The 87,428-nt window shown below is 74.3% G+C and carries 90 protein-coding genes and 1 tRNA gene (1 of these 91 running past the window's edge); 45 read left to right on the top strand and 46 right to left on the bottom strand.

Annotated features, from left to right (window positions below; all coding sequences use genetic code 11):
* Positions 1–105 precede the first annotated feature (105 nt).
* The 4 genes from Sya03_RS16805 to Sya03_RS16790 all read left to right on the top strand — a co-directional run bounded on the left by Sya03_RS16805 (position 106) and on the right by Sya03_RS16790 (position 4,236).
* Positions 106–2,115, top strand: coding sequence for an ArnT family glycosyltransferase (locus Sya03_RS16805; protein WP_203939239.1), 2,010 nt, complete (start codon positions 106–108; stop codon positions 2,113–2,115).
* A 122-nt stretch (positions 2,116–2,237) separates the two neighbouring features.
* Positions 2,238–3,485, top strand: a complete 1,248-nt coding sequence (locus tag Sya03_RS16800; protein WP_203939238.1) for a bifunctional glycosyltransferase family 2/GtrA family protein — start codon at positions 2,238–2,240, stop codon at positions 3,483–3,485.
* A gap of 75 nt (positions 3,486–3,560) precedes the next feature.
* Positions 3,561–3,827 (top strand): DUF3040 domain-containing protein, encoded by a 267-nt coding sequence (locus tag Sya03_RS16795; protein ID WP_203939237.1) that lies wholly within the window; start codon positions 3,561–3,563, stop codon positions 3,825–3,827.
* Between the two features lie 79 nt (positions 3,828–3,906).
* Positions 3,907–4,236, top strand: coding sequence for an STAS domain-containing protein (locus Sya03_RS16790; RefSeq protein ID WP_203939236.1), 330 nt, complete (start codon positions 3,907–3,909; stop codon positions 4,234–4,236).
* On the opposite strand, the gene Sya03_RS16785 is transcribed toward Sya03_RS16790, so the two are convergent.
* Positions 4,220–4,561: a TetR/AcrR family transcriptional regulator C-terminal domain-containing protein gene (locus Sya03_RS16785; RefSeq protein ID WP_203939235.1), complete on the bottom strand. Its 342-nt coding sequence runs from the start codon at positions 4,559–4,561 to the stop codon at positions 4,220–4,222. The genes Sya03_RS16790 and Sya03_RS16785 overlap by 17 nt on opposite strands.
* On the opposite strand from Sya03_RS16785, the gene Sya03_RS16780 reads away from it, so the two are divergent.
* On the top strand, positions 4,547–4,780 hold the full coding sequence (locus Sya03_RS16780; protein ID WP_203939234.1) for a hypothetical protein: 234 nt from the start codon (positions 4,547–4,549) through the stop codon (positions 4,778–4,780). The genes Sya03_RS16785 and Sya03_RS16780 overlap by 15 nt on opposite strands.
* 93 nt (positions 4,781–4,873) lie before the next feature.
* Here the strand turns inward: Sya03_RS16780 and Sya03_RS16775 are convergent, their stop codons facing one another.
* The 5 genes from Sya03_RS16775 to Sya03_RS16755 all read right to left on the bottom strand — a co-directional run bounded on the left by Sya03_RS16775 (position 4,874) and on the right by Sya03_RS16755 (position 8,072).
* Complete coding sequence (locus tag Sya03_RS16775; protein ID WP_203939233.1) at positions 4,874–5,293, bottom strand: DUF3592 domain-containing protein; 420 nt, start codon at positions 5,291–5,293, stop codon at positions 4,874–4,876.
* 75 nt (positions 5,294–5,368) lie between these two features.
* Positions 5,369–6,454: a DNA glycosylase AlkZ-like family protein gene (locus tag Sya03_RS16770; protein ID WP_239107592.1), complete on the bottom strand. Its 1,086-nt coding sequence runs from the start codon at positions 6,452–6,454 to the stop codon at positions 5,369–5,371.
* Position 6,455: 1 nt separating this feature from the next.
* Complete coding sequence (locus Sya03_RS16765; RefSeq protein WP_203939232.1) at positions 6,456–7,001, bottom strand: GNAT family N-acetyltransferase; 546 nt, start codon at positions 6,999–7,001, stop codon at positions 6,456–6,458.
* A gap of 33 nt (positions 7,002–7,034) precedes the next feature.
* Positions 7,035–7,331 (bottom strand): hypothetical protein, encoded by a 297-nt coding sequence (locus tag Sya03_RS16760; protein WP_203939231.1) that lies wholly within the window; start codon positions 7,329–7,331, stop codon positions 7,035–7,037.
* Between the two features lie 99 nt (positions 7,332–7,430).
* Positions 7,431–8,072 (bottom strand): hypothetical protein, encoded by a 642-nt coding sequence (locus tag Sya03_RS16755; RefSeq protein ID WP_203939230.1) that lies wholly within the window; start codon positions 8,070–8,072, stop codon positions 7,431–7,433.
* A gap of 113 nt (positions 8,073–8,185) precedes the next feature.
* Between Sya03_RS16755 and Sya03_RS16750 the strand changes: the two genes are divergently transcribed.
* Positions 8,186–8,707, top strand: a complete 522-nt coding sequence (locus tag Sya03_RS16750; protein WP_203939229.1) for a SigE family RNA polymerase sigma factor — start codon at positions 8,186–8,188, stop codon at positions 8,705–8,707.
* Positions 8,704–9,354 carry a hypothetical protein gene (locus Sya03_RS16745; protein ID WP_203939228.1) on the top strand — a complete coding sequence of 217 codons (651 nt, stop codon included), beginning with the start codon at positions 8,704–8,706 and terminating at the stop codon, positions 9,352–9,354. The genes Sya03_RS16750 and Sya03_RS16745 overlap by 4 nt, the downstream gene beginning before the upstream one ends.
* Positions 9,355–9,361: 7 nt before the next feature.
* On the opposite strand, the gene Sya03_RS16740 is transcribed toward Sya03_RS16745, so the two are convergent.
* Entirely contained in the window at positions 9,362–9,934 is a 573-nt protein-coding gene (locus tag Sya03_RS16740; RefSeq protein ID WP_239107591.1) for a TetR/AcrR family transcriptional regulator, read from the bottom strand.
* 56 nt (positions 9,935–9,990) lie between these two features.
* Between Sya03_RS16740 and Sya03_RS16735 the strand changes: the two genes are divergently transcribed.
* Positions 9,991–10,995 (top strand): DUF2867 domain-containing protein, encoded by a 1,005-nt coding sequence (locus tag Sya03_RS16735; protein WP_203939226.1) that lies wholly within the window; start codon positions 9,991–9,993, stop codon positions 10,993–10,995.
* Here the strand turns inward: Sya03_RS16735 and Sya03_RS16730 are convergent.
* From Sya03_RS16730 to Sya03_RS16710, 5 genes are all read right to left on the bottom strand, one after another.
* On the bottom strand, positions 10,935–12,125 hold the full coding sequence (locus tag Sya03_RS16730; protein ID WP_203939225.1) for a fibronectin type III domain-containing protein: 1,191 nt from the start codon (positions 12,123–12,125) through the stop codon (positions 10,935–10,937). The two genes, Sya03_RS16735 and Sya03_RS16730, sit on opposite strands and share 61 nt — an antisense overlap.
* Entirely contained in the window at positions 12,122–14,707 is a 2,586-nt protein-coding gene (locus tag Sya03_RS16725) for an ATP-binding protein (RefSeq protein WP_203939224.1), read from the bottom strand. The genes Sya03_RS16730 and Sya03_RS16725 overlap by 4 nt, the downstream gene beginning before the upstream one ends.
* 153 nt (positions 14,708–14,860) lie before the next feature.
* The gene (locus Sya03_RS31880; protein WP_203939223.1) at positions 14,861–16,627 is read right to left on the bottom strand and encodes a dihydrofolate reductase family protein; all 1,767 of its coding nucleotides are present in this window, start codon (positions 16,625–16,627) and stop codon (positions 14,861–14,863) included.
* A gap of 52 nt (positions 16,628–16,679) precedes the next feature.
* Positions 16,680–17,366, bottom strand: a complete 687-nt coding sequence (locus Sya03_RS16715) for a response regulator (RefSeq protein ID WP_203939222.1) — start codon at positions 17,364–17,366, stop codon at positions 16,680–16,682.
* On the bottom strand, positions 17,363–18,466 hold the full coding sequence (locus Sya03_RS16710) for a sensor histidine kinase (RefSeq protein ID WP_239107590.1): 1,104 nt from the start codon (positions 18,464–18,466) through the stop codon (positions 17,363–17,365). Before Sya03_RS16710 ends, Sya03_RS16715 begins: the two co-directional genes overlap by 4 nt.
* Positions 18,467–18,622: 156 nt before the next feature.
* Here Sya03_RS16710 and Sya03_RS16705 point away from each other — a divergent pair, with 156 nt between their 5' ends.
* A complete protein-coding gene (locus Sya03_RS16705) occupies positions 18,623–18,964 on the top strand; it encodes a DUF6223 family protein (RefSeq protein ID WP_203939221.1) in 342 nt (113 codons plus the stop codon).
* Positions 18,965–18,971: 7 nt separating this feature from the next.
* On the opposite strand, the gene Sya03_RS16700 is transcribed toward Sya03_RS16705, so the two are convergent.
* Entirely contained in the window at positions 18,972–19,178 is a 207-nt protein-coding gene (locus Sya03_RS16700; RefSeq protein WP_203939220.1) for a hypothetical protein, read from the bottom strand.
* Between Sya03_RS16700 and Sya03_RS16695 the strand changes: the two genes are divergently transcribed.
* Positions 19,177–19,935 (top strand): MFS transporter, encoded by a 759-nt coding sequence (locus Sya03_RS16695; protein ID WP_203939219.1) that lies wholly within the window; start codon positions 19,177–19,179, stop codon positions 19,933–19,935. The genes Sya03_RS16700 and Sya03_RS16695 overlap by 2 nt on opposite strands.
* A gap of 113 nt (positions 19,936–20,048) precedes the next feature.
* Positions 20,049–20,429 carry a hypothetical protein gene (locus tag Sya03_RS16690; RefSeq protein WP_203939218.1) on the top strand — a complete coding sequence of 127 codons (381 nt, stop codon included), beginning with the start codon at positions 20,049–20,051 and terminating at the stop codon, positions 20,427–20,429.
* A gap of 39 nt (positions 20,430–20,468) precedes the next feature.
* On the opposite strand, the gene Sya03_RS16685 is transcribed toward Sya03_RS16690, so the two are convergent.
* Positions 20,469–21,200, bottom strand: a complete 732-nt coding sequence (locus tag Sya03_RS16685) for a hypothetical protein (RefSeq protein ID WP_203939217.1) — start codon at positions 21,198–21,200, stop codon at positions 20,469–20,471.
* A 334-nt stretch (positions 21,201–21,534) separates the two neighbouring features.
* On the opposite strand from Sya03_RS16685, the gene Sya03_RS16680 reads away from it, so the two are divergent.
* The 3 genes from Sya03_RS16680 to Sya03_RS16670 all read left to right on the top strand — a co-directional run bounded on the left by Sya03_RS16680 (position 21,535) and on the right by Sya03_RS16670 (position 23,628).
* Positions 21,535–22,047 carry a zinc metalloprotease gene (locus tag Sya03_RS16680; protein WP_203939216.1) on the top strand — a complete coding sequence of 171 codons (513 nt, stop codon included), beginning with the start codon at positions 21,535–21,537 and terminating at the stop codon, positions 22,045–22,047.
* A complete protein-coding gene (locus Sya03_RS16675; RefSeq protein WP_203939215.1) occupies positions 22,047–22,676 on the top strand; it encodes a hypothetical protein in 630 nt (209 codons plus the stop codon). Before Sya03_RS16680 ends, Sya03_RS16675 begins: the two co-directional genes overlap by 1 nt.
* Positions 22,677–23,358: 682 nt before the next feature.
* On the top strand, positions 23,359–23,628 hold the full coding sequence (locus tag Sya03_RS16670) for a hypothetical protein (protein ID WP_203939214.1): 270 nt from the start codon (positions 23,359–23,361) through the stop codon (positions 23,626–23,628).
* Positions 23,629–23,902: 274 nt separating this feature from the next.
* Here Sya03_RS16670 and Sya03_RS31875 read toward each other — a convergent pair whose 3' ends face one another.
* From Sya03_RS31875 to Sya03_RS16650, 4 genes are all read right to left on the bottom strand, one after another.
* Positions 23,903–24,328 carry a barstar family protein gene (locus Sya03_RS31875; protein WP_370872141.1) on the bottom strand — a complete coding sequence of 142 codons (426 nt, stop codon included), beginning with the start codon at positions 24,326–24,328 and terminating at the stop codon, positions 23,903–23,905.
* Between the two features lie 513 nt (positions 24,329–24,841).
* On the bottom strand, positions 24,842–25,153 hold the full coding sequence (locus tag Sya03_RS16660) for a putative quinol monooxygenase (protein ID WP_203939213.1): 312 nt from the start codon (positions 25,151–25,153) through the stop codon (positions 24,842–24,844).
* 5 nt (positions 25,154–25,158) lie between these two features.
* Positions 25,159–25,980, bottom strand: a complete 822-nt coding sequence (locus Sya03_RS16655) for an SDR family oxidoreductase (protein ID WP_203939212.1) — start codon at positions 25,978–25,980, stop codon at positions 25,159–25,161.
* Positions 25,981–26,006: 26 nt separating this feature from the next.
* Positions 26,007–26,987: an aldo/keto reductase gene (locus Sya03_RS16650; RefSeq protein WP_203939211.1), complete on the bottom strand. Its 981-nt coding sequence runs from the start codon at positions 26,985–26,987 to the stop codon at positions 26,007–26,009.
* Positions 26,988–27,249: 262 nt separating this feature from the next.
* Between Sya03_RS16650 and Sya03_RS16645 the strand changes: the two genes are divergently transcribed.
* The 8 genes from Sya03_RS16645 to Sya03_RS16615 all read left to right on the top strand — a co-directional run bounded on the left by Sya03_RS16645 (position 27,250) and on the right by Sya03_RS16615 (position 33,853).
* Positions 27,250–28,128 (top strand): helix-turn-helix domain-containing protein, encoded by an 879-nt coding sequence (locus Sya03_RS16645; protein WP_203939210.1) that lies wholly within the window; start codon positions 27,250–27,252, stop codon positions 28,126–28,128.
* Positions 28,129–28,267: 139 nt separating this feature from the next.
* Positions 28,268–28,615 carry a carboxymuconolactone decarboxylase family protein gene (locus tag Sya03_RS16640; protein ID WP_239107588.1) on the top strand — a complete coding sequence of 116 codons (348 nt, stop codon included), beginning with the start codon at positions 28,268–28,270 and terminating at the stop codon, positions 28,613–28,615.
* A gap of 20 nt (positions 28,616–28,635) precedes the next feature.
* The gene (locus tag Sya03_RS16635; RefSeq protein ID WP_203939209.1) at positions 28,636–29,511 is read left to right on the top strand and encodes an SDR family NAD(P)-dependent oxidoreductase; all 876 of its coding nucleotides are present in this window, start codon (positions 28,636–28,638) and stop codon (positions 29,509–29,511) included.
* Complete coding sequence (locus Sya03_RS31870) at positions 29,508–29,696, top strand: carboxymuconolactone decarboxylase family protein (RefSeq protein ID WP_370872140.1); 189 nt, start codon at positions 29,508–29,510, stop codon at positions 29,694–29,696. Before Sya03_RS16635 ends, Sya03_RS31870 begins: the two co-directional genes overlap by 4 nt.
* A 33-nt stretch (positions 29,697–29,729) precedes the next feature.
* Complete coding sequence (locus tag Sya03_RS16630) at positions 29,730–30,608, top strand: aldo/keto reductase (RefSeq protein WP_239107587.1); 879 nt, start codon at positions 29,730–29,732, stop codon at positions 30,606–30,608.
* Positions 30,609–30,630: 22 nt separating this feature from the next.
* Positions 30,631–31,389 carry an SDR family NAD(P)-dependent oxidoreductase gene (locus Sya03_RS16625; RefSeq protein ID WP_203939208.1) on the top strand — a complete coding sequence of 253 codons (759 nt, stop codon included), beginning with the start codon at positions 30,631–30,633 and terminating at the stop codon, positions 31,387–31,389.
* Entirely contained in the window at positions 31,386–32,501 is a 1,116-nt protein-coding gene (locus Sya03_RS16620) for an FAD-dependent monooxygenase (protein WP_203939207.1), read from the top strand. Before Sya03_RS16625 ends, Sya03_RS16620 begins: the two co-directional genes overlap by 4 nt.
* Before the next feature lie 410 nt (positions 32,502–32,911).
* Positions 32,912–33,853, top strand: a complete 942-nt coding sequence (locus Sya03_RS16615; protein WP_203939206.1) for a tyrosine-type recombinase/integrase — start codon at positions 32,912–32,914, stop codon at positions 33,851–33,853.
* Positions 33,854–33,877: 24 nt separating this feature from the next.
* Here the strand turns inward: Sya03_RS16615 and Sya03_RS16610 are convergent.
* The 3 genes from Sya03_RS16610 to Sya03_RS16600 form a co-directional block, all read right to left on the bottom strand.
* A tRNA-Arg gene (locus Sya03_RS16610) sits at positions 33,878–33,953 on the bottom strand.
* A gap of 368 nt (positions 33,954–34,321) precedes the next feature.
* Positions 34,322–35,872 (bottom strand): glycosyltransferase family 39 protein, encoded by a 1,551-nt coding sequence (locus Sya03_RS16605; protein WP_203939205.1) that lies wholly within the window; start codon positions 35,870–35,872, stop codon positions 34,322–34,324.
* On the bottom strand, positions 35,869–37,263 hold the full coding sequence (locus Sya03_RS16600) for a glycosyltransferase family 2 protein (RefSeq protein ID WP_203939204.1): 1,395 nt from the start codon (positions 37,261–37,263) through the stop codon (positions 35,869–35,871). The genes Sya03_RS16605 and Sya03_RS16600 overlap by 4 nt, the downstream gene beginning before the upstream one ends.
* Before the next feature lie 328 nt (positions 37,264–37,591).
* Here Sya03_RS16600 and Sya03_RS16595 point away from each other — a divergent pair, with 328 nt between their 5' ends.
* Both Sya03_RS16595 and Sya03_RS16590 read left to right on the top strand, forming a co-directional pair.
* The gene (locus tag Sya03_RS16595; protein ID WP_203939203.1) at positions 37,592–38,185 is read left to right on the top strand and encodes a DUF6624 domain-containing protein; all 594 of its coding nucleotides are present in this window, start codon (positions 37,592–37,594) and stop codon (positions 38,183–38,185) included.
* A gap of 632 nt (positions 38,186–38,817) precedes the next feature.
* Positions 38,818–39,186, top strand: coding sequence for a hypothetical protein (locus tag Sya03_RS16590; protein WP_239107586.1), 369 nt, complete (start codon positions 38,818–38,820; stop codon positions 39,184–39,186).
* Here the strand turns inward: Sya03_RS16590 and Sya03_RS16585 are convergent, their stop codons facing one another.
* Together Sya03_RS16585 and Sya03_RS16580 are read right to left on the bottom strand one after the other, a co-directional pair.
* Positions 39,187–42,183: an AfsR/SARP family transcriptional regulator gene (locus Sya03_RS16585; RefSeq protein ID WP_203939201.1), complete on the bottom strand. Its 2,997-nt coding sequence runs from the start codon at positions 42,181–42,183 to the stop codon at positions 39,187–39,189.
* A gap of 320 nt (positions 42,184–42,503) precedes the next feature.
* On the bottom strand, positions 42,504–42,920 hold the full coding sequence (locus Sya03_RS16580; RefSeq protein ID WP_203939200.1) for a VOC family protein: 417 nt from the start codon (positions 42,918–42,920) through the stop codon (positions 42,504–42,506).
* A 42-nt stretch (positions 42,921–42,962) separates the two neighbouring features.
* On the opposite strand from Sya03_RS16580, the gene Sya03_RS16575 reads away from it, so the two are divergent.
* The gene (locus Sya03_RS16575; protein WP_203939199.1) at positions 42,963–43,913 is read left to right on the top strand and encodes a helix-turn-helix transcriptional regulator; all 951 of its coding nucleotides are present in this window, start codon (positions 42,963–42,965) and stop codon (positions 43,911–43,913) included.
* A gap of 21 nt (positions 43,914–43,934) precedes the next feature.
* Here Sya03_RS16575 and Sya03_RS16570 read toward each other — a convergent pair whose 3' ends face one another.
* From Sya03_RS16570 to Sya03_RS16560, 3 genes are all read right to left on the bottom strand, one after another.
* A complete protein-coding gene (locus tag Sya03_RS16570; protein WP_203939198.1) occupies positions 43,935–45,131 on the bottom strand; it encodes a GAF domain-containing sensor histidine kinase in 1,197 nt (398 codons plus the stop codon).
* Positions 45,132–45,206: 75 nt separating this feature from the next.
* Complete coding sequence (locus Sya03_RS16565; protein ID WP_203939261.1) at positions 45,207–46,196, bottom strand: sigma-70 family RNA polymerase sigma factor; 990 nt, start codon at positions 46,194–46,196, stop codon at positions 45,207–45,209.
* Between the two features lie 56 nt (positions 46,197–46,252).
* Entirely contained in the window at positions 46,253–47,071 is an 819-nt protein-coding gene (locus Sya03_RS16560) for an alpha/beta fold hydrolase (RefSeq protein WP_203939197.1), read from the bottom strand.
* 126 nt (positions 47,072–47,197) lie between these two features.
* Between Sya03_RS16560 and Sya03_RS16555 the strand changes: the two genes are divergently transcribed.
* The 5 genes from Sya03_RS16555 to Sya03_RS16535 all read left to right on the top strand — a co-directional run bounded on the left by Sya03_RS16555 (position 47,198) and on the right by Sya03_RS16535 (position 50,985).
* Positions 47,198–48,430, top strand: coding sequence for a PP2C family protein-serine/threonine phosphatase (locus tag Sya03_RS16555; protein ID WP_203939196.1), 1,233 nt, complete (start codon positions 47,198–47,200; stop codon positions 48,428–48,430).
* A complete protein-coding gene (locus Sya03_RS16550) occupies positions 48,427–48,777 on the top strand; it encodes an STAS domain-containing protein (protein WP_203939195.1) in 351 nt (116 codons plus the stop codon). The genes Sya03_RS16555 and Sya03_RS16550 overlap by 4 nt, the downstream gene beginning before the upstream one ends.
* 127 nt (positions 48,778–48,904) lie before the next feature.
* Positions 48,905–49,330 (top strand): ATP-binding protein, encoded by a 426-nt coding sequence (locus Sya03_RS16545; protein ID WP_203939194.1) that lies wholly within the window; start codon positions 48,905–48,907, stop codon positions 49,328–49,330.
* 47 nt (positions 49,331–49,377) lie between these two features.
* Positions 49,378–49,704, top strand: a complete 327-nt coding sequence (locus Sya03_RS16540) for an STAS domain-containing protein (RefSeq protein ID WP_203939193.1) — start codon at positions 49,378–49,380, stop codon at positions 49,702–49,704.
* A 141-nt stretch (positions 49,705–49,845) separates the two neighbouring features.
* On the top strand, positions 49,846–50,985 hold the full coding sequence (locus Sya03_RS16535) for a family 16 glycosylhydrolase (protein ID WP_239107585.1): 1,140 nt from the start codon (positions 49,846–49,848) through the stop codon (positions 50,983–50,985).
* A gap of 70 nt (positions 50,986–51,055) precedes the next feature.
* On the opposite strand, the gene Sya03_RS16530 is transcribed toward Sya03_RS16535, so the two are convergent.
* Positions 51,056–51,775: a SigB/SigF/SigG family RNA polymerase sigma factor gene (locus Sya03_RS16530; protein ID WP_203939260.1), complete on the bottom strand. Its 720-nt coding sequence runs from the start codon at positions 51,773–51,775 to the stop codon at positions 51,056–51,058.
* 161 nt (positions 51,776–51,936) lie between these two features.
* The gene (locus tag Sya03_RS16525; protein ID WP_203939192.1) at positions 51,937–52,374 is read right to left on the bottom strand and encodes an NUDIX hydrolase; all 438 of its coding nucleotides are present in this window, start codon (positions 52,372–52,374) and stop codon (positions 51,937–51,939) included.
* Between the two features lie 89 nt (positions 52,375–52,463).
* On the opposite strand from Sya03_RS16525, the gene Sya03_RS16520 reads away from it, so the two are divergent.
* Complete coding sequence (locus Sya03_RS16520; protein ID WP_203939191.1) at positions 52,464–53,489, top strand: LLM class flavin-dependent oxidoreductase; 1,026 nt, start codon at positions 52,464–52,466, stop codon at positions 53,487–53,489.
* Here Sya03_RS16520 and Sya03_RS16515 read toward each other — a convergent pair.
* Entirely contained in the window at positions 53,482–56,679 is a 3,198-nt protein-coding gene (locus Sya03_RS16515) for a S8 family serine peptidase (protein ID WP_203939190.1), read from the bottom strand. The genes Sya03_RS16520 and Sya03_RS16515 overlap by 8 nt on opposite strands.
* A 219-nt stretch (positions 56,680–56,898) precedes the next feature.
* Between Sya03_RS16515 and Sya03_RS16510 the strand changes: the two genes are divergently transcribed.
* Entirely contained in the window at positions 56,899–57,462 is a 564-nt protein-coding gene (locus Sya03_RS16510) for a sugar O-acetyltransferase (RefSeq protein WP_203939189.1), read from the top strand.
* The gene (locus Sya03_RS16505) at positions 57,459–58,016 is read left to right on the top strand and encodes a TetR/AcrR family transcriptional regulator (RefSeq protein ID WP_203939188.1); all 558 of its coding nucleotides are present in this window, start codon (positions 57,459–57,461) and stop codon (positions 58,014–58,016) included. The genes Sya03_RS16510 and Sya03_RS16505 overlap by 4 nt, the downstream gene beginning before the upstream one ends.
* A gap of 36 nt (positions 58,017–58,052) precedes the next feature.
* On the opposite strand, the gene Sya03_RS16500 is transcribed toward Sya03_RS16505, so the two are convergent.
* The 3 genes from Sya03_RS16500 to Sya03_RS16490 all read right to left on the bottom strand — a co-directional run bounded on the left by Sya03_RS16500 (position 58,053) and on the right by Sya03_RS16490 (position 61,322).
* Entirely contained in the window at positions 58,053–59,048 is a 996-nt protein-coding gene (locus Sya03_RS16500) for an SGNH hydrolase domain-containing protein (protein ID WP_203939187.1), read from the bottom strand.
* A gap of 26 nt (positions 59,049–59,074) precedes the next feature.
* Entirely contained in the window at positions 59,075–60,307 is a 1,233-nt protein-coding gene (locus Sya03_RS16495) for an acyltransferase family protein (RefSeq protein ID WP_203939186.1), read from the bottom strand.
* A 196-nt stretch (positions 60,308–60,503) separates the two neighbouring features.
* Complete coding sequence (locus Sya03_RS16490) at positions 60,504–61,322, bottom strand: ATP-binding cassette domain-containing protein (protein WP_203939185.1); 819 nt, start codon at positions 61,320–61,322, stop codon at positions 60,504–60,506.
* Between the two features lie 59 nt (positions 61,323–61,381).
* Here Sya03_RS16490 and Sya03_RS16485 point away from each other — a divergent pair, with 59 nt between their 5' ends.
* Positions 61,382–62,596 carry an RNA-guided endonuclease InsQ/TnpB family protein gene (locus Sya03_RS16485; protein WP_203939184.1) on the top strand — a complete coding sequence of 405 codons (1,215 nt, stop codon included), beginning with the start codon at positions 61,382–61,384 and terminating at the stop codon, positions 62,594–62,596.
* A gap of 5 nt (positions 62,597–62,601) precedes the next feature.
* Here Sya03_RS16485 and Sya03_RS16480 read toward each other — a convergent pair whose 3' ends face one another.
* Positions 62,602–63,669: an ABC transporter permease gene (locus Sya03_RS16480; RefSeq protein ID WP_203939183.1), complete on the bottom strand. Its 1,068-nt coding sequence runs from the start codon at positions 63,667–63,669 to the stop codon at positions 62,602–62,604.
* A gap of 2 nt (positions 63,670–63,671) precedes the next feature.
* Positions 63,672–64,736: a sugar ABC transporter substrate-binding protein gene (locus Sya03_RS16475; RefSeq protein WP_239107584.1), complete on the bottom strand. Its 1,065-nt coding sequence runs from the start codon at positions 64,734–64,736 to the stop codon at positions 63,672–63,674.
* Between the two features lie 231 nt (positions 64,737–64,967).
* On the opposite strand from Sya03_RS16475, the gene Sya03_RS16470 reads away from it, so the two are divergent.
* Positions 64,968–66,005 (top strand): LacI family DNA-binding transcriptional regulator, encoded by a 1,038-nt coding sequence (locus Sya03_RS16470; RefSeq protein WP_239107583.1) that lies wholly within the window; start codon positions 64,968–64,970, stop codon positions 66,003–66,005.
* Here the strand turns inward: Sya03_RS16470 and Sya03_RS16465 are convergent.
* Complete coding sequence (locus Sya03_RS16465) at positions 65,979–67,106, bottom strand: glycosyltransferase (RefSeq protein ID WP_203939180.1); 1,128 nt, start codon at positions 67,104–67,106, stop codon at positions 65,979–65,981. The genes Sya03_RS16470 and Sya03_RS16465 overlap by 27 nt on opposite strands.
* Complete coding sequence (locus Sya03_RS16460) at positions 67,103–68,221, bottom strand: glycosyltransferase family 4 protein (protein WP_203939259.1); 1,119 nt, start codon at positions 68,219–68,221, stop codon at positions 67,103–67,105. The genes Sya03_RS16465 and Sya03_RS16460 overlap by 4 nt, the downstream gene beginning before the upstream one ends.
* A gap of 112 nt (positions 68,222–68,333) precedes the next feature.
* Here Sya03_RS16460 and Sya03_RS16455 point away from each other — a divergent pair, with 112 nt between their 5' ends.
* On the top strand, positions 68,334–69,398 hold the full coding sequence (locus Sya03_RS16455; protein WP_203939179.1) for a phosphatidylinositol-specific phospholipase C: 1,065 nt from the start codon (positions 68,334–68,336) through the stop codon (positions 69,396–69,398).
* Between the two features lie 227 nt (positions 69,399–69,625).
* Here the strand turns inward: Sya03_RS16455 and Sya03_RS16450 are convergent, their stop codons facing one another.
* Both Sya03_RS16450 and Sya03_RS16445 read right to left on the bottom strand, forming a co-directional pair.
* Complete coding sequence (locus Sya03_RS16450) at positions 69,626–70,333, bottom strand: zf-HC2 domain-containing protein (protein ID WP_203939178.1); 708 nt, start codon at positions 70,331–70,333, stop codon at positions 69,626–69,628.
* Positions 70,330–70,857, bottom strand: a complete 528-nt coding sequence (locus Sya03_RS16445) for a sigma-70 family RNA polymerase sigma factor (protein ID WP_203939177.1) — start codon at positions 70,855–70,857, stop codon at positions 70,330–70,332. The genes Sya03_RS16450 and Sya03_RS16445 overlap by 4 nt, the downstream gene beginning before the upstream one ends.
* 81 nt (positions 70,858–70,938) lie before the next feature.
* Here Sya03_RS16445 and Sya03_RS16440 point away from each other — a divergent pair, with 81 nt between their 5' ends.
* Genes Sya03_RS16440 through Sya03_RS16430 form a run of 3 tightly spaced genes read left to right on the top strand, consistent with a single transcriptional unit; the run spans position 70,939 to position 72,131 of the window.
* On the top strand, positions 70,939–71,301 hold the full coding sequence (locus Sya03_RS16440; protein WP_203939176.1) for a fluoride efflux transporter FluC: 363 nt from the start codon (positions 70,939–70,941) through the stop codon (positions 71,299–71,301).
* The gene (locus tag Sya03_RS16435; RefSeq protein ID WP_203939175.1) at positions 71,298–71,654 is read left to right on the top strand and encodes a fluoride efflux transporter FluC; all 357 of its coding nucleotides are present in this window, start codon (positions 71,298–71,300) and stop codon (positions 71,652–71,654) included. The genes Sya03_RS16440 and Sya03_RS16435 overlap by 4 nt, the downstream gene beginning before the upstream one ends.
* 45 nt (positions 71,655–71,699) lie before the next feature.
* Entirely contained in the window at positions 71,700–72,131 is a 432-nt protein-coding gene (locus Sya03_RS16430) for a response regulator (RefSeq protein ID WP_203939174.1), read from the top strand.
* Between the two features lie 3 nt (positions 72,132–72,134).
* Here the strand turns inward: Sya03_RS16430 and Sya03_RS16425 are convergent, their stop codons facing one another.
* The gene (locus Sya03_RS16425; protein ID WP_203939173.1) at positions 72,135–73,301 is read right to left on the bottom strand and encodes an SPL family radical SAM protein; all 1,167 of its coding nucleotides are present in this window, start codon (positions 73,299–73,301) and stop codon (positions 72,135–72,137) included.
* Positions 73,302–73,397: 96 nt separating this feature from the next.
* On the opposite strand from Sya03_RS16425, the gene Sya03_RS16420 reads away from it, so the two are divergent.
* The 4 genes from Sya03_RS16420 to Sya03_RS16405 all read left to right on the top strand — a co-directional run bounded on the left by Sya03_RS16420 (position 73,398) and on the right by Sya03_RS16405 (position 77,289).
* Positions 73,398–75,188 (top strand): laminin G domain-containing metallophosphoesterase family protein, encoded by a 1,791-nt coding sequence (locus tag Sya03_RS16420; protein WP_203939172.1) that lies wholly within the window; start codon positions 73,398–73,400, stop codon positions 75,186–75,188.
* A gap of 88 nt (positions 75,189–75,276) precedes the next feature.
* Complete coding sequence (locus Sya03_RS16415) at positions 75,277–75,858, top strand: hypothetical protein (protein WP_203939171.1); 582 nt, start codon at positions 75,277–75,279, stop codon at positions 75,856–75,858.
* A 31-nt stretch (positions 75,859–75,889) separates the two neighbouring features.
* Positions 75,890–76,630, top strand: coding sequence for a DUF4142 domain-containing protein (locus Sya03_RS16410; RefSeq protein WP_203939170.1), 741 nt, complete (start codon positions 75,890–75,892; stop codon positions 76,628–76,630).
* Positions 76,627–77,289, top strand: a complete 663-nt coding sequence (locus tag Sya03_RS16405; protein WP_203939169.1) for a class F sortase — start codon at positions 76,627–76,629, stop codon at positions 77,287–77,289. The genes Sya03_RS16410 and Sya03_RS16405 overlap by 4 nt, the downstream gene beginning before the upstream one ends.
* On the opposite strand, the gene Sya03_RS16400 is transcribed toward Sya03_RS16405, so the two are convergent.
* The 5 genes from Sya03_RS16400 to Sya03_RS16380 all read right to left on the bottom strand — a co-directional run bounded on the left by Sya03_RS16400 (position 77,273) and on the right by Sya03_RS16380 (position 85,378).
* Positions 77,273–79,273, bottom strand: coding sequence for a glycerophosphodiester phosphodiesterase family protein (locus tag Sya03_RS16400; RefSeq protein ID WP_203939168.1), 2,001 nt, complete (start codon positions 79,271–79,273; stop codon positions 77,273–77,275). The two genes, Sya03_RS16405 and Sya03_RS16400, sit on opposite strands and share 17 nt — an antisense overlap.
* 127 nt (positions 79,274–79,400) lie before the next feature.
* Positions 79,401–82,355 (bottom strand): 3-keto-alpha-glucoside-1,2-lyase-like domain-containing protein, encoded by a 2,955-nt coding sequence (locus Sya03_RS16395; RefSeq protein ID WP_203939167.1) that lies wholly within the window; start codon positions 82,353–82,355, stop codon positions 79,401–79,403.
* A 95-nt stretch (positions 82,356–82,450) separates the two neighbouring features.
* Entirely contained in the window at positions 82,451–83,296 is an 846-nt protein-coding gene (locus tag Sya03_RS16390) for a glycosyltransferase 87 family protein (RefSeq protein ID WP_203939166.1), read from the bottom strand.
* Positions 83,293–84,711, bottom strand: a complete 1,419-nt coding sequence (gene mptB, locus Sya03_RS16385) for a polyprenol phosphomannose-dependent alpha 1,6 mannosyltransferase MptB (protein WP_203939258.1) — start codon at positions 84,709–84,711, stop codon at positions 83,293–83,295. The genes Sya03_RS16390 and mptB overlap by 4 nt, the downstream gene beginning before the upstream one ends.
* Positions 84,712–84,781: 70 nt before the next feature.
* Entirely contained in the window at positions 84,782–85,378 is a 597-nt protein-coding gene (locus Sya03_RS16380) for an HAD family acid phosphatase (protein WP_203939165.1), read from the bottom strand.
* 158 nt (positions 85,379–85,536) lie between these two features.
* Between Sya03_RS16380 and Sya03_RS16375 the strand changes: the two genes are divergently transcribed.
* Positions 85,537–86,370, top strand: coding sequence for an SAM-dependent methyltransferase (locus tag Sya03_RS16375; protein ID WP_275411454.1), 834 nt, complete (start codon positions 85,537–85,539; stop codon positions 86,368–86,370).
* 7 nt (positions 86,371–86,377) lie between these two features.
* Here Sya03_RS16375 and Sya03_RS16370 read toward each other — a convergent pair whose 3' ends face one another.
* On the bottom strand, positions 86,378–86,785 hold the full coding sequence (locus Sya03_RS16370; protein ID WP_203939163.1) for a hypothetical protein: 408 nt from the start codon (positions 86,783–86,785) through the stop codon (positions 86,378–86,380).
* Between the two features lie 65 nt (positions 86,786–86,850).
* A complete protein-coding gene (locus Sya03_RS16365; protein WP_203939162.1) occupies positions 86,851–87,237 on the bottom strand; it encodes a hypothetical protein in 387 nt (128 codons plus the stop codon).
* A 66-nt stretch (positions 87,238–87,303) separates the two neighbouring features.
* Here Sya03_RS16365 and Sya03_RS16360 point away from each other — a divergent pair, with 66 nt between their 5' ends.
* Positions 87,304–87,428 carry the 5' portion of a DUF397 domain-containing protein gene (locus Sya03_RS16360; RefSeq protein ID WP_203939161.1) on the top strand. The gene runs 115 nt beyond the window's last position, so the window shows 125 of its 240 coding nt (coding positions 1–125); it begins with the start codon at positions 87,304–87,306; the stop codon falls past the right edge of the window.

The following is an 87,428-nucleotide window of genomic DNA, read 5'->3' as shown; positions in this document are numbered from 1 at the left end:
GGGCGCCGCCCGGCTCACAGGCGGCGCACAGAGCCGCCACACGGCGGCGACAGCGCCGCGGCCGACAGTCATCGGGTACGCCCGTCCCGATGACAAGGATCAGCGATGACCTCGACGTTGCCCGTACCGCCGATCGCGGCCCGGCCGACCGCGAACCCGGCGCCCCGGCGCGGCCCCGCCGCCCTGCTGCGCGGCCGGCCCGACGACCCCGCCTGGGCGCGGCCGGCGCTGCTGGCGCTGCTCGCCGCGACCGCGGTGCTCTACCTGTGGGGGCTCGGCGCGTCCGGCTGGGCGAACGCCTTCTACTCCGCCGCCGTCCAGGCCGGGTCGCAGAGCTGGACGGCGTTCTTCTTCGGCTCGTCCGATGCGGCGAACTCGATCACTGTGGACAAGACGCCCGCGTCGCTGTGGGTGATGGCCCTGTCGGCGCGGGTCTTCGGGGTGAACGCCTGGAACATCCTGGTGCCGCAGGCGGTGATGGGCGTGGCGACCGTCGCGGTGGTGTTCGCGACGGTGCGGCGCTGGTACGGGCCCGCCGCGGGGCTGCTGGCCGGCGCGGTGCTGGCGTCGACGCCGGTGGCCGCGCTGATGTTCCGGTTCAACAACCCGGACGCGCTGCTGGTGCTGCTGATGGCGGTGGCCGCGTACGCGACCGTCCGGGCGATCGAGCGCGGGCAGACGGCGTGGCTGGTGGCGGCCGGGACGGCGATCGGGTTCGGGTTCCTCGCCAAGATGCTCCAGGCGCTGCTGATCGTGCCGGCGCTGTGGCTGGCGTACCTGGTGGCCGGGCCGCCCGGGCTGGGCCGGCGCCTGGTGCAGCTGCTCGCCGCGGGCGCCGCGATGGTGGTGTCGGCGGGCTGGTACATCCTCGTCGTCGAGCTGGTGCCCGCGTCGATGCGCCCGTACATCGGCGGGTCGCAGGGGAACTCGATCCTCGAGCTGGCGCTCGGCTACAACGGCCTCGGCCGGCTCAACGGCGAGGAGACCGGCAGCGTCGGCGGGGGCGGCGGCTGGGGCACGCCCGGGTGGGCGCGGATGTTCGACGCGGAGCAGGGCGGCCAGATCGCGTGGCTGCTGCCGGCCGCGGTGCTGCTGCTCGCCGCCGGGCTGGCCGTGACGGCGCGGGCGCCGCGCACCGACCGGGCCCGGGCCGGGTTCCTGGTGTGGGGCGGCTGGCTGGTCGTCACGGCGGCCGTGTTCAGCCTCATGCAGGGCATCTTCCACGCCTACTACACGGTGGCGCTGGCCCCGGCCGTCGGCGCGGTGGTGGGCATGGGCGCCGTCACGCTGTGGCGGCTGCGGCGCCACCCGGCCGCGTCGCTCGCCCTGGCCGGGGTGGTGGCGGTCAGCGCGGTGTGGGCGTTCGTCCTGCTCGGACGGTCGGCGGAGTTCGTGCCGTGGCTGCGCTGGACGGTGCTCGCCGCGGGGCTGCCGGCGGCGGCCGCGATCGCGGTGACGTCCCGGCTGCGGGCGCGGGTGGCGGCGCTGGCGGCGGCGGTGGCGCTGGGCTCGGTGCTGGCCGGGCCGGCGGCGTACGCGGTGGACACCGCGGCGACGCCGCACACCGGCTCGATCCCGTCGGCGGGCCCGCAGGTGGCCGGGGGCCGCGGCGGCCCCGGTGGCCCGGGCGGGCGGCCGGGCGGCGGGCGCGGCACGTTCCCCGGCGCCCCGCCCGGCGGGCTGCCGGGCGGCGGCGCCCCGGGCCGCGACGGCCGGGCGGGCGGCGGCGGCATGGGCGGGCTGCTCGACGCGGCCACCGTCGGCGACCGGATGCGGGCCCTGCTGACGGCCGAGGCCGGTTCCTACACGTGGGTGGCGGCGGCGGTCGGCTCGCAGAACGCGTCCGGCTACCAGCTGGCGACGGGCGAGCCGGTGATGGCGGTGGGCGGCTTCAACGGCAGCGACCCGTCGCCGACCCTGGCGCAGTTCCAGCGGTACGTCGCCGAGGGGCGCATCCACTACTTCATCGGCGGGGGCGGGGCCGGCGGCGGCCGGGGCGCCTCGGGCGGCAGCTCGGCGGCCGCGCAGATCGCGGCGTGGGTGAGCGCGACGTTCACCCCGCAGACCGTCGACGGCGTCACCGTCTACGACCTGACGGCGGCCACCACGGCCTGACGGCCCCCGCCCACGGGCGGCGTCCCCGGTGCGGGGCGCCGCCCGTGGCGCGTCTCCCTGCTCACAGGGTGGCCACAGTGCCGCCACACGGCCGGAACAGCCCGCCGCACGATCGTTCGGTCATGAGCATCGAGACCCTGTCCCACGGCCGCGCCGGCACCGCCGCCGGCACCGCCGCCGACGCCGACGCCGACGCCGGCGCCGGCGCCCCCGTCCTCGACGTCGTCGTCCCCGTGTACAACGAGGAGGCCGACCTGGAGCCGAGCGTGCGCCGGCTGCACGCCCACCTGACGCGCGAGTTCCCGTACCCGTTCCGGATCACGGTGGCGGACAACGCCAGCACCGACGGCACGCCCGCGGCGGCCGCCCGGCTGGCCGCCGAGCTGGCCGGCGTCGAGGTGGTCACGCTGGCCGCGAAGGGGCGCGGGCGGGCGCTCGGCCACGCCTGGTCGCGGTCGGACGCGGCGGTGCTGGCGTACATGGACGTGGACCTGTCGACGGACCTGGCGGCGCTGCTGCCGCTGGTGGCGCCGCTGATCTCGGGGCACTCGGACCTGGCGATCGGGTCGCGGCTGGCGCCCGGCAGCCGGGTGGTGCGGGGCGCGAAGCGGGAGTTCGTCTCCCGGTCGTACAACCTGATCCTGCGCGCGGCGATGGCGGCGCGGTTCTCCGACGCGCAGTGCGGATTCAAGGCGATCCGGGCGGACGTGGCGCGGCGGCTGCTGCCGATGGTGGAGGACACCGGCTGGTTCTTCGACACCGAGCTGCTGGTGCTGGCGGAGCGCGCGGGCCTGCGCATCCACGAGGTGCCGGTCGACTGGGTGGACGACCCGGACAGCCGGGTCGACATCGTGGCGACGGCGGTGGCGGACCTGCGGGGCATCGCGCGGCTCACCCGGGCGCTGGCCTCGGGCCGGCTGCCGCTGTCGCGGCTGCGGGAGGAGACGGGCCGGGCGGCGGGTGCCCCGGCCGGGCTGACGGGCCAGGCGCTGCGGTTCGCGGCGGTCGGGGCGGCGAGCACGCTGGCGTACCTGGCGATCTTCGCGGCGCTGCGGACGGGGCTCGGGGCGCAGGGCGCGAACCTGGTGGCCCTGGCGGTGACGGCGGTCGCGAACACGGCGGCCAACCGGCGGGTCACGTTCGGGGTGCGCGGCCCGGGCGGGGCGTGGCGGCACCAGGCCCAGGGCCTGGTCGTCCTCGGTGTCGGGCTGGGCCTGACGAGCGGTTCGCTGGCGCTGCTGCACGCGGTGGCGGCGGCGCCGCACCGATCGGTCGAGGTGGCCGTCCTCATCGCCGCGAATCTCTTCGCCACCCTCGTTCGTTTCCTCATGATGCGGACCTGGGTGTTCCGGGGACATTCACACGTGTGAAATTCCTCGCCCCGGGTAACCGAACGATCGCCGTCCGCAGTGGCGACGGTGGCCTCGGGCTTGGGAGGTGGCGAGATGTTGAGCCAGGACGACCGCCGGCAACTCGCCGAGATGGAACGCCGGTTGCGCGCCGAGGACCCCGCCTTCTGCGCCCGGATGTCGGGCCATACCCCGCGCCGGCGCACCCCGGTCGCGCTCATCGTGGTGTGCGTGCTGGTGTGGTTCGCGGTGTTCGGCTCGGCGGTGGCCGGCTGGTGGCCCGCGACGTCGGTGTTCGCCGCGCTGGCGGTGGCGTCGACGGGCGCGCTGGGCTGGTCGGCGCGGCGGCGCGACCAGGACTGAATGTCGCACAGCGGGTGCTGGGTGAGCGGCGCTTCCGGGCGTACGGTGAGCGCACGTCCGACGCGAACGGGGTCGTCTCGTGTTCCTGTCACCCACGCACCTCGACGTCACCACGACCGGGGCCGCGCACGGCACCGTCCGGGTCGCGGCCGTCGGTGAGATCGACATGGGCAGTGCGCCGCGCCTGCACCGCGCGGTGCTGGACGCGCTCGTCGGCCGCCCGGCGGTCGTCGAGGTGGACCTGGCCGGGGTGACCTTCATGGACTCGTCCGGCATCAACATCCTGGTGGCGTGCCGGCAGGGCGCCGGGGACGCGCGGGTGCGGGTGGTGAACGCGGCCCCGCAGGTGCTGCGGGTGCTGACCGTGACGGGGCTGGCGGCGGTGCTGGGGCTCAGCCCGGCCGGGTGACGTCCGTCCCGTACGCCGCCAGGAACACCCGCACGGCCTCGTCGGCGTACCGGCGCAGGGCCGGCGCGGACGGCGGCCGGTCGCGGACGGCGAACATGGCCTCGTCGAGCGGCACCGACAGGATCAGGTAGTTGAGGTGCTGGGCGGCCAGCAGCGGGTCGGGCGCGTGCAGCAGGCCGCGCTCGGCGAGCCGGGTGACGGCGCGGGCCAGGGTGGCGTGGCCGCGTTCGGGGGCGGCGCGGTGCCAGGCGCGGGCCAGGTCGGGGAAGCGGCCCGCCTCGCCGATGAGCATGCGCCGCAGCTGCACGAGGTGCGGCTGGAGCACGGCGGCGACGTGCTCGCGGGCGAACGCGCCCGCGCCAACAGCGCCGCCGCCGACCTCGCCGGCCTGCTCGCCGGGTACTCGTCCGGCGCCCTGCTCGCCCTGCACGCGGCCGCCGCCGGGCTCGCCGTGCGCCGCCTCGCCCTGTTCGAGCCGCCGCTGGCGGACGACACCGCCGCCCAGCGCGCCTTCACCGCCGGGCTGCGCGCCCGCACCGGGTGACCGCGCCACCCACCGCAGCCTGCCCGGCGAGTGGCACGGCGTGCCGGCGGCGACGCTCGCGCCGGTGCTGGCGGAGTTCCTCGGCGGGCCCGGCTACTGAAGGGCGTCCCACCCGATCGGCACGAGCAGCGCCAGCGAGACCGTCAGGAAGAGCGCGGCCATGGCCAGCGGCACGGCGACGGTCCACACGGTGTGCCGGGCGGAGTCGACGCGCGCGTCGCCCGGGCGCCCGGGCGGGTACGTCACCCGCACCGCCTCGCCCGCGTGGTGCAGCGGGGCGCGGGTGGCGAAGTCGTCCGTGAACTCGCGCTTGGCGCCCGACTCGTCGACGAAGGCCACGATCGGCGCGTACCACAGGCCCTGGCCGGAGTCGCGCGGCTGGAAGTCGACGACCTTGCCGACGGAGCGGACCTCGCCCCGCCGGGCCGCGCGCGCGGCGCCCCGGAGCAGGTGGATCCCGCCGGCGCCGGTCAGGACGCCGCCCACGAGGTGGTGCAGCAAGCCGATGTCCATGGCGTCATCGTGCCGCGTCGCGGCGACCCGGCGGCGCCGTCCGTGCCCGAAGATCCGCGAAGGCTGCCCGCGGCGTCAGTCCTCGACCGTCACCGTCACGTCGGCGGCGCCGCGCGCGGCGGCCAGCACGCCGGCCTCCCGCTCGACGGCCGCGGTCAGCGACTTCGCCGGCCGGGCGAACGGCGTCACCGTGACGGCGAGCCGCCGGCCCGTGAGCCGCGCCCGCCAGGTGCCGGCGATGTCGGCGCCCACCAGGACGGCGCCCGGGTTGGCGATGATCCGCCACAGGGCCTTCTGGTGCTCGCGCACCGGCACGAGCACGTCGCGGTCGCGGCCCTGCAGCAGCGGGTCCATCGGCGGCAGCAGGCGCACCATGTCCGGCTCGGGCGCGTCGCGCAGGGCGGCCAGCGCGTCCTCCGGCAGGAAGCCGCGGCGGCCGTCCACGTCGACCTCCGCCAGGCCGTCCGGCCAGACGTCCTTGAGGGCCGTCCGCGTGCTGCCCAGGAACGCGGCGGCGTCCGCGGGCGAGGCCGGGCCGTGCAGCTCCAGGTACGACCGGATCAGCCCGGCCGTGCCGTGCGCCGCGGCGGGCACCGGCGGGCGGTCCGGCAGCGGGGCCAGCACGGCGCCGGTGCGGCGCGGCTCGACGGACACCCCCGCGAAGATGCCGACCTGCTGGAACAGCGCGCCCGAGACGTGCCGGGCGCCGCAGGGCACGCAGTCGTGGCTGAGCGAGTCCGGGATGCGGGCGGTGACGGCGGTGCTCACCTCGCCGCGCGGCACCGGCCCGGTGACCACGTCGCGCATGGCCTGGGCGGCGGCGGTGAACGCGGCGAGGCCCAGCCGGGCGCCCTCCTTGATCGCGTTCGTCGCGATGCGGGCGGTGGCGTCGGCGTCGCTGACCGGCCACAGCGCGGCGGCCAGCGCGGGCACGTCGGCGCGGCGCAGCAGGTGCGGGGCGCCGCGGGTGGCCCACACCAGCACCAGCTCGTCGTCGTCGAGCGGCGCGGTGGTGCGTGCCGCCAGGGCGAGCCGCGCCGAGCCGGCGGCGTCCTGCACGCCGAGGTCGAGCACCCGCAGCCGCGACGGCGGCACGTCGGCCCGGTGCAGCTCGTGCGCCGCGATCCGGTACGCCATCACCCGCGAACGATCGGTGCGCACGTCACTCCCGAAGTAGCAGTTCCCAGGTCCGGAGGTTCGCCTCGCCGCCGGGCACCTGCTGCGGGACGGGCGGCTCGTCGGTCAGCGTAAAGCCGCACCGGCGCGCCACGGCGCAACTGGCCGCGTTGCCGGGGTCGATGCGCAGCAGCAGGCGCGCCGGGCGCAAGGTGCGGTGCGCGTACTCCTGGAGCAGGGTGAGCGACTCCGCGGCCAGGCCCTTGCCCCGGTGGGCCGCCCCCACGACGTAGCCGAGCTCGGCCTCCGACCGCTCGTGGTCGATGCCGAACAGCAGCACCTCGCCGAGCGGCTCGTCGCCGTCGCGGGTGATCGCGAGCTGCACCCGGTGACCGCCGAGGCGGGCCTGCCGGGCCCGCTCCAGGTAGCCCTCGGCCGCGGGCAGGTCGAACGGGTTCGGCATCGGCGTCCAGCGCCGCACCTCGGGGTCGTCGAAGAGGCTGACCAGCAGCGGGGCGTCCTGTTCGCGCCACTCGCGCAGGCGCACCGTGGCACCGGTCAGGACCAGGGGGTACGTCAGCGCCCGCGTCATGCCTCGATCCTGCCCCGGTTCGGGCGGGAATGACTACCGGCGGGCGGGCTCGTCCAGCTGCGACTCGGCCTCGACCTGCGGTTCCGCGCGGTCACTGCGTCGTTTCCGGATCCAGGCCGCGCCGCCGATCGCGCCGATCACGAGCGCCAGCCCGATCTTGAAGCCGGTCTTGCTCAGCACGATCGCGACGATGCCGCGGACGATGCCGACGATCCAGACCTGCTGGCCGGCGGCGTCCTCCAGCATCAGGTAGGCGATGGTCGCCAGCCCGGCCCCGGCGAGCACGGTGAGGGTGGCGGCGATGACGAGGTGGCGCTGTCGCACGGTCATGAGATGACGGTAGGAACCGCCGCCGCCGACGGCGTCGGCCCGCGGGACGAACCCCGGCTATGCCGATGGTTGCATCCCGCGGGCCGGCGGGGACGGGCGTCAGCCCACGCCGGGGGCGTTGTCGCCGGTGGGCAGCTTCGCGCCCGCCGCGTCGAACGCGGTCAGGTCCTTCGGCATGAAGTTCCTGCCGACCTCGGCCGGGTCGAACCAGAACACGACGACGGTGCTGTCCTCGCTCCAGACGGCCTGCTTCGCGGTGACGGTGCCGCCCTTGCCCCGGGCGGTGATCGTCGCGGCGGGCCCGGCGTAGTAGCCGAACGCGGGGGTGGCGGCGTTGTCGTCACCGACGACCATGCCGCCCTGCACGGCGTGGAAGCCGGGCGCGGTGTCGTCGCCGTCGGTCTCGTTCGCCATGACGACGGGCGTGAGCGCCGAGCCCTTCCGCGTGCCGGCCATGATGCCGAACGTGATGCCGGGCTGGTCGATGTCGACGGGCTCGGCCCAGAACGCCCAGTCGCCGAAGCCGGCGTCGATGACGTCGCCCTTCGGGTCGGCCGCGGGCGGCTCGTACTCGCCGGGCTGCCCGGGCGGGGCGCTGGGCGGCGCGGCACTCCGCGCGGCCGCGGGGACGGGAGCCGGGGCGCCGCCCTTCTCGGCGGCGCTGGCGGCGACGGCGCCCGTGACGGCGGTGGCGACGCAGACGGCCGCGGCGCCGGCGATCAGCAGCGGGGTGGCTCTCATGGCGGGTCCTCCATCGGTGGTTGAACATGTGCGGCGAGGAGGACGGGTGGCATGCGGGGAAAGTTGCGGGCGGCGACCGCAACCTTTCGCGGCCCGCATCCGTCATGCCTGAGGTGAAACGCGGAGACGAGGAGTTCGCCGAGTTCGCCCGGGCGAGCTGGCGGCGGCTGCTGCACGCGGCGTTCCTGCTGACCGGCGACCGGCACGCCGCGGAGGACGCGGCGCAGACGGCGCTGGTGCGCACGTACGCGTCGTGGGCGCGCATCCGCAACAGGGACGCCTACTCCTACGCCCGCAGCATCCTCGCCAATCACGTCACCGACCGCTGGCGCCGCCCGATCCGGGAGTACGCCACCGCGGACATGCCGGACACGCCCCACTCCCGCGACGTCGCCGACGACGTCACGCACCGCCGCTGGCTGGTCGACGCCCTGGCCGCCCTGACGCCGAAGGAGCGCGCCGTCATCGTGCTGCGCCACTACTTCGACATCACGGAGGCCGACGTCGCCCGCGAGCTGGACATGCCCCTCGGCACGGTGAAGAGTCTCAACGCCCGCGGCCTGGCCAAGCTGCGGGTGTCGTCCGTCCCCACCCAGCGCACCGACCCGACCGCCATCGGCAGGAGCCGACGATGAACGACCTGGACGCCTTCCGCGCCGCCCTGCACGCCGAGCCGCCGGACCTCTCCCCCGACGGCCCCGACCTGGCCCACATCATGCGCACCGGCGGCCGCATCCGCCGGCGCCGCCGCGCGCTCGCCGGCGCCGGAGCCGCCCTGGCGGTGGCCGCGGTGCTCGCCGGCGGCATGCAGCTGCAGCAGCCCGGCGCCTCGTCGCCGGCCGGCCCGGGGCCCGCCGCCCCGTCGGTGTCCACGACGATCGGCTCGGGCGGCTGGCGGTTCGAGGTCCGGCCGGTCGACAGCGAGTTCGGTGTGCTGGCGATCGGTCCCGAGGAGGGCCAGGCCGTCATGGCGAACGAGGTCGAGGGCTCGGCGACCGCCCCCGGCTTCCACGGCGTCTCGATCAGCATGCTCACCGGCGAGAAGCAGACGCCGACCCCGCTGTTCGGCTACTACGCCGGTCCCGCCGACCGGATCACCGCCACGGCCGGCGGCCGGGTCTACGCCGCCCGCATCGCCACTCCGGCCGCCCGGCCGGACATCCGCATCTTCTGGTTCGACCCGGCCGAGGTGGGCCCCACGTTCCGGGGCAAGAACCTGACCGCGTACGACGTGGCCGGCAACCGCCTGCCCGACGGCAACAACACCCCCGGCGCCGGCTGAGGGCGGCTCACCGCCCGGTCAGCACCGCGATCACGCGGTCGGCGTAGCGCCGCCGCGCCGCCGCCGTGCCCTGCACCAGGTCCGGCGTGGCGTGCGCCAGCTGCGCGTGCCCGAGGTACGCGGTGACCGCCAGCAGCCCCCGGTCGCGCGCCTCGGCGGGCGTGAAGCCCAGGTCGCGGAACAGCTTCTGGGTGTACGAGATGCGCCGCTCGGTCACCCGCGCCAGCACCGGCGCGACCAGCGGGTGGGCGGCCGTCGCCAGCACCGCCACCTCGACGCTGTCGTGCCCCGTCGACTCGATGACGGTGACGAGCAGCAGCCGCAGCCGGCGCAGCGGGTCGGGCTCGGCCTCGACCAGCCGGATGACCGCCTCGGTGTGCCGGGCCTCCCAGCGTCGCAGCGCCGCCGTCACCAGGGCGTCGCGGTTCGGGAAGTGCCAGTAGAAGCTGCCCTTGGTGGCGCCGAGCAGCGCCGCGAGCGGCTCCACGGCCACGGCGGCCAGCCCGCCGCGGCCGATCGCGTCGAGCGCCGCGGCGGCCCAGTCGTCCGCGCTGAGCCGGCCGGCCTGGTGTCGGTTCACGTCCGTACGGTACCGTACGGACAGCACACCATACGGTGCCGTACGGAGGCGACCCCATGCCCGTCCGCAACGTGCACGAACGCGTCCTGCCCGTCCCCGCCGCCGTGGCCGGCGCGCTCCTCGACCGGCTCGCCTCGCCCGGCGACCCGCTGTGGCCGTCGCCGCCGTGGCCGCGGCTGCGCTTCGACCGCCCCCTCGGCGTCGGCGCCACCGGCGGCCACGGCCCCATCCGCTACCGCGTCACCCGGTACACGCCCGGGCGCCTGATCGAGTGCGCGTTCGACCCGGCCACCGGCTGCCACGGCACCCACGCCTTCGAGGTCGAACCGCTCGGCGCCGGCCGGTGCGTGCTGCGCCACCGCCTGACCGCCCGCACCACCGGCGCCATGCGGCTGCTGTGGCCGCTCGCCATCCGGGTGTGCCACGACACCCTGCTGGAACACCTGCTGGACAACGCCGAACGCGCCACCACCGGCGCCGTCCGCCGCCCGGTGCGCTACCCGCTGCGGGCCCGCCTGGCCGCCCCGGCCGTGCGCGCGGTCCGCGTCCCGCCCGGCGCCCACCTGCTGCACGCCTGGCCCGGGCGCCGCGACCTTGCCGACGCGTACGCCGTCCACGTGCCGCCGGGCGTCCCGGCCGACCCGCAGGCCTGGGCCGACGCGGTCTTCCGCGACCCGCCGCGCCCCGTCGCCCTGCTGCTCGGCCTGCGCAACCTGCTCGCCCCGCTCGTCGGCGTGGCCCGCGCCGACGCCACCGCCTTCGCCACGCTCGCCCGCACGGACCGGGAGGTGCTGCTCGGCACCGACGCGGCCCACCTCGGCTTCCGCGCCGGCGTGCTCGTCACCCCCGGCGCCACCGGCGCCACCGTCACGGTGTCCACCGTGGCCGCGGCGCGCGGCCGCGCCGGCCGGGCGTACCTGGCGGTCGTCCGCCTGGTCCACCCGGCGGTGGTCCGCGCCATGCTGCGCCGCGCGGCGCGGACCACCGTCCGGTCGGCCGGTCAGCCGGCCGGGACGATCACCGTCCGGGCGGACACGGGCGACGGTCCCGCCGCGTTGTAGGCGACCACCTCGACCGTGCGCGTGCCGGCGTCCATCGGCACCCAGACCCGCATCGCGTACGTCCAGCCCACGACCACGCCGTCGACGTAGATCAGGAAGCCGTCGGTGGCGGTCGGGGAGCCGTCCAGGTACAGCAGCGCACCGCCCGAACCGGCGCCCGCGAGGCCGATGCGCGGCGCCTGCGGCGGCTCCTCGTCCACCGGCGCCAGGGCCGGGACGAAGTCCGCCGACGGGGCCGACACCCCGGCGTCGTTGCGGGACCGGACCGTGAACACGTGCCGCTGTCCCGGCGTCAGCCCGGGCACCACCGCCCAGAAGTTGGCCGTGGTCGCCACCGGTTCGCCGTCGCGCCACAGCTCGTAGGAGGTCGCGCCGGGCGCGGGCGCCCAGTAGACGACGGCCGACCCGCTGGTGCGCTTGCCGACGTGGAAGCCGCGCGGCGGCTCCGGGACGCGGGTGTCGCTCGGCGGCCCGGTGAGCACCACGTCGCGGGCGCGGTATGTGGCCTCGCCGTACCAGCCGTGCACGTAGATGCGCACGCTGTCGGTGGCGGGACCGGTCGTGAACGTGTGGGTCAGGGTCACCTCCCGCACCGAGGGCGGGGTGAACGCGGTGCCGTAGTCGCTGCCGAGGAACGCCCAGCCGCCCCGCACCTTGGCGGTGAGGGTGTACGACGAGTTGGCCCGGACCGGCACGACCTGGGCGCACTCGGCGCGCGTGGACGCGGTCGGGCGACCGGCGAGCCGGGTGTCCTTGATGATCGGCGACTTGTCGAGCGCCGACACCGGCGCGGGCGGCGCCGACTGCACGCTGAGCGCGCGCACCGGCGCGGTGCCGGGCTCCGGCTCGGCCGGCTCGGGCGCCGGCGGGGCGGGACGCGGCACGACCGTCGCCGGGACGAACGGGTCCTTCAGCGGCATGACCTGGACGAACTCGGCGCCCGGCAGGTTCTGCTCGGGCACCGTCCCCTCCTCGCACACCCAGCCGGTCTCGGCGAGGCCGAGCGTCGGGTTGAAGTCGCCGTTGGCGACGAGGTTCGGCGGGTCCGCCGGGGCGGCCGCCGCCGGCGGCGCGGCGAGCAGCGCGGCGGACAGCACCGCGGTGGCGGCCGCGGCGAGGAGTCGTCTCATGGGCGGGATCCTTCGGGTTCGGTGAGGGGTTCGAGCAGGAGTCGGGTCCGGGCGGCGATCAGGCGGTAGCCGCACCGCTCGGCGAGGCCGAGGGCCTGCCGCGCCCACGCCGCGGCCTCGGGGGCGCCGGCGCGGTGGTGCAGCTCGGCGAGGCCGGCCAGCGCCTCGGCCTCCGGGTAGCGGTTGCCGGTGGCGCGGGCCAGCCGCAGGGCCCGCTGGTGCAGCCCGGCGGCGTCGTCGCGGCCGAGGGCGGCCTTGACGGCGCCCAGGGTGTTCAGCACGTCGATCTCGACGCGCTGGTCGGTGGTCTCGGTGCTCAGCTGGTACGCGCGCTCGGCGAGCCGCAGCGCGCCGGCCGGGTCGCCCGCGGCGAGGGCGGCGGAGGCGAGGCCGCGCAGCGCGATCGCCTCGTTCACCCGGGAACCGACCTGGCGGAACGCGGCCAGAGCGGCGTCCAGGCTGTCCCGGGCGTCGCCGGTGCGGCCCTGCGCCAGGTACGTCTCGCCGAGGTTGTCGACGGCGATGGCCTCCCCGCCCACCGAGCCGGCGGCCCGGAACAGCGCCTGCGCCCGGGTCAGGTGCTCGACGGCGGCGGGCAGGTCGCCGCGCTCGCGGTAGACGACGCCGAGACTACCCAGCGCGGCGGCCTGCCCGGCGACGCGCCCGCCGCTCTCGTTGAGCAGCAGCGACCTAGACAGGTGACGCACGGCGTCGTCGAGCCGGCCGGTGAGCCGGCACACGGTGCCGAGGTTGCCCTCGGCGGCGGCCTCCCCGGCGAGCCAGCCCGCGGCCCGGCTCACCTCGGCGAGGGCGCGGTAGCTGGCGGCGGCGGCCTCGTAGTCGCCCTGCCGCCACCGCGCCTCGGCCATGCTGAGGTGCCCGGCGGCCCGGCCGTACGGGTCGCCCGCCGCCTCCGCCGCCGCGATGGCCGCCTCGGACAGCTCCACCCAGGACAGCGTCGGCAGGCACTGCGACGCGTACCCGCGCAGGGCGTCGGCGAGCCGCCACGTCATCTCCGGGCGGCCCAGCTCGGCGGCGTGCCGCACCGCCGCCAGGACGGGCGTCCGCTCCGCCTCCAGCCAGGCCAGGGCCGCCCCGGCCGAGTCGAACGCGGCGGGCGCCGGGCGGCCGGTCGCGGGCAGGCGCAGCCGTTCCGGGTAGAGCCGCTGCGACGCGGCCGACGCGTGCGCCTCGTACCAGTCGTAGAGCCGCCCGGCCGCGGCGTCGCGTTCCGCCGGGTCGCTCTCCGCGTCGCCGCGCTCCACGGCGTAGCAGCGCAGCAGGTCGTGCAGCGCCACCCGGCCGGGCGCGGGGCGGCTGACCAGGTGGGCGGCGTGCAGCAGCTCCACGGCCTGGGCGACGGCGTCGGCGTCCTCGCCGGTCAGCGCCGGGACGGCGGCCTCGGCCAGGTCGGTGCCGGGCGCCAGGCCGAGCAGGCGGAACGTGCGCCGGGCCGCCGCGGGCAGCGCCCGGTACGACAGTTCGAACGCCCGCCGCACCGCCGTCTCGGGGTCGCCGTCGATCTCCAGCCCGGACAGCCGGTCGGCGCCGGTCAGCCGGTGCAGGTAGTCGGCGACGGCCAGGTGCGGGCGGCCCAGCAGGTTCGCCGCGGCGATGCGCAGCGCCAGCGGCAGCCGGCCGCACGCGCGCACCAGGCCGGCCACGGCCTCCGGCTCGGCCCGCACCCGCGCCTCGCCGAGGGCGGCCAGCAGCAGCGCGTGCGCCTCGGCGCCGGTGAGCACGTCGAGGCCGATGCCGTGGGCGCCGTCGCGGGCCAGCAGGCCGAGCAGCTGGTCGCGGCTGGTCACCACGACCGCGCAGCCGGGCGCCCCGGGCAGCAGCGGCCGGACCTGGTCGGGGTTGCGGGCGTTGTCGAGCAGCACCAGCATGCGCCGCCCGGTCAGCAGCGTCCGGTACAGCCCGGCGGCCTCGTGCACGTCGTCCGGCACCTGCCCGGCCGGCACCCCGAGCGCACGCAGGATGCCGCCGAGCGCGTCGACGGGCCGCAGCGGCGGCTCCGGCGCGTACCCGCGCAGGTTGACGAACAGCTGGCCGTCGGGGAACCGCGACCGCGCGCGGTGCGCCCAGCGCACGGCCAGGGCGGTCTTGCCGACACCGGCGGCGCCGGTCAGCGCCAGCACCGGCACGACCGCGCCGCCGTCCGCGCCGGTCAGCGCGTCCACGTGCGACAGCACGGACGTGCGGCCGACGAAGCCGGCGGCGTCGGCGGGCAGCTGCGCCGGCACGGGCGCCGCCGCGGCGGCGGCCGGGACCGCCCGGCGGCGGCGCTCCTCCACCCGGTCGCGGGCGGTGGCCAGCTCGCCCATCTCCTGCGGGGTGGCCCCGAGGACGCGCACCAGCTCGTCGAAGCGGTCGGTCGGCGGCAGTATCTTGCCGCTCAGGTAGCCGCCGATGATGCCGAGCGACCACCCGGTCTGCTCGGCCAGGTCGCGGTAGCTGCGCTGGGCGCCACCGCGCAGCCGCGCCTCGCGGCGCCGCAGGTGGCGCAGGACGAGGGCGAGATCGGTGACGTCGACGACGTCGCGCAGGCCCCGCGCCGGTGCTGGCGTCTCGTCGCTCACACGGACCTCCGGGCCCTGCGGCCGGCGGCCGCGCCGGCCCGACACACTACAGAGGACCCGCAACGCCGCGCCCACCAGATCACCCCTCTCCCGGGCAGGGAGATGCGGCGCCGGCCGCGGGGATCCCCCGCCGCCGGCGCCGCACCGCCGTCGTCAGTTGTTCTTGGTGCCGTCGAACAGCACGACCGAGCTGTCACCGAAGTACGGCCCGATGGCGATGGTCGGGTTGTCGCGGTCGTCCACCCGGCTGAAGACGCCGTTCAGGTAGCCAGTCCGGCCGTTGTAGTCCTTCAGCCAGCCGCCACCGCTCACGCCGGGGGTCATGTCGCAGGTGATCTTGTTCTCGTGGGCGCCGCTGCGCCACAGGGTGGAGTTGCCGGCGCACTGCATGAGGTGGCCGCCGTCGAAGTCCGGCCCCGCCGACGGGTAGCCGAAGGCGTTCATGAACTGGTGCCGGTCGATGTTGCCCGCCCAGCCCTGCCCGCCCAGCTTGTCGGCGATGTGGTCGCCGTCGCGGGTGCGCATGGTGGCGACGCCCAGGTCCTTGCGCCAGTCCTTGTCCTCGCTCCAGGACTCCAGGGTGTGCAGGTTCCAGGCGGTCCACCGGCCGTGCGGCGCCGGGTCGGCCAGGTCCTCGTCGTAGCCGGGGACGAACGTCCAGTTCGAGTGGTAGTCGGCGCCCGAGCCGCCGCCGTGCACGCAGTGCCCCGCGGTCCACACCGAGTCGCGGCCGTCGGTGTAGACGATGGTGCCCGAGCAGACGAAGTTGCCGCCGCTCGCCTTCGTGAAGAAGACCTTGCCGCTGGTGCGGGCGGTGAAGTGGTTGCTGCCCAGGTTCGGGTTGGTCGCCCGCGCCGCGACACCCCCGCGGGCCGGGCTGCCGCCGCCCGGCGCCGACAGCACCGGCGCGCCGGTGTCGGCCGCCAGCGGCGCCAGCGCCGCCCGGCTGCGGCTCGCTGCCGCGAACTCCGGCGCCGCCTCCGCGGGCTTCGCGGCGCGCATCCGGGCGGGCGTCCAGTACGCCTCGACCGCCGCCGCGTCACCGGCCCGCACCCCCGCGGCCCGCACCCCGGCGGTCCGCGCGGCCGCCGTCACCGGCGACGCGCCGCTGACGACCCGGTCCCCCGCCACGATCGGCGCCACGTCACCCGGCGCGGCTCCCGCCGTCCCGACCGGCAGCGCCAGCCCCGCCGCCACGACGGCGGCGGCGACGAGGCCCGCCCGCATCCTGTTGTCCATGATGTCCCCCCCAGCTCCGCGGACCGCGGTGCGATCCATCCGGCGCAGAGCCTCCGGCACGGGCGGCGGCGGCGAGGGCGACAGTGAACAGAGCTGAACGCCGCCGGCCGCCTCCTGGGCGGCCCGGTAGCGCAGCACCACGACGCCGCTGGGCAGCGGGGTGGCGTCGCGCAGCGCGTACCGGTGCGGGTGGAACGCGGCGGCCGCCAGCGGGACGCCGGCGGCCGCGACGACCGGGTTGAGCTTGACCACCAGGTCGTCCACCTCGGACAGCAGCTGGCCGGCGAGCCAGATGTCCCGGCCGGGTTGCCGCTCGAGTTTCCGGACGAACGCGGCGGCGTCCTCGGCGACGACCCGCACGGCCGGGTCCGGCACGGGCGGCAGGGTGCGGGAGACGACGATCTGCTCCAGGTGGGCGTACGGGCTGGTGATGCCCGCGTCGAGCGCGGGCGCGTAGGTGTGCCGGCCCATGAGCACGGTGTCGAGGACGCGGTTGGGCCGCGGCGCCGCGCGCACGTGGGTGGGCAGCGTCTCCGGGTAGTGCTCGGAGATGTAGTCGGTGATCGTCCTCCACCACGAGGAAGTCCCAGGCGAGCGGATCTTCGAGCACTTCGCCCCCACGAGGCGGTCGTGGCCGAGCTGGCCCGCCGCGAACCGGGCCGCGAGCTGTTCGTCGACCACCTGCGCCACATCGTCGAGCGCACCACGCGGCGGCCCGAGCTGACCCGGGCGCTCATCGAGCTGCGGCTGGAGGCGGCGCGCCGGTGCGCGGGGCCACCAGGCCCGACTCGTACGCGAACACCACCAGCTGGGCGCGGTCGCGGGCGTGCAGCTTCGTCATGGCCCGGTTGACGTGTGTCTTGGCCGTCAGCGGGCTGATCACCATGCGGGCGGCGATCTCGTCGTTGGACAGGCCGCGGGCGACCAGCGTGACGGCCTCCCGCTCGCGGTTGGTGAGGCCCCGCGCGGCCGCGCCGGCGTCCGGGCGGGGCGGTTCGGCGACGTACCGGGCGATCAGGGTGCGGGTGATCGACGGCGCGAGCAGCACGTCGCCGCGCGCCGCGACCCGCACGGCGTGCAGCAGGTCCACCGGCTCGATGTCCTTGACGAGGAAGCCGGCCGCGCCCGCGCGCAGCGCGTGGAAGACGTGCTCGTCGAGGCCGTAGTTGGTGAGGATGACGACGCGCACGCCGGCCAGCGCCGGGTCCGCGGCGATGCGCCGGGTCGCCTCGATGCCGTCCATGACGGGCATCCGGATGTCGATCAGGGCGACGTCCGGCAGGTGCCGGGCGGCCAGCGCCACGCCCTGCGCGCCGTCGGCCGCCTCGGCGACGACCTCGATGTCGTCCTCGACGTCGAGCAGGGCGCGGAAGCCGCTGCGGATCAGCGGCTGGTCGTCGGCGAGCAGGACGCGGATCACGACGGGCGGTCCACGGGCAGCTCGGCGCGCACGGTGAAGCCGCCGCCGTCGCGCGGCCCGGCGCGCAGCCGGCCGCCGAGCGCGGTGACGCGTTCGCGCATGCCGCGCAGCCCGACGCCGGGCGCCGGGTCGTCGCCCGGCGTCGCGGCGCCGTCGTCGTCGACGCGGATCGCGACGGCGCCGGGCCGGTAGTCGATGCGCACCGACGCGGTGGCCGCGGCGGCGTGCCGGGCGACGTTCGTCAGGGACTCCTGCACGATCCGGTACGCGGTCCGGTCGACGGCGGCGGGCACATCGGGCCGGTGCCCGCCGACCGTCAGGGTGGCGTCCAGGCCCGCCATCCGGGCCCGTTCGACCAGCTCCGGGACGTGGGCGAGGCCGTGCGGCGCGCCGGCGCCGTCGTCGCGCAGCGCCTCCAGGGTGGCCCGCAGCTCGCGGGTCGCCTCCCGGGCGGCCTCCTCGATCGCCAGCAGCGCCTCGGGCACGTGCTCGCCCCGCTTGCGCGCCAGGTGGACGGCGACGCCCGCCTGCACCTTGATGACGCTGATCTGGTGGGTGAGCGAGTCGTGCAGCTCCCGCGCGATGTGCAGCCGCTCCTCGTCGGCGCGGCGCAGGGCCGCCTCCTCGCGGGTGCGCTCGGCCTCGTCCGCCCGCCGCTCCGCCTGCCGCAACGCCTCGCCCGCCGCGCCGGCGGCCACGAGCCACGCCAGCTCCAGCGCGCCGCGCCCCCGGGCGAGCGCGTCGCCGACGCCCATGCCCAGCGTGAGGGCCGCGAGCGGCAGGGCGGCCAGCATCAGCACGGCCGCCGCGACCGTGACCGCGCGGTGGCCCGCCCGGACGGCGGCGTACACGGCGAACAGGAACGCGACGGCGGGCACGTCGAACCCGGCGGCCTGGTAGCCCACCGCGCACACCCCGGTCACCGCCAGCACGGGTACGGGGGCGCGCCGGCGCGCCACCAGCGCCAGGCCGCTGACCAGCAGTAACGCGTACCCGAGCACCCCGACGTGGCCCCCGGACCACCCGGCGGCGAGCAGCGCCACCGCGACGCCGGCGGCGATCGCCGCGTCCGTGCGCCCGGGCCGCCACATACTTCTCATCCTATGAAGATCGCGCCCCCGGCGACTCCCCCGCGCAGCCGACCGGCCACTACCGCGGGCGCGGTAGTGACGCGCGGTGCTGCGACGTCCGCGGCAGCCCGGAATGCCTCCGGCGGGCGGACGACCAGCAGCGGCGGGGACGCCATCCTGCTGACCATGACCTCATCGCAGCTGCTCGCCGCACCCCTGACCATGAGCGCCGGACGGCTCGGCGCCACCGTCGCCGCCCTGCTCGCCCTGGCCGGCGTCGTCGCCGGGGCCCTCGCGCTGGCCCGCCCGACCGGCCGCCTCGGCCCCCGCACCGGGCGGCTCGGCGCCACCCTCGCGCTGGGCGCGGGCCTGGTGGCGGTGGCCCTCGGCGGCGTCGTCGTGGCCACCTCCGACAGCGGGATCGGCACCGGCAACGGCCGCGGCGGCGCGTACGTCGCCCTGGTGGTCGGGGTGGTTGCCCTGGCCCTGGGCGCGCTGACCCTCGCCCGCGCCCGCCGCACCGGCTGACCCGGGGCTACCGGGTCTCGCCGCCCGGGAGCCACGCCCCCGCCGGCCGCGCCCTCCAGCCCTCGGCGCCCGCGAGCTCGGCCGCCGCCGCGCGCAGCGTGGCCAGCGCGGGGTGCGTCGCGTCGCGGCGGTGGACCAGCGCCCACGCGTGGCACGCAACCGGCTCGACCAGCGGCCGCAGGACCGCGCCCGGGACGGCGGGGCGCTCGCTCATGGTGAGGATCGGCAGGCCGTGCGACCGCAGGTGCCGCGCGGTCCCGGCCGCGCCGACGACGTGCGGGTGCGGGCGCGAACGCGCCAACGCCCTGTTCACCTCCGCCGAACACGCCGGCTACCTGCTGGGCGCCCCCGCCGCCGGGCTGCTCATCGCCGCCGCCGGCGTCGGCGGGGCACTCGCGGTGACGGTCGCCGCGTTCGCGTTCGCCGCCGTCGTCGCCGCGGTCCGGGTCCGCGTCCCGCACGCCCACACCCCCTCGGGTACGGCCGAACGCGCCCGGCTGCGCGAGGTGGTGGCGTTCATCCGCGACGACCCGGCCCTGCGCGCGCTGCTGGTCTTCCCGACGGCGGCCGTGCTGCTGGTGGGCCCGCTCGTGCCGATCGTGCTGCCCGTCCTGGCCCGGCAGGCGTTCGGCGACCCGGTCGTGCTGGGCGTCATGGTCGCCGCGTACGGCGCCGGCGGCCTGCTCGGCGCGGCCGGCGCGCGGGTCGGGCGCCGCCGGCTGTTCACCGCCGTCTTCCTCGTCCTGCCGTGCGCGTACGACACACTCACGCTCGCCCCCGGCCTGCCGGTGACGCTCGCCGTGCTGCTGACGACCGGCGCCGCCGCGGGCTCGCTGGTGCCGCTGATGGCGACGGTCCGCCAGGAACGGGCCCCCGCCCGTCTGCTGCCCCGCGTCGTCGGGCTGAGCACGGCGAGCACCCCCCGGTCGCCGCACCGGTCGGCGGCCTGCGCCACACCATGCTGCTCCTGACGGCGGGCACCGCCCTGATCGGCGCCGCGGCCGTCGCCGGCCGGGGGTCCGCCGGCTCGACGCCGGCCGCCGACGGCGCCGGGCGGGGCCCGCACGGGTGATAACCTGCGGCGATGTCGCAGCTGGTGGAGAAGATCGTCGCGGACCTGCGCGCGAACGGTGTCCCGCTCGACGACGCCGGCGACGGCTGGTTCGCCCTGCGCGGCGACACCGGCGCCCCGGCGGCCTTCGTCCACCTGACCGACGACGCCGTCGCCCGCTACCGCGACAGCATGTCCGACGAGGACGTCGACGGCGCGTTCGGACCGGGCGTCACCGCCGACGAGGCCCGCCACCGCCTCACCCTGATCCACCTCGAGGAGACCCTCGAGAGCGGCACCGGCGGCGTCCGCTACGTCATCCCGGACGGCGGCGACCTGCGCGTCTTCGGCGACGCGGCGTCGCTGCCCACGCTGCCCCCGGGCGACTACGAATGGCACTCCACACCGCGCTGACGGCCGGCCCGGCACCCCGGACCGGCCGCCGTCACGGCGTCAGCTGCCGTCGGCCTTGCAGCCGGTGTTCGGGATGTACGCGGTGATGATGTTCTTCGACACCGCCGCGATGGCCACCTTCGGCTTCTTCGTCGCGGCGACCCGCCCGGTCCGCTTGTCGATCAGGTAGATCTCGCGGGAGAAGCAGTACGTGTCGTTGCTGCGCCGGTAACTCACCACGTCCGGGTCGGACAGCACCACGGCGATGGCGAAGTCGGCGAGGTCCCGCCAGTTCTTGCCCTCGATCTTGGCGTTCTTCTCCCACTCGCCGCGGTGCTTGAGCAGGTGACGGTAACCCCACTTCTCCGAGCCGCACTTCAGGTTCGACGTGCCGGCACCCACGTACCCCGGCGCACCGGCGGTGGTGTGCATCGCCTTGCGGCTGAACGCGCGCACCAGCTTGTGGTTGTCGGTGAACACCCCGCACGCCGCCCACACCTGCGCCGCCCGGACGTCCCCGCCGACGGACCGCGCCCCCGCGGCGCCGCCCGGCAGCTCGGTCGTCCAGACGAACTCCCCGTCCGCCACACTGGGCAGATCATCGGTGGAACTGTCCGGTCCGATCGGCTCGGCCGGCACGTTCTCCCACACCGGCGCCGACGTGTCCGGCAACGCATCCGGCGAGACCCCGACCACGGCGTTCGGGTCGGGAACCTCGACGGCGAAGGCAGGCGACGGGGCGAACGCCACAATGGACGCGGCCGCGATCGCCAGTGCTGCGAATCTGCGCATGAACAAGCCCTTCCAAGAGGGAATGGGGAATCTCGTCAAGGCATGACCGCACGGCCGTGAGACGTCCACGACCCATCCGCGACGTCCGGCCATCCCGCACCGCTGATCCCCCGTTGATCGGTGCGGGCCGCACGCTACCGCGAAGGGCGCTCGCGTTTCGACCCCGTCGCGGGGCACCGGCGCGGCGCTCCGACGGGTACGCTGCGGCATCGATGGGGCCCGATCGGACGTCACCCGCCGCGCCCCTCGACCGAACGACACCACGGGGAAAACGGAGCTGCACGTGCTCGCACCACGCCATCGCCGCCGCCTGAGGTCCGCGGCAGGCATCCCGATGATCGGCGCCACGGTCCTCGCGCTGATCGCGACCGGCCTGCCCGCCCACGCCACGACATCGGGCGCCGGCATGCCGACCACCCGGTTCCTCTACCGGACGCACGGCATCAACCCGGTCTGGACCGCCTACTTCGACACGGGCAACATCCGCTGGAACCAGCGCGTCGGCAGCACCATCGGCCGGACCACCTCGTCCCTCAACGACGGCACCGCCGGCTCCTACGCCGGCAGCTGGTACGGCGAGTACATCGCCCGCGGCGTGCAGCCGCGCGACCGCAACTTCACGATCCGGCTGAACTCCCGCGAGCTCGTCGCCGACTTCGGCAACAACTCCACGACCCTTACCCGCCAGTCGCAGGTGACCGCCACCCACGAACTCGGCCACGCCCTCAACATGGCCGACAACCCGAACACCACATCCCGGTCGATCATGAAGTACGCCGACATCGACGACCTGCGCGTCGAGGTCCCCCAGCCGTACGACATCAGCGAAGTGGCGAGGATCTACTGATGCCGAAGCGCCCCGCCCCAGCCGTTGCCGGGTTGGCCACGACCCTCGCCCTGCTGGCCGGCTGCTCCCCCACCCCGGCCCCCGAGACGGAAACCGTCCTCACCCACGCCCTGTACCCGTCGTACCGCGACTCCACCGAACTGCTCACCGATGCGGACCTCGTCATCCGCGGCGTCCCGACCGCCGCCCGCGTCGAGCAGCTGTTCATGGACCCACCCGAGGGCACCGACCCGCTGACCAACCCGCAGGCCGGCCTCCCCCCGGAGGAGGTGGAACGCATCCGCCAGGACTCCGCGACGGTCGTCACCGTCACCACGGTGCGCGTCACCGAGGTGGTCAAGGGGACGGCGACGGTCGGCGGCACGGTGGACGTGAGCCAGCTGGGCGGGACGTTCAAGGGCGTCCGCTACCGGGAGGGCTCGACGACGATGCTGTCCCAGGGCGGGGCCGAGTACGTCATGTTCCTGGCGGCGCATGGGGCGGGCCGGCCTTACGACCTGCTCAATCCGCAGCAGGGGCTGTACACGGTTGGTACCGGGGGCGCACTGAACCGGGCCGACGGCGGGGCCGACTCACTGGGGGTGGAGTCCGTGCGCGGGTTGCAGCGACAGGCTTCGGCGCTCGACTGAAGGGGCGGTGGCGCGAGCCATTCCCTCCGCCTTCCGGCCACGTGCTGAGATCACCTGATGACGGCATCCTGGCCCACCGCATCGCTCACCGCACTGCGCCGCGGGCAACTGCTGGTCGCGGAGGTGCCGGCCTCAACCCCAGGCCATCGCGCCTGGATCGCCGTCTATCCACGCGTCGGAGCGTCCGGCACGGGCTTCAACCTGGTACACCGCGAGTTCGACCGCACCTACTCGACAACGACTGGTGCATCGGTCCCGCCGACGGGATGATCGAGGTCCGGACGGCTCACGCCGCAGACGAGAATGAGCTGACGCGGCGCCTCACCGCCTGGAACGTCAGCCTCGAAAGCATGACCTACGCCCACAGGTCCGACTACCCGGTCTAGCGGCCGCCCGCAACAGCAGCTGTCGGCAACAGACATGGCCGTCGACTACAGCCGGTGGGCACTCGGTGAGACCCATTCAGTGCGACAAGTGCATGCACGGCGCCACAGCTGAGGGGTCGGGTGGTCCAGGCGCAGTCACGGTTCTCCGTAGAACGTAGGTGGCTGATCCGGATGAAACTCGACCCCGGTGACGTCGGCATGGTGCCGAAGGGTGACAGGAACCGGATGACGGTCCCGTCGGGGTCCGGGACGTCCAGCTGGACCCCGCCGCCCGGCCCCCGGTCGATGAGCGGCCCATGGTCGACTCCGAGTTCGTCGAACCTTCTCGCCAGCGCTTCCAGGCCCGCCGGCGATGTCACGCCGAAGCTGAAGAGGTCGAAGCCGGGGAAGCTCGGCTCGCCGGCCACGACCGCCCGGTCGCGAAGCCCGACGAGAAAGGACCGGGCGTCATCGCGCAGGACCGCGCCGCGAATGACACCGTCTTCCACGAATTCCAAGCTCAGGTGCAGACCGAATACCCGGGCGTACCACCTCGACAAGCTGAGCACGGCGAAAAGAAGAGGTGATGATGGTGCCCCCGGCAGGAATCGAACCTGCGACACGCGCTTTAGGAATCCTCGGCGTCGCCCTGTTACCGGTGGCCATGACCTGCGTTGACCTGCGCATTTGGCTGTCACTGTTGATCCGCCGGGTCCCCCGATTGACCGTCATTCGCCGCTTCATCGGGCACGTAACGGGCTCTACTGCGGCATCCGCACTGCCCCCGTCCCCCGATAGGTGCCAGAAGCGCGGTGGCTGCTCGGTGTCAAGGGTGGCCGCAGGCGATCGCGAAGCGACGCGTCAGCGCCCTTGATGCCGGGCAGTCTCCGTGGAGGATCGAGCACCGGGGGACGGCCCGCGCGCTCGACCAGTTTGGGTCTGAGCAGCCCGCCCGGCCCGACAGACGTCGCCGGTGCGATCCCACGTCCGGCGCCGATGCGTCGCACCGCGGGGCACAGACGTCGCTACTCCAACCGGAGCTGTCCGGGCACCTCGTCTTCGAAGATCTCGATGAGCCAGTCGAAGACCGTGGGTCCGCGGCCGGCGCGTGCCTCGTCGCTGGCGGACGGTCTCGGGGTATCCCAGCGCGGTGCGGCTGTGCTCGTGTGCTCGCCACACGACGGTGAAGTCGCCGTCTTCCGGGGTGCCGAACCCGCCACGGAGGCAGTCGGCGAATGCGTCGAGGTTCCGACCGAAGTAGCCGCCGCAGCCTATGGCGGCGCCCATGACCGACCAGAAGTCCTCCAGATTGCCGATGCGGTCACCGTCGATCACGTACACCTCGGTCACGGCCAGGAGCGTACGCACCGGAGACGCCGGGGCGAGCGATTCCGCCTCCGGTCACAGAGGCGTGGCTCGGGCGCTGCCGTCACGGCCGCGGCGGCAGTGCCGTATACCGCTGCCGGCGTTTGCTCCGGTCGTAACGCCGGATGGAAGCCGGGCCATGCGTCCGCCGCACGTGGGTGGATACAGGGCTTCGGCGTGTCCGCCGGTCTCGCGGTGGCCGGCGAAGTGGCTCGCGCGGCGGCCGGAGGCCGCCCTTGAAGACGTATGGAAACTTCTCACCGATCCCCTCGCCGTAGTTATGTCCCGTGACGGGACAGCAGGCTTCGGACACAGGCTTCGGCGTCAGGCTGTTCAAACTCTCTGTACGTCTTCAAGGCGGCCCGAGACGGGCCGCTCACGCCGCCGGCTGGGCGCGTGACAGGCTGCTCTTCGCTGTCGCGCTGAGAGGCAACGTCAGGCAGGGTCGCTAACGCGCGTGCTCGTGATGACCTCGAGCGGGCTGTCGAGCAGAGGAAGCAGCTGTTCGACGACGCGTGGGACGTTGGGGTGGGCGGCGTGCGCTTCGACCGCGGCGGCCGAGATCCAGCCGTCGACGATGCGGAAGGTGTCGGGCTGGCCTTGCTGCTGGTAGAGGTCGTAATACAGGCAGCCTGGCTCGGCCCGGGCGGGGTCGACGAGGTCCAGCAGCAACTGGTGGACCTTGTCGCGGTGCTCGGTCTTAGCGCGGACGACGCAGATGATGTGGCGTTCTTCTATCTTTGCCATGGCGGTCAGTTTTTGCCGGCGTAGACGCGGGTCATGCCGCCGTCGACGACCAGATCGATGCCGGTGATGTAGCGGGCGGAGTCGGAGGCGAGGAAGACGAGGGCGTCGCCGATGTCCTGTGCTGTGCCGACGCGTCCGGCGGGGATTTCCTCGGCGACGCGTTCGGCGTAGGCGCTGATCTGGTCGTCGGTCATCTTCTGCACGTGTCCGTAGCCTTCGGTGGGTACGACGCCGGGGCTGATCGAGTTGACCCGGATACGGCGGTGTTTGAGGTCGGTGGTCCAGCTGCGGGCCAGGGAACGGACGGCGGCTTTGGTGGCGGCGTAGACGGCGAAGCCGGGCAGGCCCATGTCGGCGGTGATCGACGCGTTGAGGGTGATGGACGCGCCGTCGCGCAGCACACCGAGGAGGCTCTGCACGGTCAGCACGACGCCTTTGACGTTGATGCTCAGCTCGCTGTCGATCTGCTGCTCGGTCAGTTCTTCGAGCGGGGTGGCGTGGCCGCCGCCGGCGTTGGCGAACAGGATGTCGAGGTGGCCGTGGGCGGCTTTGATGGTGTCGGCGACCCGCAGCATGTCGGATTTGCTGGTGGCGTCGGCCTGGATTCCGGTCGCCGACGGGCCGAGCTTGGCGGCGGCTTCGTCGAGGACGTCCTTGCGGCGGCCGGTGATGTAGACGGTGGCGCCTTCGTCGATGAGGCGTTGGGCGGCACCGAAGCCGAGCCCGGTGGTGCCGCCGGTGACCAGGGCGATACGACCGTCGAGGATGGGTGTGTTCATGGCGTGTTGTCTCCTGAGTGTGGGTGTTCCCGGCCGGCGGAGCGCCAAGGGAGGCGCTCCGCCCGGGCCTTGGGTCAGCGGTTGATGGTCTTGGCCTGCTGCGCGGTGTAGCGCTCGCCCTGGATCTGCACCTTGGTGACGGCTGCCTCGATACGGCTGAGGTCGTCGGCGGTCAGCTCGACGGCGTCGGCGCCGATGTTCTCCTCGAGGCGGTGCAGCTTGGTGGTGCCGGGGATCGGTGTGATCCACGGCTTCTGGGCGAGCAGCCAGGCGATGGCGGTCTGCGCGCGGGTGGCGTGCTTGGCGTCGGCGATCTCGCCCAGCAGCGCGATGAGTTCGAGGTTCGCCTGACGCGCGTCCGCCTCGAAGCGGGGCAGGGAGTTGCGGATGTCGTTGCCCTCGAAGGTGGTGTCCTGGCTGATCGCGCCGGTCAGGAAGCCCTTGCCGAGCGGGCTGAACGCCACGAACCCGATGCCGAGCTCCTCCAGGGTCGGCAGGATGACCTGCTCCGGCTCGCGCCACCACAGCGAGTACTCGCTCTGCAGGGCCGCGACGGGCTGCACGGCGTGGGCACGGCGGATGATGTCCACGCCGGCCTCGGACAGGCCGAAGTGCTTGACCTTGCCTTCGGCGATGAGGTCGCGGACGGTCCCGGCGACGTCCTCGATCGGCACGTCGGGGTCGACGCGGTGCTGGTAGAACAGGTCGATCCGGTCGGTCTGCAGGCGCTTGAGGGACTGCTCGGCGACCAGCCGGATCCGTTCCGGGCGGCTGTCCAGTCCGGCTGCGGCGTTGCCGCCCTTGAAGCCGAACTTGGTGGCGATGACGACCTGGTCCCGGACCGGGGCGAGGGCCTCTCCCAGCATCTGCTCGTTGACCGCGCCGTAGGCCTCGGCGGTGTCGAACAGGGTCACTCCCCGATCGGCGGCGGCGCGGATCAGCGCGACCGCGTCGGCGGTGTCGGTGGCCTTGCCGTAGCCGAAGGTCAAGCCCATGCAGCCGAGCCCGATGGCCGATACTTCAGGACCATTGTTGCCCAAGCGACGCTTCTTCACGTGCTGCTCCTTTGCGTTAGCATGCGGAAATCCCGGCCGCCGAAGAATGGCGCCGACAATCGATTTGGTGCGGCATACGTTCGGGAACCCTGCCCCTGGCTGGGCCTCGGGTTACCGGGCCGCGGCGCTTCCGATAACCAACGTACAAGCACGCCGGCCCGGCTGAGAGCTTCTGCTTTTAACCCCCAATCGAGGTTCACCGGCGGTGGGGGGTAAAAACGTAGACTCTCAGTTCCGGGCCGCCGGGCGTAGCGTGGTCGGCATGACAAACAGGCCGGAGGTGCGCGACTTCCTCATGTCGCGGCGCAACAGGGTGACACCCGAACAGGCCGGGCTGGCTGCCTTCGGGGACCGCCGCGTGACCGGGCTGCGCAGAGCCGAGGTGGCCGCCCTGGCCGGGGTGAGCGTCGAGTACTACACCCGCGTGGAACGGGGCAACCTCAAAGGGGTGTCGGACGCCGTGCTGGACGCCATCGCCGGGGCGCTGAGCCTGGATGAAACCGAACGTCTCCACTTGTACGATCTGGCCCGGGCCGCGAACACCTCGCCGGTCCGGGCGCGGCGCGGCCCCGCCAAGCCGGTGATCCCGGCCGCCGTGCAGCGCGTCATCGACGGGATGCCAGCTTTACCGGCGTTCGTGCAGAACAACCGCTTCGACGTGCTGTACGCGAACCCGCTCGGCCGGGCCCTGTTCGCGGAGATGTTCGACGACCCGGCATGCCGGGGCAACACGGTACGGTTCGTGTTCTTCAGCCCCGCCGCCCGCCGGTTCTACCTTGAATGGGAGCGAGTCGCCCGCACCGCCGTCGGGGCCCTGCGCGTCGAAGCGGGCCGCAACCCCTATGACGTCGACCTGTCGAACCTCATCGGTGAACTCTCCACCCGCAGCGACGCCTTCCGGATCATGTGGGGCGCCAACGACGTCGGCGCGTTCAAGGACGGCGTCAAAGGCATCCACCACCCGGTGGTCGGCGACCTGCGCCTCGAACATTCGGCGATGACCCTTCCCGGCGAGACCGGCCTATCGGTGACCGTATACAGCGCGCCCCCCGGCAGCGCGACCGAAGAAGGCCTGAAACTGCTGTCGAGTTGGGAAGTCTCCGCGACCGCCCCGGATACCGACAGGGCCGATCACGCATAGCAGGCCTGTTTCCCGTTTCCTTTACCTACACTTTTACCTTCATCGAAGGTGAACTGCCTCGCGCCGGCTCAGCCGGTGTCGCGATATCCATTTGTTTATTGAGAGTTGATTCCGGCTGCTTTCAGCCGGATCGACTCTCATGCCCATCGACGAAAGCAGCATGATGACTGATAGCAGCGACAAGACGTTCATGGAGAACTTGTTCGGCGAGTTCGCGCCCAAGTTCGTCTCGCTCACCGACAACGTGATCTACGGCGACCTCTGGACCCGCCCCGAGCTGAGCCCCCGCGACCGCAGCCTCATCACCATCGCCGGGTTCATCGCCGGCGGCAACAGCGCCGACCTGGAGGGCTACCTGGCCTTCGCCAAGGTCAACGGGGTGACCGACACCGAGATCAAGGAAGTCATCACCCACATGGCGTTCTACGCCGGCTGGCCCAAGGCCGTGACCGCGATGAACGTCGCCAAGCGCGTCCTCGACCGGTAACCAGCACAAGGAGTTCCGTCATGACGGACCCCAAGGTATGGATCGTCACCGGCGCCGGCCGCGGCATGGGTGCCGAGATCACCAAAGCCGCTCTCGCCGCCGGTCACCGGGTCGTGGCCACCGGCCGTGACCCTCAGCGCGTCGCCGCCGTACTCGGCGAGTCCGACGATCTGCTGGTCGTCAAGCTCGACGTTACCCAGCGCGCGGACGCCGGAGCCGCCGCCCAGGCGGCCCTCGACCGATTCGGCCGTATCGACGTCCTGGTCAACAACGCCGCGAACTTCTACGCCGGGTTCTTCGAGGAGACCAGCGACAAGCAGGTCCGCGCGCAGCTCGAGACCAACCTGTTCGGGCCGATGAACGTCACCCGCGCCGTCCTGCCGATCATGCGCGCGCAGCGCGGCGGCCACGTCATCACCATCACCTCGCTGGCCGGGCAGATCGGCCTGGAGTTCGTCGCCGCCTACGCCACCAGCAAGTTCGGCCTCGAAGGGTGGATGGAGTCGCTGCGTTTCGACGTGGCGCCGTACGGCATCCGCACCACCATCGTGGAGCCCGGCTTCTTCCGCACCGAACTACTCGTCGAGGACGCCTCGACCATCTGGGCGGAGCTGTCCATCGACGACTACGCGCCGCGCACCGCCGCCGCGATCCCGGGCTGGCGCACCATGAACGGCCAGCAGGCCGGCGACCCCGCCAAACTCGGCACCGCGCTCGTCACCATCGCCGACCTCGACGAGCCGCCGCTGCGCTGGGTGGCATGCGCCGACGCAGTGGAAGCCATCGAACAGAAGGCCCGCGACCTGCTCGCCCAGATCGACGCCCACCGCCAGCTCTCGTCGTCACTCGCGCACGACGACGCCGCCCCGAACTCTCCCCGCGCGACCGCAGCCTGATCACCATCGCGGGCCTCATCGCCGGCGGCAACAGCGAGCAACTCGGCTGGCACCTGCCCTACGGCAAGGCCAACGGGCTCACCGACACCGAACTCACCGAAGTCATCACCCACATGGCGTTTAACGCCGGCTGGCCCAAAGCCGTCTCCGCGATGAACGTCGCCAAACGGGTCCTCGACCAATAACCACACCCGACCACCAACCCCAGGAGCCCGGTCGTGACACAGACCTACCTCACCCTGAACAACAGCGTGACCATGCCGGCGCTCGGGCTCGGCGTCTACCAGAGCCCACCCGAGCAGACCACCGACGCCGTCATCGCAGCGTTGCGGGCCGGATACCGGCACATCGACACCGCCGCCGCGTACTTCAACGAACGCGAGGTCGGCGAGGGCATCACCAAGTCCGGTGTCGACCGGTCCGAGATTTTCATCGAAACGAAGCTGTGGATCAGCGACTACGGCTACGACCAGGCGCTGCACGGCTTCGACAAAAGCGCCCGCAAGCTCGGCGTCGACCAGATCGACCTGCTCCTGATACATCAGCCCTTGGCCGTCGAGTTCGACAAGACCGTCGCCGCCTACCAGGCGATGGAAACACTGCTGGCCGACGGGCGGGTCCGGGCGATCGGCGTCTCCAACCAGACCCCCGCCGAACTCGACGAGCTGATCTCCCGCACCGGCGTGGTCCCGGCGGTCAACCAGATCCAGATCCACCCGTACTACTCGCAGCGCGAGTGGCGCGCCGCGAACGACCGCCACGGCATCCTCACCCAGTCGTGGTCACCAATCGGCGGCTCCTACATCTACGGCGACTTCACCACCAACCCCCTGCAAGACCCGGTCATTACCGCCATCGCCGGCAAGTACGCGAAGACCAGCGCCCAGGTGATCCTGCGCTGGCACCTCGACCACGGGTTCTCCGCCATCCCCAAATCGGTCAAGCCACACCGCATCGCCGAGAACTTCGATGTCTTCGACTTCGCCCTCACCGCCGACGAGATCACCGCGATCGACGCCCTCGACACCGGCGTCCGCGGCGGCCCCGACCCCGACTCGCTCACTCTCGACAACTACGGCTTCCCCATCCCCGACTGACACAGCGAAAGGGAGAACTCCCGTGGCTCGCGTCTTCATCACCGGCTCCACCGACGGGCTCGGGCTCGCCAACGCCCGAACCCTGCTCGGACAAGGCCATGAGGTTGTTCTGCATGCCCGGTCGACTGAACGCGCTGCCGCCGTCGGCACGCTTGGTGCGTCGGTCGTCGTCGGCGACCTCAGCAGCGATACCGAGACGAGGTCCGTCGCTGAACAAGTCAACGCCATCGGACAGATCGACGCCATCATTCACAACGCCGGCGTCTACCTTTCCGGCAAGCGCATCGCCACCACCGACGGCCACTCGCGGACCTTCGCCGTCAACGTGCTCGCCCCGTACCTGCTCACCGCCCTGATCGATCGACCCGCCCGGCTCGTCTACGTGACCAGCGGCATGCACCACAGCGCCAGCGGTAGCCTCGACGACCTCGACTGGACCGCCCGGAACTGGAACGCGAGCCAGGCGTACTCGGAAAGCAAGCTGCACGTCGCCGCACTTGCCGCGGCCGTCGCCCACCGCTGGCCTGACGTTCTGAGCAACAGCGTCGACCCGGGCTGGGTACCCACCAAGATGGGCGGCTCCGACGCGCCGGACGACTTGGAACTCGGCCATGACACCCAGAGCTGGCTCGCCGTCAGCGGCGACCCCGCAGCGCGCGTGTCCGGCTACTACTGGCATCACCGCCGGCACCAGAAGCCCGCACCGCAGGTCGACGACCCCGGCTTCCAAGACCGGCTGATCGACGCGCTCGCCGCCATCACCGGCACCATCCTGCCTTGAAGACCCCGCATCTGAGCACGACGGAAAAGGCCACCATGCACCACCGCACCGCCGTCATCGTCGGCGCCTCCCTGTCCGGGCTGATGACCGCTCTCACCCTCGCCCGAATCGGCATCCACGTCACCCTGCTCGAACGGTCCGACGACACGGGCCGCACCGGCGCCGCCCTGCACGCACCCGGTGATCTACTCCAACGCATCACCGGCCTCGACACCAGCCGGCTACCGCGGACACTGTCGCCCGGAATCCAGACCTGGTTCGCCGTCCACGCAGCCCTACGCGCAGCAGCCGACGCCGATCCGCGAATCGAACTGCGACAGAACACCACCGTGTGCCGCGTCGCCCAGGACGAGCAATCCGCCTGGGCCGTCACCGCCGACAACCGGACCCACCACGCAGACGTGATCATCGGCGCCGACGGGCACCGCAGCGTCGTACGACGGCACGTCATACCGAACAAACCCGACGCCACCTTCTCCGGATACCTGATCTGGATCGGCATCGCCGACGAATCAGCGATCCGACCCGCCCACTGGCCCCGCAACGTCGCGTTCCTCACCAGCCGCGACGACACCCTGCTCGGATATCCGCTCCCCGGCGCCGACGGATCAACCGCCGCCGGCGCACGGCGAATCGGATGGGCCTGGTACGACGCCAGCAACAACGACCTGCTCCGCGCCACCGGCTGCCTCGACGGCACCGTCGTGCGGCACTCCCTGCTGGCCCCCAGCATCCCGGACGCCACCTACGCCGAACTGGCCCGGCGAGCCCACGCCCAGTTCCCCTCACCCTGGTCCGACGCGATCCTTGACAGCATCGACCGGCACGCGGTGATCGGCACGCCGATCGCCGAATACGTCCCCGACCGCCTCGTCAACGGCCGTATCGCCCTCGTCGGAGACGCCGCTCACGTACCCACCCCCATGACCGGCAGCGGATTCAGCGAATCACTGCACGACGCCGAAGCCCTCGCCACTGCCCTCGCCACCACAGCGCACACCAACCCATCCGCTGCACTCGCCGCATACGAGAAAGACCGACTTGTCAGCGCCCGCACCCTGGTCCAGTCGGGGCAGGGGTTTAGCCGGGCCTTCGCCCGTGGAGCCCTCTAGCGGCACTACGCCTGACCTCGTCGCAGCAGAGCGCGTCGCCGAACGCCCACGACGGGTCCGACCGGTCCTCGTACGCGGCGACGGCCGCCCGGACAGGGCGACGGCCTCGTCGGCCTGGCCGGGCAGCCACGCAAGGGCGTCGGCGCCGTAGTACAGCGTCCGCGCCTGGTTGAACGTGCAGATGCCACCCAGCTCGTCGACGGCGTCGGGCTCGACGGTCTCCCAGGCGTCCTCGGCGGCGCGGATCGCGGCGACGGCCCGATCGCCGTTGCCAAGCGCGGCGTACGCGCGAGCGGCGCTGACCGGCAGCCACACCGACGTGGTCCCGCCGCCGTGACCGGCGAACGCGGATCCCATCTCGGCGTACCGGACGGCCTCGGCGTAGCGGCCCGTCCGCCGGACGCACGACTGTGGCGGAGTGGGTCGAGCAGTGGTTCGCGGCGGCGGCGTCGGGTTGGAAGGCGAAGACCCGGCATACCTACCGCGGAGTGCTCGACCGGCTGGTGCTGGCGCACCTCGGCGGGGCCCAGCTCGTCGCGCTGCGCCCTATCCAGGTCAACCGGTGGGTGGGAACGCTGTCCGAGTCGCTGAGTCCGTCGCAGGTGCGCCAGGCGTACCGGCTGCTGGCTCAGGTGATGTCCTCGGCGGTCGATAACGACATGATCCCGGCGTCACCCTGCCGGGGAATACGTCTGCCGCGGCTGCCGGAGGCGGACCCACGCATCCTCACTGTCGCCGATATCAAGCGCCTCGTCGACGCTTGTGAGGCCGCTGACCGGGTGCTGGTGCTGCTGCTCGCCTACGGGGGCCTGCGCATCGGTGAGGCACTGGCGCTGCGCCGCCGCCATTCGGACGTGGCGCAGGGCCGGGTCATGGTGAGCGAGGCGGTGACCGAGCTGCTTGGCGGCCCGGTCATCGCTACGCCGAAGAACCACCAGCGGCGCGAGCTGGTCGTGCCGACCTTCGTCGCCCGGCAGCTCGCCGAGCACCTGACGGACCTGCCGGACGAACCCGACGCATTCGTGTTCCCCGGGCGGCAGACCCACACCGTGGGCCGGCAGCAGAGCTACCACAGCTTCCGCCGGCGCTTCGTCCAGGCGGTCGCCGACGCTGGGCTCACCGACGTCACCCCGCACGACCTGCGCGCCACGCACGCGAGCTGGGTGGCGGACTCGCACGGCGTCCTGGTGGCGGCCCGGCGGCTCGGGCACGCCAACGCCGGCGTGACGACCAGGCACTACGCGAGGGCGATGGACGACCGCGACGCCCAGGTCGCCAAGCACCTCGACAAGCTCGGGACGGCGAAACCATCGGGCACGCAACGGGCACGGAAGCGCCGGAAGGAGGGGTGATGATCTTTGATCAAGGCTCTGACCTGGTGCCCCCGGCAGGAATCGAACCTGCGACACACGGTTTAGGAAACCGTTGCTCTATCCCCTGAGCTACGAGGGCGCGAGCGCTCAGCTTACCTGCCGACCCAACCCCTCGACTGCCAGGGAGCACCACCCGACGGCCGACGGAGGCCGACAACCACGGGGGCCACGCCCACGATCAGGAGGACTCGTCTTCGAACGCCCCGGACCGGTCCGTGGCCGGCACGAGCTCGTAGACCGTCTCCCCGGCCGACTCGTGGGAGGCGAACAGCTTCACGCAACCCCGGGCGAGGAACGACTCGAGGATCTCCCGGGTCGCTTCTCGGGCCTCCCCCGGCGAACGTCCGCCCGGCGCTCAAGCCTGCACCGTGCGGAACGCTCCACAGGACCTCGAGCTCCAGAGCGTTCACCCGGCCACCGTATCCACGCGTCAGGCACCGGCCGCCGTCACCGGTCGACCTTCCGGACCACGATCTTCGCGTTCCCCTCGCCGAACGTCGTGACGACGTGGGAGTTGTCGATGGCCTGCACGAGGGTTGGCATGCCCTTCAGCATGTCGGGCGGCAGTTGGAGGAGGATCACGTACTCGATGTCGCGGTAGCCGTTCGGCAGCAGTGTCGCGTTGACCTCCGGGTCGAGGTCGACCTTGTAGAGCCACGTCTGGCGGGTGTAGCCGGCGCGTTCGAGGTCGGTCCAGATGTTGTCGTCGACGACGATGGTGGCGTCCCGGGGCACGTTGTCCTTGATCCATTGTGTGGCCTGCCGGGAGTAGACCGACGGGTTCTGGGTGGTCGCGGTGTGCAGCGCGGATGCCCAGGCCGGGGCGCCCGCGACGGCGAAGACCAGCAGGGCGGTCAGCACCGCCGCGCGGCCGGCCGTCCGCCGGGGTGCGGGCCGCCACGACCACAGGGCGGCGCCGGTTCCGGCGATGATGATGGCGGCGAACGGGAGCAGGGAGATCACGTACGCCTGGGGCAGGTAGCCGCCGCGGCACATGAGGAGGATCTGCAGGCCGTAGGCGAGTCCGAACGGCCGGAGGGTGCGGACGGCCATGGCGGCCGGCAGGAGGGCGAGGGCGCCGAGCAGGAGCCAGCCGTCGACGTCGAGCCAGGATCGGGTGAGGGCGTGGGTGACGCTGCCCGGGTCGAGCAGGCTGCCGCTGCTCTCCCGGTCCACCAGCTGCCACTTCAGGGCGCCGATGAGGCTCACGTGGCCGGGGCCCTCGAACAGCTCGTTCTTGAGGATCGCGTACAGCGGGTACAGGCAGCCGACGGCGACGAAGGTGGGGAGGAAGACGGCGAACGCCCAGCCGCGGTGACCGGGGCGGTGGCGTTGGGCCAGCAGCCACAGCAGCGCCGGGAGCAGGATGCCCGCGGTCTCCTTCGTGAGGACGGCGGCGGCGAACAGCAGTGCGCCGGCGAAGACGGAGCCGAGGCTGCGCCGGGGCGAGGCGATGACCGCGAACGCGGCGAGCGTCCACGCCATCTCCAGGTTGTCGAGGAAGCCGAGGCGGTGGAAGAAGATCGCCACCGGGCTGAGCCCGAACAGCAGGACGGCGGCGGCGGCCGCGTACCGGGGCAGGTCGAGGCGGCGCAGCAGCAGGTAGAGGAACCCGCAGGCGACGACGGTGGCGACCAGCATGGCCTCGCGGACGACCGTCACGGCGGTGGGCGCGCGGTCGAAGCCGTCGGTGAGCCAGGCGTACGCGGCGATGGTCATCCAGCCGAACGGCGGGTGGTCGTACCAGTAGGTGTAGTGGGAAAGCCGGCCGTGTTCGAGGAACGCGTACGCCTGCGCGCCGTAGGTGCCCTCGTCGTCGTTCAGCCGCCACGGGTACCCGTCGAAGTTGATGCCCTGGGCCAGCCCGACCACCAGCAGCAGCGCGGCGGCGACGAGCAGGTCCGCGCGGTGCCGGGTCAGGCCGGCCCGCAGCCGGTCGCGCCGGGTGGTCGCGGCCGGGCGCAGCGGGGTGGGGCGGGTCAGCGTCGGCGCGGTCATTCCGCGGCCCCCGGCCGGCCCGCGGGGACCGGCTCCGGCCGGACCATCGGCACCCGGCGCCGCGCGGGGGTCCGCCGGTGCAGGCCGTCGTGGCTGGTCTTCAGCCACCCCGCCTGGCCGGCGAGGTGGCGCCGCAGGCCCATGACCGCGGACCAGGCCAACACCAGCTGGTACGGGAACGCGCCCAGCACCAGCGAGACGTAGTGCCGCGGCGCCGCCGTCCGCCCGTACTGCCCGGCGAACTCGCGCAGCCCGACCAGCTGCAGGCTCGTCGTGATGGCGATCGGGATGAACGGGGTGAACATCCACAGCACCCAGCCCACCGGCGCGTTCAGCAGGATCGCCGCCGCGACGCAGGCCGGCAGCATCACACCGTTGACGGCCTGGATGAACGGCATGGCGAGGATGTACAACGCCATGAGCCGCTGCCGGACGCCGGGCAGCCGGCGCCACGACCCCTGCAGCAGCACCGACAGGAACCCCTGCGTCCACCGGCGCCGCTGCCGGTCCAGGCTGCCCGGGCCGAACAGGCGCGCGGGCGTCTCCTCCCGCGTCGCGAGCCGCGGCTCGTACGCGGCGACCACCGTCACGTCGTGGTCCACGGACAGGGCGACCCCGAGCGCGCAGTCCTCGGTCAGGTTCAGCGGCCACCCGTCGAGCTCGGTCAGCAGCTCCCGCCGGACGAAGACGGTGTTGCCGCCGAGCGGCACGAAACCCTGCCGGACCTGGTAGAACATGCGACTGGAGAACCAGAAGAAGTACTCCATCGCATTGTGGACGCAGTACCAGCCGCGCAACCGCGTCACCAGCCGCCGCCACACCGACGCGCCCGGCGGCGGCCGCAGGTCGAGGTTGACCAGCTGAACCCCGCCCTGGATGACGTCGGCGCCCGTCTCGTCGATCAACGCCTCCACGTGCAGCAGCAGGTCCACTGCGACGTCGTCCTCGGCGTCGAAGACCCCGACATAATCGCCCGTGCAGACCCCGAGGGCGGCGTTGAGCTGCATCGGCTTGCTGCGCTCGGCGTACCGCCGCACCACCAGCTCCACCCGCGGCGACCCGGCGGCCGCCAGCCGCGCCTGCCGGACCGTGGCCTCGTCACCCTCGACGAGACTGACGACGACCTGGACCCGCGGATGCGTCTGCCGCACCAGGGTGCGAATGGTGTCCCCGATGACGTGCGGCTCGTCCAGCGCGGGCACGATCAGCGAGAACGAACGCCGCGCGCGGTCCCGCGCCACCGCGGCCGGAAACGCCATCTCCGCCCGGGCCTGCGGGGTCCGCCACCCGAAGATCCGCCACCGCAACTCCAATGCGGACGTCACCAACATGAACGTCGAGAACGCCGCGAACAACGTCAGCCAGGACGGCCACACGGCGACGATTCCCACACCGGCACAGCCGTACACGATCCGGCGCACCAGCCGATTCCCGCTGCTGAGGGCAGGCACAATGATCCCTCCGGACACGACAGGATCAACGAGACGGCCTCGGGCGACAATGGCCCGAGGCAAGTCATATGGGCGCCGAAACTCCACGAACGCGCAGGTCGATGCGTGTCCGGTGAAGGTGACTTTCGCTTGCGGTAGCTTATCGCGCGACGCGTCGAACATAGAAGTCCGACATTATGAAAGACAATTCCCGATCATGTGACGCCGGGCGGGCCGGAACCGGCACAATGGGGCGGCAGGATTCCGCGGCGTCGGACGGAGTGCCACCATGATCCTGATCCGGGTGACGGCAGCGGTCCTGCTCGGACTGACGGTGGCCGGCTGCGGGACCGACGCCCCGGCCCCCGCCCCGTCGCCCGCCGTGACCTTCGACCAGGCCCTGCACGACGAACTCGTCGCCATGCTGCAACGCGACCAGGCGGCCCGCACCGGCGGCGCCGACCCCGAGGGCGACACCGCCCGCACCGAACGACTCCGCCAGATCCTCGCCCAGCACGGCTGGCCCGGCTTCGCCCTCGTCGGCCGCGACGGCGGCGACGCCGCCTGGGCGATCGCCCAGCACGCCGACACCGACCTACCGTTCCAGAAACACGCCCTCGACCTGCTGACGGCGGCCGCCAAGGGCGGACAGGCGTCGTGGGGCAACGTCGCCTACCTCACCGACCGGGTCGCGGTGGCCGAAGGGCGGCCGCAGACGTACGGGACGCAGGTCGGCTGCGGCCCCGACGGCCCCAAACCGAACACGCCCATCGCCGACGAGGGAACCGTCGACCAGCGGCGGGCGAAGGCGGGACTGGCGCCGCTCGCCGACTACTACGCGGAGATGACGGCCATCTGCCAGGAGGAGGAACCACCGTCGTAGCGGCGCAGCGGTAGGGCGACATCGCCCCTGGGGCCTGCGCCGGCGATGGTGCAGGCAGTTGCCATCGGGTCGGTGCGACGTTTCGAGCTGGCCGGAAAACCATCGGGCCTTCTCAAACGATGCCCACCCGGTGTGTCAACGATTCGAAATGGATCGGACCGGATCGGCGATGTCCCAATCATCCGTCGCTGCTCCCCTGACAGCGGCCATCCGCGGTGAGCGTCCCGTCGGTTGGCTGCGGAAACCGGTCACCATTGCTCGACAATCGTCACCTTTCGCCGTCCGGACCGGACGTCACCGGACAGGGGCGGGGGCGAGGCGCCCGTCGGCGGCGTGGCTGTACGAGATGAACCCGTCGAAGGTCATGGTGTGGTCCCCGTGGTCGGTGCGTCCGGCGGCGACCGATTGTGCACGGCGGGGCGCCGCGGGAGAAGGGCGCAGGACACAGGGGCCTGGCAGGACGGGGCCGTCGTCCGTATGGTCACGGTGTTTCTCGAGGTCGACGGGCCGTCGTACGGGGGGTCGCAGTGCGGTTCGGTGTCACCGGTCATCAGGTCCTCCCGCCGAGGATCGTCGACCGTGCGGTGGAGCACTGGAAGCGGGTGCTTCCGGTGGGCGGGCAGTTGCGTGGGGTGTCGTGTCTCGCGGAGGGCGCCGACCAGCTGTTCGCCGCCCACGTGCTGGCGGCCGGTGGGGTGCTGGAGGCCATCCTGCCCTGTGAGAACTATGCGAGCTCACTGGTCACCGAGGACGGCCGGGCGCGGCTGGCGGAGCTGCGGCGGGCGGCCGGGTCGGTGGTGACGTTGCCCTATCCGCGGCCGAGTGAGCAGGCGTTCCTGGCCGCCGGGCAGGCGGTGGTGGAGCGGTGCGACCACCTGTTCGCCGTGTGGGACGGGCGGCCGGCCCGTGGGATGGGCGGGACGGCCGACGTCGTCGACTACGCGCGCGCCCGCGGCTGCCCCGTCACCGTGCTGTGGGTGGACGGGGTGCTGCGGGCCTGATCAGCGGCCCGGGGCGGCCACCGGCAGGTGCAGGGCGGGGGCGGCGGGCACGGCCAGGTCGGTGAAGAGGCGGGCGGCCTGGTCGCGGTGCGGGCGGGCGGCCGCCGGGTCGCCGGTGGTCTCCAGGGCGGCGGCGATGCCGTCGTGGGCGCGGGCCTGCTCGTAGCGGTCGCCGATCTCGCCGGCCAGGGTCAGGGCCTCGCCGTGTTCGACGCGGGCGTCGGCGGCGTCGCCGGCGGCGCGCAGGACCTGGCCGAGGTCGTTGAGGGCCTCGGCCTCGCTGGCCCGGTCGCCGATGCGGCGGTGCAGCACCAGGGCGCGGCGCAGCAGCCCCGCCGCCTCGGTGAGGCGGCCGCGGCGGGCGTGCACGGCCGCCAGGTCGGTGAGCACGTACGCCTCGCCGGTGCGGTCGCCGGCCTGCCGGACCTGGGTGAGGCTCTGGTCGAGGCGGGCGGCGCTGGTGTCCAGTTCGTCCGGTCGGCGGCGCAGCCGGGCCAGCAGCGACAGCACGTACGCCTCGCTGAACCGGTCGCCCAGCTCCGCGAACAGGGTGAGGGCGGGTTCGAGGCGTTCGGCGGCGCGCGGCTCGTCGCCCAGCCGCTCGTCGACCAGGCCGAGGCGGACGAGGGCGTCGGCCTGGCCGGCCCGGTCGCCCAGTTCCCGGTACAGGGTCAGGGCCTGCTGGTAGTGGTCGGCGGCCTGCCGGTAGTGGCCGAGCCGCCAGTGGACGCTGCCGAGGTTGCGCAGCGCGCCCGCCTCGGCGGCCCGGTTGCCGAGGCCGGCGTACAGGGTGAGGGCCTGCCGGTAGGTGTCGGCGGCCCGGTCGAGGCGGCCCTGCCGGCGGTGCAGCCGGCCCAGGTTGGTCAGCGCCCGGGCCTGGGCGTCGCGGTCGCCGACGGCCTCGGCGGCCGCCGCCGCGCTCGACGTCACGGTCACCGCCTCGGCGACCGGGCCGCCCGCGTCGAGGTAGCGGAACAGGGTCTCGGCCAGGGCGATGGCGTGCCGGTGCCAGCCGTGCGCGGCGCCGTACGTGCAGACGGCGGCCAGGTTCGGCCGTTCCGCCTCGATCCAGTTCCGGGCCCGGTCGGGGTCGCCGCCGCCCGGACCGTACAGCACGGTCATCGCCGCGCCGGACGCCGCCAGGTAGTGGTCGAAGACGCTGGTCAGGGCGGCCTGCCGGTCCGGCGCCGGGTCGTGCTCGGCGGCCAGCTCGGCGGCGTACGCGCGCAGCAGGTCGTGCATGCCGTACCGGCCGCCGCCGCAGGCGTGGATCAGGCTGGTGCGGGCGAGCAGGCCCAGCAGGCGCCGGGCGTCGGCGGGCCGCATGCCGGTGAGGGCGGCGGCCGCGTCGACGTGCACGTTGACGCCCGGGTGCAGGCCGAGCAGCCGGAACGCGCGGGCCGCGTCGGCGGGCAGGTTCTGGTACGACCACGAGAACACCGCGCGGACCTCGGCGTGCGGGTCGCCGCCCGCGTCGAGCAGGTCGAGCCGCTGCTGGTGGTCGGCCAGCTCGGCGACCAGGTCCGCCAGGGGGACGTCGGTGCGGTCGGCGGCCAGCTCGGCGGCGATGCGCAGCGCCAGCGGCAGCCGGGCGCACGCGGCCGCCAGGTCCGCGGCGGCGGCCGGTTCCCGGTCGACCCGGGCGCCGATGAGCCGGCGCAGCAGCCGCACCGCGTCCGGCAGCGGCAGCAGGTCGAGGTTGAGCCGTTCCGCGCCGTGCACGGCGACCATGCCGGGCAGCGCGTCGCGGCTGGTGATGAGCACCAGCGACGAGCCGGTGCCGGGCAGCAGCGGCCGGACCTGCTCCACCGACGACGCGTTGTCCAGCACGACGAGCATGCGCCGCCCGGCCAGGGCGGAGCGGTACCGGCCGGCCCGCTCGTCGATCTCGGGCGGGATGTCCGCCCCGCGGACGCCGAGCGCGGTGAGGAACCCGGCCAGCGCGTCGCCGGCCGCCACGGGCTGCTCGGCGTCGTAGCCGCGCAGGTTGACGTACAGCTGCCCGTCGGGGAACGCGTCGCGGACCCGGTGCGCCCAGCGCAGGGTGAGGGCCGACTTGCCGACGCCGGCCGTGCCGGACACCAGCGCGACCGTCAGCGGCGGCTCGTCGCCGTCCGGCGGCGACAGCAGCCGGTCCAGCGCGGTCAGCTCCTCGGTGCGGCCCGTGAAGGCGCGCACGTCGGCGGGCAGCTGGGCCGGCACCGGGGCCGCGGCGGCGGGCGCGACGTCCGGGGCGGGGGCGTCGGAGACCGGGGCGGCCAGCGACGGGTCGGCGACGAGGATGCGCTCGTGCAGGCGGCGCAGGCCGGCGCCGGGGTCGCTGCCCAGCTCGTCGGCCAGGCAGCGGCGGATCCGCCGGTACTGCTCGTCGGCGTCGGCCTGGCGGCCGCACCGGTACAGGGCCAGCATCGACTGCTCCGCCAGCCGCTCGTCGAGCGGGTGCTCGGCGACGGCGGCGGACAGCACGGGCAGCAGCTCGCCGTGCCGGCCCAGGCGCAGCAGCACGTCGTTGCGGTCGAGCTCGGCGGCGAACCGCTCCCCCACCAGGGTGTGCCGCAGCGAGGCCACCCAGGGGGTGTCGAGCCCGGCGAACGGCTCGCCGCGCCACAGCCCGAGCGCCTGCGCGTACAGGTCGGCGGCGGCCTGGTCGGACTCGGCGGCGCGGGCGAGGGTGACCAGCCGGCGGAACCGGTGCAGGTCGACCGCCTGCGGGTCGATGGTCAGCAGGTAGCCGCCGGCCTCGCGCTTGATGCCGACGCCGGGGGCGCCGGCGACGGCGCCGCGCAGCCGGGACAGGTAGCTGTACAGCGACCCGGCGGCCCGCTGCGGGACGTCGTCACCCCACACCCGGTCGATGAGCTGGTCGGCCAGGACCGGCCGCCCCGCCTCGACCAGGAGCACGCCCAGGACGGACCGCTGGCGGGCGTGGCCGAGGTCGACAGGCCGGTCGTCGATCCGGGCCTCCACCCCGCCGAGCACCCCGAACTCCGCCGCCACCCAACCTCCGTAACCGTTCCCGGGCCACGCGACCAGGGGATTCAAGATACGCACAAGGACGGGTACGAGTCTCCCACGCTTCGCTCAAGGTGCGGAGACGAGTCTTGTCCATGTTGCAGGGGAGACAGGTCGTCCTCGCCCGGTTGGCAGAACGTAACGGGGGAATCGGGACGTGGAGCTGAACGGCAGGACGCGACGGACGGCCTTCTCACCTGCGACAAGGATCGTCTCGCGGCGCACACGGGGGTAGGCGCCGGGAGATACGGGGGGACGGCGGCCGCACGCTACGGGGAGCACGCGGCCGCCCACCCCGCCCCGGATCACGACCGGCCCAGCATCTCCAGGTAGTGCGGGTTGGTCATGATGCCGAGGATGTTGCCGAACGGATCGACCACGGACGCCGTGACGAAGCCCGCACCGCGCGGGGTGAGCGGCAGGTGCGGGGTCGCGCCGAGGGCGAGCAGGCGGGCGAGGGTGCCCTCCAGGTCGTCGACGTGCCAGTGGGTCACGGCGCCGCCCGGCGCCACGGGGGTGCCGGGCGGCGCCCACGCCCGGTCGATGATGCCCAGCTCGGCCTGGTGGTCGCCGACGCGGAACTCCACGTAGGCGGGCCGGCCGTCGGGGCCCGGGCGGGAGAAATAGGACGCCACGCCGAGCACCTCGGCGTACCAGGCGGCCGCGGCCGGCACGTCGTCGGCCCAGATGTTCATCGTCGCGAATCCGCGGAATGTCGTCATGCCTGAGACGCTAGGACCGCTTGTGGAAGCTACGGTTCCGCAATGCTGGAGACCTCCGTGCGGCTACTGCGCCTGCTGTCCCTGCTCCAGGTGCGGCGCGACTGGTCCGGCGCCGAGCTGGCGCGGCGGCTGGACGTCAGCACCCGCACCGTGCGCAACGACGTCGAACGGCTGCGCATCCTGGGCTACGAGGTGCGCTCCAGCACCGGGGTGACCGGCGGCTACCGGCTCGCCGCCGGCTCGGCGGTGCCGCCGCTGCTGCTGGACGACGAGGAGGCCGTCGCCGTCGGGCTGGGGCTGCGGGCCGCCGCCGCGGGCAGCGTCACCGGCATCGAGGAGACGTCGCTGCGGGCGTTGCAGAAACTGGAGCAGACGCTGCCGGCGCGGCTGCGGCAGCGGCTCGACGCCCTGCGCCAGGGCACCGTGTCCGCGGCCGGGCGCGGCCCCACCGTCGACGCCGACGTGCTGACACTGGTGGCGGGCGCGTGCCGCGACCACGACCTGCTGCGCTTCGAGTACGCCGGCCGCGACGGCGCCACCGCGCTGCGGCGGGTGGAACCGCACCGCCTGGTCTACACCGGACGCCGCTGGTACCTGCTGGCATGGGACCGCGACCGCGGCGACTGGCGCACGTTCCGGGCCGACCGGCTGCGGCCCGTCCTGCCCGTCGGCCCGCGCTTCGTCCCCCGCGACCCACCCGCCGACGCCGCCGAGCACGTGGTGCGCGGCACCGGCTCGCTGGCGTGGCGGCACCCGGCCCGGATCCGGCTGCACGCTCCCGCTGAGGTCGCGGGCGAACGGGTGCCGCCCGCGGCCGGGCTGCTGCGCGCCGACGGTCCGGCGCACTGCGTGCTGGAGACCGGCGGCGACTCCCTGCCCGACCTGGCCGGTTTCCTCCTCAGCCTGGACGTCGACTTCGAGGTGCTGGACCCGCCGGAGCTGCGCGACCACCTGCGGACCCTGGCGGACCGCTGCCGCCGCGCGGCCGGGTGACCGGCGCACCACCCATTGAGGTCAGCCGGGCAGTTGCAGCCGCGCCGTCGTGCCGGCGCCCGCCCCCGGCGAGGTCACCGAGACGGAGCCGCCGTGCGCGGCCATGACCTGCTGGGCGATGCTCAGCCCCAGGCCGACGCCGGCCACCGCCTGCACCCGGGAGTGCCGGCCGCGGTAGAAGCGGTCGCAGACGTACGGCAGTTCGGCGGCGGGGATGCCGGCGCCGGAGTCGGTCACCTCGATGGCGGGCGTGCCGCCGCCGGTGACCCGCACCGTGACCCGGCCGCCGGGGGGCGTGTGCTGGATCGCGTTGCGCAGCAGGTGGCCGGTGGCCTGGCAGAGCCGGGTGAAGTCGGCGACGGCCGGCGCGGAGGCGCCGGGGTCCGGCAGCTCGACGGTGACCCGGCCGCGGGCGGCGAGCGGCGCGCACGAGACGGCGGCCGCCTGCACGACGGTGGCGAGGTCGACCGGCGAGCGGTGCACGGCCAGCGGGGCGCCCGCCGGGCGGCTGCCCGCGAGGAGGTGGTCGACCATCTGCACGAGGCGCTCGCCGTTGCGCTGGATCGGCTCGACGATGGGCCGGTACGCGGCGAGCGCGTCGTCGTCGGTGAGGATCTCCAGGTAGCCCTGGATGGTGGCGACGGGGGTGCGCAGCTCGTGGGAGATGGCGGCGACGAGGTCGTCCTCGCGCTGCCCGGCGCGGGCCAGCTCGTCGCCCAGCTCGGCGAGCAGGCGGCGGCTGCGGATCGCGGCCAGGTGCCCGGCGGCCTGCCCGGCGAGCATGGCGAGGTCGTCGAGCAGCCGGTCGCCGGCCTCGCGGGGGCGGTCGTCGATGACGCACACCGCGCCGAGCGGGTGGCCGTCCTCGTCGACGAGCGGGGCGCCCGCGTAGAAGCGGATGTGCGGGTCGCCGGTGACGGTGGCGAACCCGGCGAACCGCGGGTCCCGGGTCGCGTCGGGCACGGCGATGGGCCGGCCGGCCGCCATCGTGTGGGCGCAGAAGGAGACGTCGCGGGCGGCCTGCTCGCCGGGGAAGCCGGTGCGGCCGGCGAACCACTGCCGCTCGGCGTCGACCAGCGTGACCACGGACATCGGGGTGCCGGCGATGGAGGCGGCGAGGCGGGTCAGCTCGTCGAGCACGACCGGGCGCGGGGCGTCGAGCAGCCCGTAGCTGCGCAGCGCGGCGACCCTGGCCCCCTCGTCCACCATGGCCGTCATGTCCCCGCCCGATTCCCGTCGCGCCGATGTCGGCCCTACCTACGTCCGGCGGGGGGCCGAGTTGAGCGAAACGGCTCAGGGCAGCGCGGCGGGCAGCCCGAACGGCGCGGCGTGCTCCGGGCCCAGGAACGAGGTGATCTCCGCGATCCGGTCGTCGCGCAGGGTGAACACGGTGAGCGAGAAGAAGTCGTGCGGGCCGTCGTCGCCGCCGCGCAGCCAGAGCGCCACGGCGGGCTGGCCGTTGGCGGTGACCGGGCGGTGCCGCCACGCCCCGCACGAGCCCAGCGGCAGCGCCACGGCGAAGTCCATGACGGCGTCGACGCCGGCGTACCAGGCGCCCAGCGGCGGCATCGACCACGTGACGTCGGCGGTGAGCAGGGCCACCAGGGCGTGGGCGTCGCCGCGCTCCAGCGCGCCCGCGTAGCCGCTGACGATGCGCCGCAGCCGGGCGTCGTCGAGCCGGCGCAGGGTCTGCTGCTGGCTGCGGGCGGGCACCCGGCCGGCGACGACGGCGCGGGCCCGCTGCAGCGCGCTGTTCACCGACGCCACGGTGGTGTCCATCGTCGCGGCGATCTCGGCCGCCGAGAAGCCGAGCACCTCGAACAGCAGCAGGGCCGCCCGCTGGTTGCCGGGCAGGTGCTGACACGCCGCCACGAACGCCAGCTCGACCGCCTCGCGCTGCTCGTAGCGCGCCTCCGGCGCCGCCGTGCCCACGCCCAGCCCCGAGTCCGGGTACGGGCACAGCCAGGCGACCTCGGTCAGCGGCACGTCGCCGACGACGGCCCGCGGGCTGGCCGGGCCCAGGTCGACCGGCAGCGCCCGGCGCCCGCGCGCCGCCACCGCGTCCAGGCAGGTGCGGGTGGCGACGGTGTACAGCCACGTGCGCAGGGAGCTGCGGCCCGCGAAGCCAGGCAGCCCGCGCCAGGCCCGCAGCAGGGCGTCCTGCAGGGCGTCGTCGGCGTCGTGGGTCGAGCCGAGCATGCGGTAGCAGTGCGCGTGCAGCTCGCGGCGCAGCGGCTGGACGAGGCGGGTGAACGCCGCGTCGTCGCCGCCGCGCGCCAGCAGCAGGTCGGCGTCGTCCGTCCGGGTGTCGCTCACCCGGACCAGTGTGCCCGCCCCGCTCACCGCCCGGCCAGGACCTCACGCAGCCGGGCGGCGAACGCCTCGGGCCGGTCGGCGAAGCCGATGTGCCCGCCCGGGAACAGGGTGGGCGCGGTGCCGAGCCGGGCGGCCAGGGTGGCGGAGGTGCGCTCGCACAGCTCCCCGCCCGACTCCTCGCCGAGCCCGACCAGGACCCGGACGGGCGACGCGCGCAGCGCCGCGACGTCCGGCCGCCAGTACACGGTGGGCCGCAGCATGCGGGCGAACTGGTAGTGCTCGTCGGCGACGGCCTGCGGCGACCGGTCGGCGAGGAACACCTGCTCGACCAGCTCGGGAGGCATCGCGATGTTCGCGATGCGCAGGAAGTCGCGCCACGCCCCGGCCGGGTCGCCCGCCAGGTAGGTGGCGCACATCCGCTCGGTGTCGGCGCGCAGCCGGTCGGCGTCCGGCTGGCCGTCGTGCAGCGGCGGCTCGTGCGCGATGACGGTGTGCGCCAGGTCGGGCCGGGCCTGCGCCAGGGCCAGCACGCTGACCGCGCCGCCGCTCGAGCCGAGCATCGCCGCCGGGCCCGCGTCGACGTGGGCGATCAGCCGGGCGAGGTCGTCGGCGCGCAGCTCAGGGGTGGCGTCGGCGGCGCGGTCGGCCACGGTGCTGCGGTGGATGCCGCGCGGGTCGGTGGTCAGCACGGTGTGGTCGCCGGCGAGCAGGTCGGCCAGCGGGGCGAACGAGCGGGCGTCCATCGGGGCGGCCACGAGCACCAGCAGCGGGCCGGTGCCGCGCAGCTCGTAATGCAGGCGGGCGCCGGGGACGTCGAGCAGGTCGGTGGTCACGGTGGTCATCGGGGTTCCTCCTGAGGGTGTCGGGGTGCTCAGGAGTGCAGACCGGGCCCGGCGCTCGGACTCATCGGTCGCCCGTCCGCGTCGCTGTTCGGCCCGGCGGTCGGACCCCGGCCGTATGGTGTCCCCATGCCTGCCGCCGACTCGTGGTTCGACGCCGTGAAGGTGCTGCTCGACCGCTCCCACCTGTGGCGGCCCGAGGACCTCGCGAACGCGGTGGACGAGGCGCTGGACCCGCTCGGCGTGCGCGCGACGGTCTACCTGGTCGACCCGGAGCAGCGGTTCCTGCGGCCGCTGCCGGTGCGGGGCCGGCCGACCGCCGAGCCGCTGCCCGTCGATGGCTCGGTGGCCGGGCGGGCGTTCACCGGCGTGGCCGGGGTGCCGGCGCGGTCGCCGGGGGGCGCGCGCTGGTGGGCGCCGATGGTCAACGGCACCGACCGCCTCGGGGTCGTCGACTTCGTCCTGCCCGAGGGCGTCGACCCGGACACCGAGCCGTGGCAGCGGGGCTGCGAGCTCGTCGCCGGCCTCGTCGGCCACCTCGTCACCACCACCGAGCCGCGCGGCGACCACCTGCACCGGCACCGGCGGTCCCGGCCCATGACGGTGGGCGCCGAACTGCTGTGGCAGCTGTTGCCGCCGCTCACGGTCAGCGCCGGCGACCTGGTGGCGTCCGCGGTGCTGGAGCCCTGCTACGACGTCGGCGGCGACGGCTTCGACTACGCCCTGGACGGCCGCCGGCCGCAGGTGCTCATCCTCGACGCGGCCGGGCGCCGCCTGCACGCCGGCCTGGCCTGCGCGGTGGCGCTCGCGGCGATCCGGTCGTCGCGGCGCGCGGGCGGCGACCTGGCGGAGCAGGCGCGCACCGCCGACCAGGCGCTGCAGGAGCAGTTCGCCGACGCCCGGTTCGCCACGGCGGTGCTCGCCGAGCTGGACCTGGACTCCGGCCTGCTGCGCTACGTCAACGCGGGTCACCCGCCGCCGCTGCTGGTGCGCGGCGGGCGGCTGGTGCGGCACCTCACCGGCGGGCGCCGGCTGCCGCTGGGCCTGGACGGCCCGGCCGACCCGTGGGGCGAGGAGCACCTGGAGCCGGGCGACCGGCTGCTGCTCTACACCGACGGCATCACCGAGGCCCGCGACGCCGACGGTGTGGAGTTCGGCGCCGACCGGCTCGTCGCGCTGGTCGAGCGGCACGCCGCAGACGGGCTGCCGGTGCCCGAGACGCTGCGCCGGCTCTCGCACGCCGTCCTCGCCCACCAGCCCGGCGAGCCTGCCGACGACGCCACCCTCGTGCTGCTGGAGTGGTCACCCCGGACGGCACGGCGTACCGTCCCACCGACCGCCCGACGAACGGACGACGCATGACCCCCGAGATCCTCGCCCTGACCGTCCGCGACCTGGGCGACACGGGCCGGGTGCTGACCGCCACCGGCGAGATCGACCACGACACCCGGGCCGCCGTGCGCGACGCCGTCATGGAGAGCGTCGACGCGGGCCGGACGCGGGTCGTGCTGGACGTCGCCGGGGTGGAGTTCTGCGACTCCGGCGCGCTCAGCGCGTTCGTCGAGGCGCACCGCCGCACGGAGGCGGCGGGCGGCTGGTTCCGGCTGGCGGGCGCGTCGGGGCGGGTGCAGCTCGTGCTGCGGCTGGCGAACCTCGACCGGATCCTGCAGCTGCGCCCCACGGTGGCCGAGGCGACCGCGGACCTCTGACGGGCGGGACGGCGCAGGACGGCACACCGCCGCCCGCCCGGTCCCGCCGCACATACGGTGCGTCGTGTGGACAGCACGGGCCGGAAGTGGACACCGCACCCGGCCCGTCGTGGGGCACAATCGCGGCATGACCTCGCTGCCGGCGTCGCCCCCGCACCCGGGGGCGGTCGACGTGCGCCGGTGGACGCTCGACGACGTGCGTGACCTGCACCAGCTGCGGGCGGCGCTGCGCACCGAGATCGCCCGGGTCACCCGGGTGGCGGGCGCGGAGCTGGGCGAGGTGCTGGACCGGGCGGTGATCGTGGCGACGGAGCTGGCCACGAACGCGCTGCGGCACGGCCGCCCGCCCGCCGAGGTGCGGCTGCAGCAGGCCCAGGACCGGCTGGTGCTGGTGGTCGTCGACCACGCCGTCGACGCGGTCCCGCGGCTCGACGACGACCGGCCGCCGGGCGCGGGCGGCCTCGGCATGCGGTTCGTGCGCACGCTCGCCGTCGAGACGGGCTGGTACACCAGGGACGGCGCCAAGCACGTGTGGGCCAGCTTCCCCGGCTGAGGGGCCCGGGTTGTCATTGCTCCACGGCAACGAGTACAACATGCACCATGGGTGAACCCACCTACTCGATCGACCGGCAGGACGACGCGGGCACCGCCCGGCTCCTGCTCGGCGGCGAACTGGACCTGGCCGCCCGCGAGGACCTGTACGCGGCGATCGTCGCGGCCGGCGCCGACGCGGACATCACCGCGGTGGTGCTCGACCTGCGTGGGGTCACCTTCATCGACTCGGAGGCGCTGGGCGCCGTCATCGAGGGGCACGCGGCGATCACGTCGGCGGGCCGCTCCTACTCGCTGGTCGGCGACCACGGGCCGGTGCGGCGGGTGCTCGACATCGCCGGCCTGGTGCCGATGCTGGGCGAGGACCCGGCCTGAGCCGAGGCGTCCGGGGGCCGGCGGTTCCGGTCCTGAGCGGTTAGTTAAGTTTCCGTGCGGTCCCTTGCGGCGCGCCCCCGCGATGCCCGAAGGTGACGGCTGCCCCCTCGCCCCCCACGCCCCCCGGAGGCTCCTTCCCCCATGCGCCGACCACGCCTGCTCCTCGCCCTCGCCGTCACGGCGACGACCCTGGCCGGCGGCCTCGCGGTCGCGTCCCGCAGCGACACCGCCGACGCGGCCGTCGGGCCGATCACCTGGCAGGACGAGTTCAACGCCGCCGCCGGCACGCCCGTCAACACCGGCAAGTGGACCGCCGAGATCGGCGGCAGCGGGTGGGGCAACAACGAGCGGCAGTACTACACGAACTCCACCAGCAACGCGGTGCACGACGGCGCCGGCAACCTGGTCATCACGGCCCGCCGCGAGAACCCGGGCAACTTCCAGTGCCACTACGGCCGCTGCGAGTACACCAGCGCCCGGCTCATCACCAGCAACAAGTTCTCCCAGGCCTACGGCAAGTTCGAGGCCCGCATCAAGATCCCGCGCGGCCAGGGCATCTGGCCCGCCTTCTGGATGCTCGGCCAGGACTTCGGCCAGGTCGGCTGGCCCAACTCCGGCGAGATCGACATCATGGAGAACGTCGGCAAGGAGCCCAACACCGTCTACGGCACCGTGCACGGCCCCGGCTACTCCGGCGGCGCCGGCATCACCGGCAGCCGCAACATCGGCCGCCCCCTCGCCGACGACTTCCACACCTACGGCATCGAGTGGTCGCCCAACCTGATCCGCTGGTTCCTCGACGGCGCCGAGTACCACCGCATCACCCCCGCCAACCTGGGCGGCAACCGGTGGGTGTTCGACAAGCCGCACTTCCTGCTGCTCAACGTCGCCGTCGGCGGCAACTGGCCCGGCTACCCCGACGCCACCACCCAGTTCCCGCAGCAGATGCTCGTCGACTACGTGCGGGTCAACTCGTGGACGAACGGCACGCCGCCGGCCACCACCGCGCCGACGACCCGCCCGCCGACGACCGCCCCGACCACGCGGCCGCCGACGACGCCGCCGACGACGCCGCCGTCGACCACCCGCCCGCCGACCACCGCGCCGACCACCGCGCCGACGACCGCGCCGCCGTCCGGCACCGCGTGGACGCCCTACACGGCGTACTCCGCCGGGCAGGTCGTGACGCACAACGGCGTGCGCTACCAGGTGCGCCAGTCGCACACGTCGCTGCCGGGCTGGGAGCCGCCGAACGTCCTGGCGCTGTTCCTGCCGCTGTAACGCGCGACGGGCAGACGGAAAACGGCCGGTGCGGGTCTCCCCGCACCGGCCGTTTCGTGTGTCCGGTGGATCAGAACGCGTCGGCGCCCAGCTGGTCGCGCAGCTTGGTCAGCGCCCGGGCCAGCAGCCGGGAGACGTGCATCTGCGAGACGCCGACCCGCTCGGCGATCTGCGACTGCGTCAGGTTGCCGTGGAAGCGCAGCGCGACGATGGTGCGCTCGCGCTCGTCGAGGGTGGCGAGCGCCGGGCCCAGCGAGACGCGCAGCTCGGCCAGCTCGAACTCGGTGTCCTCGCCGCCGAGCGTGTCGCCCAGCTCCGTGGAGCCCTCGGCGCCGACCGGGGTGGACAGCGACGTCGCGTTGTAGGCGCGGGCGCCCTCCAGGCCCTCCAGCACCTCCTCCTCGGTGATGCCGAGGTGCACGGCGACGTCGGCGACCAGCGGCGGGCGGCCGAGCTTGTGGGTGAGCGTGTTGTTGGCCTCGGTGATGGCCAGGCGCAGCTCCTGCAGGCGGCGCGGGACGCGCACCGACCAGGTGCGGTCGCGGAAGTGCCGCTTGATCTCGCCGATGATCGTGGGGATCGCGTAGCCCGCGAAGTCGATGCCGCGCTCCGGGTCGAACCGGTCGACGGCCTTGATGAGGCCGATCGTGGCGGTCTGCACCAGGTCGTCGGTGGGCTCACCGCGGCCGGTGTAGCGCTTGGCGAGGTGCCGGGCGAGCGGCAGCCAGGCCTCGATGGCCTGCTCGCGCAGCCCGGGCCGCGAGGGGTGGTCGGCGGGCACCGCGTGCATCGCCGCGAGCAGGGTGCTGGCGGTGTCGGCGCTCGTCAGCGCGTCCTCGTCAGCGGGGGCGAGGGTCGTCGTCGTTTCCACAGCGGGGACCCTACCCGATCATCCCAGCGTTGCCTAGACGACCGGTCGATCATTCTGACCGAAAGTATGAGGTGCCGCAGCTAGATGCCCAGATTTCGCAGGAACGCGGCCTGCTCGGCGAGCGTGTCGGGCGGCACGGACCGGAACCACCCGACCGCGTCCGCCTGGTCCGCCGCCACCGGCACGCCGCCGTCCAGGGTCGCCGCGAACGCCAGCCCCACCGGCCAGCCCGGGTAACCCGCGGCGTGCAGGCCCGGATACTCGATCCAGCCCAGCAGCGCCCCCACCAGCACGTCGACGCCCAGCTCCGCGCGCGCCACCCGGCGCACCGCCGCCGTCACCGGCTCACCGAAGTGGACGGTGCCGCCCGGCAGGTGCCACAGCCCGCGGGCCGGCTCGACCGACCGCCGCGTCAGCACCACCCCGGCCGCGCCGCGCAGCACCACCTCGACGGTCAGCCGCGGCACGCGGGCGTAGACGGCGTCGAACTCGGCGCGCGACAGCGGGTGCTCGGTCACCCCCCGATCCTGCCCGCCGGAGCCCGCCGGGTGGCGGAACATCGCCGGGGGCGGCGGCGTTGGCAGGTCCGTCAAGCGAGGAGGCGGTCATGACCGTGCAGTTCGGTGTCGACACGTTCGGCGACGTCAGCGTCGGGCCCGACGGCAGGCGGCTCGGCTACGCCGAGGTGATCCGCAACGTCGTCGACCAGGCCGTGCTGGCCGAGGAGGTGGGGCTGGACGCGTTCGGGGTCGGTGAGCACCACCGCGACGACTTCGCCGTGTCGGCGCCCGAGATCGTGCTGGCCGCCGTCGCGGGGCGCACGACGCGGATCCGGCTCGGGACCGCCGTGACGGTGCTCAGCTCGGACGACCCGGTGCGGGTGTTCGAGCGGTTCGCCACGCTCGACGCGGTGTCCGGCGGGCGCGCAGAGATCATCCTCGGGCGCGGCTCGTTCACCGAGTCGTTCCCGCTGTTCGGCTACGACCTGGCCGACTACGACCGGCTGTTCGCCGAGAAGGCCGACCTGATGGCGCACCTGCTCACCGAGGACGCCGTCACCTGGGAGGGCACGGTCCGCCCGCCGCTGAAGGAGCAGCACGTCTACCCGAAGACCGAGTCCGGGCGCATCACCACCTGGATCGGCGTCGGCGGCAGCCCCGAGTCGGTGGTCCGCGCCGCGCAGTACGGCTTCCCGCTGGTGCTGGCCATCATCGGCGGCGCACCGGAGCGGTTCGCCCCGTACGTGGAGCTGTACCACCGGGCGCTGAAGGAGTTCGGGCGCGACCCGCTGCCGGTGGCGGTGCACTCCCCCGGCTTCGTCGCCGCCACCGACGCCGAGGCGGTCGACACCCTGTGGCCGCACGCCCGGGCGATGCTCACCCGGATCGGCCGCGAGCGCGGCTGGCCGCCGCCGAACCGGCAGCGCTTCGAGGCCGACATCGCCGAGGGCGCCTGGCACGTGGGCTCGCCCGAGACCGTGGCCGCGAAGGTCGCGGCCACGGTCCGGGCCCTGGGCGTGCAGCGGTTCGACCTCAAGTACTCGCACGGCACCCTGCCGCACGAGGCGCAGCTGGAGGCCATCCGGCTGTACGGCACCGAGGTGCTGCCGCGGGTGCGCGACCTGCTCACCTGACCGCGTACGCCCGCAGGATCGTCTGGGTGACCGCGTTGCCGGCGGTGTCCCGCGCGGTCGCCCGCAGCGACACGAACGCCGCGCCGGCCGGGTGGGTCACCGTCACGGTCCAGCCGTCGCCGGTGCGGGCCAGCGCGGCCGGCGCCCACGTCGCGCCGTCGTCGGTGGACGCGTCGACCGCCAGCGTCACGCCCGCGCCCACGATGCCGTCGCCGTTGCGCTGCACCGCCGCCGCGAACGAGAACGCGCCGCCGGGCGCCGCGTTGCGCCCGTCCAGCACCGGCGCGAACCGGACGGCCAGCAGCGGCACGTTCGTCACGCCGGGCGCGGGCGCCGAGCTGAACGTCCAGTCGGCCGTCACGGAGGTCGACGTGTCGGCGCCCGCCTGGGTCAGCTCGCTGCGCAGCCGGTACTCGCCCGGGGTGGACGGCACCGGGAAGTAGCCCTGCCCGGCCAGCGGGTACGTGCCGACCAGCCGGTCGCCGGCGTACAGCTCCGTGGACTGGCTGCGGACCGCGCCCGGGTGGCCGGTGTGGTCGACGGCGCCGTCGGCGAACATCGGCACGCCGACGGAGATCTGGTCGCCGACCCGCTCGGCGAGGAACAGCCGGCCCGGGCGCACCGGCAGCGACGGGCCGAAGACGGCCCCGTTCCACGTCTCCCGGGTCACCTGGCCGGCGGCGTACACGCGGGCCGGGGCGGCGGTCAGGTGCTCGCGGCCGCGCGGGCCGTACTGGGCGAAGTCCGGGTACCAGACGTGGCCCGGGGTGTAGAACTCCGTGAGCGTGGCGGGCAGGTCGCGCTCGACGATGCCCCGCACGCCGGTGCGGCCCGGGGCGGCCGCGGCGAGGGTGGCGTCCACCCGGGCCAGCTCGGCGTCGGCGAACACCCGGGCCACGCCGGCCGGCACGCGCCCGTCGGTCACGGCGCGCACGTTGTACAGGTAGGGGCTGTCCCGGAACGCGCCGTCGTGGGACGGCTGGGCCAGCGACGCCTCGGCGGTGAACGTGAACCGGCCCGGCGCGGCGGTCTCCGACGGGCGCACGTACACCGAGCCGAACGCCTCCTGGCCGCCGATCCAGCCGTAGCCGAGCGGCACGCCGCCGGTGGAGACGCTGTCGAAGCCGAGCCAGGCGGTGCCGACGCGGGCGCCGGGGCGCTCGACGCGCAGGTCGACGGTGTGGCCGTCGGCGCCGCTGACCGTGACGGCGCGGTCGCGGTCGACGACGAGTTCCGGCTCGATGCCGATGACCGTCTCGGCGCCGCTGCGCACGAACGTGTCGAGCCGGTAGCGGCCGTGCGGCACCCGGGCGACGACCCGGCCGGACGGCGCGTACGGCGTGTACTCGGCGAGGGTGTCGAGGTTGGTCAGGCGCAGGCCGTAGTCGGCGGTGGCCTCGCCGCGCCGGCCGCGCACCTGCACGGCGACGTCGTAGCGCTCGGCCTCCACGTCGACGCCGACGGGGATGCGCAGGCCGGCGGCGGTGAGCACGCCGCCGTACACGCCGGTCGGGGCCTCGGGGTCGCGGGTGTCGACGATGACGGTCGCGGTGGCGCTGCCGCCGGCCGGGACGGTGAGCCGGGGCGGGTCGGCGGCGAACATGCCCGCCGGGGCGGGCGCCCCGGCCGGGTCGCGCACGTCGAACGCGAGGTCCACGGTGGCCGGTGCGTCGCCGGTGTTGGTGAAGGTGACCGGGCGGCGCACCGGGGCGTCGTCGGCGTGCGGCCAGGCGGCCACGCCGACGTCGATGGAGGCGGCGGACGCGAACACCCGCTGGGCGGTGGCGCGGGCCAGGTCGGCGCGCCCGGCGCCCTGCTCGTAGACGGTCGCGCCGGGGCTCGGCACGGCGGTGCCCATGAGGGCGGCCTTGAGCTGCGCGGCGGACCAGCCGGGGTGGGCCTGCGCGAGCAGGGCGGCGGCGCCGGCCACGTGCGGCGCGGCCATCGAGGTGCCGGACATGGCGGTGTACGGGCCGTCGGTGCCGCCCGCGCCGGTGAGCGCGGCGACGATGCCGACGCCGGGGGCGGTCAGGTCGGGCTTGATGCCGGAGTTGTGGTGCCGCGGGCCGCGGGCGGAGAACCAGGCGAGGCTGTCGTCGCGGTCGACCGCGCCGACGGTCAGCGCGGACGCGGCCGCGGCGGGGCTGCCGATGGTGCCGGCGGTGGGCCCGTTGTTGCCGGCGGCGACCACGAACAGCGCGCCGGTCCGCTCGGTGAGCCGGTCGACGGCGGCGGACAGCACGTCGGCGCCGTCGGCGCTGAAGTCGATGCCGAGGCTGACGTTGACGACGTCCGCGCCGTGCGTGGCGGCGTACTCCAGCCCGGCGAGGATGCCGGACTCGCTGCCGGAGCCGTCGTCGCCCAGCACCTTCACGTCGAGCAGCCGGGCGTCGGGCGCGACGCCGCGGTACTCGCCGCCGCGGGCGGCGCCGCTGCCGGCGAGGATGGACGCCACGTGGGTGCCGTGGCCGTAGGCGTCGCCGGTGCCGTCGCCGGACAGGTCGACGGCGTCGGCGACGGCGTCGGCGAGGTCGGGGTGGCGGGCGTCCACACCGGAGTCGACGACGGCGACGGTGACGCCCTTGCCGGTCAGCCCGGCCCGCCACGCCACCGGCGCGCCGATCTGCGTCACGCTGCGGTCGAGCTGGGCCCGCACCGGCCCGTCGAGGGCGAGCCGCTGGACGGCGCCCCCGGCCCGGACGGTGGACCACAGCCGCGGCGCATCGGCCTTGCGGGTGCGCACGGCGGCGGCGCCGGCACGCGGGAAGGCCCGGGTGACGCCGGGCACCGCCGACGGCCGGCTGGTGGTGACGACGAGCGGCAGGTCGGCGCGGGACCGGTCGTCGAACCCGTGGGCGACGAGCTGGGTGATGTTGAACAGGCGCCGGTCGACGCGGCCGGCGCCGGTGAGGGCGAGCGCGTCGGCGGGCACGACGTAGGTGTCGCCGCGGCTGGTCCAGCGGGCGAAGCCGATGCGCTCGCGGCCCTTGGCGGGCTCGACGACGACGCGGTCGCCGGCCAGCCGCACCCGGTCGCCGGTCACCAGGGTGACGCCGGCGCCGGCGGGTGCGGCGGTGGTGGACGCCGGGGCGGCGGGCGCGGGGGCGGGGCCGGCGGCGGCGGGGGCCGCCGGGGCGACGAGGAAACCTGCGGTGACGAGGGCGGCGAGGGCGCCGCGGCGCAGCGTCATGGGGGGTGCTCCCGGGGAGTTTTCGGGCAGGCGGGAACGCCCGCACGAGCGGGGTGGATGGGAGGGGATGAGCGCGATCGCGATCAAGTTATGGCCCGCGCGGAGGCGCTCACAAGCTGAGCGCCTGTGCGCTCGGTCACCGGACGGGCCGATTGTGTCCGGCCGATGCACGGGATCTTGCGAGGGCGTGACGAGGGCGGATTATGTACGCTTGTACACATGACCCGGTCCATGCGCGAGCGGATGCTCGCGGGCGAGCCGTACATCGCCGACGACCCCGAACTGGCCCGCGACGCGCTGCGCGCGCAGGCGCTCACCCACCGCCTCAACACCGCCGACCCGACCGACGGCGACCTGCGCCGCGCCCTGCTCACGGAGCTGCTGGGCGCCTTCGGCGAGGGCAGCGAGATCCGGCCGCCGTTCCGCTGCGACTACGGCTACCAGACCGTCGTCGGCGCGCGCACGTTCGCCAACTTCGGGCTCGTCTGCCTCGACGTGGCCCGCGTGACGATCGGCGACGACGTGCAGATCGGGCCGCATGTGCAGTTGCTCACGCCGACCCACCCGGTGGAGCCCGGGCCGCGCCGCGACAAGTGGGAGGCCGCCCTGCCCATCACGATCGGTGACAACGTGTGGCTCGGCGGCGGCGTCATCGTCTGCCCCGGCGTGACCATCGGGGCGGACACCGTCGTGGGCGCCGGCTCCGTCGTCACCCGCGACCTGCCGCCCGGCGTCGTGGCGTACGGCAGCCCGGCCCGGGTGGTGCGGGACGCCGGCCCGTGAGCACCCGCCGGTACGACCCGGACCGCAAGACCCGCATCGTCGACGCGGCGATCGGCGTCATCGCCGAACACGGCGTCACCGGCACCACGCACCGGCGCATCGCCGCCGCGGCCGACGTGCCGCTGGGCTCGCTCACGTACCACTTCACCGGCCTGGACGACCTGCTGGAACAGGCGTTCCGGCGGCACGCCGCGACCATGTCCGCGGTGTACGCCCGGCACTTCGACGGCGTGCGCACCCGCGACGACCTGGTCGACGCGGTCACCGACCTGGTGCACCGCGACGCGGGCGCGGACCGGCACGACTGGGCGGTGGCCTACGAGCTGTACCTGGCGGCGCTGCGCAACCCGGCACTGCGCGACGTGACCGAGACGTGGATGCGCGCCAGCCGGGCGGTGCTGGAGCGGTTCGTCGACCCGCTGACCGCCCGCGGCCTCGACGGCGCCATCGAGGGCCTGGTGATGCACGCGGTGCTGTCGACGGCCGAGCCGCCGTCGCGCGCCGACGTACGCGCGCTGGTCGCCCGGCTGGTGCCGGCGGCGGCCCGCCCCTGACACGCAGGGACGGGCCGCCGGACGGGCGTGCACGGGTCAGGCCGTCATGCCGACCGCGTCGGCGACCACCTTGGACAGGTGCCGCGAGTAGGCCGCGCTGATGTGGTACTGGTTCTGGTAGACCACCATCCTGCCGATGATGGGCTCGCAGACGTCGGTGCAGAACCAGTCGGAGATGCCCACGTACCGCCCGCCGGCCTTCTCGGTGGCGGCGGCCTCGCCCGCGTTGTGCGCGCTCAGCACGGCCTCGCTCGCCGGGCGGGCGCACGCCGCGACGTCACTGTCGTGCGCGGCGAGGCACTCCGGCGCGCTCTGCTCCAGGTACGCCATGTCGCCCAGCACGACGGCCTGCGCGCCGGTGGCGTTCACCTTGGCGATGGTCCTCGCCAGGCCCTGCTCCCACTGCTGCTGGGAGATGTCCTTCTTGCCGAAGTCGCGCGGGCCGGTGAACAGGCTGGTCATGACGACGGTGTCCGGCTTGACGCGGGCGATCTCGCCGAGCGCCCAGGCGCGGTAGTCGTCGCACTCGGTGTTCGGACGCTGCTCGGTCTCCAGCCAGAAGTGCAGCTCGGGCACCGCGCAGGCGGGCTTGGCGAGCAGCACGACCCGCGTGTGGGTGCGGCGGCCGGCGGCGTCGAAGGCGGGCTGCCACATGCCGGCGTGCGAGTCGCCGAACAGCACCACGGTACGGGCGCCGGCCGGGTCGCCGTACACGCACTCCTGGCCGGTGGTCTCGGCCTCGCCGGCGAGGCAGCCGTCGTACCCGGCGGTGGGGCCGTCCTCCAGGGCGGCCGCGACCGGCACGACCAGGTCGTCCGGCACGGCCGTGATGCCGGGGGCGGCCTTGACCAGGCCGAGCACCTGCTCGGCGGCGACGCCGGGGGTGGCGGCCTCCTGCTCGATGAGCCGGCGGGCCTTGCCGGCGGCGTCGAGGGCGGCGGCCGGGGCGTCGCCCGCGCCGCCGATGCGGCCGCACGCCGAGACGGCGAGCAGCACGACCAGCGACGCCGCGACGAGGGTGGGCTTACGCATGATGGCGGTGTCCTTTGCGGTGGGGTTCAGTAACCGAGGGCGGGCGACTGGACGACGGCCGGGTGCAGGCTCAGCTCGGCCACCGCGACGGCGATGACGAGCAGGATCAGCCCGACCCCGACGAGCACGCTGAGCACGGGGCGGCGGCGCAGCACGGCGGCGTTGCGGACGGGGTTCTCGACCAGCCGGTAGGTGAGGGCGGCGAGCACGACGGCCAGCACGACCAGGCCGGCCCGGTGCAGCCCGGTGAGCTCGTCGCCCCAGTGCTGCTCGGCGATGGTCAGCAGCGGCCAGTGCCACAGGTAGAGCGAGTACGACCAGAGCCCAATCTGCTGCACGGGCGCCGCGGCGAGCGCCCGGTGCAGGCTGCCCTCGCGGACGGCGCCGCCGCCGGCGAGCACCAGGCAGGTGGCCAGCACGGGGACGGCGACGATCGCGCCGGGGAACGCCGTCGCCGTGGTCAGCAGGAACGCGGTGGCGACGATGCCGGCCAGGCCCACGACGGTGAGCGCGGCGCCCACCCGGCGGCCGATGCGGGCCAGCTCGGGACCGAGGACGGCGAGCAGCGCGCCGGCGGCCAGCTCGCAGAAGCGGGTCAGCGGCGAGAAGTACGCGGCGGTGGCGCTCTGCGCCGTGTACACGATGGACCAGGCGTACGACGCGGCCATCAGCACGGCGATCGGCGCGATCATCAGGGCGCGGCTGCGGGCCCTGGTCACCAGCAGCGCCAGCCCGAGGAACAGGGCGGGCCAGACGACGTAGAACTGCTCCTCGACGGCGAGCGACCAGAAGTGCTGGAGCGTCGACGGGTCGCTCTGGGCGGTGAGGTAGTCGCGGCCCTGGGCGCCGAAGTGGAAGTTGGCGAGGAAGCCGCCCGCGTACTCGGCGTCGTCGGCGATGGTGGCGCCGCGGATGTAGCCGAGGTAGTGGTACGAGGCGACGACGGTGGCGATGAGCACGAGCGCCGCGGCGGGCATGATGCGCCGCATCCGGCGGGCGTAGAAGCCGAGGATCGAGACGGTGCCGGTGCGCTCCTGCTCGCGGATGAGCAGCCCGGTGATGAGGAAGCCGGAGATGACGAAGAAGACGTCCACGCCGATGAAGCCGCCGGTGAGCCCCGGCACGCCTGCGTGGTAGAGCACCACGAGCAGCACGGCGACGGCGCGCAGCGCCTGGACGTCGGCGCGAAAGCCGTGCCCGGGCGAGACCGCCGGGGCCTGCCGGCCTCCGGTGTCACGCGCTGGAATGACGCTGACCATGACTCTCCCTGCGACGCACGGACTGATCTCACTCAGAGTGACGCGAGAGCCGCTCGAAAGCGACATACCGGCGGGGAGAAGACTCAGACCTTTGAGCGCCTTGACGCAGCGTCAATATGGCTGGTACGTGCAAATAAATAACGCACAGTGACGCGCCCGCCACGGCGACAGTGGCGGGCGCGTCGGGGAGCGGCGGTCAGGCCACGGGTGGCGGCGGCTCGGCGGCCCCCGTCATGATCGCCACCGCCTCCGACATCGAGTGCGACTCGGGGGTGATGACCGTGGCGCGGCGACCCAGCCGCTGGATGTGGATGCGGTCGGCGATCTCGAACACGTGCGGCATGTTGTGGCTGATCAGGATCACCGGCAGGCCCCGGTCGCGGACGTCCCGGATCAGCTGGAGCACCCGGTTGCCCTCCTTCACGCCCAGCGCCGCGGTCGGCTCGTCGAGGATCACGACCTTGCTGCCGAACGCCGCCGAGCGGGCCACCGCCACGCCCTGCCGCTGGCCGCCGGACAGCGACTCGACGGCCTGGCCGATGTTCTGCAACGTCGCGATGCCCAGCTCGCTCATGTGCCGCTTGGCCTCCGCCCGCATGTGACCGCGGTCGAGCATCCGGAACACCGAGCCGAGGATGCCCGGCTTGCGCACCTCCCGGCCGAGGAACAGGTTGTCGGCGATGTCCAGGCCGGGCGACACCGCGAGGGTCTGGTAGACCGTCTCGATGCCCGCCGCCCGGGCGTCCATCGGGTTGCGGAAGTGCACCCGCTCGCCGTCGAGGTAGATCTCGCCGCTGTCCGGCACGAGCGCGCCGGACAACGCCTTGATCAGGCTCGACTTGCCGGCGCCGTTGTCGCCGATCACCGCGAGGATCTCGCCCGGGTACAGCTCCAGGTCGCTGTCCTCGATGGCGGTGACCCGGCCGTACCGCTTGACGAGGTTCTTCGCCTGCAGCACGGGCACGCGTTCCGAACTGCGCGGCTCGGGAACCCGCGCGGCCTGGGTGGCGGTCATGTCATTCCCTCCGGGGAGTCGAGGTGTTTGCCGTACAGCGACCGGCTAGCTTGTGACCCGTGATCAGGACCGTGAAGCGGGCCTTCAGATATCGCTTTCATCCGACGGATGCTCAAGCGACTGAGCTGGCGCGCACGTTCGGTTGTGTCCGCAAGGTCTACAACCTGGCGTTGACGGCCCGCACCGAGGCGTGGACGCTGCGCCAGGAACGCATCGGCTACAACGCCACCTCGGCCATGCTCACGGCGTGGAAAAAGACGGACGAACTGGCCTTCCTCAACGACGTCTCCTCGGTGCCGTTGCAACAGACGTTGCGGCATCTGCAGACGGCGTTCACCAATTTCTTCGCCAACCGCGCCCGATACCCCAGCTTCAAGAACAAGAAGAGGTCTCGCCGCTCGGCCGAGTACACGGCCAGCGCCTTCCGTTACCGGCACGGCCGCCTGACCTTGGCGAAGATGGCCGAACCGCTGAACATCGTCTGGTCGCGCCCCCTGCCGGCCGGGGCTTCGCCGTCCACTGTGACCGTGTCTCAGGACACCGCCGGGCGCTGGTTCGTGTCCCTGCTCTGTGACGACGTGATCCCGCAGAAGCCCGCCTCGGGTGCCGTCGGTGTCGACGTCGGGCTCGACCACCTGCTCACCCTGTCCACCGGGGAAAAGGTCGACAATCCCCGGCACGAGCGCAACAACCGGGTCACCCTGGCCCGGGCGCAGAAACGGCTCGCCCGCAAGGAGACGGGCTCCAGCAACGAGGCCAAAGCTCGGATCAGGGTCGCCCGTATCCACGCCCGTGTCGCCGACCGGCGCCGCGATCACCTGCACAAGCTGACCACTCGGCTCGTTCGTGAGAACCAAACGATCGTGATCGAGGACCTGACCGTGCGCAACCTGCTCAAAAACCACAAGCTGGCTCGCGCCATCAGTGACGCCGGCTGGCGACAGTTCCGGGACATGCTCGACTACAAGACCGACTGGTACGGCCGGAACCTGATCATCGTTGATCGCTGGTTCCCGTCGTCCAAACTGTGCTCCGCGTGCGGTGCGCTCGCGGACATGCTGCCGCTCGACATGCGGAGGTGGACCTGCCGCTGCGGCACTGTCCACGACCGCGACGTCAACGCGGCGCGCAACCTTCTGGCGGCCGGGCTGGCCGTGTCTGCCTGTGGAGCCGGTGTCAGACCTCGGCGAGAGTCCTCCCGGACGGGGCAACCGGCGTCGAAGCAGGAAACCCCGAGGGCGACCGAGGGACTCCCCGCCCACCGAGGCGGCTGAGGAAGTCAAGCCTTCACCTTCCTGATCCACTGGTCGAGCGACACCGCGATGAGCACCAGCAGGCCGATCGCGAAGCCCTGCCAGACGACCTCGACGCCGGCCAGTTGCAGGCCGTTGCGGAACACGCCGACGATGAGCGCGCCGATCAGCGTGCCGATCACCGAGCCGCGGCCGCCGAAGAGGCTGGTGCCGCCCAGCACGACGGCCGTGATCGAGTCGAGGTTGTAGTCGACGCCGACGTTGGGGCTGGCCGAGGCGAGCCGGCCGATCAGCACCCAGGCGCCGATCGCGTAGAGCAGGCCGGCGACGGTGTAGACGCTGAACAGCACCCGGCTGGTGCGGATGCCGGCCAGGCGGGCGGCCTCGATGTCGTCGCCGGTGGCGTACACGTGCTTGCCCCAGGCCGTGCGGCTCAGCGCGTAGAAGAAGACCGCGAAGAGCAGCAGCATGATGATCGAGCCGTAGGTGAGCCGGAAGTTGCCGATCGGGATCGTCGTGCCGGTCCAGGTCATCAGCGACGGCATGTCGGAGCCGCGGATCGTCTCGCTGCGCGAGACCACCGAGTTGAGCGAGAAGAAGATGCTCAGGGTGCCCAGCGTGACGATGAACGGGGGCAGCTTGATGCGGGTGACGAGGAAGCCGTTGAGTGCCCCCATCGCCGTGCCGGCGACCAGGCCGAGGACGAGCGCGAGCAGGCCCGGCATGCCGGCATCGGTGGCGAACTTCGCCATCAGGATGGACGAGAACACCGCGATCGCGCCGACCGACAGGTCGATGCCGGCGGTGAGGATGATCAGTGTCTGGCCGAGCGCGAGCACCGCGATGACGGTGACCTGCGCGAGCACGAGCGACAGGTTCGGCGCGGCGAAGAACCGCGGGTTGAAGATCGAGAAGGCGACGATCGCCACGACCAGCACGGCCAGCGGCCCGAGGGTCGGGTTGCCGTGCAGCAGGTGCTGGATGCGCAGGCCGAGCGAGTCGTGCTTCTGCGAGTCGAAGTCGGGCCGCGGCTCGGGTTCCTTGGTGGCGGTGCCCGCGCGGTGGGCGCCGCCGCCGTTGTCGTCGATCGCCATGGTCAGCCCCAGCAGTTCTCTTTGCCCCAGGCGGAGTCCTGGGACTGGACCCCGTCCTGCGGCTGGTCGGTGATGAGCGTGGCGCCGGTGTCGACGAAGGACTTGCCGGCGGTGGCCGCGGGCTTGGTGCCGTCCTGGGCGAACTTGGCCAGCGCCTCGATGCCGAGCTGGGCCATCTTGAGCGGGAACTGCATGCTGGTGGCGCCGATGACGCCCGCCTTGACGTTGTCCACGCCGGGGCAGCCGCCGTCGACGGAGACGATCGTGACGTCCTTGTCCTTACCGGCGGCCTTGAGGGCCTGGTACGCGCCGGCGGCCGCGGGCTCGTTGATGGTGTAGACGAGGTTGATCGTGGGGTCCTTCTGGAGCAGGTTCTCCATGGCGGTGCGGCCGCCGTCCTCGGCGCCGTCGGTGACGTCGTGCCCGGCGATGCGCGGGTCGTTCTCGTCGCCGATGCGGGCCTTGTCGGCCACGTCGACGCCGAAGCCCTCGAGGAAGCCCTGGTCGCGCTGGACGTCGACGGAGACCTGGTTGGCGTTCAGGTCGAGCAGGGCGATCCTGGCGGTCTTGCCCTCCTTGGCGAACTTCGCCTTGGCCCACTGGCCGATGAGGAGCCCGGCCTGGTAGTTGTCCGTGGCGAAGGTGGCGTCCACGGCGTCCGCCGGGTCGGTCGGGGTGTCCAGCGCGATGACCAGCATCCCGGACTGCTTCGCCTTGTCGATCGACGGCACGATGGCCTTCGAGTCGCTGGGGGTGATGAGGAAGCCCTTCGCGCCGGCGGAGATCAGGTTCTCGATGGCCTGGACCTGGGCCTCGTTGTCGCCGTCCTGCTTGCCGGCGAAGCTCTGCAGCTGCACGCCCTGGGCGTCGGCGGCCTGCTGCGCGCCCTCCTTCATCTTGACGAAGAAGGGGTTGGTGTCGGTCTTGGTGATGAGGCCGACGACGGAGCCGTCCCCGGAGCCGCCTCCGGCGTCGTCGCCTCCGCAGGCGGCGGTGCCGAGTACCAGCGTGGCCGCGCACCCGGCGGCCAGGGCGGCGCGCAGCCGCCCGCGACGATTCATGGTCATCTGCGGCATCTCTCCTTCGACGGGTTCGCTGCCCCAGGTCGTGACAACGTTGTCACCGAGTAGACGTCCGTCACTCCCTCGTGTCAACACGAGGTGTCCAAAACGTTGCGTAGAGTGATCGACATGCGGTCCGGGCTACCTGTTGTCGGCTCAACGGTCATTGACAACGTTGTCCGCGTCGGCCCAGCGTGGGCGTACGTCACAATCGGTCCCGGCGCGAGGAGGGGGCCCGTGGGCAGACCGACGATGAACGACGTGGCCCGCCACGCCGGCGTCAGCCTGAAGACCGTCTCCCGGGTGGTGAACGGCGAGACCAGCGTGTCGGCCGACCTGGCCGCCCGCGTGCAGGCCGCCGTCGACATGCTGCACTACCGGCCCAACATCGGCGCCAGCATGCTGCGCCGCGCCGACCGCCGCACCCGCACCATCGCCGTGCTGCTGGAGGACGTCGGCAACCCGTTCTCGTCGTCGCTGCACCGCGCCGTCGAGGACGAGGCGCGCACCCGCGGCGTGCAGGTGCTCACCGGCAGCCTCGACGAGGACCCGCAGCGCGAGCGCGAACTCGCCCGGGTGTTCACCATGCGCCGCGCCGACGGGCTCATCATCGCCCCGGCCAGCACCGACCAGGCGTACCTGGCGACCGAGGTCCAGCAGGACACCCCGGTCGTGTTCGTCGACCGGCCCGCCAACGGCTTCCCCGGCGACTGCGTCATCGCCACCAACGTCACGGGCGCCACCGAGGCCGTCCGGCACCTGGTCGCGCACGGCCACCGGCGCATCGCGCACCTGGGCGACTACGCGCGCATCCCCACCGCGCGCAGCCGGCACCAGGGCTACCTGGCGGCGCTGGCCGAGGCCGGGCTGGCCGTGGAGCCGGACCTGATCGTGCAGGACCTGCACGACGAGGCGGCCGCCGAGAGCGCCACCATGACGCTGTACGCCCGCCCGGACCCGCCCACCGCGCTGTTCACCAGCCAGAACCTCGTCACCGTCGGCGCGGTGCGGGCGCTGCGCCGGCTGCGGCTGCACCGCGCGGTGGCGGTCGTCGGCTTCGACGACTTCCCGCTCGCCGACCTGCTCGAACCGGCCGTCACCGTGGTCGCGCAGGACCCCGCGCTGATGGGCCGCACCGCCGCGCGCGCCCTGTTCGAGCGCATCGACGGCGCGACCGGCGCCCCTCGCGAGTTCTGGATCCCGACCTCGCTGATCCGGCGCGGGTCCGGCGAGCTGCCGCCGAGCCGGTCACTGCGGGACGCGATCGCCCTCTGACACCCCGGCCCGGTGCGCGGCCAGGAAGGCGGCGACCGCGGCGGGCCAGCCGAACCGCTCGGCCCGGGCGCGCGCCGCCGCCCGCCGGTCGGCCACCGGCCGGTCCGCGACCTCGGCCAGCGCGGCGCCCCACACCGCGGCGTCGTCGCCCGGCACCACCGCGCCCGCCGCCCCGACCACCTCCGGCAGAGCGCTCTGCCCGCTCACCACCACCGGCGTGCCCGACGCCAGCGCCTCCAGCGCCGCCAGCCCGAACGTCTCCACCGGCCCGGGCGCCAGCACCACGTCCGCCGTCGCCAGCAGGGCCGCCAGCCGGTCGCGCCCGGCGACGTGGCCCAGCCAGCGCACCGGCACCGCGTCGCGCGCGGCCTGCACCGTCAGGCGCTCGCGCAGCGGGCCGTCGCCCGCCACCACCAGCGTCGCGCGGAGCCCGGCCCGGCGGGCCGCCGCGACGGCGCGCACCGAGCGGTCCACCCGCTTCTCCGTCGACAATCGGCCACAGTGGACGACCAGCACCTCGTGCGGCCCGGCCAGCCGGTCGCGCAGCGCCGGGTCGTGCCGCCCCGGCCGGAAGAAGGCCAGGTCGACGCCGAGCGGCGCCCGGGTGACCGGCGCGCCGACCCGCGCGAACTCGGCCGCCGCCCACGCCGTCGTGCAGACGATCCGGTCGTACGCGGCCGCGCTGCGCGCGTTCAGCCGGTCCGCGGCCAGCGCCCCGCCCGGCACCGCGCGCAGCAGCCCGGCCAGGCTCTCGTGGGACACCATCATGGACGGCACGCCGGCGCGCCGCGCCCAGTCGCCCGTCCAGCGCAGCGTCGAGCGGTCCGAGACCTCCAGCCGGTCGGGGCGCAGGGCCGCCAGCGTGCGCGCCAGCCGCGCCCGGTCCACCAGCACCCGGTAGCCGCCGACGCCCGGCACCAGCGGCCCGGGCAGCGTGACGACCCGGCCCTGCGGCGTCGCCTCGTCGGCCGCGTGCGGGCCCGGGATCACCAGCACCGGCTCGTGGCCGGCCGCCGCGTACCCGGCGCCCAGCTCGCGCAGCGCGGTCCGCAGGCCGCCCGAGCGCGGCGTGACGAAGTTGGCGAGCCGGACGATCCTCACGCCGCCACCGCCGCCGGCAGGGCCGCGAACGCCGTCACCGCGGCGTAGTGGCCGAGCAGTTCGTCGCCGACCGCCGCCCAGCTGCGGGCCGCCACGTCGGCGCGGGCCGCCGCCCCGAACCGCGCCCGCCGCACCGGGTCGGCGGCCAGCTCGGCGACCGCGGCCGTGAGCGCGCCGCCGTCCAGCGGCGGCACCAGCAGCCCGGTCGCGCCCGGCCGCACCAGATCGACGGGGCCGCCCGCCGCGGGCGCCACCACCGGCACCCCGCTGGCCAGCGCCTCCTGCACGCTCTGCCCGAACGTCTCGTACGGGCCGGGGTGCGCGAACACGTCCAGGCTGGCGTAGATGCGGGCCAGCTGCGCGCCGTGCCGGGCGCCGAGGAACACCGCGCCGGGCAGCTGCCGGCGCAGTGCCGGCGCCGCCGGGCCGTCCCCCACCACGACGACGCGGACGCCGGGCAGCGCGCAGGCGCCCGCCAGCAGCTCCACGTGCTTCTCGTGCGCCAGCCGGCCGACGTACCCGACCAGGGTCTCGCCGCCCGGCGCGAGCGCGCGGCGGATCCCGGCGCTGCGCCGGGCCGGGTGGAACCGGCCGGCGTCGACGCCGCGGCGCCACAGGTGCACCCGCTGCACCCCGTGCCCGCGCAGCGCGGCCACCGACGCGCTCGACGGCGCGAGCGTGCGCCCGGCCAGGTTGTGGATGCGGCGCAGCCAGCGCCACGCCGCCTGCTCGGTGCCGATGCGGTAGAGCCGGGCGTACGACGGCACGTCGGTCTGGTACACCGCCACCGACGGCACCCCGAGCGACCGGGCCGCCGAGAGCCCACCCGCGCCCAGCACGAACGGGCTCGCCAGGTGCACCACGTCCACCGTGCGCAGCGTCGCCGTGAGCTGCCGGGTCGGCACCCCCAGCCGGAACGCCGCGTAGCCCGGCATCGGCACCGAGGGCAGCCGCACCACCGGGTACGGCAGCTCCGGCGCGGCCCCCCGGGTGGCCGGCGCGACGACGACCGGGTCGTGGCCGCGCGCCACGAGGTGCTCGGCGACCCGGACGACCGAGTTCGCCACCCCGTTGACGTCCGGCGGGAAGGACTCCGTGACCAGCGCGATCCGCATGAGGGCCACGATCGGCACCCTCGGCGGTCAGCCGGGAACGGCCAGGTGGACGAGCAGGAAACTGTCCGCGACGCCCTTCCGCTCGGTCGAAGATCGTCGATACCTTGCCGACATGCGAACCGCACGCCGCACCGCCGCCGTCCTCGTGGCCGCCGTCACGGCCACCGCCACCGGCTGGGCCGTCACGCCCGCCACCGCCACCGCCGCCGCGTCCGCTGTCCTTGCCGCCGTCGACGGCTCGTACCGCACGCTGGCGACCGCGCACAACCCCGACTGGATGCGCGCACTCCCCGACGCCACCAGCCTCGCCGCGCTGTCCATCCCCGGCACCCACGACACCCTCGCCATCCGGGGCGGGGCGATCAGCCAGACGCAGGAGGACCACGGCGCGAGCGGCCGCACGCTGCGCCGCCAGCTGGAGGCCGGCATCCGGATGATCGACATCCGGGTGCGGATCAACACCGGCAACACGTTCACCGTCCACCACGGCGCCGCGTACCAGGACGCCAACTTCGACGACGTGCTCGACACCCTCGACGCCTACCTCGGCGCACACCCCGGCGAGACGGTGCTGCTGCGCCTCAAGCACGAGTGCACCGGCCAGTGGGGCTCGTGCACCGACGCGGCGGGCCAGCGGCCGTTCCGGGACGTGTTCGACTCCTACCGCGACAACAGCCCCGCGGCCCGGCGCATCCTGTGGCAGCCGTCGGTGCGGCGCGACGCGGCCGCGGCGGTGCCCACGCTGGGCCAGGTGCGCGGCAAGGTGGTGCTGGCGGTGCTCAACGGCGCCCGCGGCGGCCGCACCGACCAGTACGGGCTGGCGCAGTTCGCCGACTGGAACGACGGCTCGTCGACGTACGTGCAGGACAACTACAACGTGCCCAACACCGGCGCCATCGCCACCAAGCGCGACCAGGTGCGCCGATTCCTCGACCGCACGAGCGCGGGCGACCCGGCCCGGCTGTACGTGAACTTCGCCAGCGGCGCCAGCCTCTTCGCGCTGCCGTACCAGGTGGCCGGCGGCGCGGGCGGCACGCAGGGGGTCAACCCGTTCCTGCTGACGTATCTCAACGAGGGGCCCGAGGTGCACACGCCGGTGCGGCGCACCGGTGCGGTGCTGCTCGACTTCCCGGGCGGCGCGCTCGTCGACCGGATCCTGGCGCACAATCCCCGCTGACGCGCGCGGGGGCGGCCCGGGATCCTCGGGCCGCCCCGCGCGTCACGAGGGCTTACTTCTTCTTGCCCTTCTTGTCCTTCTTCTTGTCCTTCTTGGACTTCTTCGCCATGGTGATGCCTCCCCTCGGCGCTCGGACAACTCCCGGTTAACCGTAGGGACGCCCCGGCGTCGCGTCAGCAAACGCCAGGTGAACACCGTGTGGGTCAGGCCACCGCGCACCCGGCCGGTCAGAGGGTGGCGGTGGCCAGCACGCGGCCGGTGCGGTCGGCGACCTCGACGCTGTCCACCGCGGGCAGCTGCAGGGAACTGGCGCCGGTCACGCGGGCGTTGCCGCTGGGCGTCGACCCCCACACGCACGCCTGCTCGGTGGCGCCGCCCGGCCCGGACACCCGCAGCACGAAGGGCGCCTCGCCCTCCAGCCCGGACATGTCCAGGGCGATGCTGACGCCCCAGGTGCGGGAGCTGAGCGTGGCGACGCCCGCCACCCGGGTGCCGGCCGCCCCGGCGAACCGCGCCACCACCCCGGACGGCTCCGGGGCGGGCTGCGAGACCACCGGCGACGGCTGCGCCACCGGGCCCGGTCCCCCGCCGCCCGGCCGCAGCGCGCCCGCGCCGAACGCGACGGCGGCCACCAGCACCGCGGCCGCGGCCGCCGCCCAGGTGAGCCGGCGCTGCCGGGCCGCGCGGGCGGCGCGCTCGGCGCGCATCCGGCCGAGCAGGTCCTCGACCAGGCCGGGCGCCGGCGGGCCGACGTCCTCGATCGGCGCCCCGTCGCGCAGCAGCTCGGGCACCGGCGACAGCCGCTCCAGCTCGACGCGGCAGTCCGCGCAGGTGCTCAGGTGGGCGTCCATCCGGTCGGTGTCGGCGGGATCCAGCCCGCCGAGGAGATAGCCGCCGAGCAGCATCCGCAGGTCGTCGTCGTGCGCGTGGCTCATCGCAGCACCCCCATCTCCTCGAACGCCGTCCGCAGCGCCCGCACCGCGTAGTACGCGCGCGACTTCACGGTGCCCTCCGGCACGGACAACTGCCGGGCCGCCTCGGCGACACTGCGGCCCTCGTAGTAGACGGCGCGCACCACCGCCCGGTGCTCGGCGGACAACCGGCCCAGCGCCTCGGCGACCAGCCAGCCCTCGACCAGCCGGTCGACGGAGTCGGGGGCGGACGCGGCGTCGACGGCCGGCTCGTCGGACACCAGCTTCGGGCGGCGCTGCTCGGCCCGCCACGCGTTCGTCACCACGTTGCGGGCGATGGTCAGCAGGTACGAGCGCACCCGCGCCGGGTCGGTGTCGAGGTGGTCGATGTGCCGCCACGCCCGCAGCAGCGTCTCCTGGACGAGGTCCTCGGCGCGGTGCCGGTCGCGCACGTAGCGCAGCACGAAGCCGAGCAGCATCCCGTAGTACTCGGTGTAGAGGGCGGTCATCAGCTCCTCCTCGGCACCACCGCCGCCGCGCCGCGTCATCGCCGCCCCTTCCGTGGGTCCGTCAGGCAGTACACCGCACCGGGCCGGCCGGTTCGATGCCGGCCCGGTAACGTTCGCCGGGTGCCCGGCCAGCGCCCCGACCTGCCCGTCGTCGCCGCCGTGGCGGCCGGCGGGGCGCTCGGCGCGCTCGCCCGGCACGGGCTGACCACCGCCTGGCCGTCGCTCTGGGCGACGCTGCTCGTCAACGTGACCGGCTGCCTGCTCATCGGGGCGGTGGCCACGGCCGTGCCGCACCGGCGGCTGCTGCGCCCGTTCCTCGGCGTCGGAGTGCTCGGCGGCTACACCACGTTCTCGGCGTTCACCGTCGACGCGCTGCGGGCCGGGTCGCCCGCGGTGGCGTTCGGCTACCTCGCCGCCACCGTCGCCGGGGCGCTGCTGGCCGTCTGGGCCGGCGCGGCCCTCGCCGGGCGGCCGGCCCGGTGACGCTGCTGCTCGTCGCGCTCGGCGCGGCGGCCGGGGCGCCGCTGCGCTACCTGGCCGACCGGGCCGCCCGGCGCCGCTTCGGTGAGGCGGCGCCGTGGGGCACGCTCGCCGTGAACGTGGCCGGGTCGTACCTGCTCGGGCTGCTCGTGGCCCTGCCGGTGGACCCGGCGGTCGCCGCGCTCGCCGGGACGGGGTTCTGCGGGGCGCTCACCACGTGGTCCACGCTCGGCTGGGAGACGGTCACCCTGCTGCGCGGCGGCGCCCGGCGGCGGGCGGCGGCGTACGCGCTCGGCAGCGTCGCCGCCGGGCTGGCCGCAGCGGGCGCCGGAATGCTGTCGGCCACGGCGTTCTGAGGGCCTACACTGGCCGCGTCGGTTTCCCGGGACGGGGAGCGCACCATGAGCGAGTACACACCGATCGAGATCCTCCTCATCGAGGACGATCCGGGCGACGTGCTGCTCACCCGCGAGGCGTTCGACGACCACAAGCTGCGCAACCGCCTCGTGGTGTTCGGCGACGGCCGCGAGGCGCTGTGCTACCTGCAGCGCCGGGCCCCGTACGCGGACGCCACCCCGCCCGACCTGATCCTGCTCGACCTCAACCTGCCCGGCCTCGACGGCCGCGAGCTGCTCGCCGCGCTGGCCGCCGACCCGCTGCTCGCGCGCATCCCCGTGGTGGTGCTGACGAACTCGCTCGCCGAGCGCGACATCCTGCGCAGCCGCGCTCTGCGGGTCACCGACTACGTCGCCAAGCCGGTCGACTTCTACCGGCTGATCGAGGTCGTCCAGCGGGTCGAGCAGTTCGCCCTGTCGGTCGTGCGGGAGCCGTGACGCTCACGTCCAGTAGAGGACCCGGCACGACGGCGGCAGGTTGCCGGTGAACCAGTCGCGCAGCTCCGCCATCGTGTCGCGCGGGTAGACCCACTTCACCGCCCCGAACTTGCCGTGCTTGCGGGTGCGCGCCGCCTCGTCCATCTCCAGCTTCGTGCGCGGGTACCAGCCCAGCAGCACCTCCTTGCTGCCCGGCGTGAACCGGTGGGTGATCAGCTCGGCGGTCAGGTCCAGGCCGGGCAGGCCCTCGACTGCGGCGGCCACCTCGGCCAGCAGGGCGCCGTAGTGCTCCCGCCAGTCCGGCAGCGGCATGATCGGCGCGATCGTGAGGCCCACCGGGTACCCGGCGAGGGCGAGCCGGCGCAGCGCGGCCAGGCGGTCGGCCACCCGGGCGGTGCCGCCCTCGAACCGCTCCGCCACCGGCGCGCAGTTGACGCTGAACCGGACCCGGGTGCGGCCGTGGTGCGCCACGTCCAGGAAGCCGTCCACGTCCGCGTACTTCGTGGTCCAGCGCAGCTGCACGTCCGCGTCCCACGCCCCGAAGTGCTCGACGGCACGCCGCCAGCTGCCGGTGAGGTGCTCCAGCGCCAGCGGGTCGGTGTAGCAGGACGCCTCGAACGTGGTGCCCTCCCCCGCCCGGTCCGCTCGGCGGCTCGTCACCGTGCCGCGGCCCGCGTACTCGGCCAGCCCGCCCAGGATGTCGTCGAGGTCCGCGTACACCCGGGTCACCGGCGGACCGGACAGCGAACCCGCCAGGTAGCAGTACTGGCAGTGCGCCGGGCAGCCCTCCGCCAGGTCGAACCGCCAGTCCGCGCTGGGCGCGATCGGCTGCAGCCTGCGCCGCGACGGCGGGCTCACCACGATCGCCATCGTCGACTTGGCGGCCGCGTACGTCTCCCGCTCGGTGCCGCCGCGCAGGCCGGTGAGGCGGTTCGAGCGCAGGCGCTCCACCTCCAGGCCCAGCTCCTCGACGCGAGCCATGACGCGCAGGCCGTGCTCGTGGTCGTACGCGGCCGGCGTGGCGACGACCCGGCGCGGCACCCAGCGCCGGGCCGGACGCGGCGGCGGCGCCAGCCCGGCCAGGTCGTGGGTGACGACCCGCTCGCCGCTGGCGTCGTGCGGCGCGGCCGGCACGCCGGGGGCGAGCGGCACGCCCAGGTCGACCTCCATCCCCCCGCGTTACCCCCGGTCAGGCCGGGTACACCGCCGCCCGCCGTTCGCCCGGCCGCCACCCGACGGCCACCGCCGTGCGGCAGATTCAGACCCGTGGATCTCCGCCGTCGTTCCCTGCTCGGCGCGGCCCTCGTCGCGCCCGTCGCCGCCACCGCCGCCGCACCCGCCGCGCCAGCCGCCGCCGGGCCGGCCCGCTTCGACCGGCGGGCCGACCGCTTCGCGCTGGCCGTGCTGCCCGACACCCAGTACCTGTTCGACGCCGACAGCGCCGACCCCGCGCCGCTGCGGGCCACGCTGCGCTGGCTGACCGCGCACCGCGCCGACGCGAACGTGGCGTTCCTGACGCACCTCGGCGACATCACCGAGCACGGCACCGCCGCCGAGATCGCGCTGGCGGACGCCGCGTTCCGGGCCGTCGACGGGCGGCTGCCGTACAGCGTGCTCGCCGGCAACCACGACGTGCCCGGCTCCACCGACGACCAGCGCGGCGACAGCCCGTACCTGCGGGCGTTCGGGCCGCACCGGTTCGCGGGCGCCGGCACGTTCGGCGGCGCGTCGCCCGACGGCTACAACAGCTACCACGTCGTGCCCGCCGCCGGCCGCGAGTGGCTGGTGCTCGCGCTGGACTGGCGCGCCTCCGACAGCGGCCTGGCCTGGGCGCAGGGCGTGCTCGACGCCCACCCCACGCTGCCCGCCATCCTCACCACGCACGACCTGGCCGCCGCCGACGCCACCGGCGCCGCCCGGCTGTCCGCGCACGGCAAGCGGCTGTGGGACCGGCTGGTGCGCCGCAACGACCAGATCTTCCTGACCCTCAACGGGCACTGGTGGCCGCCCGGCCGGGCCGTGCTCACCAACGACGCCGGCAACGACGTGCACGTCCACGTCACCAACTACCAGGACCGCTACTACGGCGGCGCGGCCATGCTGCGGCTGTACCGGTTCGACCTGGCGCGGGGCGTCATCGACGTCGAGACGTTCGCGCCGTACCTGGCCGGGCGCGCCGAGCCGCTCGCCGCCGAGACCCGGGAGCTGACCTCCGACGTCGACCGGTTCAGCCTCGCGATCGACTTCGACGCCCGGTTCGCCGGGTTCGCGCCCGTCCCGGCGCCGCCGCCGCGCCCGCCGGCCGCCGTCATGCCGCGCGGCACCGTCGCGTACTGGCGCTTCGACGACGCCGGCTTCGACGGCACGACCGCCCGCGACCTCACCGGCCGCGGCAACGACCTGACCGTCACCCTGCTGCACGGCTCGCCGCGGGCGGCGCTGACCCGCTCGGCGGACCACCACCCCGGGGCGCCCGCGCACGCCTCGATCCGGCTGGACGGCGGCAAGGCCCCCGACCGCGGCGCCGTCCTGCGCACCGGCCCGGCCGCGCCGCTCAACGCGGCCACCCTGCGCGACGGCTACACGATCGAGGTGTTCCTCAAGCTGCCCGACCCGTTCGCCGGCGACCACGCCTGGATGGGCGTGCTGTCCTGGGAGGGCCGGTCCGGCGACGCCGGCAAGACCACCGGCTGGTCGCCCGACGAGCCCACGTGCAGCCTCAACGTCTCGCCGGAGCGGTTCCTCCAGTACGTCGTGTACCCGGCCGACACCGACGCCGACCCCACGTCGTGGAGCCACGCCGTGCCGGTCGGCCGGTGGCTGCACGTCGCCGTCGTCAACGACGCCCGCCGCACCGTCATGTACGTCGACGGCTCGCCGATCGCCCGCAACCCGGCCCAGCCCGCGCGCGGCATCGCCACCCTGGGCCGGCCGTTCGCGCTCGGCGGCACCCAGTTCGCCGGGCGCTACGGCCAGGGCTTCCACGGGTTCCTGGGCGACGTGCGGATCGTGTCGCGGGCGCTGACGCCGCGGGAGTTCCTGACCCCGCACCGATGAGCGGGCCCGACAACGGGCGTAGTGGATCGCCGCCAGGGTAAGGAAGGAGGACAGGCACCCCGGCAAGCGACCCCTCAGGAGGAGGACCATGGTCTCCGCACAGCGACCTGACTCCGCCGCGCTCGACCGGCGGCACGACCGGGCCGACAAGGCCCGCAAGGCGGCCGAGGCCGCGCAGGCCCGCGTCACCGGGCTCGACGCCCGGCTCACGGCGAACGAGGAACAGGCGGCCCGCGACGAGGCGGCGCTGCGCCAGGCGCAGGACGAGATCGCCGCCCGCAAGAAGGCCCTCAAGGCGGGCGCGAAGGAACGCCGGAAGCTGACGTCGGCGCGCGACAGCGCCCGCAAGACGGCGGTGCGGCTGCAGCGCCGGGCGGTCGAGGCCGACGCCAAGTACGACAAGATGGTGCTCGCCGAGCTGGTCCGCCGGGAGAAGGCGAACCGCGCAGGCTCGACCGGGCGACCGGCGCCGAGCACCGCCCGCGACGCCGGCAAGGACACCGGCAAGGGCGCCGGGACCGGACGCACCGCTGACGCCGACCGGGAGACCGCGGCGGCCGAGCCCGGTGGCGCCGTCGCCGCGCGGACCGCCGCGCGCACCACGGCCGCGGCCGCCCGGAAGTCGGCCGCGAGCCCGCGCCGCACCGCGGCGCGTACCCCCCGGACCTGAGCCGCCCCCCGCCCCCGGAAAGGAAGCGATCATGTCGTTGCGCCGTCTCGCGGTCACGCTCGGCGTGATCGTGCTGTTCCTCGCCCCGGGGGCGGCGGCCGCCGCGGCGTCCGCCCAGGACGTCAGCTACCTGCAGGCCGCGCACCAGGCGAACCTGTCCGCGATGGCGCTGGGCGAGATCGCCGGCCAGCGCGGCGAGAGCGAGCAGGTGCGCCGGCTCGGCGCCCGGCTGGTCGCCGACCACGCCCGCCTCGACGACGACCTGCTCGCGGCGGCGGGCGACCTCGGTGTCTCGCTGCCCGAGCTGGCGACCGAGCCGCAGCGCGACCTGGCCGAGCGGTACCACTCCGCGAGCGACGAGGAGTTCGACGCCCTGTTCGTGTCGACCCAGCTGGAGGCGCACGCGGCCGCGCAGCGGCTCACCCGCGACCAGCTGGCGGGCGGTGAGGACGAGCGCGCCGTGCAGGCCGCCCGGCGCGCCGCCACCACGCTCGCCGGCCACCACGACCTCATCGCCGCCGCCGCCCGCGACCTGGGCGTGCCGAGCCGCATCGGCACGGGCACGGGCGGCCAGGCGGCCGCCGGCACGGGCGCCGCGACCGCCCTGATCGTCGCGGGCGCCCTGCTGGTCGCGGTGGCGGCGCTGCTGCTCCTGCGCCGGCGCACCCCGGCGCACACCCCGTCGCACGCCGCCGGGTCGCGCCCGCCGCGGCAGCGGCACTGGGCCGACCGGGTCCGCCCGGGCCGGCACGGGGCCGCGTCGTCGTCATGAGGCACCGGGCCGGCCGGCACGCCGCGACCGTCTCCGGGCGGCGGGTCGCCGGCTGGGCCGCCCTCGCCGCGGGCGCGGGAGCGCTGGCGGCCGGCACCGCCCTGGCCGCGGGCCCCGGCCCCACCGACGCGGGCGCCCTGCCCGCCCCCGCCACGACGAGCCCGCCGGCCGCGCGGGAGGCGCAGCGGAGCGCCGGCCCGCTCGCCGTCCCCGCCGCGCCGCCCACCCGGGTCGGCATCGGCGCGCAGCGCGTCGACGCCCTGGTCGAGCCCGCCGGGGTGCTGCCCGGCGGCGAGCTGGCCGTGCCCGACGACCCCGACCGGCTCGGCTGGTGGATCGGCTCCGCGCTGCCCGGCGCCGCCCGGGGCACCGTGCTGGTGGCCGGGCACGTCGACAGCGCCCGCAGCGGCCCCGGCGCCCTGTTCCGCCTCGCCGACCTGCCGCTGGGCAGCACGATCGAGGTGCGCGCGGGCGACCGCACGGTGCGGTACCGCACGGTCGCCCGGCGCAGCTACGCCAAGACGCGGCTGCCGGCCGACCTGTTCCGGGCCGACGGCGAGCCGCGCCTGGCGCTCGTCACCTGCGGCGGCGCGTTCCGCGACGGCGCCTACGAGCGCAACGTCGTGGTCTACGCCGAACCGGTCAGCGCAGCCCGTTGAGCCGCGCCACCCGGATCACCAGCTCCGGGTCGTCGCTGATGACGCCGTCCACGCCCAGGTCGATGACCCGCTGCACGGTGGGGGCGTCGTTGATCGTGTACGGGACGACCTTGAGCCGGTCGCGCCGGTGCAGCACGTCGATCACCGGCCCGTGGAAGTACGCCGGGTCGCGCCGCAGGTACCAGTCGGGGTGCGGGGCGACGGGCTGCTCCGGGTCGAGCACCTGCCAGTTCGGCGAGACGGTGGCGGCGCCGGCGGCCGTGACGAGCCGGCCGAGGTCGCGGGTGCGCCACCAGTCCAGGCCGCCGGTCCACGGGCTCTTGACCGACGGGTCGCCGTGGACGGCCTGCAGCGAGCACTCGTCGGCCAGGGTCGCGCACTCGGCCGGGCCGTACTGCCAGACCAGAGCGACCGTCTCGATGCGGCGGTCGAGCCTGCGGGCCAGCATGATGGTCCGCCAGTCGAACGACTGGATCGTGGCCCGGCGGGTCATCCGCGCGTCCTGGATCGCCCGCACCAGCTTGACCGTGAAGACCCGGTGGTCGACGGTGTCGGCGACGGTCGGGCTGATCTTCGTCTCGATGTTGAGCCGGACGTCGGGGCGCGCGCCGGCCCGCACGGCCGCGAACACCTCGGCCAGGGTCGGGATGCGCTCGCCCGGCACCGGCACCTGGTTGGGCATGTCGGTCTGCGTCCTGGAGCCGCAGTCCAGCGTCTTGAGCTGGGCCAGCGTGAGGTCCTTGACGAGCTTGCCGACGTAGGTGGCGCCGGGCGCCGTGTCGACGCAGTGCGAACCGTTGACGGCCCGGTCGTGCGAGACGACGAGCACGCCGTCCTTCGTGACGCCGGTGTCGAGCTCCAGCGTGGAGATGTCGGGGTTGGCGAGCGCGTTGCGGAACGCGGCGAGCGTGTTCTCGGGCCGGGTGGCGCGGCCGCCCCGGTGCGCCTGGATGTCGAGCGGCGACGCGTACGCCCGCGGCAGCCGCCGGCCCTGGGCGGCCAGCACGGCGCGCAGCCGGTCGGGCCGGTCGGTGATGAGGCCGTCGACGCCGTCGGCGATCAGCTTGCGCATGGTGGCCTCGTCGTTGACGGTCCACGGGATCAGCTTGAGGCCGGCCCGGTGGGCGCGGCGCACCATGTCGCGGGTGACGTACGGCTGGTACCCGGCGTCGCCGACGGCGCCGTTCTGCGGGGTGCCGTGCACCGGGGAGAACGCCGCCGCGCCGAACGACCGCACGGCGCGGATCGGGTCGCCGCCGAAGTCGTCGATGTCGAGCCCGCCGAGCCACGGCGACCGGCCGGGCTGCCCGGTCTGCAGGAAGTCGATGTTGGTCAGGGCGACGACGGGCAGCCGCGGCTCGACCCGGCGCATCCGCATGAGCGCGCCCCAGTCGAAGCTCTGCACGGTGACCCGGCCGAGGAACCCGGCGGCGCGCGTGTCCCGGGCGACGGCCCGCACGAACTGCTCGCGCGGGGCGGTCTCGGTGGGCGCGCCGGCCTCCACCTTGGTCTCGACGTTCAGCCGCACGGGGTCGGCGCGGTACCGCTTGACCAGGTCGTACACCTCGCGCAGCAGCGGCATCCGGGCGCCCGGATCGGCCTGCTGACCGGGGTGCGCGGGCAGGGTCGCGGAGCCGCAGTCGAGGGTGCGCACCTGCGCCAGGGTGAGGGTGTTGACGTACCGGCCGGCGTACCCGGCGCCCGGCACGGTGTCGCGGCACTTGCGGGGGTCGACCCGGCGGTCGTGGGTGACGACGGCGTGGCCGTCGGCGGTGATCTGGACGTCGAGCTCCAGCGTGCCGACGCCGAGCCGCAGGGCGTTGCCGAACGCGGCCAGGGTGTTCTCGACGCGCAGGCCGAGCCCGCCGCGGTGCGCCTGCAGGTCGAAGCCGGCCGGGCGCGCCTGGGCGGCCACCGGGACGGCGAGGGTGCCGGCGGCGACGGCGACGGCCAGCGCGGCGGCGCGAGGACGAAGTGGGGTCATGACGGCACGCTCGCAGCGGCGGCTGACGGCCGGGGAAGGCGCGTGGGTCCAGCGGGTGACATCGACCTTACCGGCGGTACGGCGCGGCCGGGGACGACGGATGCGTCCCCGGCCGCGCCGGTGTGCGTCAGCCCTGCGGCTCGATCCAGATGTTGCGGTACTGGACCTTGTTGCCGTGGTCCTGCAGGCGGATCGAACCCGTCGACGGGGCCTCGGCGATGCTGCCGCCGGTCACCCCGGTGATCTCCAGGTTGTTGTGGACGGTCCTGCCGTTCCAGACGACCGTGATGCGGGCGTTGGCGATCTTCGTGCCGGCGCTGTCGTAGCGGGCGGCCTTGAAGGTGATGTCGTACGTCTGCCAGGTCTCCGGTGCGGTGGCCGCGTTCACGTCCGGCGGCCGCTGCTGGTAGATCGCGCCCGCCTCGTTGTTCGCCGGCGTGGTGTCGCCGTAGGAGTCGAGCACCTGCAGCTCGTAGCGCTCCTGCTGGTAGACGCCGCTGTTGCCGCGGTCCTGGCCGGTGATCTCCGGCGGCAGCAGCGGCACCTTGAACTCGACGTGCAGCTTGTAGTCGCCGAACGCCTGCTTGGTGCGCAGGTCGCCGCAGCACACCTCGATGGCGTTGCCGGCGACCTTCGGCCAGCTCGCCGTGCGGCCGTCGGTGTGCTGCCACTCGGTGAGGTTCGTGCCGTTGTAGAGGGTGATCCGCCTGCCCGGCTCCCGCACCGTGATGAGGTCGAGGTTGACGTGGCCGGTGTCGGGGGCGTCGACCCGGTACTCGACGGTGTTCAGCCCCTTCTGCAGGGTGAGCCGTTCGGTGGCCGTGGCCCAGGTGTTCCACGTCGTCGTGGTGGGCAGGGCGACCTGCTTCACCTTGCGGCCGTTGACGTGCACGCTGATCGTCTTGGTGCCGGCGAACGGGTTCGGGCCGTTGGCGTAGCGCAGCCCGACGTCGTACGCCCCGGACCGGCTGACGTTCACGTGCATGAGGGTGGAGGCGTTGAGGGCGCCGAAGTTGTCGACGAAGCCGATGCCGGAGTGCCCGGCGTGCTCGGCGCTGACCCCGGCGCCGCCGGTGCGGCGGCCCTCCTCGGCCTCGTAGAACACCTGGTCCTTCTGCGGGCCCGGGATGGCGTTGAGGGTGTACCACGCCTCGGTGCTCCACAGCTGCTCGCCGTCGGCGGCGGCGAACGGGCGCGGGGAGCGCAGGTGCACCACGCGGTCGGGCAGCAGGCCGTCGACGGTGAGCGTGACGGTCCGGCGGTCGGCCGACGCCTTGGCCGCGGTGACCGTCAGCGGCCGCTCCTCGATCTTCGGGCCGCCGTACTGGGCGGTGGCCGCGTACCGCCACTGCTGCAGCTTGAACTTGGCCGCCAGGTCCTGCACGGTCTGCGCGGACAGCGGCTTGGTGTACTCGAGCTTGAAGCCGGTCGCGGTGGCGCTCATCGACTTCATGTCGAACGTGTTCCTGCCGGTGGGGGTCAGCTTCTGCAGGCCGTGGGTGAGCTTGCCCTCCTGGCCCCAGTTGCCGCCCGCGCCGAGCCCGCCGACGTAGAGGTCGCCGTCCGGGCCGACGGTCACGCGGGTGATGCCGGACTCCAGGCCCTGGGTGTGCCGGAACAGGGCGCCCTGGTACTGGCCGTGCACCTTCTCCAGGTACGCGCGCTGCAGGCCGCCGTACGTGACGTCGCCGATGAGCAGCTGGCCCTTGAACGGGCCGGACTTCAGCAGCACCGGGGTGCTCGGCGAGTTGGCGATCTCGTTCTGCGGCATCCACAGCACCGGCTTGGTGACGGGGTTGGCGTCGTACGGGCCGGGGGGCTGCGTGAAGTGGTTGAAGAACCGGTCCCGGTCGATCTGGACCAGCTTGGACGCGGGCAGCCAGCCGCCCTGGTTGTCGGTGACGAGCAGCTTGTCGTCCGGGCCCCAGCCCATGCCGTGCGGGGTGCGCAGGCCGCCGGCGACGGTGGTGACCTTGCCGGACTTGCGGTTCACCACGACGCTGACGCCGCGGCCGGCCACCGGCTGCGGCGTGGTGGTGGCGCCGCCGAGGTCGATGGCGACCGAGAGGTTGAGGTGGAAGTTGCCGTCGCGGTAGAGCATGCCGAACGCGAACTCGTGGAAGTTGCCGCCGTAGGGCCACGTCGCGACGGTGCGGTACTCGTCCGCCACCTCGTCGCGGTTGGTGTCGCGCAGCTCGGTGAGCTGGTGCTTCTCGGCGACGTAGATGAGGCCGTCGACCACGGCGACGCCCATCGGCTCGCGCAGCCCGGACGCCACCTTCTTGTAGGTGACCTTCTGCGGGCCGGTCGCGCCGGTCACCTTGTCGACCAGGTACACCTCGCCCTCGACCTTGTTGGAGCCGCCCCAGGTGGTGATGACCATCCGGCGGTCGGCGGTCCACGCCATCGCGGACACCTGCGGCTCGAAGCCCGGCGGGCGCAGGTTCGTGAGGGTGTAGTTGGGGTTGACCCCGTCGAGCGGCAGCCCGTCGCCGGGGGTGTCGTTGACGCCCTCGCACTGCTTCTGGCCGGGCGCGGTGACCCGGACGACGCCGGCCTCGGTGCTCAGCACGGAGCCGGGCACTCCCACGAAGTCCTGGCTGCCGGGGGTGCGCCACTCGAGCCGCACCTCCTGGCCGCCGCCGGCCTCGAAGTACTCGACGCGCAGCGCGTGGAAGCCGGCGGTGAGGTCCGCCGAGCCCTCCTTGGCGACGACGCCGTGCAGGCCGTCGTTGTCGACCACGAGCTCGTCGTCGAGGTAGAGCTTGGAGCCGTCGTCGCTGCTGAGCCGGAACTCGTAGACTCCGCCGGCCGGCACGTTCAGGTTCGCGAGGACGTGCGCGACGAAGTTGTCCTGCAGGCCGAACGCGTCGCCGCGCAGGTCGACGGCCGGCATCAGCTTGTCCACGTTGGGCGTCTGGCCGGGCTTGAGCGTGCAGATCTTCGTCAGTGGCACGCGGGTGTCGTAGACGCGCAGCGTGACGCCGGGCTCCTGCGGTGGCGGGTCGACGGCACGGGCCGGCGACGCCGCCGCGGCGACCGCGACGAGTGATGTGGCAAGGACAGTGACGAGACGTCTCATGTGCTTTTCCCCGGGGGACGGTCCGAGTTGATACAGCGACGTCGATACTCTGCCAGAACTTTCATCTGCGCGTAACGAAAGTTTCCGCAGTGGAATCAAAAGTTCTGCTCGGTGCCCGATCGGTCGCGCCGCGTGCCGGGACGATCGCCAGCAAGATCACGCAGATCCAGACATATGCATTTGCGCCGACGGCCGTGCGGCACGTCGAGGCGCGCCAGCGCCCCGCGCAGCGACTGGTTCGACACGTACGCCAGGTCCCCGACGCGGCCGGTGTCCCACAGCGCCGACGTCCAGAACTCCCGGGTGGCGCCGGGCGCGACCAGCGCGGCCAGGGCGGTCGCGGCCGCGGCCGTCCCGGCGGCCACCGCCGCGGCCCGGCGCCGCCCCGCGACGATCAGGTACAGCACGAAGATCGCGGGCGTCAGCTTGACGGCGGCGGCCAGCCCGATGCCCGCCCCGGCCCACCGGCTGCCGCGTTCCAGCAGCCGGTGGTCGGCCAGCACGAGCGCCAGCAGCAGCAGGTTGACCTGGCCGTAGCTGAACGTGTCGCGCACCGGCTCGAAGACCAGCACCGCGCACGCCGCCACCACCGCGGCGGTCGGCCGGTGCCGCCCCGGCCGGCGCAGCAGCGGCAGGACGAGCCGGCGCAGCAGCAGCACCACGACGGCCGCGTTGGCGGCGAGGCTCAGCGCCACCGCGACCGGCCACGACGTGAGCGCCAGCGGGCTCATCGCGACCGCCGCGAAGGGCGGGTACGTGAAGCCGTACTCGGTGCCGTCGTAGCGGAACTCGTACAGCGGGGCCTCGCCGAGCAGCCACCACCGCACCGCGCCGCGGTAGACGCCCAGGTCGAAGAAGTGCCGGAACGCCGGGACGGTCACCAGGAACACGGCGGTGGCGGCGATCAGGCCGGCCAGCGCCCACGCGCGGCGCCCGCTCACGACAGCGCCCACGCCGGCCGGGGCGCCGCCGCCCAGCGCGCCGCCGCGTACAGGGCGGCGCCCGCCGCGACGCCGAGCGCCGCGAGCCCGAGCGCGCCGGGACCGTCGGGCGCGAAGCCGCTCGGCAGCACCGCGAGCAGCAGTACCGCGCAGGCCGCCGCGAGCGCGCGCCGCAGCCGCGGGTCGCCCGCCGCGGCGGCGAGCGGCACCAGCCCCCACAGCAGGTACCAGGGGCGCAGCGCCGGCCCGAACACCACGACGGCCAGCAGCACCAGGCCCAGCGCGTGCACGGCGCCGAGCCGCTCGCGGTACGCCCACGCCAGCGCGGCCACCACCACCGTGGCGAGCATTCCCGCCCACCGCCAGGCCGCGATGGCGTCCTCGGCGCGCACCGCGTCGGCGACCAGCGCGGTCAGCCGGCCGAGCGTGCTGGTCAGCGACCAGTTGTGCGGCGAGACGGTGGTGCGCAGGGCGCCGATCCAGCCGTACCCGGTGCCCGCGAGCGCGGTCATCGCGGCCGTGACGGCGGCGGCCGCGGCGAGGGTCGCGGCGGCGGCGCGGGGCAGCGGCCACCGGCCGCGCAGCTGGGCGGCCCACAGCGCGGCGACGGCCACCAGGCCGAGCGCGGCGGGCGCCTTGATCAGGGCCGCGGCGGCCACCAGCAGCACCGCGAGGACGGGCCGGCGCCGCACCGCCGCGGCCAGCCCGGCGGCGAGCAGGCCGAGCATCAGCGCGTCGTTGTGCGCGCCGCCGACCAGGTGCACGAGCACGAGCGGGTTGGCGGCGCCCAGCCACAGCGCGGCGGCCGGGTCGCGCCCGCACCCCCGGGCCAGCACGGGCAGCGCGGCGACCAGAAGCGCCAGCCCGGCGACCGCGAGCAGCCGCCCGGCCAGCAGGCCGAGCCCCAGGTGGCCCGCCGCGAGCGCGCCGACCGGCTGCGCCGCGAGCAGGAACAGCGGCCCGTACGGGCTGGGCGTGTGCTGCCAGACGGCGGGCACCTCGGCGGCGAGCGGTCCACCGAGGACGGACGGCCCGGACTCGTACACGTCCAGCCCGGCGGCGAGCATCGCGCCCTGCGCCAGGTAGCTGTACACGTCGCGGCTGAACAGCGGCGGGGCCAGCAGCATCGGCGCGGCCCACAGCGCCAGCGTCACCAGCACGGGCCGCACGCCGCGCGGCCGGCGGGCGGCGGCGCGCAGCGCGCGCCCGTACCACCACCACGCCAGCAGCAGCAGCGCCAGCCCGGCGTACACGCAGACCAGCGCGGCCCCGGCCAGCCCGGGCGCGACCTCGACACCCGCCCAGCCGCGGCTCACCGGCGGCGCGCCGGCGCCGAGGCCGCCGGCCGCCACGGCGGCCGAGCCGGCCGTGCCGACGGCGCGGGCAGTCGCCTGCCCGCGCCTCGGATCCTCCATCAACACCGGGGCAGGGTCCCAGCGGCACGTGTACCGCCGCGATACGCCGGGCGAAGCCCCGGGAAAGCGTTCAGCCGAGCTGGCCGTCGTAGTCCGGCAGCTTGAACGTGCGCTCGGCGTGCCCGCCGGCCAGGTCGCTGTCGTTGTTGCCGATGTTCGCGACGATCGTGTAGCCGAGCCGCTCGATGGCGATCCGGTTGTCGGTCTTCAGCTTCTGGTCCGGCCGGGTGTCGAACCACGGTCGCATGTAGAGCCCGGCCACGGTGTAACCCGCCGACCGCAGGTTCGCCTCGGTCTGCAGCCCGAGGATCTGCGGCCGGGCGGTCACGAAGAACACGGCCGCGCCGTCGGCGCGCGCCTGCCGGGCCACCGCGAGCACCGGGCCGGTGGCCGGCGAGGTCAGCCCCGGCCGGTACTGGGTCTGCAGGGCGGTGTTGTCGATGTCCAGCACGATCGCGGCCCGGATCGACCGGTCGGGCAGCCGATCGTCGAGGTACGCGGCGGCCTCGTCGGCCACCTCGGTGACGTCGGCGATCCACGTCGCGTACGCGGGCAGCGCGGCGATCGCGGGGCCGGCGGGCGGGGCGGAGGGGGCGGCGGTGGCCGGGGCGGCGGCCAGGGCGAGAACGGCGAAGACGGCAGCGAGGACCGTCGATGTGCGCTTCATTACCGGACGGTAACGTCTCCGTCGAGCCGGGGCGAGATGTCGAAGTTTGCCGATGAATGAACGGTGAGTGCTCCCGAAGCGTGACTGCCGCGAGGCGTCGATGCGTACTAGGCTGGCGCGAACGGACTTCGACGACATGTCGGGAGCAGGAGGCAACCGTGGGGCAGGGCGGTCAGTTCGGCAGCGCGGAACAGGAAACGGCGCCACCCGGAGTCAACGTCAACGTCCCCCACTCCGCCCGCATCTACGACTACTGGCTCGGCGGCAAGGACAACTTCGCCGTCGACCGCCAGGTCGCCGACGCCATGATCGCCGCCATCCCCCAGATGCGCGAGATGGCCGCCGAGAACCGCAAGTTCGTCCACCGCGTCGCCCGGCACCTCGTCGAGGACGAGGGCATCCGCCAGTTCCTCGACGTCGGCACCGGCATCCCCACGTCGCCCAACCTGCACGAGATCGCGCAGAAGATCGCCCCCGAGACCCGGGTGGTCTACGTGGACAACGACCCGATCGTGCTCGCCCACGCCCGCGCCCTCATGATCAGCACCGACGAGGGCCGCTCCGAGTACATCAACGCCGACATCCGCGACCCCGAGGCCCTGCTCGCCGAGCCGCTGCTCACCGGCACCCTCGACCTGACGAAGCCGGTCGCGCTCACCGTCATCGCCATCCTCATGCTGCTCGAGGACAGCGAGGACCCGTGGGGCAAGGTGCACGCCCTCATGGACGCCCTGCCGTCCGGCTCACTGCTCGCCGTCACCCACCCCACCCAGGACTTCAACCCGGACGAGGTCGAGGTGGCGGTCACCGCCGCCACCCGCAGCAACATGGTCCTCGTGCCGCGCACGAAGGACCAGGTGGCGCGCCTGTTCGGCGACTGGGAGATGCTCGACCCGGGCCTGGTGCCGGTGATGGCGTGGCGCCCCGACGGCGAGCCGCCGGCAAACCCGGAGTCGGCGTACTACTGGGCGGGCGTGGCCCGCAAGCCGTAGCCGGCGCCTACCGCGGGGAGTCCGCGGCCACCCGGTCCGCCAAGAGGGCAGCGCCGCGCCGCACGCGTTCGTCGCCGTCGGTCATCAGCTGCCGGACGCCCGCCGCCAGCCGCCGCGCGTCCTCGGGCGCCCGGCACGCCTCGGCGAGCGCCGCGCCCAGCTGACCGGCGTGGGCCGGCTGCGCCTCCGGCCAGGCCGCGGCGAAGACCCGCAGCGCCGCGCAGTCGCGGGACCGGAGCAATGCGTCGGCCGTGCGGGCCACGACCGTGGCGTCCGCCGGGTCGGCCAGCAGCTGCCGCAGCACGGCGTCGACCTCACGCCGCCCGGCGTGGAAGCTGAGCTCCTGGCCGGCGCGCACCCGCACGAACCACAGCGCCGACCGCGCCTGCGCCAGCCACGCCTCGTATGCCGCCATGTCCCTTCCCGACCGTCCCCGGCCCGTCCGGTGCGCGGCCGCGGGGCCCGCACCGGGTATGCCGGTCAGTTACCGTCCGCGTCCGGGGTGTCCTGGTCCGCTGTGGAGTCCGTGTCGTCGGCCGCCACCGCCGGGTCGCGCCGCAGTGCATAGCGGGCGCCGCCGAACCGGTGGCTCACCGTGGTGGCCCGGGCGCTGGCCGCCTCGATGCCGCCCAGCACGCGCTCGGGCGGCGCGGAGGCCGGATTGCCGCGGCGGGCACCCTCGGAGCCGTCGGATTCGGGTGGTTCAGGCGGATCTTCACGCCTGTTCGGAACAGTCATCAAGGCACCTCCACGGGATGCGGCCCTGCCCGGCGCCATCACATCGAGTGAAAGGTTCTCGATGCGTCTGTGCGTTATCATGCTCGGAATCAAGGGTGATTGCAAGGCCGGATGCACGTGCATCTGCACGCAGGCATCTCGGGTGAGCACTCACCGTCACGGCCATCGCGGCCACGCACGGAGTTGGGGGCCATCATGAAGCGCTTTCGCAACGGCATACCCGTCAACGAACTTCCTGCGGTGACCTGGCAGAAGAGCCGGCGCAGCAACCCGAGCGGCAACTGCGTCGAGTGCGCGGTGCTGCCGGACGGCGCCGGCAT

It is taken from the genome of Spirilliplanes yamanashiensis, from assembly GCF_016863475.1.
GTDB lineage: Bacteria > Actinomycetota > Actinomycetes > Mycobacteriales > Micromonosporaceae > Spirilliplanes > Spirilliplanes yamanashiensis.
This window is presented reverse-complemented; position numbering and strand designations above follow the sequence as displayed.

What these genes read in the sequence shown, in the direction of transcription:
- Sya03_RS16705 (WP_203939221.1), top strand. Translation starts at nt 18,623, where the DNA reads ATGACCTCATCGCAGCTGCTCGCCGCACCCCTGACCATGAGCGCCGGA.
- Sya03_RS16745 (WP_203939228.1), top strand. Translation starts at nt 8,704, where the DNA reads ATGAACGACCTGGACGCCTTCCGCGCCGCCCTGCACGCCGAGCCGCCG.
- Sya03_RS16735 (WP_203939226.1), top strand. Translation starts at nt 9,991, where the DNA reads ATGCCCGTCCGCAACGTGCACGAACGCGTCCTGCCCGTCCCCGCCGCC.
- Sya03_RS16710 (WP_239107590.1), bottom strand. Translation starts at nt 18,466, where the DNA reads ATGAGAAGTATGTGGCGGCCCGGGCGCACGGACGCGGCGATCGCCGCC.
- Sya03_RS16685 (WP_203939217.1), bottom strand. Translation starts at nt 21,200, where the DNA reads ATGCGCAGATTCGCAGCACTGGCGATCGCGGCCGCGTCCATTGTGGCG.
- Sya03_RS16640 (WP_239107588.1), top strand. Translation starts at nt 28,268, where the DNA reads ATGCCCATCGACGAAAGCAGCATGATGACTGATAGCAGCGACAAGACG.
- Sya03_RS31875 (WP_370872141.1), bottom strand. Translation starts at nt 24,328, where the DNA reads ATGGGCGCCGCCATAGGCTGCGGCGGCTACTTCGGTCGGAACCTCGAC.
- Sya03_RS16510 (WP_203939189.1), top strand. Translation starts at nt 56,899, where the DNA reads ATGACCCGGTCCATGCGCGAGCGGATGCTCGCGGGCGAGCCGTACATC.
- Sya03_RS16460 (WP_203939259.1), bottom strand. Translation starts at nt 68,221, where the DNA reads ATGCGGATCGCGCTGGTCACGGAGTCCTTCCCGCCGGACGTCAACGGG.
- Sya03_RS16410 (WP_203939170.1), top strand. Translation starts at nt 75,890, where the DNA reads ATGTCGTTGCGCCGTCTCGCGGTCACGCTCGGCGTGATCGTGCTGTTC.
- Sya03_RS16700 (WP_203939220.1), bottom strand. Translation starts at nt 19,178, where the DNA reads ATGAGCGAGCGCCCCGCCGTCCCGGGCGCGGTCCTGCGGCCGCTGGTC.
- Sya03_RS16520 (WP_203939191.1), top strand. Translation starts at nt 52,464, where the DNA reads ATGACCGTGCAGTTCGGTGTCGACACGTTCGGCGACGTCAGCGTCGGG.
- Sya03_RS16575 (WP_203939199.1), top strand. Translation starts at nt 42,963, where the DNA reads ATGCTGGAGACCTCCGTGCGGCTACTGCGCCTGCTGTCCCTGCTCCAG.
- Sya03_RS16535 (WP_239107585.1), top strand. Translation starts at nt 49,846, where the DNA reads ATGCGCCGACCACGCCTGCTCCTCGCCCTCGCCGTCACGGCGACGACC.
- Sya03_RS16455 (WP_203939179.1), top strand. Translation starts at nt 68,334, where the DNA reads ATGCGAACCGCACGCCGCACCGCCGCCGTCCTCGTGGCCGCCGTCACG.
- Sya03_RS16595 (WP_203939203.1), top strand. Translation starts at nt 37,592, where the DNA reads ATGATCCTGATCCGGGTGACGGCAGCGGTCCTGCTCGGACTGACGGTG.
- Sya03_RS16800 (WP_203939238.1), top strand. Translation starts at nt 2,238, where the DNA reads ATGAGCATCGAGACCCTGTCCCACGGCCGCGCCGGCACCGCCGCCGGC.
- Sya03_RS16445 (WP_203939177.1), bottom strand. Translation starts at nt 70,857, where the DNA reads ATGACGCGGCGCGGCGGCGGTGGTGCCGAGGAGGAGCTGATGACCGCC.
- Sya03_RS16530 (WP_203939260.1), bottom strand. Translation starts at nt 51,775, where the DNA reads ATGCACGCGGTGCCCGCCGACCACCCCTCGCGGCCCGGGCTGCGCGAG.
- Sya03_RS16425 (WP_203939173.1), bottom strand. Translation starts at nt 73,301, where the DNA reads ATGGAGGTCGACCTGGGCGTGCCGCTCGCCCCCGGCGTGCCGGCCGCG.
- Sya03_RS16805 (WP_203939239.1), top strand. Translation starts at nt 106, where the DNA reads ATGACCTCGACGTTGCCCGTACCGCCGATCGCGGCCCGGCCGACCGCG.
- mptB (WP_203939258.1), bottom strand. Translation starts at nt 84,711, where the DNA reads ATGGAGGATCCGAGGCGCGGGCAGGCGACTGCCCGCGCCGTCGGCACG.
- Sya03_RS16550 (WP_203939195.1), top strand. Translation starts at nt 48,427, where the DNA reads ATGACCCCCGAGATCCTCGCCCTGACCGTCCGCGACCTGGGCGACACG.
- Sya03_RS16690 (WP_203939218.1), top strand. Translation starts at nt 20,049, where the DNA reads ATGTCGCAGCTGGTGGAGAAGATCGTCGCGGACCTGCGCGCGAACGGT.
- Sya03_RS16515 (WP_203939190.1), bottom strand. Translation starts at nt 56,679, where the DNA reads ATGACGCTGCGCCGCGGCGCCCTCGCCGCCCTCGTCACCGCAGGTTTC.
- Sya03_RS16370 (WP_203939163.1), bottom strand. Translation starts at nt 86,785, where the DNA reads ATGGCGGCATACGAGGCGTGGCTGGCGCAGGCGCGGTCGGCGCTGTGG.
- Sya03_RS16560 (WP_203939197.1), bottom strand. Translation starts at nt 47,071, where the DNA reads ATGACCACCGTGACCACCGACCTGCTCGACGTCCCCGGCGCCCGCCTG.
- Sya03_RS16765 (WP_203939232.1), bottom strand. Translation starts at nt 7,001, where the DNA reads ATGACGCGGGCGCTGACGTACCCCCTGGTCCTGACCGGTGCCACGGTG.
- Sya03_RS16480 (WP_203939183.1), bottom strand. Translation starts at nt 63,669, where the DNA reads ATGGCGATCGACGACAACGGCGGCGGCGCCCACCGCGCGGGCACCGCC.
- Sya03_RS16475 (WP_239107584.1), bottom strand. Translation starts at nt 64,736, where the DNA reads ATGACCATGAATCGTCGCGGGCGGCTGCGCGCCGCCCTGGCCGCCGGG.
- Sya03_RS16415 (WP_203939171.1), top strand. Translation starts at nt 75,277, where the DNA reads ATGGTCTCCGCACAGCGACCTGACTCCGCCGCGCTCGACCGGCGGCAC.
- Sya03_RS16400 (WP_203939168.1), bottom strand. Translation starts at nt 79,273, where the DNA reads ATGACCCCACTTCGTCCTCGCGCCGCCGCGCTGGCCGTCGCCGTCGCC.
- Sya03_RS16635 (WP_203939209.1), top strand. Translation starts at nt 28,636, where the DNA reads ATGACGGACCCCAAGGTATGGATCGTCACCGGCGCCGGCCGCGGCATG.
- Sya03_RS16490 (WP_203939185.1), bottom strand. Translation starts at nt 61,322, where the DNA reads ATGACCGCCACCCAGGCCGCGCGGGTTCCCGAGCCGCGCAGTTCGGAA.
- Sya03_RS16660 (WP_203939213.1), bottom strand. Translation starts at nt 25,153, where the DNA reads ATGGCAAAGATAGAAGAACGCCACATCATCTGCGTCGTCCGCGCTAAG.
- Sya03_RS16540 (WP_203939193.1), top strand. Translation starts at nt 49,378, where the DNA reads ATGGGTGAACCCACCTACTCGATCGACCGGCAGGACGACGCGGGCACC.
- Sya03_RS16795 (WP_203939237.1), top strand. Translation starts at nt 3,561, where the DNA reads ATGTTGAGCCAGGACGACCGCCGGCAACTCGCCGAGATGGAACGCCGG.
- Sya03_RS16695 (WP_203939219.1), top strand. Translation starts at nt 19,177, where the DNA reads ATGGTGAGGATCGGCAGGCCGTGCGACCGCAGGTGCCGCGCGGTCCCG.
- Sya03_RS16545 (WP_203939194.1), top strand. Translation starts at nt 48,905, where the DNA reads ATGACCTCGCTGCCGGCGTCGCCCCCGCACCCGGGGGCGGTCGACGTG.
- Sya03_RS16380 (WP_203939165.1), bottom strand. Translation starts at nt 85,378, where the DNA reads ATGAAGCGCACATCGACGGTCCTCGCTGCCGTCTTCGCCGTTCTCGCC.
- Sya03_RS16450 (WP_203939178.1), bottom strand. Translation starts at nt 70,333, where the DNA reads ATGAGCCACGCGCACGACGACGACCTGCGGATGCTGCTCGGCGGCTAT.
- Sya03_RS16500 (WP_203939187.1), bottom strand. Translation starts at nt 59,048, where the DNA reads ATGCGTAAGCCCACCCTCGTCGCGGCGTCGCTGGTCGTGCTGCTCGCC.
- Sya03_RS16570 (WP_203939198.1), bottom strand. Translation starts at nt 45,131, where the DNA reads ATGACGGCCATGGTGGACGAGGGGGCCAGGGTCGCCGCGCTGCGCAGC.
- Sya03_RS16730 (WP_203939225.1), bottom strand. Translation starts at nt 12,125, where the DNA reads ATGAGACGACTCCTCGCCGCGGCCGCCACCGCGGTGCTGTCCGCCGCG.
- Sya03_RS16405 (WP_203939169.1), top strand. Translation starts at nt 76,627, where the DNA reads ATGAGGCACCGGGCCGGCCGGCACGCCGCGACCGTCTCCGGGCGGCGG.
- Sya03_RS16675 (WP_203939215.1), top strand. Translation starts at nt 22,047, where the DNA reads ATGCCGAAGCGCCCCGCCCCAGCCGTTGCCGGGTTGGCCACGACCCTC.
- Sya03_RS16755 (WP_203939230.1), bottom strand. Translation starts at nt 8,072, where the DNA reads ATGAGAGCCACCCCGCTGCTGATCGCCGGCGCCGCGGCCGTCTGCGTC.
- Sya03_RS16580 (WP_203939200.1), bottom strand. Translation starts at nt 42,920, where the DNA reads ATGACGACATTCCGCGGATTCGCGACGATGAACATCTGGGCCGACGAC.
- Sya03_RS16645 (WP_203939210.1), top strand. Translation starts at nt 27,250, where the DNA reads ATGACAAACAGGCCGGAGGTGCGCGACTTCCTCATGTCGCGGCGCAAC.
- Sya03_RS16430 (WP_203939174.1), top strand. Translation starts at nt 71,700, where the DNA reads ATGAGCGAGTACACACCGATCGAGATCCTCCTCATCGAGGACGATCCG.
- Sya03_RS16495 (WP_203939186.1), bottom strand. Translation starts at nt 60,307, where the DNA reads ATGGTCAGCGTCATTCCAGCGCGTGACACCGGAGGCCGGCAGGCCCCG.
- Sya03_RS16775 (WP_203939233.1), bottom strand. Translation starts at nt 5,293, where the DNA reads ATGGACATCGGCTTGCTGCACCACCTCGTGGGCGGCGTCCTGACCGGC.
- Sya03_RS16760 (WP_203939231.1), bottom strand. Translation starts at nt 7,331, where the DNA reads ATGACCGTGCGACAGCGCCACCTCGTCATCGCCGCCACCCTCACCGTG.
- Sya03_RS16605 (WP_203939205.1), bottom strand. Translation starts at nt 35,872, where the DNA reads ATGACCGCGCCGACGCTGACCCGCCCCACCCCGCTGCGCCCGGCCGCG.
- Sya03_RS16680 (WP_203939216.1), top strand. Translation starts at nt 21,535, where the DNA reads ATGATCGGCGCCACGGTCCTCGCGCTGATCGCGACCGGCCTGCCCGCC.
- Sya03_RS16395 (WP_203939167.1), bottom strand. Translation starts at nt 82,355, where the DNA reads ATGAGACGTCTCGTCACTGTCCTTGCCACATCACTCGTCGCGGTCGCC.
- Sya03_RS16555 (WP_203939196.1), top strand. Translation starts at nt 47,198, where the DNA reads ATGCCTGCCGCCGACTCGTGGTTCGACGCCGTGAAGGTGCTGCTCGAC.
- Sya03_RS16670 (WP_203939214.1), top strand. Translation starts at nt 23,359, where the DNA reads ATGGTCGACTCCGAGTTCGTCGAACCTTCTCGCCAGCGCTTCCAGGCC.